Here is a 113,985-nt window from a genome sequence, read left to right as displayed (position 1 = left end):
AAGAAGGTCGGGCCGGTCGGCGAGCTGCCGCAGGCGGCCGACACGGTCATCGACCTGTCCGGCCAGATCGTGCTGCCGGGTTTCGTCAATTGCCACCATCATCTCAACCAGACCCTCACGCGCTGCCTCCCCGCCGCCCAGAACAACAACCTGTTTCCCTGGCTGCAGGCGCAGTACCGGATCTGGGCCCGAATCACGCCCGAGGCTTCACGGCTGAGCGCGCTGGTGGGACTGGCCGAACTGGCGCTGAGCGGCTGCACCACGGTGTTCGACCACACCTACCTTTTCAAGAATGGTAACAGCGCCGATTGCCTGATCGACGCGGCTCGGGAAATCGGCATCCGCTTCCATTGCAGCCGCGGCTCCATGTCGCTGGGCGAATCCAGAGGCGGCCTGCCGCCGGACGACTGCGTCGAGGACGAAGACTTCATCCTCAAGGACACCCAGCGCGTCATCGAGACCTATCACGACGCCTCCCACGGCGCCATGACCCGAATCGTGATCGCCCCCTGCGCGCCATTCACCGTGACGCCGGAGCTGCTCAAGGAATCCGCCGCGCTGGCCCGCCACTACAAGGTCGGCCTGCACACCCATCTGTGCGAGACCCTCGACGAGGAACGCTATACCCTGAGCCGATTCGGCATGCGTCCGGTCGAATGGATGGAAACCGTGGACTGGCTGGGCGAGGACGTCTGGTTCGCCCATGCGATCCATGTCGACGACGACGAGATCCGCCACTTCGCCCGCTGCGGCTGCGGCGCTGCGCACTGTCCTTCCTCCAACATGCGGCTGGCTTCCGGCATCGCGCCGATCAAGCAGTACATGGAGGCCGGCGTCAACGTCGGGCTGGGCGTGGACGGATCGGCCAGCAACGACAGCTCGAACATGATGCAGGAAGTCCGCGCCGCCTTTCTGCTGGCCCGCCTGAAGATGGGCCTGCGGCCGCCGGAAGGTCCGGCGAAATACATGCACCTCTCGCCCTCGCACCCGAAACGCTCGAACGAATGGATGACGGCGCGGGAAACGCTGGAACTGGCGACGCTGGGCGGCGCCAGGGTGTTGGGGCGCGGCGACATCGGGGCGATCGCCGAAGGCATGTGCGCGGACTTCTTCAGCCTGGACCTGCATACCGTGGATTTCGCCGGCGCCCTCCACGATCCGGTCGCCGCGGTGGTGTTCTGCGCCCCGCAGAAGGCCCGTTACACGGTCGTCAACGGAAGGGTGGTAGTCGATCAGGGCCGCATGGCCACGGTGGACCTGATGCCGGTGATCGAGCAACACAACCGGTGGAGCATTGGCATCGCCAACGATGTGTGATTCGCCATGACGCCAATCGCCATCTGCGCCGGACAGGCGCCGAAAAATGAGAGTTGCCTCCGTTGATACAAGTGGATTTGTTATACCTGAATCCGTGTTGTCTTCAGCGCGTACCCGCTCCGCGAGCCCCAGCGCATGATTTTTCTGCTGCCTGACTCCCAATCTCAGCTCACCGCAGCCCCGAGCGCCGTCCTTTCACGGCCCGGAGCCACGGCGAGCCGGGCTTGCGGCGGGTGCGCTACGTCATGTTCCTGCTCCCGCGCGACCGTCGGCCTTTCGCCGCAGCGAAATGGCCTCGATTCGGAGAATTCGGCCGCCGGATTTGCATCACGGCGAAGCCACCGCGCACAGTCGCGCCTGCACCGCGGCAAACACCTTCACATGCGCGGCGACGCCGCGCCCGAAGTCCAGCACCAAGCGGCGAGCGTGTTCGACAAACTTCGCCGCGCGGTACATCACCTCCTGCAGCACCGTCTTGATGCGCCGGCGCTTGGCCGGGTGGCGGATCGGCGAGATGTCGCCGGTCAGCCCGAGTTGGCCGATCAGGCGCAGGCCGTTGTAGGCGAACGCAGCCAGATGCACGACCGCGTCGTTGGTGTCGAACTTGCCCGAAGGCAGGCGCTCGAGGTCCAGGTCGGTCTTGATCTCGGAGTGGAACTGCTCGTGGGTGCCGTGCTGCTTGTAGAGCTCGATCACTTCGCTCATCGGCTCGGCCAGGCTGGTCCACCAGCCTTCGAGCTCGATCTCGGGGATCAGCAAGTGCTGCCCCTTCTTGTCGATCGTGCGCTCGGTCACCCGCACCACCAGGCGCAGCGTGCGCTTGGCCTTCTTCCAGGCGCGTTCGATCTGCAGGTCCAGCAGTCCACCCCCTTGCCCGCGCGCACTTCTTTGAACGCACCGGCGGCCTCGACCCGATTCACCCACGCGGCCTTGTTCTGGCGGCGCGGATTCCACTTGGTGAGGTAGTCGAACGAACGCCCCAGCGCTGCCCAGCGATCACGCTCGTCGGCCAACGCGAACAGCAGCCGGGCGCTGTCGAAGCCGCTGTCGGCCCGCCACAACAGCTTCGCATCGGCGGCGCACACCCGGCGCAGGCGCGGGTCGGCGCCTCGGTGCGCTCGAGCAGGCGCAGGGAGAGCTCGTCGGTCAGCTCGCGCAGCTCGGCCGCTCGGGCATCGAGCCGTTGGCGCATCCACACGCTGCCGGGCACCTTGGCGAGCCCGAGCGCTTCCTTGAAGAAGCGGTCGCCGGCCGCGAAACGGCTCGATCGCCTCGAAGTCGCTCTTGCCCAGGCTCAGCAGCCCCACCATCGACTTGACCAGGTCCGAGCTCCGCATGCCCTGCGACACCGGCAGCCTCGGGTCGATCACCGCCTCCACCTGCGCCGCCTGGCAGCACTGCCCGATCAGCGCCAGGCCCGAGTAGGAGGTCAGGTTGAGCTTGGCGGTTTGCTTGACTTCGAAGTGCGGCATGGTCGGCTGGGTGAAGGAGTCGGATGCGTCATTGTACAATTACATCAATGCGTTACCGTGAAAGCCCCTGATGGATGAGGCGAGCGAAGCTCTTCCGGCGAAGCGGAATGGAGAAGGCGATGGCCGTGGCAGGTCAAGCCGCTGCGGGAGCGTTGTGGTGCCAGAGGCCGAATTTCTTCAGCGCCTTGATCCAGCGAGGTGCATTTTTGGCAACGCTGGCCGCCTCGTAATCGAACCCCGAGTCACGATATGGCAGGCGGCGGTTCAGGACGAAGAAGATGGTGCGAATCAGTTTGTGAGCGAGGGCAACGATGGCCTTCTTGTGGCCGCGTCGGATGACGAGGCCGTTGTATTTGGACGCAAAGACGCTCTTGGTGCGTCGAGCGGCATTGGCCGCTTCGCAAAGCAGGTAACGGACGATGGTATTGCCCTTGCGTGTCTTGCCGCTCTTGCGCTTGCCGGCGGACTCGTTGTTGCCAGGACACAAGGCGGCCCAGGAGGCCAAACGGTCAGCGCTGCCGAAGCGGGACAGATCGTCCCCGATCTCGATCAGGATCATGGCGGCAGCCATATCGTCGATGCCAGGGATCGCGGGAGCGTCGCCATTTTTTGCGAAACCCGACGGGACATCCCAGTCACCCTCGGGAGCAAAAAATTGGCGACGTCTTTGCCTTCGGCGGCCCGCGCCGTCCTGCGTCAGCCTCGACTCCGTCCGTCTCTCCGCGACGCACTCCGCCAAGGCTTCCACAATGACTCGACGCCGTGTCGGGTCCCTTATGTTTTGTCTCCACCCGCGATGAAGCCGCGGATTCCGACAAAACATCCGGGCCTACGGCTTCGCGGGGGGCGTCGCACTCGCTCGCTTCGCTCGACTTCCTTGTGCTCCTTCTTTGCAGCAACCGATGCGCCCACGCATAAGGTTCCATCGCGGCCAGCAGATAGGCATCCAGTTTCGCCAGTTCGGCCTCGAGATAGCGCACATGATCGCGCAGGGACGCGAGCAACAAACGGTGCCTGGGCGACAGATCGCCATCGAGAGAATCGGCCAGGATGTCGCGCTTGCCCTTGAGACTGCCCAACCCAAGGGTGGCCAGTTCCTCCGGGGATCGCCCGCCAATCAGACCTTCGATCATCCGCTTGGCCGAAACGCCATTAATGTCGGAGACCGAGTTATAGTCGGAACTGGTGTATGAGCCAGGGGGGTGATGGCTTGAACGGGTGGCGTACCCTGCTGACAATTCGGTTGTCGAGACTGAAAAGCAGCATTGAGGTGAGTACGCCATGAGCAAGGTTACGCAGGACGAGGAGAAAAAGGCAACGGAGCTGGGGCTGGGTCTGGAGGATTTGATCCGAAGGGTGCCCGCGAGTTGATCCAGAAGGCCATCGAGACGGAGTTGGGGGAGTTGTTGAGCCGGTACGGGAACGTGCGCACATGGGGCGGTCAGCGGGCCATTGTCCGCAACGGTGATTTGCCGGAACGCGAGGTGCTGACGGCGGTCGGGCCGGTGTCGGTGCGGGTGCCGAAGGTCCGGGACCGTTCGGGGAGCGGGGTGAAGTTCAACTCGGCCTTGGTGCCGCCGTATGTGCGCCGTTCCGGTCGTATCTGCGCGGCCTTGCCGTGGCTGTATCTGAAAGGGATCTCGACCGGGGATCTGCAGGAGGCCCTAACGGTGCTGGTCGGTGACCAGGCCAAGGGCCTATCAGCGAATGTGGTGAGTCGCTTGAAGGCCGATTGGGCTCGGGAGTATCAGGCGTGGGCACGGCGGGATCTGTCCGAACAGCGCTACGTGTACTGGTGGGCCGATGGGGTCCACACCGGCGTCCGTGAAGAGGACGACCCGCGGCTGTGTCTGCTGGTGATCATCGGCGTACGGTGCGACGGCAGGAAGGAACTCGTTGCCTTGGCGGATGGCTTCCGTGAAGCGAAAGCGTCCTGGCTCGACGTGCTGCGGGACCTCAAGACCCGCGGTCTGACCGAGGGGCCACGCCTGGCGATCGGCGACGGGGCGCTGGGCTTCTGGGCCGCAATGGACGAGGTCTACGCCGAGACCCGCCATCAGCGGTGTGGGTTTCACAAGATGGGCAATGTCCTGAGCAGCCTGCCGAAAGCCTTACAGAGCCAAGCCAAGGCCGCGCTCCAGGCGATCTGGATGGCGCCCACGCGGCGCGAGGCGGAGCAGGCGTTTGACCGCTGCGTGCAGAGCTATCAAGCAACGTACCCGAAGGCCACCGAGAAATTGACCAAGGACCGGGCGGCCCCTGAGCCTGCCGAAGGGCGGCCCTGCTGGCCTTCCATGACTTGCCGGCGGAGCACTGGCAGCAGCTACGGACCACCCACCCGATCGAGTCCACGTTCGCGACGGTCCGCCACCGTACCACACGCGCCAAGAACTGCCTGTCGCGGTCAACGTTCCTCGGGCTGGCGTTCAAGCTGATGGAGGAGGCGGCGAAATCCTGGCGGCGCATTCGCGGCGCCGAACGCATCCCGGACTTGACTTTCCGGCGTGGTGTTTGAAGATGGGATCCCGGTGACCGACGACCCACCGGAACAGCAGGTATTGGCCGCCTGATCAGCCTTGTGCTAATGGCCCGTACACCAGATTTGACATTAGCTCACAGTTTGATGATGTCACCCGCAACACTTGGACGGCTTCGCGCTCACTTCCGGAGCGCAGCAAGCCGACTGGGCGCCCGCTTCGGCCTTCGGCGCTTCGCCGAACACCGGAATCTCGGCCAGCGAATGGAAGGATTCCCAAGGTATGCCCTGTGGATCGAGCACCCAGTATTTGTCCGATACCGCGTAGCAGCAGCCGGTGCCCTTCTGTTCGGCGACCGGGGTATCGGCGCGGTCGAGACGCTGTTTCAGCTCGGCCAGCTCGGCATCGTCTTCGGCCTGGATGCCGAGATGGTCCAGCCCACTCTTGCCGCTGCGGCTGGAGATGGCGAAGTTGACCCTCGGATCGTCCAACATCCATTTGGCGTAATCGGGCTTCCGCACCGTCGGCTCGGAGCCGAAAACGGCGCTGTAGAAACCGATATTCGATTCGATATCGGCAACCGAAATGTGGACATGCAAACGTTTCATACGACCCACCTGGCATTCATGAGAGGCTAATTGAACTGCCGGAAAGCGCCGCCCATGGATGAGCGACCGAGCCCGGCTCCGCATATCGGCCCACTGGGCTCTCCCCATGGGCCTTCATATTTCGACATTTCGATAATATTGGAAATGTATGGCCAGAGCAAACATCGGGCAGCCTCCCCCCGTTCCCGCGAGAAGCTGCGGCCCGGAGCGATCAGCCGCCAGAGGAGCGCTTCGGAAACTCAAACCGGATCACGGTTGACATACAAATGAGAATCGTTATCATTAATTCCAAGGGCGCCGAATTAGCCGCCGCGCCCCCGAAAACATGCGTTCCAACCCACCTTGAGGAGCCACCATGAATCGCCTTCCTTCAACGCCTGCCGAACCCCAAATCTCCACGGACATCCTGGTGGGTCTCTTGCGTTCCTTGCTGATGCAATATGCGAGGACGCCCTCTTCTTCGATCGCGGGCAACATCGCAAACTGCCTCGACCGGCTTCTTTCCCACCCGCAATTCGACGAACCGCCACAGGAACGCTGCACCTATCTGTACATGCGAACCTACTGGCGCCTCGTCGAATCGTTGGGATAGACGGATACGGCCCCCGACCTTTGCCAGCCTCACGAGGAACTACCGCCATGAAAAATACCCCTTGCCGAGTCCAGAACCTGGCCGGCGACGGCCTCTGCCGCGTCGACTACTGCCAGGACTGCGCATGCTTCCATCTGAAAGTGGGCTATGCGAGCCTGCATATCCATCCCGAAGCCTTCCTGCGGCTGTGCAGCACTTTGAATGCGGCCTTGGCCCGCTTCCAGCGTCAGACCAAAGGGACGGCGAGGCCCGCGGCTCTGCAACACTGATACCCATGCCCCCGACCCAGCGGCGTTGCGGCTAAAACGGCGTGAGGTTTCGAAACTTGTCCTTGACGTAACACGAAGTTCCGGGTATGGTTTCCAACTTTTCACTTGCGCGCTCCCACACCGGAGCGATTTGCAACGGACGCTCATAAGTGCCTGATCAGTAAAGGGGGCCGAAGATCGTGGAACTCAGCGGTGCGGAAATCGTTGTCCAGTGCCTGAAAGACGAAGGTGTGGAATACATCTTCGGCTATCCGGGCGGTGCAGTGCTGCATATTTACGACGCGCTGTTCAAGCAGGACGATGTAAAGCACATCCTGGTACGCCACGAACAGGGCGCGACCCATGCCGCCGACGGCTATGCGCGCTCCACCGGAAAACCCGGCGTGGTCCTGGTGACCTCGGGCCCCGGCGCGACCAATGCCGTCACCGGCATCGCCACCGCCCACATGGACTCGATCCCTCTGGTCGTCATCACCGGCCAGGTGCCCCTGCCCGTCATCGGCAGCGACGCCTTCCAGGAGGCCGACATCGTCGGCATCACGCGCCCCTGCGTGAAGCACAATTTCCTGGTCAAGGATATCCACAAGCTGGCCGAGACCTTCAAGAAAGCTTTCTACATCGCGACCACCGGCCGCCCGGGCCCCGTCGTGATCGACATCCCCAAGGATGTCACCGATCCGAACATCAAGATACCCTACGAGTATCCGCGCAGCGTCTCGCTGAGGTCCTACAACCCTTCGGTCAAAGGCCACCCGGTCCAGATCAGAAAGGCGGTGGAGCTGATGCTGTCGGCCCGGCGACCGATGATCTACAGCGGTGGCGGCGTCATCCTTGGCAATGCCGCGGACGAATTGACCGCGCTGACGCGGATGCTGAACTTCCCCATCACCAACACCTTGATGGGCCTGGGCGGCTATCCCGCCACCGACCGCCAGTTCGTCGGCATGCTGGGCATGCACGGCACCTACGAGGCCAACATGGCGATGCACGACTGCGACGTGCTGCTGGCGGTGGGCGCCCGCTTCGACGACCGCGTCACCGGCAAGATCGCCGAATTCTGCCCCGACGCCGAGATCATCCACATCGACGTCGATCCGGCCTCGATCTCCAAGACCGTGAAGGTGGACGTGCCCATCGTCGGCGAAGTCGCGCCGGTGCTGGCCGACATGATCGAGATCATCAAGGCCTCCGGCCGCACCCCCGATGCCGAGGCGCTGAAAGCCTGGTGGGCGAGGATCGAGCAATGGCGCAGCCTCGACTGCCTGCGCTACGACCGCGCCAGCGATCGGATCAAGCCGCAGTTCGTCATCGAACAGCTGTGGGATCTGACCCGGGGCGAGGCCTTCGTGGCATCGGACGTCGGCCAGCACCAGATGTGGGCGGCGCAGTACTACAAGTTCGACCAGCCGCGCCGCTGGGTCAATTCCGGCGGCCTCGGCACCATGGGCTTCGGCCTGCCCGCCGCCATCGGCATCAAGCTCGCGCATCCGCACGAGGAAGTCGTTTGCGTCACCGGCGAAGCCAGCATCCAGATGTGCATCCAGGAACTGGCCACCGCCCTGCAGTACCGTACCCCCGTCAAGATCGTCAATCTGAACAACGGTTACATGGGCATGGTGCGGCAGTGGCAGGAGTTCATCTACGAAAGCCGCTATTCCCATTCCTATCTCGAAACCCTGCCGGACTTCGTCAAGCTGGCCGAAGCCTACGGCCATGTCGGCATGCGCATCGAAAAGCCGGCCGACGTGCGCCCGGCCCTGGAAGAAGCCCTGAAACTCAAGGATCGCACCGTGTTCATGGATTTCCTGACCGATCCCACCGAAAACGTCTACCCCATGATCGAATCCGGCAAAGCCCATCACGACATGCGGCTGGCGCCCGGCACCGCGGTCGATAGGGAGCTTGCCTGATCATGCGCCACATCATTTCCGTTCTGCTCGAAAACGAATCGGGCGCGCTGTCGCGGGTTGCCGGCCTGTTCTCAGCCCGCGGCTACAACATCGAGTCGCTGACCGTGGCGCCGACCCAGGACCCGACCCTGTCGCGCATGACCATCGTGACCTCCGGCAGCGACGACATCATCGAACAGATCACCAAGCAGTTGAACAAGCTGATCGACGTGGTCAAGCTGATCGACCTGTCGGAATCGGCCCATATCGAGCGCGAGCTGATGATGGTCAAGGTACGCGCGACCAACGGCGGCCGCGAAGAGGTCAAGCGCCTGGCCGACATTTTCCGCGGCAACATCATCGACGTCGCGCCGACCAGCTACGTCATCGAAGTCACCGGTGAAAAATCCAAGCTGGATGCCTTCCTGCAAGCCCTGCGGGAGGAAGACATCATCGAGGTGGTGCGCTCCGGCACCACCGGCATCCTGCGCGGGGAACGCGGACTCCACGTCTGACCCCGCGCCAACGTTTCCCCCTAGCAACCCGCCCTTAAAGAAAGCGCAACGAGAGGAAGTTCCATGCAGATTTACTATGACAAAGACGCCGACCTTTCCATCATCCAGGGGAAGAAGGTCGCCATCATCGGCTACGGCTCCCAGGGCCATGCCCACGCCAACAACCTCAAGGACTCCGGGGTGCAGGTCGTGGTGGGTCTGCGTCCGGGTTCGGCTTCCGCCAAGAAGGCCGAGAACGCCGGCCTCGCCGTCGCTTCGGTCGAGGACGCCGTCAAACAGGCCGACGTGATCATGATCCTGGCGCCGGACGAGCATCAAGCCCGCCTCTACAGCGAGCAGATCGCGCCGAACATCAAGCAGGGCGCCGCCCTCGCCTTCGCCCACGGTTTCAACATCCACTTCGAGCAGATCACCCCGCGCGCCGACCTCGACGTGATCATGATCGCCCCCAAGGGCCCCGGCCACCTGGTGCGTTCGACCTACACCCAGGGCGGCGGCGTGCCCTCGCTGATCGCGGTCTACCAGAACGCCAGCGGCCGCGCCAAGGAACTGGCGCTGTCCTATGCCTCGGCCAACGGCGGCGGCCGGGCCGGCATCATCGAAACCAGCTTCCGCGAAGAGACCGAAACCGATTTGTTCGGCGAGCAGGCGGTCCTGTGCGGCGGCGCCACCGCGCTGGTGCAGGCCGGTTTCGAGACGCTGGTCGAGGCCGGTTACGCGCCCGAGATGGCCTATTTCGAGTGTTTGCACGAACTCAAGCTGATCGTCGACCTGATGTACGAGGGCGGCATCGCCAACATGCGCTATTCGATCTCCAATACGGCCGAATACGGCGACCTGACCCGCGGCCCGCGCATCGTCACCGAGCAGACCAAGCAGGAGATGAAGAAGATCCTGCGCGAGATCCAGACCGGCGAATTCGCCCGCGAATTCATTCTGGAGAACCAGGCCGGGGCCGCCACCCTGAAGGCGAAGCGCCGCCTCGGCCGCGAGCACCTCATCGAAAGCACCGGCGCCAAGCTGCGCGACATGATGCCGTGGATCAAGGCCAACCGCATTGTGGACACGAGCAAGAACTGATACTTTGTGCCGGCGCGCATATGCGCGCCGGCACGACAGTTTTCCACCATGGAAGAAAATTCCTCACCCAATCCCAAACGTCGGCGCGGCATCTACCTGCTGCCCAACCTGTTTACCACGGCCGCGCTTTTCGCCGGCTTCTACGCCATCACTGCCGCGCTCAACCAGCGCTTCGAACTGGCCGCGATCGCCATCTTCGTCGCCATGATCCTGGACGGCATGGACGGCAGGGTCGCCCGCATGACCAATACGCAGAGCGCGTTCGGGGCGGAATACGACAGCATGGCGGACATGATTTCGTTCGGGGCGGCGCCGGCCCTGGTGGTCTACATCTGGTCGCTGTCCACGATGGGCAAGCTCGGCTGGGTCGCCGCGTTCGTCCACACCGCCGGCGGCGCGCTGCGGCTGGCCCGCTTCAACACCCAGATCGCCACCGCCGACAAGCGCTATTTCCAGGGTCTGCCCAGCCCGTCGGCCGCCGCCATCCTGGCCGGCTTCGTCTGGTTCTCGGTGGACCAGGGCTTGAGCGGCGAGACCATGCGCTACATCGCCTTGGGGCTATCCATCGCCACGGGGCTGGCGATGGTCAGCAACTTCCGCTACTACAGTTTCAAGGACGTCGACCTGCGTGGCCGGGTGCCCTTCGTCAACGCCATCTTCGTGATGCTGCTGTTCGCGGTGCTGTTTTCCAACCCGCCGCTGGTGCTGTTCCTGTTCTTCGGCGCCTATGCCCTGTCGGGCCCCGCCTTGACGCTGGCCCTGCTGAAACGGCGGCGCGGCGAGCGGCGCGCCTGAAGGCGTCCATTGGCAAGCCGGCCGGGGCCGTGTATATTCCAAGCCAATGAAACGCATCATGTCGATCCTGCCTACCTTCCGCTTCGATGCCGCGCCGGCTGCCGGTGCCTCGGCGGACGCCCTGTCGTCTTTCGATTTCCTCCGCCTGCTCCTGCCCTGAGGGGCAGAACACGCGATCTTTTCGATACACCCCCCTATTTCCGGACGAACAGAACCTGCCGTCCGCATCGAACCGGCGGCCCTAGCGGAGTTTCGCATGCACGACAAACTGATCATTTTCGACACGACCTTGCGCGATGGGGAACAGAGCCCCGGCGCGTCCATGACCCGCGATGAGAAAGTGCGCATCGCCCGGGCGCTGGAGCGCCTGAAGGTCGATGTCATCGAGGCGGGCTTTCCCGCCGCCAGCCCCGGCGATTTCGAGGCCGTCCAGGCCGTGGCCCGGACCATCAAGGACAGCAGGGTCTGCGGCCTGGCCCGCGCCCTCGACCGCGACATCGACCGCGCAGGCGAAGCCCTCAAGGACGCCCAGCGCGCCCGCATCCACACCTTCATCGCCACCTCCCCCATCCACATGCGGCACAAGCTGCAGATGTCGCCCGACCAGGTGGTGGAATACGCAGTGAAGGCCGTCAAGCGGGCCCGCCAGTACACCGACGACGTGGAATTCTCGCCCGAGGACGCCGGACGCTCGGAGGAGGATTTCCTCTGCCGCATCCTGGAAGCCGTGATCGACGCCGGGGCGACCACGCTCAACATCCCCGACACCGTGGGCTACGCCTTCCCGGAGCAGTTCGGGCGCATGATCGGCCGCTTGATCGAGCGGATACCGAACGCCGACAAGGCGGTCTTTTCGGTCCATTGCCACAACGACCTGGGACTCGCGGTCGCCAACTCTCTGGCTGCCGTCCTGCACGGCGCACGCCAGGTGGAATGCACCATCAACGGCCTGGGCGAACGGGCCGGCAACGCCGCGCTGGAGGAAATCGTCATGGCGGTTCGCACCCGCAAGGACATCTTCCCTTGCCACAGCGACATCGACACCCGGGAAATCGTCGCCTGTTCCAAGCTGGTGTCCAGCATCACCGGCTTCCCGATCCAACCCAACAAGGCCATCGTCGGCGCCAACGCGTTCGCCCACGAATCCGGCATCCATCAGGACGGGGTGCTGAAGAGCCGGGAAACCTACGAGATCATGAGCGCCGAGGACGTGGGCTGGAGCGCCAACCGGATGGTGCTGGGCAAGCATTCCGGCCGCAACGCGTTCCGCACCCGGATGCAGGAACTCGGCATCGAGTTCGCCTCGGAAGAGGAGCTGAATTCGGTGTTCCAGCGCTTCAAGGTGCTGGCCGACAAGAAGCACGAAATCTTCGACGAGGACCTCCAGGCCCTGATCACCGAGGCCGGTGCCGAAGCCGAGGACGAACGAGTCAAGCTGGTCGCGTTGCGGGTCTGCTCGGAAACCGGCGAGATTCCGGAAGCCAGCGTCACCCTCAAGGTCGACAACGAGGAACGCACCGGCTCGTCGACCGGCGGCGGCGCGGTGGACGCCAGCCTCAAGGCCATCGAATCGCTGCTGCACACGGACACCGCGCTGACGCTGTACTCGGTCAACAACATCACCAGCGGCACCGATGCGCAGGGCGAGGTCACCGTGCGGCTCGAGAAAGGCGGGCGCATCGTCAACGGCCAGGGCGCCGATACCGACATCGTGATCGCCTCGGCCAAGGCCTACATCAACGCCGTGAACAAGCTGCTGGCGCCCAACCGGCGCACCCACCCGCAAGTCGGGGATGTGTGACGATACGGACCTGAAAGAGCGGCTCCGCCTCCAGTATCTGGACGCCATGGGCATCCCGGTCTGGGAGCTGCGGCGTCCGCCGGCCGAGCTGAGCGCGGAGCCAGCTCCCCCGCCGGCGGCGACCGAATGCGGACCGGAGATGCCGGCTCGGGAATCGCCCGTTTCCAAAACGCCGGCAACGGACGATTGGGACAGCCTCGCGGCGGAAGTCTCCGCCTGTACCCGCTGCGAACTGCATTGCACCCGCACCCAGACCGTGTTCGGCGTCGGCAACCGCCGCGCCACCTGGATGGTGATCGGCGAAGCCCCCGGCGAACAGGAAGACCTGCAGGGCGAACCCTTCGTGGGCCGTGCCGGCCAACTCCTCAACGAGATGCTGCGGGCCATCGGCTTGAAGCGCGAAGACGTCTACATCGCCAACGTCCTCAAATGCCGCCCGCCTCGCAACCGCGACCCCAAGCCGGAAGAAGCGGAAGCCTGCGAAAGCTATCTCAAGCGCCAGATCGCCCTGCTTCGGCCGCGCGTCATCCTTGCCGCGGGCCGCATCGCCGCGCAAAATCTGCTCAAAACCAACGAAGCCATCGGCAAGCTGCGTGGCCGGGTATTCCAGTACGAAGGCATCCCGCTGGTGATCACCTACCACCCCGCTTACCTGCTGCGCTCCCCCCTGGAGAAGCGCAAGGCTTGGCAGGACCTGCTGCTGGCCGTCGAAACCCTGAACAAGTCACAAGTCCCATTATCGAGCTAGACCATGGCCAGCCTGTTCGACCAGATCAAGAAGTGGATGAGCTACGACGCCGAAACCGAGTTCTACTACAAACACAACCCCAGCCTGGCAGAACAGGCGGAGTACCGGCTGCGGCCGATGAAGAAAATCGACCTCGGGACCGTCATCGCCATCGAGAAAAGCGCCTATGAGTTTCCCTGGGAGCCGCCGACCTTCCGCGACTGCCTCAACGTGAACTACGGCTGCTTCGTCGGCGAAAAGGCCGGACGGATCGTCAGCTACGGCATCGTCTCGGCCGGCGCCGGCGAATCACACATCCTCAACCTGTGCGTCGCCCCGCACACCCAGGGCAAGGGCTACGGCCGCATCATGCTCGAACACCTGGTCGAAGAAGCCAGGAGGCGCGACGCCGAAGTCGTCTTCCTCGAGGTGCGCCCCTCCAACCACAACGCCATCAAGCTCTACCGCGCCCTCGACTTCAACGAAGTCGGCACCCGCAAGGGCTACTACCCGGCGCGCAACGGCCGGGAAGACGCGCTGGTCATGGCGCGGATGCTATAGCCCCGCCCTCTGGGCCGGGGTGAAGGAGAGGAGCGAGGGTGCCCGACCAGGGCTGAACCGTCTTTTCGGGTTCCGCCGGATGCGGCGAATCGACCGCCGGCATCCGCCCTACGGGAATGAGCAGCGCATTCATGCCACCTTCCGTCATCACCATCATGATGACGTCGGTCAGCTCGCCGCCGATCTGCAGACCCGCGGTCACGGCACCGGCCGTATAGAACGCCGGGTACCCCCATTCGCCGGTCTGCTTGTCCTTGACCAGCACCACGGCATTGCCGCCGGAACCGCCGAAAATGAAACCCAGCTTGAGCACCTGGGGTGCGATCACCAGAGCCCTCGCATCCTTCACGTTGTCGCGGAACCAGCCCATGTTGGGGTCGGCGACGAATTCGTTGAAGGTGATGGTGGCGTCGCGCAGGAGATCGTTCGCCTTGTCGCGGTCGTCGGCCCCGGCAAGGCCGGAGGCGCACAGCACCGCCAGCAGGACGAGGCGTTTCAACAAATGTTGCGGGGAAAAACTGGCCATAGCGGATATATCCCTGGGATGGTAATGCGACAAAAAGTTTACGCCTGTTCCAGGCAAGACGTATGCCCGGAACGGAAGCGGCGCCGATTGACCCGATTCAAGGGAGCCCATAAGCTTCAGTAGCCGCCGGCACGGCGTACCGCTCGAAGTCATCGGTGGACAACACCGCAAATCTGGGAACACCGGGCTCACGCCATGAAAACACTGCTCGCCACCAACGCAGAAATCCTGGTCACGATGGACACCGAACGGCGGGAGCTGAAAAACGCCGGCATCTATGCCGAGGACGGCATCATCAAGAAGGTCGGGCCGGTCGGCGAGCTGCCGCAGGCGGCCGACACGGTCATCGACCTGTCCGGCCAGATCGTGCTGCCGGGTTTCGTCAATTGCCACCATCATCTCAACCAGACCCTCACGCGCTGCCTCCCCGCCGCCCAGAACAACAACCTGTTTCCCTGGCTGCAGGCGCAGTACCGGATCTGGGCCCGAATCACGCCCGAGGCTTCACGGCTGAGCGCGCTGGTGGGACTGGCCGAACTGGCGCTGAGCGGCTGCACCACGGTGTTCGACCACACCTACCTTTTCAAGAATGGTAACAGCGCCGATTGCCTGATCGACGCGGCTCGGGAAATCGGCATCCGCTTCCATTGCAGCCGCGGCTCCATGTCGCTGGGCGAATCCAGAGGCGGCCTGCCGCCGGACGACTGCGTCGAGGACGAAGACTTCATCCTCAAGGACACCCAGCGCGTCATCGAGACCTATCACGACGCCTCCCACGGCGCCATGACCCGAATCGTGGTCGCCCCCTGCGCGCCATTCACCGTGACGCCGGAGCTGCTCAAGGAATCCGCCGCGCTGGCCCGCCACTACAAGGTCGGCCTGCACACCCATCTGTGCGAGACCCTCGACGAGGAACGCTATACCCTGAGCCGATTCGGCATGCGTCCGGTCGAATGGATGGAAACCGTGGACTGGCTGGGCGAGGACGTCTGGTTCGCCCATGCGATCCATGTCGACGACGACGAGATCCGCCACTTCGCCCGCTGCGGCTGCGGCGCTGCGCACTGTCCTTCCTCCAACATGCGGCTGGCTTCCGGCATCGCGCCGATCAAGAAGTACATGGAGGCCGGGGTCAACGTCGGGCTGGGCGTGGACGGATCGGCCAGCAACGACAGCTCGAACATGATGCAGGAAGTCCGCGCCGCCTTTTTGCTGGCCCGCCTGAAGATGGGCCTGCGGCCGCCGGAAGGTCCGGCGAAATACATGCACCTCTCGCCCTCGCACCCGAAGCGCTCGAACGAATGGATGACGGCGCGGGAAACGCTGGAACTGGCGACGCTGGGCGGCGCCAGGGTGTTGGGGCGCGGCGACATCGGGGCGATCGCCGAAGGCATGTGCGCGGACTTCTTCAGCCTGGACCTGCATACCGTGGATTTCGCCGGCGCCCTCCACGATCCGGTCGCCGCGGTGGTGTTCTGCGCCCCGCAGAAGGCCCGTTACACGGTCGTCAACGGAAGGGTGGTAGTCGATCAGGGCCGCATGGCCACGGTGGACCTGATGCCGGTGATCGAGCAACACAACCGGTGGAGCATTGGCATCGCCAACGATGTGTGATTCGCCATGACGCCAATCGCCATCTGCGCCGGACAGGCGCCGAAAAATGAGAGTTGCCTCCGTTGATACAAGTGGATTTGTTATAGAGACTCATGGGGACGAATACGGATTCAGGACTGCTTGATGCATCGCATCAGAAACCGACTCGACTTATTCATCGATGGCTTTTTTAGACCTTGCCGCCGGCCTTTGGAGCCTGAAAATGTCTTTGTGACCATATGGTTATCATTGGAAGCAACTCTAATAAAGTCGAAATTTTGAGAAAGGCTGAAATTATACTAAATTTAACGCAGCAACAACTCTAGTGGCGCAGGATTCATAACATCGGGTGTGCAGTTGTTTTTTACGATTGATGCTGGGTTGCCTGCGACAACCGAATATGGTGGGACACTTTCTGTTACAAATGCGCCTCCAGCGATTCTGCTTCCTCGACCAACGGTCACACCACCAACAATGATTGCATGTGGACCAATCCATACTTCGTCTTCAATCACAGGATATTCAGTCAGGCGAGTCCCGTCGGGTGCGATGCGATCACGTCTTCCGAGAGTAACACCGTGAAATAGAGTTACGTTTCTGCCAATGACCGCGCCCTGATTAACGACAAGGCCCCATCCATGCGTAAGGGCGAGACCTCCCCCAACTCTTGTTTTCCACGAAAAATCCATCGCTGCCAGATGCGTAGCAAGGCGATGAAGCACTTTCAATGGAAGAAGCATAAATCGGAGTGGGCCACGGCCAGCCGCCACAGCTTGACAAAGTCTCAAAGTAACCACGGGGCGAAAGGTTCTACGGAAAAGCATCCCCTTGATAACGTTTCCCCAGTTAAAGCTTCCGTATTGTCTGTATGTATCAGCTCTCAGTTCATCCCACTTCATCTACTTTCTCGCATCAAATATTCTGACGCCCAACAATTGATTGAATCATTTCCGTATAGCTTCCGGCCATTCTTATCATGCCGCCTGACCCTTGACAAGACGCCCTGAGTTGCTTGGTCTATTCTTGTGTCCATCATCCCTTCATACCAAGATAGACTGAAAAGCTGCCTGATTTTGTGTCCGGAAAACTCTTGCCAGATCAATCGTAACCGGCGACATGGCGACCGCCCTCCGATATTGCGATAATCGGCCGACTTCCTGCCTGCTCCGCGCCTCAACCTGTGTGCATGTCCAAGGAACCCGAACCGGGCCGAAAACTGAGCATCGAACGCCAGGGTGACATCCTGATCCTCGCTCTGAGCGGCAATTGGACGCGCGAGGGCATGGGGGACGGCGATGCCGGACTCACCGGCATCGCCGAACAAATGCCCGAATCCGCGACGGTTTCCTTCAGAACCGACGACCTGGCGGCTTGGGACAGCACGCTCCTCACCTTCCTGGTACGCGTCCTCGATGCCTGCCGCCAACGCGGTATCGCCGTCGTGCCGGACGGCCTGCCCGCCGGCGTGCAAGGGCTGCTGAAACTGGCTTACGCGGTGCCCGAGCGCCAGGACGCGCGCCGGACCGAGGCCAATCCCGGATTTCTGGAAAGCGTGGGCTTGCGCGCCTTGACGGTCTGGCATCTAACCGGCAGCCTGCTCGGATTCATCGGCGAGGCTTCGCTCAGCGTCCTCCGCCTGTTCGGCGGGCGCGCACGGTTTCGACCGGTCGATTTCTGGCAGTTCGTGGAAGAGGCAGGGGCGCGGGCGCTGCCGATCGTGATGCTCATCAGCCTGCTGGTGGGCATGATCCTGGCGTTCGTGGGTGCGCACCAGTTGTCGATGTTCGGTGCCGAGATTTACATCGCCGGCGCCGTGGGTATCGGCATGGTGCGCGAGATGGGGGCCATGATGACGGCCATCATCATGGCCGGACGCACCGGCGCCGCCTATGCCGCCCAGATCGGCACGATGCAGGTCAACCAGGAAATCGACGCGCTCAAGACCATGGGCATCAACCCCATGGATTTTCTGGTGCTGCCGCGCATGCTGGCCCTCGTCCTCATGATGCCGGTCCTGTGCATCTATGCCGACATCATGGGCATCGCCGGCGGCGCGCTGGTCGGGATCAGCACTTACGGCATTTCCCGCGCGGAGTTCCTGAACGAGCTGCAGAAGTTCGTCCATTTCGGCGACATCGCGGTGGGCCTCTTCAAGTGTACGGTGTTCGGCGTGCTGGTTGCGCTGGCGGGCTGCCTGCGCGGCATGGAATGCGGCCGGAGTTCCGCCGCCGTCGGCCTGGCCACGACCTCGGCGGTGGTCACGGCGATCACGCTGATCGTGGCTTCCGATGCGGTCATGACGGTCGTCACGACGATCCTGCATCTCTAGAAAACCGGCCTATGGCGGAGCCCCACATTCGCGTCACCGGCCTGACCCTGGCCTATGGCGACTTCGTCATCCAGCGGGACTTGAGCTTCACGGTCGACCGCGGCGACGTGTTCATCATCATGGGCGGCAGCGGCTGCGGCAAGAGCACGCTGCTGCGGCACATGATCGGCCTGCAGAAGCCGGCCGCCGGCCACATCCATTATGGCGAACAAGGACTGTGGGACGTCTCCGAGGTCGAGCGGGCGCGGCTGATGCGGCGCTTCGGCGTGCTCTACCAGAGTGGCGCCCTGTGGAGTTCGATGACCCTGGCCGAAAACGTCGCGCTGCCCCTGACCGAATACACCCGGCTCGGCCCGGCCGAGATCCGCGAACTGGTTTCGCTCAAGCTGGCCCTGGTCGGGCTGGCCGGCTTCGAGGACTACTACCCTTCGGAAATCAGCGGCGGCATGCAGAAGCGGGCCGGTCTGGCGCGGGCCATGGCGCTGGACCCGGAAATCCTGTTCTTCGACGAGCCTTCCGCCGGTCTCGACCCGGTGAGCGCCAAGCTGCTGGACGATCTGATCCTGCACCTGCGCGACAGCCTGGGCAGCACCGTCGTCGTGGTCACCCACGAACTGGCCAGCATCTTCGCCATCGGCAACAATTCCGTTTTCCTCGATGCCGAGTCGCACACCATGATCGCCTCGGGCGATCCGCGTAAACTGTTGGCCGAGAGCGACGATCCGCGGGTGCTGGCGTTCCTGACCCGCGGCGAGGCCACGACCACGGCCGATCTCGCAGCGCTCGAACCCGAAACCCCGGAAGTTCAATGGTATTCAGATGAACAAGGCTAATCCCACCCTGATCGGCGGCTTCGTGGTGGGCGGCATCGTACTGCTGGTGGTTTGCGTGCTGCTGTTCACCCAGCTCAAAGTCAGCGACACCATGCGGTTCGTGGTGTACTTCACCGAATCCGTGAATGGGCTGAACGTGGGGGCGCCGGTGAAGGTCAAGGGCGTCGCGGTAGGCAATGTCGTCGACATTCGCGTGCTCGCCGACATGGACGGCAGCCGGGTCCTGACGCCGGTGGTGATCGAGGTGGACCCGAACAAGATGGTCGACCGCTCCGGCCATGTCGCGAAAAAGCGCCACCGCAGCATCCAGCCGTTGATCGAACGCGGGCTGCGGGCCCAGCTTCAAGTGCAAAGCCTCGTGACCGGTCAGCTCTATGTCGCCCTGGATTTCCTTCCCTACACGCCCGTCAATCTGGTCGGAAACACCCTGGACTTCCACCCCTATGAGGAAATCCCGGCCATTCCCTCCAGCAAGGAAAAGATCACCAATACCATCGACGAGGTGGTTTCCGAGTTCCGCCAACTGCCGATGCACGAGATCGCGGCCGCGCTGGTCGCTTCCATCCGGCGGGCGGAGGAGCTGCTCAATTCGCCGAAAATCGAGTCGATACTGACCTCTACCGACCAGGCATTGCAGCAGATCAACGCCACGCTCAAAGAATCGCGGGCCCGCCTGAGCCCCATGCTCGCCAACCTGGACGGCGCCATCGGCGATCACCGGCGGCTGACCAACGATCTGGACAGCCAGCTTCAGCCGACACTCAAGCGTCTGGACGAGACCCTGCTTGCCACCACCTCCGCCATGCGCCAGATCGATGGCGCCGCCGGCAGCGTCAACGATCCCGTACTCCAGCATACGCTCGATGCGGCGATCGAAGAAATCTCCCAGGCGGCGCGGGCCATCCGAGTGCTGAGCGACTTCATCCAGCGCAACCCGAATGCCTTGATCGTGGGCAAGGAAAACGACGGAGACTGAGCCCGATGCGCCGCGCCCACAAGCCGTTTCCGTTCCTGCTGCTCACGCTGGCCGCCTTGTCTTCCGCCGGTTGCCTGCGCAGCACCGAACCGGCCAATTTCTACCAGTTGCAGCCGCTCACCGCGTCCCGGCAACAGCCGGCGAACGTCAAACCCGCGGTGGTCGGCGTCGGACCGATCAAGCTGGCATCCTACCTGGACCGGCCCCAGATCGTCGTCGCGGCGGGCCGGAACCGGCTGCAGCTCGACGAATTCCAGCGCTGGTCGGAACCGTTGCAGGAAAATCTGACCCGGGTCCTGGCGGAAAACCTGTCCCGGCTGCATCCGGCGGACCATGTCATCATTTATCCCTGGCGTCGCAACGACGCACCCGAATTGCAGCTCGAAGCCCGGATCGACCGCTTCCACACCGACGGCAGCGGCGTCAGCGTGCTGGACATCGCCTGGAGCATCTCGAAGGGAGGCACCACGGTGTACCGCAAGCGCTCGAACTACCAGGCCACCGCACAACCGCGCGACACGGAATCGCTGGTTTCGGCGCAGAGCGAACTGCTTGCCGCCTTCGCCCGAGAGGCCGGCGGCGCCCTGGAAACCTTTCGCCAACCCTGAACGCCCATGACCGCGGACCGCTTTTTCGAACGTGCAATCGGCCTTTTGACCGTAGGCCTGCTGATCGCCGCCTGCATCAAGATAATCGCGCCCTTCACCGGCGCCCTGATCTGGTCCACGATCATCGCCGTCGCCAGCTGGCCGGTGTTCGAACGCCTGACGGAGCGACTGGGCGGCCGCGCCGGCATCGCCGCCGCGCTGATCACCGCGGTGATCCTCCTGGTGATCGCCATGCCGGTGGCTCTGCTGATCAACTCTTTGGCCGACCATGTCCAGGGCGTCCTGCACATGACCGAGGACGTTTCGGCGTTGCGCCTGCCCGGCCCGCCCGCCTGGATAAACCGTATTCCACTGGCGGGACCGGAGATCGAATCACGCTGGCTGGCGGCGATCGAAAATCTCGAAACGACGCTGACGAAGATCCGCCCCTGGATCGGCAAGGCCGCCGCCTGGACCGTCAGCCAGGGCGCCCATCTCACTCTGTCGCTGCTGGAGTTCCTGCTCGCTACCATACTCGCGGGCTTCCTGTTCGTGCACGGCAAATCGCTCGCCGGCCTGCTCGAACGGTTCGCATCCACCATCGCCGGCGAAAGCGGCACGGAACTGGTGCGCATCGCCGGGCTGACCATCCGCAGCGTCACCATTGGGGTCATGGGCACGGCCCTGATCCAGTCGGTGCTGACCGCGTTCGGTTTGCTGCTGGCCGGCGTACCGGGCGCACTGCTCCTTTGGTTCGCCAGTTTCCTGCTGGCCACGCTGCAGCTCGGCACCGGACTGGTGTGGATTCCGGCAGCGGTCTGGCTGGAAATCCAGGACCAGACCGGCTGGATGATCTTCATGGTGGTCTGGGGCCTGTTCGTCAACACCATGGACAATGTCATCAAGCCCTATCTGATTGCCCAAGGCAGCGGCACGCCATTGGCAATCGTGTTCCTGGGCGTGATCGGCGGGATGCTGGCCTGGGGCTTCATCGGCATCTTCATCGGCTCCACCCTCCTGGCCGTGAGCCATGCCCTGCTGAAAGCCTGGCTCGATGCCAGGCATGAAGCCGGCTAGGGCCGCCTCCGGCCAGCAAGAAATGCCGCGGCCAGACCGTCCCTCATGATCCCCCGGCAATAACCCCGTCGCCGGGAGACCGCCGTTTGGACGAGGATCGATTCGTAGCAAGCCGGCGAACATCTGCGGCACATCGGGGAACCTCCTGTAAAAAACCTACCCGAATGCTGTAGATTGTCTCCATTCCCTTGCCTTGGATCTGCCCAGGTGCGCCGATGGTCAACTACGCAATCATCGTAACCGCCGCTCTCGCCGGCATCGTCATGGTCGACGACGACCCCACCTCGGTATCGGTCGAGGAATGGATTCTTTTCGCCGTGATGATCTATGCCGCGTCGTCTTTCATGCGGCTGTACCGGCGGTAAGCACGTGCTTCACAAGGACGGCGCCCGCGGGGGACAACCGCCTTCGAAGCCATGAGAGTCGCCGGATTCCGCCCCTTGGAGCCAAACAGCGGGGCGCAGATCATCGCTTTTCCAAGTCCGAAATGAGCCGCAACGCCTCCATGGCCTGCTTCATGGAAAGGGGTTCATCGACTCCCGGTTCGAACGCCATGCGGACTATCTCCCCCTTCATCGCGATCAGCGCCGCCTCGGCATTCTCGCCAGCCATCCTGCCATCCGTCCCGTCTCGCCAAGCGCTGCCATCCTGAATGAGTCCCAGCGCAAGCAGAAATTCCTCCGCGTTCATATCACCCTCCAATCGGGGTCACTGTGGCCCCGAGATACAATCCGCCCGGGTAGTCGCATCATATGGCGCCGGGGCGCCGAATTGAAGGGAAGCGTTATCGAGCGGCGGCCGGCCCTCCCCGCCACCGAAAGGAATCCTGCCTTCCGCCTGGCTTGGGCCGAAGCAGATCGGTTGGCAACTCGGGGGCGCCGTTGCTCCTGGTATCTGACCTGGGGTGCGAGGGGGAATCCAAAGGCTCATCGGGTCAATGCACCCTTTCCGACTGTCCAGGTGGGCGAGTCACCATGACGAGCTGCGCCAAAAGGCCATTGGCAATGGCTTCCCACTTTTGGCAGGCGTCCAACAGTTTGCGAATCTGGCGGCGACTTTCCTCCAGTTCCAGAAGCACAGCGTCGGTCTGATCCTGGGCCTTGTTGGCCAGATCTTGCGCGCGCCTGGCTTGTTCGGTGAACATTTCTAACGACTTCGTGGCGAGACTGAGCTGCTCTCGCTCCGAAATACTGGCGACTGCGTCGGCGGACAAATTCAACACATTTGCGAGGATGATGGCCGTGCTTTCGGTGTTCTGAGTCATGATGCTGCTCTCCATCCGGACAAAACTGCAGCGGGCGTTATCAACGCGATCGCTTGCCTTGATTGTTGGATAAGCAAGAATCTCTCCAAAGAGTAAGGCCGCTCGAATGGCTGTTCCAGCCAGGTCGTCGTGTCAACACACCAACCAACACACCGACGCGGTCCTGAATTTGTCGTTTTTTCGTCCCCTACGCATACCTGCAAGAGCGATCCCGCCAAATTGCAAGGCTGTCAGTTTCGGATCACTCGACAGCGAATGGGCCTTCGAGGATGCCCCTGGGCCCACGAACCCGCGCAACACACCCCGCCGGCCTCGGAACGGGCGGTGCAGCCCTGGCCTGCGGCCGGAGCAAGGAACCTGGGCGTGGGACCCGGCAGCGGCGCGGACGGCTTGCGAGTCTCCGCAACCGGGTGGGCTGATGACGGAACTGATCTATGTCAGCTCGCGGAGCACTGTCCCGGTGCTTACCGACTCCAGGCGCTCGTCACGCTAGGCCCGGATATGACCGGCATCCAGCGTCACCGGATCGAACTCGGCCAGCGAGCCACGGCATGATGCATCGAGACGGATGACCTCGAACCTCTGCCCGCGCTCCGTCGGGGCGATCTCGTAGCGATAGCGCTCGAACGGCTCGTGCATGGTGCGGATGTTGTAGGCCGCGACCTGCTTGGGAGATGATCGGCGCAGCCTGGCTTCGACCCGGGCCGCCCAGTCGCGGGCCTCGGTTTCGGTATGAATGTGGTGGTGCGGGTGCGCCCGGAAATGCGGACGACGGCGCCGTGGCGTTTCGGACAAGTTGCCATGGCCCAAACTCAGCGGTGTACGATCCGCCGGAAGGCATGCAATTCCTATAGGCGATGGTGCCGGGAGTCGGAATCGAACCGACACAGTGTTTCCACTACCAGATTTTGAGTCTGGCGCGTCTACCAGTTTCGCCATCCCGGCAATCAGGGCGGCTTAGTATAAGGAAATTCCGGCGCCGGCGCCAGCTTGCAGCCATTGCTGATGGTCTGGTTCCGCCCGATTTCTGTTAACATGCGGCGATGTTGAAAAGCGAGTTCCGCTATGATCTGCCCGAAACGCTGATCGCCCAGTCACCACTGGCGGAACGTTCCGCCAGCCGTCTGCTCTGCCTCGATGGCGCGACCGGCGCCCTGGAAGACAGGCTCTTCCGCGACCTGGATGCGCTTCTGCGCCCTGGGGACCTCCTGATATTCAACGATACCCGCGTCCTTCCCGCGCGCCTTTTCGGCCGCAAGGATACCGGCGGCGGCGTGGAGATATTGCTGGAGCGCCTCCTCGGTGCGCGGCACATGCTGGCACACGTGCGGGCCAGCAAGTCGCCAAAGGCCGGCACCACGATTTTTTTGGACGAAGGCCACCGCGTAACGGTGCTCGGCCGCGAGGGCGATCTTTTCCATCTCGAAATGGAAGGCGAAGAGTCACTTCAAACCGTGCTCGAGCGGATCGGCCATATGCCACTTCCGCCCTATATCAGCCGTGCCGACACGCCGGCCGACCTGGAGCGTTATCAAACGGTGTATGCGGCTAAGCCGGGGGCAGTGGCCGCCCCGACCGCCGGTCTGCATTTCGATGCCGCCATGCTGGAACGGCTCGGCGATGCCGGCGTGGCCATGGCGCGAGTGACCCTGCACGTCGGGGCCGGCACGTTCCAACCGATGCGTGCCGAAAACCTCGAGGATCACCGGATGCATGCCGAATTCTGCGAAGTAGGGGTGGACGTCGTCGATGCCGTGCGGCGCACCCGCAGCCGGGGCGGCCGGGTGATCGCGGTGGGCACCACCTCGATGCGTACCCTGGAAACCGCCGCCAGCAGCGGAGAGCTGCGGCCCTATGCCGGCGATACCCGTCTGTTCATCAAGCCGGGCTTCCAGTTCAACTGTGTCGATGCGCTCATAACCAACTTTCACCTGCCCGAGTCGACCCTGCTCGTCCTCGTCTGTGCCTTCGCGGGCTATCGCGAAACGCTCGCCGCCTACCGCCATGCGGTGGCGCAAGCCTACCGCTTTTTCAGTTACGGCGACGCCATGTTCGTCACCCCTAAGAAACCGAACGTCGGCCCGTGACGGACGAATACGCTCCTCATTTCGCCCTGCACGAGCGCTTGGCGCAGGACTGCCTTTCGCTGGGCCGGTTCCCTCTGTGTCGGCTGCTGTTGATGAACGACAGCAGTTATCCTTGGTTCATCCTGGTGCCGGAGCGCAACGGCATCCGCGAGATATTCCAGCTTGCCGAAGCTGACCAGGTGCGCCTGTGGGAGGAATCGACCCAGCTGTCCACACTGCTGGCCGACATCTACCGCCCGGACAAGCTCAACATCGCGGCGATCGGCAACCTCGTTCCGCAGCTCCATCTGCACCACGTCTTGCGCTACCGGGACGACCGCGCCTGGCCCGGCGTCGTTTGGGGCCGTTTCGATCCGGTGCCCTACGCCGATCCCTTCGATGACAGACTGCGGGAACTGCTGGAACGGTTGCCCCGGTTCGAGGCAAATCCGCTTCCGTGAACTGCCGGCCGGGCTGCGGCGCCTGCTGCATCGCCATCTCGATTTCCAGTCCGATACCGGGCATGCCCCAGGGCAAACCCGCCGGGACTCCCTGCATCCAGCTCCGCGACAACATGGAATGCTCCATTTTCGGCAAACCCGAGCGTCCCGGCTGTTGTTCCGGGCTCCGGCCTTCCGCCGAAATGTGCGGAGACGACCGTTTGTATGCCATGGCTTCGCTGACATGGCTCGAGCGGGCCACTCTGCCGGCCTGTGAGGACTGATCCCGCCCGATGCCTTGAGCAACGTTCCCCCGCATGGGCTAACATAGCCCCCAGGAAGTTCCCCCCTGCCAGGGAGCACATCATGAGAATGAGGCCCTTCGTTCCAGGCATCCTCCGTGCCGGGGCTCTGGTCCTGCTAGCTTGGGCTGGATCGGCCACGCCACCGGAAGCCCGGTCCGATGCCTGGGAAGGCTATGGCCGCAGCGTGCCCAAGCCCCGCTATGAACAGGACGAAGGAGCGGATTTCCAGTATAGATTCGGGGTGCACGAAGCCTTTACGCCCTACCGGGACCCGGACAGAAGCGAAGCCGAATCGCTGCCCAATCCGCTGCTCGATCCCGCCTTCAGCAGCTACCGGCTGATCGTCATCGTCAACAAATCGGATGATGCATTCTGGGGCAGAGGCCAGACTCTGCGGGTGTACCGGCAGGGAGAGGGGCTGCTCTATTACTGGCTGATATCGACGGGGGTACCGGGGTTCGAAACGCCTTCCGGCTACTTCATCCCTCAGGGCTTCTCCTACCGCCATTGGTCCGGCCCTTACGATGCGCCAATGCTGTGGTCGGTCTTCTTCAATGGCGGCATCGCCCTGCATTCTTCGCTGGATCGCGATGCGCTGCACCAGTTGGGGCGGGCCGCCGACTCGCACGGCTGCGTCCATATCGAGGACCATCGCGCAGAAGAGCTGTACCACCTGATCGGCCAGAGCGGCTACGGCTTGATCGACCGGATCGACCGCCGGAGCGGACGCCCCCTGATGGCGGGAAAAACCAGGAAGAAGATCAACGGTTACCGGACGCTCATCATCGTCGCACCGACGGCCCGCTTTTCACAGGCCGGCGAGATCCCTGAATCCAGCCAGCCCGCAAAACCCGCCGGCGCCGAGCAACCGACCGAACCCGAGGAGAAGGACACGCCCGAGCCGCCGGTCAACTATCTCGACATCTTCTGACGGTAAAGAGGCCGCGCAAGGCGGCCTCCGGCAGGGGGGACGACCGGGCTTCAGGGCCGGTTATCGACCAGTCCTTCCTTCTCCGGCAGCAGCAGATCGGCCCGGCTCACGCCCAGCGCCAGCACGACGGGACAGGCGACCAGCACCGAGGAATAGATGCCGAACACGATACCGATGGTCAACGCCAGGGCGAAATTGTGGAGGGCGTCACCGCCGAAGAAGAACATCGCCAGCACCATCAACTGGGTCATGGAATGGGTGATGATCGTGCGGGACATGGTGGCGGTGATGGCGTTGTCGATGACCTCGGTCACCGCCGCCTTCCGCATCTTGCGGAAGTTCTCGCGCACCCGGTCGAACACCACCACGGACTCGTTCACCGAATAACCCAGGATCGCCAGCACGCCGGCCAGTACGCTGAGGGTGAACTCCCATTCGAAGAACGCGAACATTCCCAGGATGATGACGATGTCGTGCATGTTGGCGATCATCGCGGCGACGGCGAATCGCCAGGCGAAGCGCATCGCCAGATAGGCCATGATGCCGGCGGCCACCAGCATGAGGGCCAATCCACCGCTTTCATACATTTCCTTGCCGACCTGAGGTCCGACGAATTCCACACGCTTAAGCTCGGCCGCGCGGTTCTGCGCCTTCAGCGCCGAGAATATCTCGTCGCTCTGCTTGGCGCCGGTATCCTCCCGTAGCGGCAGGCGAATCAGTACGTCGCGGGAGGTGCCGAAATTCTGCACGGCGGCTTCGGTGATCCGCTCTTCCTCCAACGTCTTGCGGATGGCTTCGAGATCCGCCGTCTGAGGGTAGCTGACCTCCATCAGGATGCCGCCGGTAAAGTCGATGCCGAGATTGAGTCCTTTGAATCCCAAAGCCAGGACGGCGAGAATGAAGGTCACCAGGGAGATGGTCGTCGTGAGCTTCCCATAGCGCATGAACGGGATGTCACGCTTGATTTTGAAAAATTCCATGGGTGCTGTCCTCAGACTGCGATCTTGACCAGCTTGCGCTGCCGGCCGTAGGTGAAGTTGACGAGCGCCCTGGAGACCAGGACGGCGCTGAACATGGAGGTCAGGATGCCGATGCACAGCACCAGCGCGAAACCACGGACCGGACCGGCGCCCAGCAGGAACAGCGCGATACCGGCCACGAAGGTGGTGACGTTGGAGTCCAGAATCGTCGAGAACGCGCGCTCATAGCCGGCATGGATGGCCGCATGGGGAGTACTCCCGGCCCGTAGCTCCTCGCGTATGCGTTCGTTGATGAGCACGTTGGCGTCGATCGCCATGCCGACGGTCAGAGCGATACCGGCCAGGCCCGGCAAGGTCAGGGTCGCCTGCAGCAGCGACAGCACGGCCACCAGCAACAGCACGTTGGCCCCCAGCGCCAGGACCGAAAACACCCCGAATGCCCGGTAATAAAGGATCATGAATACCGCGATGGCGACGAACCCGTAGCCGTTGGACTTGATGCCGCGGTCGATGTTCTCCTTGCCCATGCTGGGGCCGACGGTGCGCTCCTCGACGATGTCCACCGGTGCGGCCAGGGCACCGGCGCGCAGCAGCAGGGCCAGGTTCCGCGCTTCCTCGGTGCTGTCCAATCCGGTGATCTGGAAGCGCTTGCTGAAGCGGTCGCGGATGGTCGCGATGTTGATGACTTCCTCGACCTTTTTCTTGGTCGTCACCTTTTGGCCCCCGACTTCCTTGGTCTCGGACTTGTTCTCGATATAAACCACTGCCATGGCGCGGCCGACGTTTTCGCGGGTGATGTCGCCCATCTTCTTGGCACCCACGCTGTTGAGGGTGACGTACACCGCGGGCGCACCGCTCTGCTGGTCGATGCCGGAAGCCGCATCCACGACCTGATCGCCGGTGACGATGATCTTGCGTTCCAGCAGGACCGGACGGTTCTGGCGGTCGCGATAGAGGTGCGAGCCCAGAGGCGCTTTCTCGCCCTCGGCCGGCACCGGATGTTCGTTGTCGACCAGCCGGAATTCCAGGGTCGCCGTGGCGCCGAGAATTTCCTTGGCCCGCGCGGTGTCCTGGACGCCGGGCAACTGGACCACGATACGGTCCTCGCCCTGTTGTTGGATCACGGGCTCCGCCACCCCGAGCTCGTTGACGCGGTTGCGTAGCGTCGTGATGTTCTGGGCGACGGCGAAGCGCTTGATTTCGCGCCGCTCGACTTCGGACAAGCGCCCTTCGATCAGGTTTTCGCTGCCCTTGACATCGATTTGCAAGCCGCGCAGTTCCCGCTTCAGCAGCACCTGCGCCTGGGACAGGGTGTTTGAATCCGGCAGGCGCACCTGGATCACGCCGTTCTGTTTTTCCACCGACTGGTAGCGGATCTTGTTTTCGCGCAGCAGGCTGCGGGCGTCTTCCGCGTAGCGGTCTTCCGCCTGTTTGACGGCGGCATCCATATCGACCTGGAGCAGGAAATGCACGCCACCCCGCAGGTCGAGCCCCAGATACATCGGCTTGGCGCCGAAGGCGCGCAGCCACGACGGCGTCGACGGCGCCAGGTTCAGGGCCACCGTGTAGGCATCCCCCAGCCTCTCGTTCAGGATGTCGGATGCCTTGAGCTGCGAATCGGTATCGCCGAACCGGACCAGCATCCGCTTATCGGCCATCTCCACGGCTTTCGCCTTGAGCCCGGCGGCATCCAGCAGGCTCTGCACCTGTACTTTCAGGCGGTCGTCGACTTTCGCCGCACGAACCGCCGACAACTGGACGGAGGGGTCTTCACCGAAGAAATTGGGCAGCGCGTAAATGATCCCGAGGATCAACACGGCCGCGACCATCAGGTTTTTCCATAAGGGAAAACGGTTTCGCATGCTCGGAACCTATTTGGAAACGGGAGTTTCCGGCGGGTTTGCAGGCCCGCCGGAGAGGCGGGTTTACTTGGATTCGGGTTTGCGCTTCGCCGCTTTGTAAGTGCCCTTGGGCATCAGCGAAGCGACGGCGTTGCGCTGTACGCAGATCTGAACATTTTCGGCCACTTCCAGCGTGACGAAATTATCGTCGACCTCGACCACCCGGCCCAGAACCCCCCCCGTCGTGACCACTTCAACCCCCTTGACGAGCGACTGCAGCAGCTTCTTGTGTTCCCTCTGGCGGCGGTTCTGCGGCAGCACGAACAGCAGGAAGAACACGGCGAGAACGGCCATGGGCAGAATCAAGCCGGCGGCGCCGGGTTCCTGCGCCGCCGCGGGAGCGGCCTCCGCCAAGGCGTCGGCAATAAAGAAACTCATGGTCAACCTCTAGTTCTTATTTGACGAATTCAAAGTTGCGCATTATCACACAAATGCGTTACCCGTGGAGCGGAGGGCGTGGAATCGCTCGACGAACCGCTTGAGGGTTCCTTCCTCGATGGCGGCACGCAGACCGGCCATCAGTTCCTGGTAATAGAACAGGTTATGGATGGTGTTCAAGCGGGCCCCGAGAATCTCGCCGCACCGGTCGAGATGGCGCAGATAGGCGCGGGAATAGTGACGGCAGGTATAACAGCCGCACTCCCCGTCGATCGGCCGCAGATCGTCCCGGTACTGCGCGTTGCGGATACGGACCGCCCCGAAGCGGGTGAACAGATGGCCGTTGCGGGCATTGCGGGTCGGCAGCACGCAGTCGAACATGTCGATGCCGCGCATCACCGCATCGACGATGTCTTCCGGCGTGCCCACCCCCATCAAATAGCGGGGACGCCCGACGGGCATCAGCGGCATCAGGGCCTCCAGCACCCGCTGCCGGTCCTCCTTGGGCTCGCCGACCGAAAGGCCGCCGATCGCGTAGCCGTCGAAGCCGATCTCCCGCAAACCCGCGATCGAACGGGCCCGCAGGTCTTCGTACATGCCGCCCTGGACGATGCCGAACAGGGCGGAAGGATTGTCCGAATGCGCCGCCTTGCTGCGCTCCGCCCAGCGCAGTGACAGTTCCATCGAGGCGCGCGCCTCGCCGTATTCCGCCGGATACGGGGTACACTCGTCGAAGATCATCACGATGTCCGAGCCAAGCGCGCGCTGGACGGTCATGGATTCTTCCGGCCCCATGAACACCGGGCTGCCGTCGATGGGGGAGCGAAACCACACGCCCTGCTCGCTGATCTTGCGCATCGCGCCCAGGCTGAACACCTGGAAGCCGCCGGAGTCGGTCAGGATCGGTCCGTCCCAGTGCATGAACCCGTGCAGGTCGCCGTGGGCCCGGATGATGTCGACGCCCGGACGCAGCATCAGATGGAAGGTGTTGCCGAGGATGATCTCCGCCCCGCCCTCGCGCAGCTCCTCGGGCGTCATGGCCTTGACCGTGCCGTAGGTACCCACCGGCATGAAGGCCGGCGTCTGCACCCGGCCTCGCGGAAACCAAAGTTCGCCACGGCGAGCCGGACCGTCGCAGCATGTGACAGCGAATTCCATGGGTTCTTGGCCTGAATGAAAAAAAGCCGGCCCGAACGCAAACACGTCGAGGCCGGCTTTAGGGATATTCAAATTGGTGCCGATGGTCGGACTTGAACCGACACGACTTGCGTCACCACCCCCTCAAGATGGCGTGTCTACCAATTCCACCACATCGGCTGGGTATTCGGGAACGGACATTACGGCGCGGGTTGTCCCGGCACGTCGGACTCACTCTTGGCCGGTTCCGGAGCTATCACGGGCATGTCCGGCTGGGACTGCTGCGCCGCGGGTACGTCCATGATGTCGAGCCGTTTATTATCCACATGGCCCGATAAATAAGCAAGGGTAAGGCTCGTCCCGAAAAACAGAGTGGCCAGAATGGCCGTGGTCCGCGACAGGAACGACGCCGCGCCGCGCGCGCCGAACAGGCTGCCGGACGAACCGCCGCCGAAACCGGCACCGGCATCCGCCCCCCGCCCCTGCTGCAGCAGCACCAATCCGACGATGCTCAAGGCGAGCAGAACATGAAAGACAGTCAACGCTTGAATCATAAAAATACCTAAACTGAAACTGAATGACAGATCGACAGGAATGCCCGCGCATCGAGCGAGGCGCCACCGATCAGGCCGCCGTCGATATCGGGCATCGCAAACAATTCGGCGGCATTTTCCGGCTTGACGCTTCCGCCATAGATAATCTGTACCGCCTGAGCCACCTCCGGGTTCCACCGGCCGATGAGGCTCCGGATGTGGTAATGCACTTCCTGGGCCTGCCCGGTGGTCGCGCTGTGGCCCGTCCCTACCGCCCAAACGGGCTCGTAGGCAATCACAGCATGCTCCAGGGACTGGACGCCGGCGAATTCGAACACCGTATCGATCTGCGCCCCGATCACCGCGAGAGTCCTGCCATGCTCCCTCTGCTCCAGCGTTTCGCCGACGCAGAGGATCGGCTTCAGATGCCCCTGGATGGCCTGCTCATAACGGGAAGCCACCAGTTCGTTGGACTCTCCGTAGAGCAGCCGCCGCTCCGAGTGTCCGACGATGACGATCTCGCAGCCGAACTCGCGCAGCATGCCGGCCGAAATCTCGCCGGTGAAGGCCCCGGAGTTGTGGTCCGCGACGTTCTGGGCGCCGAGCATTACCTTGGTTCCCTTGAGTATCTCGGATGCCTGGGGAATGTAGACGAACGGGACGCACACCCCGACTTCCGCCTTGCAATCTCCGATGCCGGCCAGAATGTCGTTCAGCAGGCGAGCCACGCTCGCGCTCCTGCCGTTCATCTTCCAGTTTCCAATCACCAGAGGACGACGCATCAATCCCGACTCCTCGGAAAAATTGGTCGATTATACCGTCGTGTGAGACCTTTTCAATGCCGGATGATGAACCGAAGCCGCGCTAACCCACCCAACGTCTGGCGTTGCGGAACATTCGCATCCACGGGCCATAATCCCCCCAATCCCTGGCCCGCCAGGAGTTCTGCACGCTGCGGAAACAGCGTTCCGGATGCGGCATCATGATGGTGAAACGCCCGTCCGGCGTGGTCAGTCCGGTGATGCCGTGGGGAGAGCCGTTGGGATTGAACGGAAAGACCTCGGCAATCCTGCCGTAGTTGTCGACGAAGGCCGCCGCCACCAGCTGGCGCGCATCGCCCGCTCCGGCACGGTATTCGACCCGGCCCTCGCCGTGCGAGACCACGACCGGCAGCCTCGACCCCGCCATGCCGTCGAAGAAAATCGAACGGGACGGCTGAATTTCCACCATGGCGACCCGCGCCTCGTACTGCTCGGACCGGTTGCGGACGAAACGGGGCCAGTTCTCCGCCCCGGGGATCAGATCGTGCAGTTGCGAAAGCATCTGACAGCCGTTGCAGACGCCGAGCCCGAACGTGTCCTCCCTGTGGAAGAAGGCCGAGAACGCCTCCCGCAGCCGCGGGTTGTAGAGGATCGACTTGGCCCAGCCGCCACCCGCCCCGAGCACATCGCCGTAGGAGAACCCGCCGCAGGCCGCCAGCCCCCGGAAGCCCGCCAGGTCGAGCCGGCCTTCCGCCAGATCGCTCATGTGCACGTCGACGCAGGCGAAGCCGGCGGCGTCGAACGCCGCGGCCATTTCCATGTGGCCGTTGACGCCCTGCTCCCGCAGGATCGCCATCCGTGGCCGGGCGAGGTTGAGATAGGGCGCTGCCACATCGGCGTTCAAATCGAAACTTAGCTTGGCATGCAAACCCGGGTCGCCGTCATCGAACAGGGCCTCGTACTGCTGCCGCGCGCATTCCGGATTGTCCCGCAACGCCTGCATACGGTAGCTGGTCTCGGACCAGATGCCCTGCAGTTCGGCGCGGCCGGCACTGAACACCGGTACGCCGCCGTGATGCACCACGATCCGGCTGTCGGAGCGCGGCGCCCCGATCACCTGGCTGCAGGCACCCAGCCCGGCATCCTCCAGCCGCACCATCACGGCGGGCAGATCCTCGCTGGCCACCTGGATGACCGCACCCAGCTCTTCGGCGAAGGAGGCCGCCACGGGATCGCCGAGATGATCGAGCTGCAGGTCGACACCGGTCCTCGCGGCGAAGGCCATCTCCGCGACCGTGACGAAAAGGCCGCCGTCGGACCGGTCGTGATAGGCGAGGATCAGTCCGTCCGCGTTGAGCGACTGAACCACGCCGAAAAATGCCCGGAACAGGGCCGGGTCGTCGAGATCCGGGCAAGTCTCGCCCATTTGCCCATAAACCTGGGCCAGCGCCGAGCCACCCAAACGGTTGCGCCCCTGGCCCAGATCGATCAGGACCAGCACCGAGTCGCCGACGTCAAGGCGCAGCTCCGGCGTCAGCGTCCGCCTCACGTCGGTCACCGGAGCGAACGCCGACACGATCAGAGACAGCGGCGATGTCATGGCCACGTCCTTGCCGCTCTCCCGCCAGACGGTGCGCATCGACAGAGAGTCCTTGCCGACGGGAATGGCGACACCCAGCGCCGGGCACAGCTCCAGGCCCACGGCGCGCACCGTGTCGAACAAACGGGCATCCTCACCGGGGGCGCCGGCCGCTGCCATCCAGTTGGCCGACAGCTTCACGTCGTGCAGCGCAGCGATCGGGGCCGCGAGGATGTTGGTCAGCGCCTCGCCCACCGCCATGCGGCCGGATGCCGGCGCGTCGATGACGGCGATGGGCGAGCGCTCGCCCATGGCCATGGCTTCACCGGTCACGGCGCGGAAGCCCGATGCGGTCACCGCGACGTCAGCCACCGGCACCTGCCACGGACCCACCAGCTGGTCCCGCGCCACCAGCCCGCCCACCGACCGGTCGCCGATGTGGATCAGGAAGCTCTTGTCCGCCACCGCGGGCAGGCGCAGCACCCGCTTGACGGCGTCGCGCCAGTCGAAGCCGGGGAAGTCCAGCGGTTTCAAGGCCGGGCGGAGCCGGCGGACATCGCGCAGCATCCTGGGCGGTTTGCCGAACAGCAGGGACATCGGGATCGCCACCGGATGGTTGGCGAATCGCAAGTCGTTGACCACCAGGTCTTCGTCCGCCGTCGCATGACCGATCACCGCGAACGGGCAGCGCTCGCGTTCGCACAGGGATTGGAAGCGTTCCAGCAGTTCGGGGCGCAGGGCCAGCACGTAACGCTCCTGGGACTCGTTGCACCAGAGCTGCATCGGTGACAGCCCCGGTTCTGCGCTAGGGATGTTCCGCAGCTCGAAACGCCCGCCCCGGCCGCTGTCGTGGATGATTTCCGGCACGGCGTTGGACAGCCCTCCGGCGCCGACGTCATGAATCGACAGGATCGGGTTGTCTTCGCCGAGGGCGACGCAATGGTTGATGACCTCCTGGCAGCGCCGCTGCATTTCCGGGTTGTCGCGCTGGACCGAGGCGAAATCGAGATCCTCGGCGCTTTCGCCGGAAGCCACCGACGATGCCGCCCCGCCGCCCAGGCCGATCAGCATGGCCGGCCCGCCCAGTACCACGATGGGCGCGCCCGGCGGAATGTCCCTCTTGCCCAGGTTGACTTCGCGGATGTTGCCCATGCCGCCGGCCAGCATGATCGGCTTGTGGTAACCGTACAGGCTCGCGCCATCCGGCGAAAGCTGCTGGAAGGTGCGGAAATAGCCGCACAGGTTGGGGCGGCCGAATTCGTTGTTGAATGCCGCGCCGCCGATCGGCCCCTCCAGCATGATCTGCAGGGGAGAGGCGATGCGGCCCGGCTTGCCGCTGTCGATCTCCCAAGGCTGGACGAAATCCGGGATGCGCAGATGCGAGACCGAGAATCCGGTGAGTCCGGCCTTGCTGTGCGAACCGCGCCCGGTGGCGCCCTCGTCGCGAATCTCGCCGCCGACGCCGGTGGCGGCGCCAGGGAAGGGCGAGATCGCGGTCGGATGATTGTGGGTCTCCACCTTCATCACCAGATGCGCCGGCTCTTCCCGGTAGCCGTAGGCGAAGCCGTCGGGCTCGCGGAGCAGCACCTCGGCCCGCGCCCCTCGGACGACCGCGGCGTTGTCGCTGTAGGCCGAGACGATGCCCTCGGGACTCGCCTTGCTGGTGTGGCGGATCATGCCGAACAGGGTCTGATCCTGCGCCTCGCCGTCGATCCGCCATTGCGCGTTGAATATCTTGTGGCGGCAGTGCTCGGAATTCGCCTGGGCGAACATCATCAGCTCGATGTCGCTGGGATTGCGCGACATCGCCCTGTAGCTCGTTTCCAGGTAGTCCAGTTCGTCTTCCGAGAGCGCCAGCCCCAGACCGGCATTGGCCTTGACCAACGCCCACCGGCCCTCCTGCATGAGCGGAACGTATTGCAGCGGCTCCGGCTCGCGGTGGCGGAACAGCATCTCTTCCTGCCCGCGGCTGAGGACGGTCTGGGTCATGCGATCGTGCAGGAGGGCCTTGACGGCATCGCGCTGCATGGCGGACAGCTCGCCGTCGAGCTGCAGCGCGTAGGCGATGCCTCGCTCGACCCGGCAGACCGCTTCCAACCCGCAGCGGCGAACGATCTCGGTCGCTTTGCTGGACCAGGGCGAAATCGTCCCGATCCGCGGCGTCACCAGGAAGGTTTCTCCCGCCTCCGCCTCGCTCTCGATTGCGCCGTAATGCAAGACTTGCCGCAGCAGCCGGTTCTCGGCCTCGTCCAGGTCGCGCGCCAGTTCCCCGAAATGGATGAATCTGGCGTCGACCTTGCGGACGATCGGAGCGGCGGCGCGCAAGGAAGCCAGCAGGCGATTGGCACGAAATACGGACAAGGCCGATGGCCCCGGAATACAGACAACCATGGCTATGGCTCGCAGACTGTGGAAAAAGTTCGAAAACCGCCTTATTCGGCGGGCTGGGCGGATTCTTCCGGCTGCCCGGCGTCATTCTCCTTGCCGGACGCCGGCGGAGCGCTTGCGGATTTCTGGAACTGCGCGTGTATCGTTTTCAGCAGTTCGAGCCCCAGCCCGGATTGCTGTGGATCATCCCGGCCATCGGTCACGAAAACCTGGGTAATCTTGCCTTTCTGCTCGACATGGACCCGGAACGCCGAAGCCGTGCTGTCGCTGCCGCCGCCGAACAAGCCGGAGAACAGCCCCACGTCTTCCGGAGCGCGCTGGCCGGTGCCGTTGTAATAGACCTCGAATATGCCTTTCGCCTGGTCCTCCCCGACCACCTCGAGCTTGGCGCGGCCCAGCGCACGGTTGACCGAGCGCCACGCGTCCTCGAACGGCGCCTCCACCTCGATCAGGGGCACGTCGCTCAAGTCCTGGGCCAGCGTGGTCTTCGGATCGGGCGCGTCGGACTCGGGCTCGGGCTCGGAAACCGCCCGAGGAGCTCGATCCTGATCCTCTTTCGCTTGAAGGGCTTCCGTCTGGGCTGCGGAGGCGACCGCTCCCTCGATGGTCGACGAGCTCAAATCCGGCGGAATTTCCAGCGGCGGAATTTCCGAATGATAGCGGTACTGCTTCTGCTTGTCCGGAAAGAAACTGGCGATATAAGTACAGCCGGCCAGCAGCCAGAACCCGCCGCCGAGAGCCAGCCACCTGAATGCTTTGCCCATGGGATGATCCTCAGATCGCGCCGGCTTGGCGCAGCGCCTGGCGCACCGGCTCCCGGCACGACTCGTCCAGCCAGGTCAGCGGCAGGCGGATACCCTCCTTGATCAGCCCCATCTCGCACAATGCCCATTTCACGGGTATGGGGTTGGACTCGATGAACAGCTCGCGGTGCAAGGCTTCGAGCCGCCGGTTGAAAGCCTCGGCGCTGGTCCGGTCTCCGGCGATGGCTGCCCGACACATTTCGTGCATGAGCCGGGGCGCCACGTTGGCCGTGACGGAAATCACCCCGCTCCCGCCCCTCAGACAGAACTCGCAAGCCGTCGCGTCATCACCGGAATACAGGGCGAAGCCCTCGGGACACAGCGCCCGGATCTCGGCCAGCCGTTCGAGCTTGCCGGTCGCTTCCTTGATGCCGACGATGCCTGGAACTTCGGCCAGCCTCCCCACCGTGGCCGGCAGCATGTCGCAGCCGGTACGGCCGGGCACATTGTAAAGAATCTGCGGAATGTCCACCGCCTCGGCGACCGCCCGGTGATGCCGGTAGAGGCCCTCCTGAGTCGGCTTGTTGTAATAGGGTGTGACGAGCAGACAGGCATCCGCGCCGACGGCCTTGGCCTTGGCGGTCAGGCTGATGGCCTCGGTGGTTGCATTCGCGCCGGTACCGGCAATGACCGGAATGCGGCCGGCCACCTGCTCCACCACCAGCCGGATGACTTCGGTGTGCTCCTCCTCGTCCAGCGTCGCCGATTCACCGGTCGTCCCCACCGCCACGATGGCGTCCGTTCCCTGTTCGATGTGGAACTCGACGAGCCGCCTCAGGCCGGGGATGTCCAGCCCCCCATCGGGCTCCATGGGAGTTGCCAGGGCAACGATACTGCCTTGAATCATTCGATGCATCCGCTAAAAAGTGTCGATGGTAGCGTGTCGCCCCTATCACTGACAACACGGGAAAGGGCATTCCGGAACGGCTTGGAAAATGCCCCGGACGACGTCGCCAGACCGCTACTCCTGAACCGTCGCCAGGGACAGCCGGTTGACCCCGGCCTTGTGGGCGGTGGCCAGCACCTTGGCGACGACGGCATAGCTCACCGCCTGGTCGGCATGGACGATGTACAGGGCGTCCGGATTCTGCTGCACCGCTTCCCGGAGCCTGGCTTCCAGCTGCGCCAGATCGGCGATCTCGGTCTTGTCCAGCACGATGCGTCCCTGGGCGTCGATGCCGATCGGGGTCGACTTGTTGTCGTCCGAGGCGGCCACCGCGCCGGTCTTGGGCAGGTTGACGTTCATGCTCTGGGTCAGCAGCGGCGCCGTCACCAGGAACACGATCACCAGCACCAGCATGACGTCGACCAGCGGGGTGACGTTGATCTCGCTCATCACTTCATCGTTGTCGCCCCCGGTTTTCATGGCCATGGCGGTCTCCTTCACTCGCCCTGAGCGTAGCCGACGGGGCGGTGGGCGGTCTCGGCGCTGACCAGGTGCAGGAAGTCTTCGGCGAAGATTTCCAGCGCCTGCTGCCGGCGCCGCGATTGCCGCATCAAAAAGTTGTAGGCCAGCACGGCGGGCACCGCGACGGCGATGCCGATGGCGGTGGCGATCAGCGCCTCGCCGATCGGACCGGCCACCACCTCGAGGCTGGCCTTGCCGCTTTTGCTGATGTCCTGCAAGGCATGCATGATGCCCCAGACGGTCCCGAACAGGCCCACGAAAGGCGCCGTCGACCCGATGCTGGCAAGGACCGTGAGCCCAATGTCCGACAGCCGCGATTCGCGCTCCAGTTGCCGCTTGAGCTTGCGCTCCAGGGTGGCGAGTAGATCGCCTCTGTATTTGAGGGCCGGCGGATGGTTCTGGCTGGCGCTGTCGAGCACATCGAAGCCGGCGCTGGCGAGCCGGACGACGGGCGAGGTCTTGCCGGCGGCGATTTCCCCGCGGGCCTCGTCGAGGCTGGAGGCGCCCCAGAACCGTTCTTCGAAACTCCGGTTGGCGAGGCTCTGCCGCCAATATTGCCAGACCTTGAGAACGATGAGCGTCCAGGTGAGGACGGAAAACGAGATCAGTACCCAGAGGGTGACGTTGATGATGAGGGTGGACGTATCGGTGACCATGATTCCTGCCGAGTGCTGTCAATGAGTCAGAGAGAATTCGAGCGGTACCACGACCCAGCTGGCCACCGCCTTGCCGCCCTTGGTCGCCGGGACGAAGCGCCAGCGGCGGACCGTTTCCATCGCGGACTCGTCGAGGATGTCGTGGCCGCTGCTGGCTTGCAGCTCGACTTCGGCCGGCAGGCCCGTCGGCAAGACGTGGACCTTGAGCATGACCTTGCCCTGCCAGCGCTGCTTCTTGGCGAATACCGGGTAGTCGGGCAGCGGATTGTGCAAATAATTGGCGCTGAAGTTCGCAGGCGTCGAAGGCGGGACGGCCGGCGCCCCCACAGCGCCGCCTCCCTCGGCCCGCGCAGCCGGAGCGCTTTCGGGCGGCGGCGCGCTGGCGGGCTCGCTCTTGGCCGACGCCTCTTCGGCGGGCCGGACCGGCAAAGGTTTGGGCAAAGTCTTGGCCACCGGTTTGGGCTTGGCGACGGGTTTCGGCTTGGGCGGAGTCACCGGCTTCGGCGGCGCGGTCGGCGCCGGCGCGGGAGATGCCGCCGGTTCCTGTGCCTTCGGCGCCAGCATCTGCAGGGAAACCTCGATGGCCTGCTGCGGCACGCGCGCCGGTTCCAGCCGCTTCATCTCCCGCCAGGCCAGCCACAGGCCGAGATGCGCCACGGAAACCAGCAGCAGGATCACCGCGCCCGGTCGATAGAAGGATTCGGTCGTTGGGGGCAAGGGGCGGAGAACGGACAAGAGAAGGATCGGAACCACACGAGATGAACTATCATACAGGGTCTCCGATACCGATTCCTAGTCGCGACTCCCACCGCAAATCCACCGTATCAAGCTTATCTTCAAGACCTTACCCCTACTCGGACCATCATGCCTGAATTGACCAGTTATCTGGACTACATCCTCCATCTCAACCGGCATCTGCCGGAGCTGGCGGCGGCCCACGGCAGCCGGATCTACCTGAGCCTGTTCCTGGTCGTGTTCTGCGAAACCGGCCTCATCGTCCTCCCCTTCCTGCCCGGCGATTCGCTGCTGTTCGCCGCCGGCGCGGTGGCGGCTACCGGCGCCATGGACGTTTCGACCCTGGGCCTCGTCCTCGCCACGGCGGCGATCGTGGGCGATGCCGTCAACTACCTGGTGGGCTATTTCTTCGGATACAAGCTCCACGACCGCGATTTCCTGCGCTTCATCGACCGGAAACACATCGAGCGCACGCACAGCTATTTCGAGCACTACGGCAAGATGACCATCATCATCGCCCGCTTCGTGCCGATCGTGCGGACCTTCGCCCCTTTCCTGGCCGGCGTCGGCAGCATGCGGTACGTGGTATTCGCCACCTTCAACATCATCGGCGGCCTGCTCTGGGTGGGCCTCCTGGTTGGGGCGGGCTATGGCTTCGGCAACATCCCCTGGGTCAAGGACAATTTCAGCGTCGTGGTGCTGTCCATCATCGCCGTCTCGGTGCTCCCCCTCGTGATCGGCTATCTGCGCGAGCGCTCGGCCCAAGCCGCACCCGCCCGGAAAAGCTGACCCAAGTCATTTCGACACGCCCTTCCACATCCATCTGGTTCCCCCATGCTGCTTCCCGACTGGCTCAATGCCCTGATCCTCGGCCTCGTCGAAGGCCTGACCGAATTTCTGCCGGTGTCGAGCACCGGCCATCTCATCCTCGTGGGCGAGTTGCTCGAATTCAACGACGACCGCGGCAAACTCTTCGAGGTCGTCATCCAATCCGGGGCGATCCTCGCCGTGTGCTGGGAATACCGGCGCAAGCTCGTCGAGCTGCTGTTCGGCCTCGGCCACAGCCGGCAGGCCCGCCGCTTCGTCATGAACCTCATCATCGCCTTCGTCCCCGCCGGCGTCGTGGGATTCCTGGCCGGCAAGGCCATCAAGGCTCACCTTTTCAACTCCGCCACGGTGACGACCACTTTCATCCTGGGCGGGCTGGTCATCCTTTGGGTGGAACGGCGCAAACGCCCCCCGCGGGTGGCATCCATCGACGACATCGACTGGCGCCTGGCGCTCAAGCTGGGCCTGTTCCAGACCCTGGCGATGATCCCCGGTACCTCACGCTCCGGCGCCACCATCATCGGCGGCCTGCTGCTGGGGCTTTCGCGCCGGGCCGCCACCGAATTCTCGTTCTTCCTGGCCATCCCGACGCTGTTCATCGCCACGGCCTACGACCTCTACAAGACCGGAGGAATCCTCCACGTGGAAGACCTTTCTTCCTTCGGGATCGGCTTCGCGGCGGCCTTCGTCAGCGCCTTCCTCGCCGTGCGGGGGCTGCTGCGCTACATCGGCGGACATGATTTCACCGCCTTCGCCTGGTACCGGATTGCCTTCGGCCTGGTCGTGCTGGCTACAGCCCATTACGGGCTGGTCGCCTGGAGCGCCTGAGCGCCGGGCCTGACGTGATAAACTTTCCGCCAAACTCCCGCCCAACAACCCCAGTCCTCATCGAATGCAAATCGTCGCAACCATACTGGGCGCCTATCGCCTGAACCTGATCGCCGAAATCAGCCAGGTGGTGAGCGAATGCCGATGTACCCTGCTCGAAAGCCGGATGACCGAACTCGGCACCGAATTCGCCGGCCATCTGATGGTGGAAGGCAACTGGAACCACATTGCCCGGTTCGAAAGCGCGCTGGAAAACCTGGCCGCCCGCTATGCGCTCAAGATCCACATGCTGCGGGCCCCCGAAGACAAGCCGCGGGAAGACGACGCGATTCCTTACGCCGTGGACGTGGTGGCCGGAGAGAACGGCAGCCACCTCTTCGAACTCGCGGATTTCTTCGTCGCCCGCAACATCAAGATCCTGGACGTCAGCACCAGCCGTCCACCCGCGCCGTACAGCGGGACGCCGATGTTCATCGGCCACCTCACCGTGATGATCCCGCCGGACCTGAAAATCATCCCGTTGCGGGACGAATTCGTCGAATTCTGCGACCGGCAAAACCTCGATGCCATCCTGGAGCCGGTCAAACGCTGACCCGTTTTCCCACAGGAGCCTCCCCATGAGCACACCGACGATCGGCCAGCCCGTTCCGGACTTCCGGGCCGAATCGACCGCGGGCCGGCCGTTCCAACTGTCCGAACGGCGCGGCCGCTACCTGGTCCTTTATTTCTATCCCAAGGACAGCACGCCGGGATGCACCCAGGAGGGCCAGGATTTCCGCGACCTTTATCCCGAATTCCAGAAGCTCGGCGCGGACATCGTGGGCGTTTCCCGCGACAGCCTGAAATCGCACGAGCGCTTCCGCTGCAAGTACGAATTCCCGTTCGAACTGCTCTCCGACGGCGACGAAACGCTGTGCCAGATGTTCGATGTCATCCGCATGAAAAACCTGTACGGTAAACAGGTGCGAGGCATCCAGCGCAGCACGTTTCTGATCGATGCCGAAGGACGGCTCGCCGCCGAATGGCGCAAGGTCAGCGTCAAAGGCCATGCCGAGGCGGTGCTCCGGGCCGTCGCAGGGCTCGCCGCGAAGAGCTCCGCTTGACCCCTTCGGAAAGGGAAAACCGCACATGACGTCCGCCGCCGATCGCAAGTTGTTCGTGCTCGACACCAATGTGCTGATGCACGATCCCGCCTCGCTGTTCCGCTTCCAGGAACACGACATCTTCATCCCGATGATCGTGCTGGAAGAGCTCGATCACGGCAAGAAGGGCTTGTCCGACGTGGCGCGGAACGCCCGCCAGGCCAGCCGCTTCCTCGACGAACTGGTCCACCTGACCGCCCTGGACGACATCGACCAGGGCATCCCGCTGACGCGGACCGACTACGCCGGCCGCATCGACGAGCGCTGCCAGGGCCGACTGTTCTTCCAGACGCGCCGCCTCGCGGCCTCCCTCCCCGTGAGCCTGCCCGGCGACATTCCGGACAACTCGATCCTGGCGACGCTCCTGGCGCTGTCCGAAGAATGCCCCCACCGGCAGGTGGTGCTGGTGTCGAAAGACATCAACATGCGCATCAAGGCCACGGTGCTTGGCCTTCGGGCCGAGGACTACCACAACGACCAGGTGCTGGACGACGTCAACCTGCTCTACAGCGGCGCTATCGAACTTCCGCCCGACTTCTGGGACACCCACGGCGGCAAGATGGAGTCCTGGCAGGAGCGAGGCCGCACCTTCTACCGGGTCCAGGGCCCGCTGGTGAAGGACTTCTTCCCCAACCAGTACCTCTATCTGGCCGACGAATCCCAGTTCGAAGCCATCGTGCGCCGGCGCGAGAACGGCAGCGCCGTGATCGAGCTGGCCCGCGACTTCCGCACGCCGCAGCATGCCGTCTGGGGCATCCAGGCCCGCAACCGCGAACAGAATTTCGCGCTCAACGTCCTGCTCGATCCGGACATCGACTTCGTCACCCTGCTCGGCAGCGCCGGCACCGGCAAAACCCTGCTGGCCCTGGCCGCCGGCCTGGTCATGACGCTGGACCAGAAGCTGTACCGCGAGATCATCATGAGCCGGGAGACGATTCCGCTGGGCGAGGACATCGGCTTCCTGCCCGGCACGGAGGAAGAGAAGATGACGCCCTGGATGGGCGCGCTGCTCGACAACCTGGAACTGCTCAGCAGCCACGAGAACGCCGGCGCCTGGGAACGGGCGGCGACCAACACCCTGCTGCTCAACCGGGTCAAGGTGCGTTCGCTCAACTTCATGCGCGGCCGCACCTTCCTGAACCGCTACATCATCCTCGACGAGGCCCAGAACCTGACCTCGAAGCAGATGAAGACCCTGATCACCCGCGCCGGCCCCGGCACCAAGATCGTCTGCCTCGGCAACATCGGCCAGATCGACACGCCCTACCTCACCGGCACCACCTCGGGCCTCACCTATGTCGTCGACCGCTTCAAGCAATGGCCGCATGCAGCCCACATCACGCTGCGCCGTGGCGAACGCTCGCGGCTGGCGGATTTCGCTTCGGACACGCTCTGACCCCCGGACTTACCGTCCACCGGCGGCGGGCATTTCGCCTTCCCCCAACCGCGGCCACGCACTGAGCACCGCCTTCACCAGCGTGGCCAGCGGGATGGCAAAGAACACGCCCCAGAATCCCCACCAGCCGCCGAAGAACAGGATCGCCACGATGATGGCCACGGGGTGGAGATTGACGACCTCTGAAAACAGCAGCGGCACCAGCATGACCCCATCCAATGCCTGGATGATGGCGTAGGCCAGCATCAGGTACCAGAAATCGTCGGAGACGCCCCACTGGAAGAACGCGACGATCATGACCGGAAAGGTCACCAGGGTCGCGCCGACGTAGGGGATGATGACCGAAAGTCCCATCAGCACTGCCAGCAGCAGGGCGTAGTTCAGGCCCATCAGGGAAAAGGTCACGAAGCTCGCCGCGAACAGGATGACGATCTCGACGAACTTGCCCCGCACATAGTTCCCGATCTGCATGTCGACCTCCTTCCACACCCGGTTGGAGAGGTTGCGGTCGCGCGGGAGGTACTGGGTGAACCAGCCCAGGATGCGATCCTTGTCCTTGAGGAAGAAGAACACCAGGAGCGGCACCAGGATGAAATAGACCACCACGGTGATGAGGCTGACCAGCGAGGCATAGGAATAGGTCAGCATGGATTGCCCGTACGAGATCAGCTCCTGCCGGATCACGCCGATCAGCTCGTTCACCTGCTCCTGGGTGACGTAGTCCGGATAGCGCTCCGGCAATTCCATGATCAGCACCTGCCCGCGGTTGACCCAGCTCGGCGCCTGCTCGATCAATTGAAGGGTCTGCTGGTACAGCAGCGGCAGCAGTCCGATGAAAATGACCAGCAGCAGCGTCAGGAACAGAACATAAACCACGATGACCGAGACCAGCCGCGGGAGCTTCCTTTGCTCGCCGATCTCGACGATGCCCTCCAGCAGGTAGGCGATGACGCCGGCGGCGAACACCGGCATCAGCATCTTGGCCAGGCTGACCACGACGATGAAGCCGACCACCAGCAGAATCGCAAACGAGACGGCCTGGGCGTTGGGAAGTATCCGCCTGAACCAGTCGCTGAGCCATTCGCGCAAGTGCTGCATCTCCCCCTCCCTTAAGTTCTTGTAGTTATTTTGTGTGCCCCGCCGGGCATTTGAGCGGAATGGTACTACACGACCGCTACGTCTTCTCCTGTGCCGCTTGCGCTTGCGCGGTCCTAATGGCTACTCTCACGGTTTTTGTATGACGGATCCGTTGACTGCATGAGTTTGCTGCTGGGCATCGACCTCGGGGGAACGAAGGTCGAACTGATCGCCCTGACCTCCCACGGCCGGGAACTGCTCCGGCGCCGCGCCGACACCCCCCAAGGCAATTACCCGGAAACCATCCGGACCATCATGAAACTGGTCGAGGAGGCCGAAGACGAGCTGGCCGAGAAAGGCACGGTGGGGATCGGCACGCCGGGCGCGGTGTCGGCATCGACCGGCCGGCTCAAGAACTCCAACTCGGTATGTTTGAACGGCATGCCGCTGCGGGAAGACTTGGCACGGGCGCTGGGGCGGCCGGTGCGGCTGGCGAACGACGCCGACTGCTTCGCCCTGTCCGAAGCCGTGGACGGCGCCGCGGCCCGTGCCGAAATCGTGTTCGGGGTGATCCTGGGCACCGGCGTGGGCGGCGGCATCGTGGTGCGGGGCAAGCTGCTCAACGGCGCCAACGCCATCGCCGGAGAGTGGGGCCACAATCCGCTGCCCTGGCCGCAAGGCGTCGAACGTCCCGGCCCGCCCTGCTACTGCGGCAGGAGCGGCTGCATCGAAACCTTCCTGTCCGGCCCCGGACTCGCCCGCGACCACGAGCGCCGAACCGGCGAATCCCTGGACGCCAAGACCATCGCCGAACGCGCGGAAGTCGGCTATTCGACCTGCCGCGGCAGCATGGCGCTGTACGAGGACCGGCTGGCCCGCGCACTGGCCCATGTCATCAACATCGTGGACCCGCACGTCATCGTGCTGGGCGGCGGGCTTTCCAACTGCTCGCGGCTGTACGCCAACGTACCGCGGCTGTGGGGACAGTACGTGTTCTCCGACCGGGTCGATACCAAGCTGGTGCCGCCGCGCTATGGCGATTCCAGCGGGGTACGGGGAGCGGCCTGGCTGTGGAAGCGCTGAACTACCGGGCCGGCGCGGACCAGAACACTCCCGGTGGCAGGCCGCCTCCACCCTGTGCGAACCCGGCTCCGCCGAACCTGCGCAATAGCGCATAGACCTTTTCCGCGCTGGCGGCCTGGGCCGCGCCGGTTTCCGTAATCCGACCCTCGCAGTAGCCCCGGCGCAAGGCCGCCAGCACTTCCGGCCTGGTTTCGCCGCTCAAGGGAGCGACCGTCGCCCAGGCTTCATCGGAGGTGCAGAGCGCTTCCCGCGCGCCATCCATGCCCTTGAGCAGCCCCTCCAGCCCCGCCCGGTTGCGGCGCACCCAGCCTTCGCGGAATACCAGGCCAAGGCTGGCCATCTCCGAATTGACGCCGAGGTCCCGCAGGACTTCCCTGCCGTCGATCAGGCGGCGGAAGCCCTCGCTTTCCAGCCTGGCAGCGAAATGCCAGTAGGTGAGCAGCGCATCGAGCCGCCCCTGCTTGAGCTGTTGGGCCAGCAGCGGCGGGGCGCCGAACACCGGCTCGGCCTGGGCCGCCAGATCGAGGCCGTATTTTTGCTGGGCCGCGCCTTTGAGCAGCAGCCAGTTCTTGTCCAGGCCGCCGCCGACCACGCCCAGCCGCTTGCCCTGGAGATCGGCCAGGGTCCGGATGGCGGAATCCGCCTTCACCATGAGCACCCCCTGATGGCTGGAATACGGCACGAAACTGTAATCCGCCCCCTTCTCCCGCTGCCGCGCCACCCAGATCCAGTCGGTCGCGATCACATCGAGGCTGCCGCCCTGCAGGGCGATCTTGCCCGCATCAGGACCTGCCAGCATCGTCACGTCCAGCACCACGCCATTGGCTTTATCCAGCCCGCCATGGCGCATCGCCGCCACTTCCCAGTGGACGGTTCCGGTCGCCAAGGTACCGATGCGGACGGTCGCCGGCTCGGCGGCGATGAGGGAAAACGATGCGCCGAGCAAGCCGGCGATGAACGACAGGCGCTTCAGGATCATTCGTAGGCTCCAAGGACCAGTAAACCGTGCATTATGCGTGCACCGCCGGATCGAAACCATGTCGGCCGCGTTTTCGATTACCATGGCTTCCTCGGACCCGCCTGGAAACAGCCGCATGAAAGCCGTCGTCATCCCCGTCACCCCGTTCCAGCAGAACTGCACGATCCTCGGCTGCGAGGCCACCGGCCTGGGCGCCGTGGTCGATCCCGGCGGCGAGCTGGACCGGATCATGGCCGCGGCCGAGGACGCCGGCTTCACCCTGAGCAAGATCCTGCTGACCCACGCCCATGCCGACCACGCCGCCGGCGCCGCCGCCCTCGCCACGCGCCTCGGCATCCCGATCGAAGGCCCGCATCGGGACGATGCGTTCTGGATCGAAATCCTGCCCCAGCAATGCCTGATGTTCGGCCTGCCGCGGGCCACGGTCTTCACCCCCGACCGCTGGCTGGAGCACGGCGACACGGTGAGCTTCGGCGCGGAGACCCTGGCGGTGTTGCACTGCCCCGGCCACACGCCCGGCCATGTGGTGTTCTTCCATCGTGGCCAGCGGCTGGCCTTGGTCGGCGACGTCCTGTTCAAGGGCTCGATCGGTCGCACCGACTTCCCCCGCGGCGACTACGACACCCTGATCCATTCCATCCGCGAGCGGCTGTTCCCGCTGGGCGACGACGTGACCTTCATTCCCGGCCACGGGCCGACCTCGACGTTCGGCGAGGAGCGGCGCTCCAACCCCTTCGTGGGAGAGGGCATCAGCACTCGATCGGCCGCAGGCTAAAAACCCGGCGCGCCCTCTGAAATCTCGACGAGCCCCTGACCTTTGGGCTAGATTTTCCGCTCCGTCCCACTCGATGACAGGAGCCGACCCCATGTCCACCATCAAAGTCGAAAACAATCCCCCGGAAACCCGCCTCGGCGAACTGGGTGTCAGGCGCTGGCCGACCTGGAGCTGCGGCGTCTCGTCCTTCCCCTGGACCTACGACGAAAGCGAAACCTGCTACATCCTCGAAGGCGAGGTCACCGTCACCCCCAACGGCGGCGAGCCGGTCCGCTTCGGCAAGGGCGACCTGGTCACGTTCCCCGCCGGCCTGTCCTGCACCTGGGATGTGCACGTGCCGGTGAGAAAGCACTACACCTTCGGCTGAGCCGAAGCACCCTTCGCGGACCCGGGCTCCGGCCACCCCATGGACCGCACCGAGCGCTTCTACCGGATCGAACAGATGCTGCGCGAGCGGCGCACCGTGCCGCTCGGGGAGTTTCTCGACGTCCTCGGCGTCTCGCGCGCCACCTTCGTCCGCGATCTCGAATATCTCCGCGAGCGGCTCAACGCCCCCATCGAATGGGACCGCGAACGGCGCGGCTACCGGCTCGGCGAACCCGGCGAACGGACCGGCCACGAACTGCCCGGCCTGTGGTTCAACGCCTCGGAAATCCATGCCCTCCTCACCATGCGCCGGCTGCTGGCCGAGATCCAGCCCGGCCTGCTCGAACCACACGTGCGCCCGCTGCTCGACCGCCTCAACGGCCTGCTGGAACAGGGCGATCGCAGCGTGGGCGAAATCGAAAAGCGGGTCCGCATCATCCAGACCGCTCAGCGCGCCGTCGAGCTGCGCCACTTCGAGCCGGTCGCCACCGCCCTCTTCGAACGCCGCCGGCTGAACATCGGCCATTTCAATCGGGAAACCGGTGCCACCCTCAGCCGCGTCGTCTCGCCCCAGCGCCTCACCCATCACCGCGGCGCCTGGTACCTCGACGGCTGGTGCCACCTGCGCGACGCCCTCCGCCGCTTCGCAATCGATGCCTTGACCACCGTCGAAGCGCTCCCCGAGCCGGCCGTGGACATCGACCCGGCCAGACTCGACGCCCATCTGGACAGCGGCTACGGCATCTTCTCCGGCCCGGCCGGACAATACGCCCGGCTGCGCTTCACGCCCCAACGGGCCCAATGGGTCAGCCGAGAAACCTGGCATCCCCGGCAGCACGGCGAATGGGACGAGGCCGGACGCTATCTGCTGACGGTTCCTTATGCCGACGACCGCGAGCTGGTCATGGACATTCTCAAGCACGGCGCCGAAGTGGAAGTGCTCGAACCACCCCCCCTGCGCCAGAAGGTTCAAGAAGCCATCGCCGACATGGCATCGCTCTACCGGGATTGAAAAAAATTTTTCACTGCCTCACGCCATGAGGCAGTAGGCGCCGTATCTTCCATCCTGCCGCTTTCCTTGAACCAGGAGCAGAACGATGAAAGCAATGTCTTGCGGCCATGAAACGCATGTCCCGCCGTACCGTCGGACCCCCCTTCCCTGTTGCGCCCAGGCCTGCGCAGCTTCCAGTCCCCGAGGCACGAATTTCACCGATCGCTGGAATGACTACGACATCCCGACGTTCATCAGGCGTGGGACCAGGCCGGCGTGGCGTGAAGTGGGAACACAACACAGAACGAGAGGCTCGCCAATGTGAGCGGATCTGCGCCGATATGGCGATCCCCCAGGATTAGCTCTTTGATTTTTGGCGCAATTAGAAAATCATTCGTTTCCATAGCCAGGAATCCGTCATGGCGTCTTTGATGGTGCAAGAAAAATTAGAAACTACTTATTTAGCTCATACGGAAAACGCTTCCGGCGTACCGCACTTGCTGCGAGAGCATCTCTATTTCGTCGGTAAGTTGGCTCGGCATTTTTCCGAAAAGGCATGTCCGGCTTTAAATGAATCGGCCGATTGGGCAGGGCGGCTGCATGACCTGGGCAAGTACCGGGACGAGTTTCAGTCTTACTTGCGAAATCAGCGCGATAGCAGCACCGAAACCCATCACGCCGTCTACGGTGCGGCAGCGGCATTTCAGCGGGAAAGTAATGGGCCGGCTTTCGCCATCGCCGGACATCATGCGGGTCTACATGATCGCGATGCCCTGCAAGAACTGTTGCTCGGGTCCAAATACCAGGCGGAAACGCGTGTTCCTCCGTTGCTGACCCGCTTCGAGCGTGAATTGGGAAAACTACCGGAGCGCATCGCCGACCCCGACTTCATACAAACAAGCCCATATTCTGTCGAGTTCTACATCCGCATGTTGTTCTCCCTGCTGATCGACGCGGACCGGCTCGATACCGAAGCGCATGCCAATGGATTCTGCCGTTTGGCTCCCAAACTGGATGCCGCTGGACTGTTGCAGCGCCTGATGGACGAAAAGAACGCAAAATCCAGCGAAGGTGAACTCAACGCCTTGCGGCACCGCATTTTTCAGGCGTGCCTTGATCGCGCTAACGAAGCTCCGGGCTTTTTCTCCTTGACGGTACCTACCGGTGGAGGCAAGACACTCTCGGGGATGGCTTTCGCCTTGGCCCACGCCGCGCACCACCAGCTACGACGGGTCATCGTAGTCATCCCGTACCTGAGCATCATCGAGCAGAACGCCGCACAGTATCGGCGCATTCTCGACCCGGATGACGAAGGCATCGTCGTGGAGCACCATTCCGCCATACCCGTGCCGGAAGACGTGGACGAATCGCGGCCACTGTCCCCTTTCGAGAAACACCCGGCGGAATACGCGGTGGAGAACTGGGATGCGCCGGTTATCGTCACGACCTCGGTGCAATTCATCGAAACCCTGTTCGCCAGCCGCACCTCCCGCTGCCGCAAGCTGCACAATATCGCCCGTTCCGTGGTGATCTTCGACGAAGTGCAAACCCTGCCTTCGCACCTGCTCAACCCCTTGCTGAACGTGTTCCGCGAATTGCGCCAACACTACGGAACCAGTTTCGTGTTTTCGACCGCGACCCAGCCCGCATTCCGCCGCCGGCCTCTGTCGCTGACGGAAGGATTTTCGCCGGATGAAATCAAGCCGATCCTTGATGACGACGTTGCCAAGGCGGTTTTCCGGCGGCTCAATCGGGTTGCCTTCAAGCCGTTTCCGCGTCCCGACGAAACCTTGGCTTGGGAAACCTTGGCTGAAAGCATGGCCGAGTGCGATCAGGTGCTCTGCGTGGTCAACGTGCGCCGCCATGCCTTCGAACTCTGGGAGAAACTGCGTAACTCGGTCGGGGACAAGGATTCGGTGTTTCATCTCTCCTCGGCCATGTGCGCCGAGCATCGGCTGGCGATACTGGGCGAAGACCGCGATCCCGCACCCGGCACCATCCGCTGGCGCTTGCGTAACCGGCAGCCTTGCCGTTTGGTATCTACCCAATTGATCGAAGCCGGGGTCGACGTGGACTTTCCTGCCGTCTGGCGGGCGCTGGCTCCCATGGATTCCATCGTGCAAACGGCGGGGCGCTGCAACCGGGAGAACTTGTTGACGGATGAAAACGGTAATGCCATACCAGGAAAAGTCATCGTCTTCCGGCCTGAAACTCACAGCCTTCCTGCCGGAATCTACAAAACGGCCACCGGTTTGACGGCAACGCTTTTGGATGGAATGGACATGGAAAAACTGACGACGGACCCCGCCTTGTTCGATCGCTATTTCGATCAGCTCTATCAACTGGTCCCGACCGACCGTAAAATTCAGGAGGAGCGCGAAAAGCTGCATTTTCGCAAAGTCGCCGGATTGGCCCGGGTCATCGAGGATGATACCCAAGCGGCCGTCGTGCCTTATGGAAAAGCGATAGATATTGTTCGCACCATCCGCGAGCGGCCAGTCGAGCCCGGGAAGCCCCGCATTAGCCGCGACGACCTCCGCGCACTGCAGCGCTACATGGTCAATCTGCATACGCGCGATCACCAGCGTTTGCTATCCCTCAAGGCCATACGGCCCTTGCTCCCCAACCTTGATATTCCAGTGCTGGAGGAAGGTTGGTATCACGACCACCTCGGCGTACTCATCGATCAGCGCCCCACGGAGGATTTCCTGCTATGACCGACAACCGTATCACGCTCCGGGTCTGGGGCGATTACGCCTGCTTCACCCGTCCGGAAATGAAGGTGGAGCGGGTGAGCTATCCCGTCATGACGCCGTCCGCTGCGCGCGGCGTGCTCGAAGCCGTGTTCTGGGAACCGGAAATTTATTACCTGATCGACGCCATACATGTGATACGACGCGGAAACTGGTTTTCCTTCCGTCGCAATGAAGTCATCAGCGTCATCAGCCTGGTCAGCGCGAAAACCTGGATGACGTCGCCGGAGGAGGTGTCGCCTATCCAGGCGGGCGGCGGCGCGCCGGACGGAACCCAGCGCAACATGCTGGCCTTGCAGGAGGTGGAATATCTGATCACCGCCGAGGTGAGGCCCAGCGGACTTGGCAGCCGCCACGGCATCAAGACCTATGTCGAGGAAATCCGGCGCCGGGCGCGCAATGGTAAGTGTTATCACCGGCCATATTTGGGCGTGCGCGAGTTCGCCTGCGATTTCGAGTGGGAGGAGGATGCCGAAGCCGCATTCGAACGGCGTCAACAGGAACTCGGCTCGGAGTGGCGCCGTTACGACGAAAACATCGGACTGATGCTGTATGACGTTTTTGCTCCGGAATTACGAGCGCACGGTTTTCGTTGGCTGCAGGAAGATAATGCGGCGGTGGATTCTCCTATCCGTCTGGAACCTGCGAAGAAGCGCAAGTCGAAGGCATTGACGCCGCGCTCCACCGGAGTTCTGGTGAGACCAGAGGCTTTGTTCTTTTTCGCCGACGTCCGTGACGGCAAACTCGACTGCCATCCCAGCCGCGCCCAGTTCGCCGTCAAGCCGGCAATGGAGGCATAGCCATGCTGCTGAAACTGCTGAACGATTTCGCGGAGTCGCGCAATTTATTGGACGATCTGGCGTTCTCGCCCAAGGCCGTACGCTGGATCATTTCCCTAGACGTCGACGGCAACCTGATTGGTGCTGGGCCAAGGGAAACTATTGGCGAGAAGAACCGGGGCAAGGAGTATTCCGCGCCGCAAACCAGCCGGGTGAAAAACGCTGGGGGCGTTGCGGAATTCTTGGCAGACAATCTGACCGGTTTATTCGGATTGGATACCGACCCCGAAAAGGACAAGGAGAACACCCAAAAGAGGCGGGAGCGCGATGCCAACAATCAAGCCAAATGTATGGATTTCTGGCGGCAAATCGTGAAAGCGTTCGATGCCACCCAATGCCCTGCATTACACGCATTACTGCGTTACCACGAAAAAACGCAAATCCCACCACCTTTTTTGCGCTGGGGAGTGGCCGCCGAGCAAAAGCCTAACGAAAAGCCCGCATGGTGGTTGACCACAGCCGTAGGCACGGAAACCAAGCTCGGGCTGGATAATTTTAGCTTCGAAGTCGAAGGTTTCGACGGGTTATTACTGAATGACGAAACCCAGTTGCGCCCCTATTGGCGCCGGGTCTACCAGAAGGAAATAGACGATCGGGACACGACCGCCAAACGGGGAACCTGCCTCATCACCGGCGATACCGATGTACCCATAGCCGCCACTCATAGCGAGAAAATTAAAGGGGTTCCTAATACCCAGTCCTTCGGGGCCGCGATCGTGTCTTTCGACAAGCCTGCGTTTACTTCTTACGGTTTCGATCAAAGTCAGAACGCGCCGAGTTCGACCAAGGCGGCCACGGCCTACTGTAACGCGCTCAACTATCTGTTGAAACAGGATGACCACTATCTCCGTATCGGCCAAACCAGCGTGTGTTTCTGGGCCAAGGAAACCCGCCAGGCTTCGACATTGATCGCGAAAATGTTCAACCGTCCTGATCCGGCCAGTATCAGAGGATTTCTTGCCGCGCCATGGGCAGGGATCGATAGGGAGTTGGTGAAGAGGGACCGGTTCTACAGCGTCACGCTTTCCGGTAACGCCGGGCGAATCGTCGTGCGTCACTGGCTGCACATCACTTTGGAACAAGCGATGGAAAACTTCCAGCGATGGTTCAAGGATCTTGAAGTCACGCCCTATGGCGATCCAAGCGTCTATGACAACGGCAAGCGCAAAACCAAGGATAAGGATTCGATGCCGCCTTTGGCTTTATTCCGTCTGGCTTGCAGCACCGTACGTGATCCCAAGGACTTGCAGTCCGAAACACTGACCCAACTTTACCGCGCTGCCCTGGAAGGCGCATCGCTTTCCTCCATGCTGCTGAAACCCATGTTGTACCGGCTACAAGTCGATCTGCCCAAGCATGGGTTGAGTGTACTGGCGAATCCTTCCCGGTTTGCCCTGATGCGTTTAATTGTCAACCGTAATCGAAAGGATGATGTGCCCATGATCGAACCCCAAATTTTCGAGACCAGCGATCCCGCCTACAACTGCGGCCGGCTGCTCGCCATTTTCGACAGTCTGCAGCGTTCGGCGCACGGCGCCGGATTCGATGGCGCCACGGTTTCCGAGCGTTACTTCGGTTCGGCTTCGACGACGCCGAACACCGCTTTCTCGCTGCTGTGGAAACTGCATACCCACCATCTTAAAAAACTGCGCCAGCAGGGGGAGAAGGGCAAGGCAGCCGCCAACAAGATCAAGAACACCATTACCGAGACCGTCGCCCTGTTTCAACCGGAAAATCCCGGCGAAGCTCCGCAATTCCCCCGGCATTTCAATCTGGTGGAACAAGGCCGCTTCGCGCTGGGCTTTTATCAGCAGATGGCGGTACGCAAAGCTGCCATCGACGAGTATGTTCGCCGGAAAAAGGCGGGGGAAATTCAGCCCGAGGACATTGACGACGAACTGGAATTGACCGCAAACCACGAATCCAGCCAACTTTAACAGCAAGGAGAGAAATATGAACAAGACCGCACTGACCAACCGTCACGACTTCCTGATTCTGTTCGAAGTCACCAACGGTAACCCCAACGGCGACCCGGACGCCGGCAACATGCCACGTTTTGATCCGAACACCAATAAGGGTTTGGTTTCTGATGTCTGCTTGAAGCGGAAAATCAGGAATTACATCGAACTATTCCCACCAGCGCGCACTTCGGCGGAAGAAAACGGCTTCAATATCCTGATCAAACAGGGGGCGGTGATCGAAACGGAGCAGAAAAAGGGGATTGAGGCAGCAAAGCAGTTACACAAGGAAAAGGACAAACAAGCCGAAGCTACCATGCGCTGGTTATGCCGGGAGTTCTTCGATGTCCGAACCTTCGGTGGCGTGCTATCCACGGGCGACGACGTGATGAAAGGTTCTGCTTGGGGCCAAGTCAGAGGACCTGCGCAATTCACCTTCGGGCAGTCCTTTCATCCAGTGAATCCACTGGAAATTACAATGACCGTTTGTGCGGCACGCCTCGAAGGTAAGCCAATCGAACAGCAGACCGGGATTCAGGGTCACAAATATATCGTCCCCTATGCCCTCTATGCCGCCAAAGGGTATGTTTCACCCGCCTTCGCCGAACGCACCGGCTTCACTCAAGCCGACCTGGATTTGCTGTTCGAAGCCCTGCTTCATATGTTCGAGCACGACCGTTCGGCGGCACGGGGCGAAATGGTCGTCCGGGGACTCTACGATTTCGAACATGTCGGCACTCAGCACGAAAACAATGCCGAGCAGAATCGGCGTGAAGCACGGCTGGGATGTGCCCATGCACACATGCTGTTCGACGGCATCAAAGTCGAACTCACCGACGAAGCAAGGAGCAAGGGGTTTCCCGAATCATTCGCTGACTATCGTGTGATCTGCGATTGGGATGACAAGCCACTGCCGGCAGGCGTTCGTTTACATAAACGGCACGAAATTTAAAGACCTGCGGCGATCTGATGCCCAGAAGTCAGAGGGGGAACTGCAAGGATCGTCGCCTTGACCCAGACTAAGATGAAATCGGAAAGCCTGCCGAAACCCATCTGGATACGCACGGACAAAGTTTTCACTTTGAATCTGGCACGGGTGGTCAAAAACGTCGGCGAAGCCAATGAAGACGTCATCCGGCAGGCGCGACAGGCAATCCGCGGCAAGATGGGCTGCCACCCGTCGGGCATTCATCGATAGCCGCGAATACGCCAAATCTGGAGAATGCATGCAACGGCCCAGCGATGACAGACTACAAATCCCCCTTTCGGCCCTCAATCAATATGCCTATTGTCCACGGCGCTGTTTTCTGATCCATGGCGAAGGTGAATTCCGGGACAACGTGCATACCGTCAGCGGCACCCTTGAACACGAGCAAGTCGACCGGCAAGCCGGTGAATCCAAAGCTGGGGTTAGGGTGGAATACGCCCTGCCAGTCTGGTCGGATGCACTCGGTTTGAGCGGCCGTTGCGACGTGGTGGAATTCCATCCGGACGGAGCCATTTATCCGGTCGAATACAAACATGGCAAACGCAAGCAATGGGATAACGACGACTTGCAACTGACGGCCCAAGCATTGTGCCTGGAGGAAATGACCGGCAAGCCAGTAACCACGGGCGCGATCTTCCACCAGCAGTCGAAGCGGCGACGGGAAGTAGCTTTCGACGACAATTTGCGTCGGGCCGTGAAATCCGCAGTCGTGGCGGTCCAAGCCTTGTTGTCCTCGGCAGCCTGCCCTCCGCCCTTGTGCGGCATTGATGCGCGGCGCTGCGGCGAGTGTTCCCTGCGGGGCATTTGCCAGCCAGAGTTGATTGGTTCAGACCGTGAGCTCGAACAGTTGTCACAGACTCTATTCGAACCGGAAGAGGAGCTTCCATGACGCTGCTGCAAAACACCCTCTACGTCACCACACCAGACGCCTATCTTCGCCTCGAAGGCGAAACGGTGTGCGTCATGGTGGAACAGCAGAGGCGCCTGCAAGTGCCGCTGCATCATCTGGGCGCGCTCGTCCTGTTCGATCACGTCATGCTCAGCCCCGCCCTGCTCGGGCGCTGCGCCGAGGACGGCCGGTCCGTGGTCTGGCTGAACCGCTCGGGCCGCTTCCAAGCCAGGCTCGAAGGGCCGGTGAACGGCAACATCCTGCTGCGGCAGGCGCAGTTCCGAACTGCCGAGGATGGCCGAGCCGCGCTCGTCCTCGCCCGCGCCACGGTCGCGGGAAAATTGCGCAACAGCCGGCAGGTGCTGATGCGGGGCGCGCGGGAAGCCAAGTCCGGCGCCGACCGCGACACTTTGGTGAAAGCCGCCCGCCTCCTGGCCATCCAGATTCGCAAGCTGCCCCAGGCGGAAACCCTCGATGCTTTGCGCGGCTTCGAAGGGGACGGAGCCCGGCTGTATTTCGAATCGCTGCCCGCCGTGATGCGCGAGCCCGTTCGGGAGCAGTTTCCCTTCGAAGCCCGCAGCCGGCGGCCACCTCGCGATGCCTTCAATGCGTTGATTTCCTTTCTGTATGCCCTGGTGCTGGCGGATTGCCGCGCCGCGCTGGAAACCGTTGGGCTCGATCCCCAGCTCGGCTTTCTCCACGCCGTGCGACCGGGCCGTCCGGCGTTGGCCCTCGACCTGCTCGAAGAATTTCGTGCCCCGCTGGCGGACCGCCTTGCCCTCACTCTCATCAACCGCGGCCAGATCCAGCCCGGCGATTTCGACTGCCGCGAAGGCGGCGCCGTCCTGCTGAACGACAAGGGACGGAAAACCGTGATCACCGCCTATCAGGAACGCAAACAGGAAACCCTGACTCATCCCCTGCTCCAGCAGGACACACCGATCGGCCTACTGCCGCACATCCAGGCCCGATTATTGGCGCGCTTCCTGCGGCAGGACGTTCGCGCCTACGTCCCTTATCTTCAGCGGTGAAGAAAACCCATGCTGGTACTCGTGTCCTATGACGTATCGACTGAAACTTCCGCAGGCCGGCGCCGGCTGCGACGGGTTGCGAAAATCTGCCTGAACCATGGACAACGCGTCCAAAAATCGGTTTTTGAATGCCGAGTCGACCAGGCCCAGCTCGAGACCCTCAAATTCCAGTTGCTCGACGAAATCAACGAGGCCGAAGACAACCTGAGGATCTACCGGATTCCCGAACCGCTGGGCAAACACGTGATGGAATTCGGCCGCTTCCGCGCCACCGACTTCGACGACACCCTCATCGTATGACCGCCGAATCGCGCGAACCTCGAGCGATGGGAAACACCCGGCAGGTTCGCGCACATGCCAACCCTCTGTTCTTTCTCACCTCTACCACCGCTTCCGCCCAACACAGCCAAGCATCTGACCGCTTTCTCCTGGACCTCGCGCTTTTTGCCAGAAAAATGACGATGTATCATGGAGTTGCCGAAAGGCTGTATCTCCCGGCTCAATAGCCGGGAGTGGATTGAAACATCGTGGACGGCACGGGCTACGGGTATACCTACAGTATCTCCCGGCTCAATAGCCGGGAGTGGATTGAAACCGGGAAATTCGCGGAACTCTATGCCGAACTGGGCGTATCTCCCGGCTCAATAGCCGGGAGTGGATTGAAACTCTATCGACCCTCGGCCGGAACGATGGCGATGGCGGGTATCTCCCGGCTCAATAGCCGGGAGTGGATTGAAACGAAGCGTTCAAGGCCAACCTGACCGACAGCGAATTTGGTATCTCCCGGCTCAATAGCCGGGAGTGGATTGAAACTACCGCCAGTACGCCCATGATCCCGCCTACTATCGTATCTCCCGGCTCAATAGCCGGGAGTGGATTGAAACACACCGATGCCCTCTTGCGCCATCTGTTCGCAGAAGTATCTCCCGGCTCAATAGCCGGGAGTGGATTGAAACAAACGACATCGCGGAGAACAAAGAATGAAGACAAGTATCTCCCGGCTCAATAGCCGGGAGTGGATTGAAACCCGCCATCACATGCAGCATGCGGCAGGAATCGATGTGTATCTCCCGGCTCAATAGCCGGGAGTGGATTGAAACTTCCGTGGCACCTTCGAACGCCTTCATCAGTGCGGTATCTCCCGGCTCAATAGCCGGGAGTGGATTGAAACGCCTGCAATGCGGACAATGAGTTTGGGCACCGTCGGTATCTCCCGGCTCAATAGCCGGGAGTGGATTGAAACGGACTATGCCAAGCGCGACCAGGACGGATTTGCCGGTATCTCCCGGCTCAATAGCCGGGAGTGGATTGAAACTCCACCTGGTAGAGCTGGCCGGGCCTCCTCGATCGGTATCTCCCGGCTCAATAGCCGGGAGTGGATTGAAACTTGTTCATCTGCGTTCATATGGATGACGTGATCGGGTATCTCCCGGCTCAATAGCCGGGAGTGGATTGAAACACAACCCAATCCGATTCCGCCGTGGGATTTTCGCGTATCTCCCGGCTCAATAGCCGGGAGTGGATTGAAACCTCGATGAGGCAGAAGCGAGGATAAACGGTGCGCGGTATCTCCCGGCTCAATAGCCGGGAGTGGATTGAAACGGTCAGGATGTGGAACAGCCCTCCCAGGCTGAACGGTATCTCCCGGCTCAATAGCCGGGAGTGGATTGAAACAATCCGATACTCGCACCAGGCGCCATGCTTGGAGGTATCTCCCGGCTCAATAGCCGGGAGTGGATTGAAACGGCGTCCAGCAGGGCTTCGCGCTCGTTGTAGGCGGTATCTCCCGGCTCAATAGCCGGGAGTGGATTGAAACCTGAAGTTCGGGCAGCCATGCGATGGCGAATCATCCGTATCTCCCGGCTCAATAGCCGGGAGTGGATTGAAACCGCTAAAACGTGCCCGACGTATCTCTCAGACATGGTATCTCCCGGCTCAATAGCCGGGAGTGGATTGAAACGGTCAGGATGTGGAACAGCCCTCCCAGGCTGAACGGTATCTCCCGGCTCAATAGCCGGGAGTGGATTGAAACAATCCGATACTCGCACCAGGCGCCATGCTTGGAGGTATCTCCCGGCTCAATAGCCGGGAGTGGATTGAAACGGCGTCCAGCAGGGCTTCGCGCTCGTTGTAGGCGGTATCTCCCGGCTCAATAGCCGGGAGTGGATTGAAACCTGAAGTTCGGGCAGCCATGCGATGGCGAATCATCCGTATCTCCCGGCTCAATAGCCGGGAGTGGATTGAAACCGCTAAAACGTGCCCGACGTATCTCTCAGACATGGTATCTCCCGGCTCAATAGCCGGGAGTGGATTGAAACAACGGTACGCCCTTCTCGGAGTTCCAGTTCCGAGGGTATCTCCCGGCTCAATAGCCGGGAGTGGATTGAAACTGAAGATGCTCTCCCAGTACGCTCGGCGCGTGTCGGTATCTCCCGGCTCAATAGCCGGGAGTGGATTGAAACGTAGTACTTGATGATCCTGCGTTCGAGCTGAGGAGTATCTCCCGGCTCAATAGCCGGGAGTGGATTGAAACTGTGCGTAATTTGGTCGATAAAACGTTCGTGTCGACGTATCTCCCGGCTCAATAGCCGGGAGTGGATTGAAACGTAAAAATGGCTGTTATTAGATCGTTGCGTGAATGTATCTCCCGGCTCAATAGCCGGGAGTGGATTGAAACGTAAAAATGGCTGTTATTAGATCGTTGCGTGAATGTATCTCCCGGCTCAATAGCCGGGAGTGGATTGAAACAACCGTTTCAGGTGGTTGTAAATGGCGATGCACATGTATCTCCCGGCTCAATAGCCGGGAGTGGATTGAAACATGCTAAAGAGTAGGCGTTTCAGCATGATGCTGCCCGTATCTCCCGGCTCAATAGCCGGGAGTGGATTGAAACGGGGAAAGATAAGTCGCCGTATAAAAAGTTGGACGTATCTCCCGGCTCAATAGCCGGGAGTGGATTGAAACGGTTGATTGATTGCCCGCCGGATCAATGTAAAGCTGTATCTCCCGGCTCAATAGCCGGGAGTGGATTGAAACGACACAGCGACCGGAGAAGGCGACGGCGAAGGTGCGTATCTCCCGGCTCAATAGCCGGGAGTGGATTGAAACTTGAAATAGTATAAATAGGACACGTACCGCCATCGTATCTCCCGGCTCAATAGCCGGGAGTGGATTGAAACTTGCGTGAGCCGGGCAAGTACCTGGCTGGTTCCTGTATCTCCCGGCTCAATAGCCGGGAGTGGATTGAAACACTGGTATGGTACTGGTAACACGTGTCCTGTGGGTGTATCTCCCGGCTCAATAGCCGGGAGTGGATTGAAACGGTTGATTGATTGCCCGCCGGATCAATGTAAAGCGTATCTCCCGGCTCAATAGCCGGGAGTGGATTGAAACAACGGCGTATAGTCAGTAGCCGCGAAAACATCAGTAGCGTATCTCCCGGCTCAATAGCCGGGAGTGGATTGAAACGGCTCATGGGGCTGATGCTCAACCTGGTGGCGGTGGGTATCTCCCGGCTCAATAGCCGGGAGTGGATTGAAACTTTACTACCTTCATTTCCATATCAACCCCAAGACGTATCTCCCGGCTCAATAGCCGGGAGTGGATTGAAACACTATCGATGCTACTGCCGAGCAGGCCGATAGGCTGTATCTCCCGGCTCAATAGCCGGGAGTGGATTGAAACCGCCAAAAACGGGACGTCGACCGGCTCGTCGTCGTATCTCCCGGCTCAATAGCCGGGAGTGGATTGAAACGAGCGGCGGCGCATCAGGCTGGCAGATCAACAAGGGTATCTCCCGGCTCAATAGCCGGGAGTGGATTGAAACCGAGGTTGCGCTCGACGTCAACGGCACCATCAACGTATCTCCCGGCTCAATAGCCGGGAGTGGATTGAAACACCTATACCGATAACACCGGAGCCACCCAGAGCGGTATCTCCCGGCTCAATAGCCGGGAGTGGATTGAAACGCGGGAAAATTGATTGCCGAAACGGCGATCAAAGGTATCTCCCGGCTCAATAGCCGGGAGTGGATTGAAACATCAATGACCGCGCCCCGCGGCTGGTATGGACGAGTATCTCCCGGCTCAATAGCCGGGAGTGGATTGAAACCTGATGGTTCGCTTGCCTATCCGGACCCGGGATGGGAGTATCTCCCGGCTCAATAGCCGGGAGCGGATAGAAACCGGCAACACGGGTTAGCTACCAACATAAATGAGGGTATCTTCAGTCTCAACAACCCAAATCAAGTCCCATCATCATTTAGTCTTAATGAACGTTGCGCTGAGCAATTCGCTGCCGGTGGCATCTTTCAATATCACGACGTCGCCAGGCCTCACGTCGGGTATCGTCTGCTCGGCGACTTCGGTCGCCGTATCCGGATCACATACACCGGACTTGATCTGCAGTATTCCGCGCCGATAGATTTCCTTGGCGGCGAAAACCGCCTGTTTCTTCTTGACCCGTTTGACGTCGAGGTCGCATTCGGCAAACGCGGTTCCATCGGAGTGCCGGAATTCCAGCAGGAAGTCATGGCGATTCTTCGCATCATCGGCTGTCGCGAGGCTCAAAGCCCCGTTCGGTATTTTGACGGTGAGGGAAGCCTCGATCTGGTCCTTCTTGGCGGACCACCAGGTTCGCTTCACCGTCAGCACGGCGCCATCCTGCTTCTGTTTGGCCAGGGTCACCAAGGGCTGGGCTTGCGGCTGGGGCGTCGGCGTCGCCACGGGAGTCGTGGCACGGGCGACGGCGTCGTAAGCCAGGAATTCTGCTTGCAATGTGCCTACCACGGCCAACAACGCAGCCGCGCCGCTCAGGGGCATCCACAAGCGCCTGATATGCATTGATCGTGACATCGAACGACCTCTTAAATCGTGGTTTTATGCAAATTCCGTCAGCGGGCTCTGGAATCCCGGCTCACGGTTGCCGCCAGCCATGAACCGATACACAGGCCCAGGCTGCGAGAAAAGCCATGCCGCCGAAGGGCGTAATCATGCCCAGCCAGCGGATGCCGGAGACAGCCAGCAGGTACAGGCTGCCGGAGAACAGGACGATACCCGCGAGCATCAGCCATGCCGCCCAGGCCAACGGCCGGGATGGGGGAGCCTGACGCCTCAAGAGGGTGACCAAGCCCAACCCCAGCGCATGCCAGACATGGTACTGCACGCCGGTCTGGTAGACCGCCAGCATCTCCGGGGCGATGACGGCCTTGAGGCCATGGGCGCCGAAGGCTCCCATCGCGACGCCGGTAAAACCGGCGATACCCGTCGCCACGAGCCAGCCGTTTGTTCCGCTCTTTTTCATTACATCTCCTATGGTTCTGGGCGTAACCTTGGCGGCAATTGCGCCCTGCCGCAAAATGGTTCAGGCTACTCACCCTCAAATTCCGCGCCCCGCTTTTTCCGTGCCTTGAATACCATGAACAGACACCTCGTTTCCGGATTTCTCGCCGCCTTTTTCGCCGCCACGGTCTCAGCCAACCCCGCGCCGGACTGCCGGCTGAGCCGGTACCAGGACGGAGCACCCCTGAATATCGCCGGTTTCAAGGGCAAAGTGGCCTATGTCGACTTCTGGGCCTCCTGGTGCGGCCCCTGTCTGCAGTCGTTCCCGTTCATGGCCGAAACCTACAAGGATTTCAAGCCGAAAGGCTTCGAGCTGATCGCGGTCAACCTCGACGAGGAGCGGGAGGGCGCGGATGCTTTCCTGGCGAAACAGCCTGTCGACTTCACCATCGCGTCCGACCCGGAGGGCGATTGTCCCAGACAGTTCGACGTCCAGGCGATGCCATCATCGTTCCTCATCGACCGGAAGGGCAACATCCGCCATGTCCACTTGGGGTTCCGGGAAAAGGACAAGGCGGAAATCCGCGCCCAGATCGAAGCGCTGCTCAACGAGCCGTGACCGCTCTCCTCAGGATACGACAACGAAGCCCTTGCCGAGTTCGACGGCAAGGGTGGGACACCTGGATGAAACGGGTGATGCTTTTGTCCTGCCACCTCGCCTTCCTGTCCGGCTGCCTACAGACGGTCGCCCCCTGGGAGCGCGGCACGCTCGCCAAACCGCAGATGGCGCTGGTGCCGGACGTCCAGCATTCGGCGCTCATGCTGCATACCTACAGTTCCAAGGAGACCTCGTCGGGTGGCTACGGCGTGGGCGGTGGGGGCTGTGGCTGCAACTGACCGGCTGGCGGCCTTCACGGCGGCGGCCCTGGCCCTGCCGGGCATGGCGGCCGCGCAAGGGATGGAGCTCACCCCGGAAGCCCTGGCGATCGACGGCAGCTATTCGAATTACCAGGAAAGCAACGGGCGGATGTCGGTGCAGGCGTTCCAGAACGACGCGGCGCTCCGGCTGGGCGAAGACGTCCATTTCCGGGTGAACAGTACGCTGGACTTCATCGGCGGCGGCTCGAATCCGATGAACCTGAACCAGATCGGAGGCGCCTCCCCCACTTTCTACTGGGGGCGGAACAACGACTACGGCAGAAAATACGGCGAACTGGAGCTGTCGCAGGCCACCCAGGGCCCGCAGCAGGGCCGGCAGGGCGGGATCCACGACCAGCGTCTGGCCATCGACGGCGCCCTGAGTGTGGCGCTGGACGACCTGACGCTGGGCGTCGCCGGTGGCAACTCCACGGAGTGGGACTACCTCTCCAACTTCTTCAACCTGGACGCGCGCTGGGACCTCAACCGGAAGGCGACGACCCTCGCCGCCGGCTTCGGCTATGCCTCCGACACCGTCTGGGCGGACGGCGGCCACCAGGGCCGCATTCACCAGCAATACACCGACGGCACGGTGATCGGCGGCGACAAGAACACCTACCAGGGGCTGCTGGGCCTGACCCAGGTGCTGGACAAGAACTCGCTGATCCAGGTCAATCTGACCGTCAGCAACAGTTCCGGCTTTTTGTCCGATCCGTACAAGTCGGCCTGGGTGAACAACGTTCCCGCGGCCCGCTCGTCCTCCACCCGCTCCGCATCGGCGCAAAACGCTCCGGACATGTCGACGCGCAGCGGGGCCAGCGGCGGAAACCCTGAGCCGTCGCCGACGCCAGGTCCCTCGCCCGACCAGCCGGTCGAGGTTCCCGAAACACCGGTCAACACTTTTTGCCGGCAGAGCGTGCCCTTTTCCTTCCAGGCCAACCTCTGCGCCGACACCCGCCCCGGATCGCGCATCCAGTCCGCGGTGCTGCTGCGCTATGTGCGGAACATTCCGGAGCTGGATGCGGCCGCGCTGCACCTGGATTACCGCTTCTATTCGGACAACTGGAACATCGACTCGCACACCTTCGAAGCCGGCTGGCTGCAGCCGCTGCCCTACGAGACGATGCTGACGTTCCGCCTCAGGTATTACACCCAGCGCTCTTCGTACTTCTATCAAACCGTCTACGACAACCCGACCGCCGACGGCCTGTATTCCTCCGACTATCGGCTCGCCAGCTTCGGCGCGGTCGGCGGCGGGCTCCAGTTGAACAAGACCTTCTTCGGGATGCTGCAGATCGGCGGCGGGGTGGACCTGTACCAGCGCACCCAGGGCATGGGATTCATGGGCGGCACCGGCAGCCACGTGGACAATTTCAGCTTCGCCCTGTATTCGGTCAACCTGAGCCTGAAGTTCTGACGAGCCGTTGGACCTGCATCCCTTCCGCTTCCCGTTCCGGGCGATGGGTTCGCCCTGCCATCTGATCCTCTACGCCGCAAGCGAAACCGAGGCGCAGTCCGTGGCAAGGGAAGTGATCGAGGATGTGCAAGCCCTGGAAGCCCGCTACTCGCGCTACCGGCCGGACAGCCTGCTGTCCAGGGTCAATCGCCTAGCCGGCCGGAAAGGCGGGGTGGCTGTCGATGAAGAATTGGCGGCCCTGCTCGACTATGCCCGGACCTGCTACGAACAGAGCGACGGGCTATTCGACGTGACCTCCGGCATCCTGCGCCAAGCCTGGAATTTCTCGAGCGACCGGCTGCCCGAGCAGCGCGACATCGATGCCCTGCTGGAACGGGTCGGCTGGGACAAGCTCAGGTGGGAACGGCCGGTGCTGAAATTCGAGGTGCCCGGCATGGAGTTGGATTTCGGCGGCATCGGCAAGGAATACGCGGCCGACCGGGCGTCGACGCGCTGCCTCGAACGCGGCATCACGGCCGGCGTGGTCAATTTCGGCGGCGACCTGCGGGTGATCGGCCCGCACCCGGACGGCGCGGCCTGGGAGGTCGGCATCAACCACCCGCGCGAACCCGGAAAGCTCCTTGCCACCCTCAGCGTCCGCTCCGGCGCGGTGACCACCAGCGGCGACTACGAGCGCTGCATCGTCGTGGACGGCAAACGCTACGGCCATATCCTCAACCCCAGGACCGGCTGGCCGGTCGAAGGATTGGCCTCGGTGAGCGTGGCCGCCCCGCACGCCCTCGTCGCCGGCAGCGCCTGCACCATCGCCATGCTGAAGGCAGCCGACGGCCCCGAATGGCTGCGGACCCTGGGGCTGCCGGCGTTGTGGATGGATGGGGAGGGTCGCGTTGGCCAACTGGCAGCGAACGCAAGACAGGCTGGGTTTGAAAAGTGAGTCAAAGATTGCTGTCATGCCGCACTCATTCCCGCCGGAAACCACCGCCGTTCTGTACCGGGTCTGTGCCCTCCCCAAACCCGCCCTCCCTGACCGTCGGTTCCGGCTGCCAAGCCTCAGGTGGGGGAGCGGGTGGCCTCTGCCGATGCAGGATCGGCGTCTGAAGTAGAATACGTCCCTTCAGAACTGGCGGACTCCCCCACCTCATGTGCGAATTACTGGGCATGAATTGCAACGTGCCGACGGACATCTGCTTCTCGTTCCGCGGCTTCACCCTGCGCGGCGGGCGCACCGGCCATCATACCGACGGCTTCGGCATCGCCTTCTTCGAGGAGCGGGGCTGCCGGGTGTTCCTGGACTACGAGCCCTCCGCCGGATCGCCGATCGCCGAGCTGATCCGGAACTATCCGATCAAATCGACCAACGTCATCGCCCACATCCGCAAGGCCACGGTCGGCGAGACCACGCTCGCCAACTGCCACCCGTTCCAACGGGAGATGTGGGGGCGGAACTGGATCTTCGCGCACAACGGCAACCTGGAAAATCTGCCTCCCTTGCGCCAGCGCTACTACCGCCCGGTCGGCACCACCGACAGCGAGCACGCCTTCTGCCTGATCCTGGAAACCCTACGCGAACGTTATCCCGAGCCGCCCGGCAGCACCGATCTGGTCCGCACGATCGTGGAGGTGACGCGCGAAATCGCCGGACACGGCACCTTCAACTACATCCTGTCCGACGGCGAGCTGATGCTCGTCCATTGCGCCAGCCAGCTGCACTACATCGTCAGGCAGGCGCCGTTCAGCCATGCCCATTTGGTCGACGACGACCTCACGGTCGATTTCGCCGATCTCACCACCCCGGACGACCGGGTATCGGTCATCGCGACCCAACCACTGACCGACAACGAAACCTGGACCGCCATGGCGCCGGGCGAATTGATCGTGTTCAAGGACGGGGCGCCGGTGGCTTTTCCGACCCGAGACCTCGAATGACCCATCGCATCCACATCGTCGGCTGCTCGCCCCGCAGCGGCACGACCCTGCTCAACGAACTCATGGTGACCTGCTTCGAGATCGGCGGCTATGCCGAGCACGAGCAGAGCATCTACAAGCCGTACGACTACAGCGACGAGATCCTGCTGACCAAGTATCCGCTGCAGACCACCGTGATCGCCCCGTTCCTGGCGGTCGACCCTGCCCTGTGGGTGATCTACCTGCTGCGCGATCCGCGCGACGCCGTCTCCAGCCGCAGCCACCGCAAGGACACCCGGCGCTACTGGAGCAACCTCGGCCTCTGGCGCGAACTCCATGGCGCGGGAACCCGGCTTATGCGCCATCCCCGCTTCCTCACCGTGCGTTACGAGGATCTGGTGTCCGATCCGGACGCGGTGCAGCGGAGCCTGATGGAACGCATGCCGTTCCTGCGCCTGCGCCATCCCTTCAGCGAATTCCATCGCCATGCCCGGCCCTCCCAGGATTCGCTCGATGCCTTAGGGAGTCTGCGGCCGATCGATCCCGGCAGCGTCGGCAATTGGCGCCAGCACAAGCCGCATCTGGCGGCGCAGATGGCGAAGTACGGCGACATTTCCGATCTTCTGATCGAACTCGGCTACGAAAAGGATAAGGCTTGGCTGGCCGAGCTGGAAGGCGTGACGCCCGACGACAGCGGCGCCCTGGTGCTGCCGGCGCGCCCCTGGTATTGGCATCTGGGCAAGCGGCTGGACCTTTACTGGCGCGCGGCGGTCTATTGGCTCACCCGACAGCCGGCTCTGACCCGGCCGCTCTACAAACTGCGCACCCGCCGCCGGCAACGGAAGTCCTCTCGATGAACGACACGCCTTTGATCTATGTCGCCCGCTGCCGTTTGCACCGCAACGGCGCCAACCTGATCCAGGCGCTGCATGTGGTCGAAAGCTTCGACCGGATTGGCGTGCCGACCCGGCTGTACCTGCCGCCGGCCAAAGGCGTCGAGGTGACGGCGCGCCTGCGCGACTTCGGGATCGACGAAGAGATCGACCTGAGGCTGGACCCCTGGCTGCACACCCGCTTCGGCCTATGGCCGTTCTTCGTCCGCCGTCTGGGCGAACTGCGCAGGGCCCGCGGCATCTTTACCCACAACCTGATCGTCAGCCGCTGGCTGGCGCGGTTCGGGCTGCGCCACGTACTGGAAATCCACGACGCCGACCGCGATCTGATCCAGGGCGGCTGGATGGATCACGTGGTGGGCTGCCACCGCAGCCGGATCATCGACTGGCTGGTGCCGGTCAGCCGCGCCGCCGCCAAGGTACTGATAGAATCCGGCGCCGATCCGGAACGCGTGCTGGTCGCACCCAACGCGGTCGACTTGAAAGCCTATGCCAGACTGCCGAAATTCGACCCGGCCCGGCTCGATCACCCGACTTTCGTCTATCTGGGAACGCTGGCCGCGGATCGCGGACTGCCTATCTTCGACGCCCTGGCGCGGCGCGGCATCGGCAAAGCCATGCTGATCGGCGAGGTCGAACCGGGCTCCGATTTCGCCGTGCCGGACAGCGTGGAATCCCACCCCTTCGTGCCGCACCACGAGGTGCCGGGCTGGTACGGCCGCACCGACATCACCCTGCTGCCTTACCCACCGCAGCTCGCCACCGCCGATTCCATGAGCCCGATGAAGCTGTTCGAGGCGCTGGCGGCGGGAAGGCCCATCATCGCCAGCGACCTGCCGGTACTGCGGGAACTGTTGGAACACGAGAAGACCGCCCTGATGGTCGACCCGGAAGACGTGGAAGCCTGGATCGCCGCCGTCCGGCGGCTGCAGACCGACCGCGACTTGGCCGTCCGGCTCGCCCATGCCGCCGCGGAACACGCTCGCGATTTTTCCTGGGAGAAACGGGAAGAAAACATCGCTCGGGTCTGCGGCTGGCTGTGACGGCCGGTCAGGGAAAGAACGTTTGCAGATGCAGCCGAATACTGTTGTCCAGGGTATACCCCTGCACGGCCTGCCGAAGCATGTCAGGCGGCAAAGGACGAGCGAGCGTCGCCGCCATCGCCTCGGCCATCGCTTCCGCGTCGCGCAGCGGCACCAGCGGGCCGAACCGCCCGCCCCGCAGAATCTCCCTAGGTCCGCTACGGCAGTCGGTGGCGACCACCGGCGTACCGACCGCCATCGCCTCGATGAGCACGTTCGGGCAGCCCTCCCATAGCGAGGACAGCACGAACAGCCCGGCCCGCGCCATGTAGGCGTAAGGGTTGGACACGAAACCCGGCAACTCGAAATCCGCCTCGACCCCCAGTTCCCCGGCTTGGGCCTCCAGGCGCTCCTTCTGACGCCCCTGGCCGAGGATCATCAGCCGGCAAGGGCGGTTGCGCCGCAGCAAGGCGAAGGCCTTGAGCAGCGTCCCGAAATCCTTGGCCCGCCCCAAACGGCCTGCGCCGAGAATCACCGGCGGCTCGCCAGGCGCGAACCAGGGATGCTCGATGGGCTCCAGGGCCGCCGCCAGCAGCTCGGGCGTTAGGGTGGGATTCGGCAGCACAGCGATCTCGTCGCGGGGCAGGTCCAGAAACGCCACCAGATCGTCCGCCACCCCTTCGGAATTGCAGATCACGCCGTCGCAATGGGTGTAGATCTGCCGGAGTTTGCGGCGGTATAGCGCCCGGTTCAGCCGGAACCGGTACTGGTTCGCCAGCCGCACCGACAGCGTCGTGACCATACGCAGGAAGAAACGCACCCGCGCATCCTTGAGTTCGTCGCGCACGGCCACGGCGATGCCGTCGTCGCGCTCTTCGGTCGTCAGGACGACATCCGGCCAATGCGCCCGAATGAAGGCCAGCAGCTCGCGCGCCAAGCCCCTGTCGCTCCGGCTCGGCAGCACCACCTGGCGCACCTGCGGATACAACTGTTCCATGAACAGCTCGTTCGGACGGTTCACCAGGACGCTGACTTCCATGCCGGCCCGGACGAAGCCATTGGCGAGATTGACGATGTCGCGCGCGACGCCCCCTTCGCCGAAGCTCGGACCGAACAGGACGATGTGGCGGGATCCGCTGGCAAGCGTCTGCATGAGGGCAATCCGCTCAGCCTTCAGCGGAAGGCGCGGATGATCTCCGGCAACGCCGGCAGGGCCTCCATGCCCGCGTAAACCGCCAGCGCCAGAAACAGAACGCCGCTGAGCCGGTGCAGCCAGACCAGCGGGATCTTCTGGAAGACGGTGCGCCCGGCCCAGATCCCCAGCACGGAAGTGAGGACCAGGGCGAGCGAAGCCCCGGTCCACACCGCGGAAGGCGAGACCGAAGTGCCCAGCCCGGCCACGGCCAGCTGGGTCTTGTCGCCGAACTCGGCGAACACGATCATCAGGAAGGTCGTGACGAAGACGCCGTGTCCGGGCTTTTCCTCGACCGATTCATCCGCCGCTTCTTCCCGCGCCAGCACCGATTTCAGGCCGAAGCCCAGGAACAGGAGGGCCACCACCCCGGCCACGACGGGCCGCGGAACCCAGTGGACCAGGGCCGCGCCGAACAGCACCGCCGCCAGGTTGAGCAGCCCGAAGGCGGCCGTTGCGCCCAGCAGCACCGGCAGGCCGCGGTGGCGTGCCGCCAGCGTCATGCAGACCAACTGGCTCTTGTCGCCGATCTCGGCGGCGGCGATCAGGGCGAAAGTGGTGGCGGAGGCCGTGGCCCATGCCAGGGCACCGGACGGCAGCGAAGGTGAGTTCGCCCACTCGGGCAGGCTCCAGGACCAGAAACAGGACATGTCAACTGAACAGGTTATCCAGGATCATCATGACGATGAAGCCGATCATGACGGCGAAGGTCGCCGCGCGCATCTTGCCGCGGGACTGGGTCTCGGGAATGATGTCGTCGCTGATTACGAACAGCATCGCCCCGGCGGCGAACGCCATGCCTAGCGGCAGCAGCGGGAAAAAGGCCGAGACCATGCCCAGTCCCACGGCCCCGCCGATCGGCTCCACCAGCCCGGTCAGCGTCGCGATCAGCACGGCCTGCCTGCGGTCGTATCCCATGCCGACCAGGGGCATGGCGACCGCCAGCCCTTCGGGAATGTTCTGCAGACCGACGGCGATCGCCAGGGTGGCGCCGTTGTGCCAGTCGCCGCCGCCGAAGCTGACGCCGACCGCCATGCCTTCGGGAAAGTTGTGCAAGGTGATGGCGACGATGAAAAGCCAGATCTTCCGGAGCGAACCGATCAATTCGCCCTTCTCCGCCAGAAAGCGCTCATAGGGCAGCAGGCGGTCCGCCGCCTCCAGAAACAGGGCGCCGATCATCATGCCGAGCGCCACCGCGAAGATGCCTTTTCCGGGCCAGATCTGGTTGCCGTACTGGATGCCCGGGACGATCAGGGAAAACGCCGTCGCCGCCAGCATGACGCCGGCAGCCCCGCCCAGCATGATGTAGAGGGTGCGGTGGGAAAAGTCGCGGACGAACAGCGCGGGCAACGCCCCCGCCCCGGTCGCAAGTCCCGCCAGGATGCTGGCGAGAATCCCGGCGGCGATCACCGGACTGACGTAGATGTAGACCAAGGCCAGAGCCAGGGTAAGCGAGATGACCGTCGAAGCGACCGCGACCAACCGCTGCATCAGCGGCGGCAGGGCGAGGTACCGCTGCGTCAGGGGCCAAGTACCGATCCGCTCACTCAGTTGCTTGAAAACAGTCGCCGCCATGCTCGCTCCCGCCCGATGCCGAAAAATGTTTGACGCCGAACCACGGTCCCGACGGACCCTGCCCCGGTTTCCCGCGGATTATACCTTCATGCCAGGATGCTCAACCGGCTTGTGCGTTTTCTGGGTAGAATGACGGGCATTGGTTCGATCCTTCCGCCCTCCATGCATATACTCCTGAGCAACGACGACGGCTATGCCGCTCCCGGTCTCCGCGCGCTGGCAGCCGCCCTTTCCCCGCTGGCGAAGATCACGGTCGTCGCGCCGGAACGCAACCGCAGCGGCGCCAGCAACTCCCTGACCCTGGAGCGCCCCTTGCGCGCCTCGCGCGCCGAGAACGGCTTCATCCGGGTCGACGGCACCCCCACGGACTGCGTGCACCTGGCCATCACCGGGCTGCTGGACAGCGAGCCGGACATGGTGTTCGCCGGCATCAATCACGGCGCCAATCTGGGCGACGACGTCATTTACTCCGGCACTGTCGCAGCGGCCACCGAAGGCCGCTTCCTCGGACTGCCGGCCGTGGCGATCTCGCTGGCCGCCCACAATCCGGAGCACTTCGAGACGGCGGCCCAGGTAGCCGTCGAACTCTTGCGGCGCATCCGCGAAAAGCCGCTGCCGGCGGACACCATACTGAACGTCAACGTCCCCGACATCCCCCTGGAGGAGCTTCGCGGCTACCAGGCCACGCGGCTGGGCGCCCGCCACAAGGCGGAAGCGGTCATCCGCAGCCGCGACCCCCGTGGGAGGGAGATTTTCTGGGTGGGCTGCGCCGGTCCCGAGGCCGACGCCGGGCCCGGCACCGACTTCCACGCCATCCGCGAGAAATGCGTGTCGGTCACGCCACTGCAGATCGACCTCACCCGCTACGAGCGACTCAGCCAACTGGGGACTTGGCTGCCCGGCGGAGTCGCCGCATGAATGTCCGTCTGCGGGGCATCGGCATGACATCGCCGCGCACCCGCGAGCGCATGGTCAACCGGCTGCAGGAACTGGGCATTCGCCACGAGCGGGTGCTGGATGCCATGCTGAACGTCCCCCGCCACATCTTCGTCGAAGAAGCCTTCGCCAGCCGGGCCTACGAGGACATGGCCCTGCCGATCGGATTCGGCCAGACCATCTCGCAGCCCTACACGGTCGCCCGCATGACCGAATTGCTGGTCGAGGCCGGCCCGCTGCGGCGCGTGCTGGAAGTGGGGACCGGCTCCGGCTACCAGACCGCCGTCCTGGCCCGGCTGGTCGGCACCGTCTATTCGGTGGAGCGCATCCAGGCCCTGCAGGAACGGGCCATCCGCAGTCTGGCCGACCTGAAGCTTGGAAACGTGCGGCTGAAACACGGCGACGGCTCCCTGGGCTGGCGCGAATGCGGGCCATTCGACGGCGTCATCGTGACCGCCGCCCCGATCCGCCTGCCAGACGCGCTGCTGGACCAGCTCAACCCCGGCGGCGTGCTGGTCGCCCCCGTCGGAGCAGGCCGGGAGCAGATGCTGCAACGCATCGTCCGTACCGACTCGGGCTTTGCCGCGCAGTCCGTGGAACCGGCCGTGTTCGTTCCGCTACTGCCCGGCACGGCGTGACGGCATGGCCGGCCCCTACCTCGACACACTCTTTCAGCCCCGCGCCGTCGCCGTGTTCGGCGCCAGCGAGCGCCCTGATTCGGTGGGATTCCGTATCTTCGGCAATCTGCTCGAAGGCGGTTTCCGCGGCCCGGTCTATCCCGTCAATCCCAAGCACGAACAGATCCTGGGCCAGCGCTGCTACAAGTCGCTGAGCGAAGTCGAAGGCGCCGTCGACTTGGCCCTGATCGCCACGCCGGCGCCGACCGTGCCGGCCATTTTCAGGGACTGCGGCGAGCAGAACGTCCGGGCCGCGATCGTGTTCTCCGCCGGTTTCGGGGACGGCGACAGCCAGGGCCGCCGCCTATCCCAGTCGCTTCTCGCGGAAGCCAGAAATCATGGCATAAGGCTGCTCGGGCCGAACTGCCTGGGGCTGATGCGGCCCAGCCTGAATCTCAACGCCACCTTCAGCAATAATGTGGCCCTGCCGGGTGGGCTCGCCCTGGTGTCCCAGTCCGGTGCGCTATGCACGGCGATCGTCGATTGGGCCAGCGCCCACCGCATCGGGTTTTCCGTGGTCGCGTCCATCGGTTCGGCTTACGACCTCGATTTCGGCGACATCCTGGATTATTTGGCACTGGATCAGGAGACCCGCAGTATCTTGCTGTATGTGGAAGGCATCCGCGACGCCCGCCGCTTCATGAGCGGATTGCGGGCGGCGGCGCGACTCAAGCCCGTCATCGTCATCAAGGCCGGCCGCTACGCCGAAGGCTCGCGCGCGGCGGTCTCCCACACCGGCGCCCTGGTGGGCGCCGACGACGTATTCGACGCCGCCCTGAAACGCGCCGGCGTGGTCCGTGCCAAGACGATCGAGCAGTTGTTCGCCGCCGCCCAGTTGCTCGCAGGCGCCCACCCCGTCCAGGGGGAGCGTCTGGCCATCGTCACCAATGCCGGAGGCCCCGGCGTGATGGCGACCGACGCCGCGGTCGAACGGCGGCTACGCCTGGCGGAACTGTCCCAGAGCACGCTGCAGCGCCTCGACCAGGCCCTGCCGGCGTTCTGGTCTCACGGCAATCCGATCGACATTCTCGGCGACGCCACGCCGGAGCGCTATGCCTCGGCGGTCGAAGCCTGCCTGGGTGATCCCGGGGTGGACGGCCTGCTGGTGATGCTCACGCCGCAGGCCATGACCGATCCCACCGGAGCGGCCCAGCGAACCATCGCGGCGATCGGCGATTCGAAAAAGCCGGTGCTGGCCTGTTGGCTCGGCGAAACCCAGGTCCGGGAGGGCCGGGCGCTGTTCACCGAACATGGCATCCCCTCCTTCCCCAACCCCGAAAGCGCCACCGAAGCCTTCGGCTTCCTCGCCGAACACCATCGCAACCAGCACATGCTGCTGCAGGCACCCGGCCCCCTGGCCGAACTCGAACCGCCCGACGTCGCCGGTGCCCACCTGATCGTCGAAGGCGCGCTGGGGGACAAGCGCAGCCTGCTTTCCCCGCTGGAAACGCGCGCCATCCTCGGCGCTTTCCGCATCCCCATGCTGCCGGCCCTTTCCGCCCATTCCCCCAACGAAGCCCTGGCGGCGGCGGAGTGCCTGGGATTTCCGGTCGCCCTGAAGGTGCTGTCGCCGGACATCACCCACAAGTCCGACGTGGACGGGGTGATGCTCAACGTGACGCATGCCGAATCGGTGCGGCAGGCCTACAACGCACTGCTGGCGCGGGTCGGCCTGCGCAAGCCGGATGCCCGCCTCGACGGGGTGTCGGTGGAAAAAATGTACACGGGGCGGAACGGGCGTGAACTGCTGGTGGGCGTGATCGACGATCCGGTTTTCGGGCCGGTGATCGGCTTCGGCGCAGGCGGCACGGCGGTGGAGATCAACCGCGACCGGGCGATCGGCCTGCCGCCGATCAACGCCCCTATCGCCCGCACGCTGATCGGCCAGACCCGCATCTCCGCCGCCCTCGGGCCTTTTCGCAACCTGCCGCCGGTCCGTATGGAAGCGCTGGTCCAGATTCTGCAGCGGGTGTCGGAAATGGTGTGCGAGCTGCCGCAGATCCGCGAAATGGACATCAATCCGCTGGTGGCCGACGAAACCGGGGTTTATGCGCTGGACGCCCGCATCGTCGTGCGCCACCCGCCGCCCGGACGCAGGCGCTACGATCACATGGCGATCCATCCCTATCCCGCGCAGTGGGTCAGCCGGCTCCAGCTCCATGATGGCACCTCCGTCACCATCCGCCCGATTCGGCCCGAGGACGCGGCGATGGAGCAGGAATTCGTCCGTGGCCTGTCGGAGGAGGCCAAGTATTTCCGCTTCATGCAGTCGGTCCAGGAATTGAGCCCGGACATGCTGGTACGCCTGACCCAGCTCGATTACCACCGGGAATTGGCCCTGATCGCGACCGTCGAGGCGGAAGGGCGGGAGACCGAAGTGGCGGTCGCGCGCTTTTTCAGCGATCCGGGGGGAGAAACCGCCGAATTCGCCATCGTCGTCGCCGACGCCTGGCAGCGCCGCGGCATCGGCGCGCGCCTCATGGCCATGCTGGCCGATGCCGCGCGCGAAATGGGGATTCAAAAATTGCAGGGTGAAGTTCTGGCCGGCAACGGCAAGATGCTGCGGTTCATGGAAGCGCTCGGATTCTCGGCGAACCCTGCGGCGGACGATGCTTCCGTCGTGCAAGTGCACCGGACCCTGTAAGGCCCATGAGCCATTCTCAGCCCAACCGTGTTTCCGAACTCATCCCGCGCAAAGCTCTGGGCGCCTGTCTGGTACGCCTCGAAAACCACCGGAAACTGTTGGAAACGATACGGCGGGGGCTGCCCCCGCCATTGGCCACCCATTGCCTGGACTGCGTGGCCAGCGACGGCACCCTGGTGCTTTATGCCGAGTCGGCGGCCTGGGCTTCGCAGCTGCGCTTCTACCTGCCTCGGATCATCGAAGAACTGGCGAAGGAAGGCCAGGGCCGGTTCCGCCAAGGCAAGGTCAAGACCCTGCCCCTGGCCTTGGCGGCCCCACGTGCCGCACCGCCGCGGCCAGGCCCGAACCGGCCCGTTCCGGCAACGATCGCTGCGCTCGAAGCGGCGGCGCGGGCAAGCGAAGGCGAAATCGGCGCCGCCCTGGTTCGTTTGTGCGGCACCCTGCGCCGCTTGCCGCGCTGAATGGTCAGCGCGCCACCGGCGCCGTCCGCATATAGGAAATCGGGGCGTACCCTTCGTCCTCGAAGCTCACCATTTCCCAGGCATCGCGCGTCTTCAGGAGTTCGCGCAGCAGGTGATTGTTGAGGCCGTGGCCGGACTTGTAGCCGGTGAACGAGCCGATCAGGCTGTGCCCCAGGAGATAGAGATCGCCGATGGCGTCGAGGATCTTGTGCTTGACGAACTCGTCGCCGCTGCGCAGGCCATCCTCGTTGAGCACCCGGAACTTGTCCACGACGATGGCGTTGTCCATGGAACCGCCCAGGGCCAGACGGTTCTTGCGCAGCATCTCGATGTCGCGCATGAAGCCGAAGGTGCGGGCGCGGGCGATCTCCTTGACGAAACTGGTCGAGGAAAACTCGACGCTGGCGGTCTGCGAATCCTTGTCGAACACCGGATGATCGAAAGCGATGGTAAAAGTCACCTTGAAACCGTCGTGGGGTTCGAACCGGGCCCACTTGTCGCCATCCTCGACCTGCAGCGGGCGCTTGATGCGGATGAACTGCTTCGGCGCCTCCTGTTCCTGCACGCCGGCCGACTGGATCAGGAACACGAAGGGCCCGGCGCTGCCGTCCATGATCGGCACTTCCGGCGCGCTGACGTCGACGTAGGCGTTATCGATCCCTAAGCCGGCGAAGGCGGAAAGCAGATGTTCCACCGTCGAGATGCGCACGTCGCCCTTCACCAGCGTCGTCGACAGGGTGGTGTCGCCGACATTGTCGGGCCGGGCGTCGATCACCACCGGCTCGGCCAGATCGATCCGCCTGAACTTGATGCCTGAATTGGGTGCCGCCGGTCTGAGCGTGAGATAAACCTTTTCGCCGGTGTGAAGCCCCACGCCGGTGGCGCGGATGACGTTTTTCAAGGTTCTTTGTTTGATCATGCAGGTGTCCCCCTTCTAAAGGGGCCGCCGCGCGGCGGCCAATCCGGTAGGTCGATCGATGCGTCATCCGGGCCACGGTCCGCGTGTTTCCCGGATGAGAATAGAGTGGAGAAAGAGCCGGTATCGGAAACTCAGTCGGCCTGGCGGCGCAGGAATGCAGGGATATCGAGATATTCGAGATCCATTTCCTTGCTGGGTTCGCCACGCGACTCATGCTTGGGCTGTTTGCGCAGCACCGTGGGGCGCTGCATCTGTTCGTAGTCGATTTCGCCGGTCTGCTTGTGGACCAGCTTCAGCGGCGCTTCGGAGACCATCTGGGACTGGCCGCTGAGGCCGGTCGCCACCACGGTGACGCGGACTTCGTCCTGCATCTCGGGATCGATCACGGTGCCGATGACGACCATCGCCTCGTCGGAGGCGTAGTCCTTGACCGCATTACCCACCTCGTCGAATTCGCCGATGGCGAGATCGAGACCGCCGGTGATGTTGACCAGGATGCCCTTCGCGCCGGAGAGGCTGATGTCCTCCAGCAGCGGGCTGGCGATGGCCCGTTCGGCGGCGTCCCGGGCGCGGGTCGGACCGCTGCCGACGCCGGTGCCCATCATCGCAACGCCCATTTCCGACATGACGGTGCGCACGTCGGCGAAGTCCACGTTGATCAGACCCGGACGGGTAATCAGCTCGGCGATGCCCTGCACCGCGCCGAGCAGCACGTCGTTCGCCGCCGCGAACGCGGCCATCAGGCTCACGTCCTTGCCCAGCACGGGCAGGAGCTTCTCGTTCGGAATGGTGATGAGGGAGTCCACGAACTGGCTCAGCTCCGCGATGCCCTTGTCGGCGACCAGACGGCGCTTGCGGCCTTCGAAGGGGAACGGCTTGGTGACCACCGCCACGGTGAGGATGCCGGCTTCCTTGGCGATTTCGGCGATGACGGGGGCCGCGCCGGTGCCGGTGCCGCCACCCATGCCGGCGGTGATGAACACCATGTCGGCGCCGTCCAGCACTTCGAGGATGCGCTCGCGGTCGTCGAGCGCGGCCTGCCGGCCGATGTCCGGATTCGCCCCGGCGCCCAGCCCCTTCGTCAAATTGTTGCCCAACTGGATGACGGTACGTGCACCGAGATTCCGTAGCGCCTGGGCATCGGTATTGGCACAAATGAAATCGACGCCCTCGATCTGGCTGCTTACCATGTGATTGACGGCATTGCCGCCGCCGCCACCGACGCCGATCACTTTGATGACCGCGTTCGGGCTAAACGAATCTACAAGTTCAAATTTCATGTTCCCATCCCCTTCTGAATACGGGCTATCCGGAAAAACAAACCGAAGATTTCAAAAATTTCCCTGAAACCAATTCTTCATGCGCAGCCAGATGCTCCTGAAGCCGCCGCCTCCCAGCATCGGGCGCTCCCCGGAAAACAAATGCTGCCGCCCATGCAACAACAACCCCACCCCCGTAGCATAGGCCGGGTTGCGAATCACGTCGTTGAGGCCGGAGACCGTATACGGCACGCCCAGCCGCACCGGCATATGGAAAATCTCCTCCGCCAGCTCCGCCAGCCCTTCGACCCGCGAGCTGCCGCCGCTCAGCACGATGCCGGCCGCGATCAGATCGTCGAAACCTGCCCTGCGCAGTTCCGACTGCACCAGCAGCAGCAACTCTTCGTAGCGCGGCTCCACGATCTCCGCGAGATTGAGCCTGGAAATCTGCCGGGACGGCCGGTCGCCGATGCTGGGCACTTCGATCGTGTCCTCGATGTCGGCGAGCTGGGTCAGCGCGCAGGCATGCTTGAGCTTCAGCGTCTCGGCATGGGGCGTGGGCGTGCGGAGCGCCACGGCGATGTCGTTGGTCACCTGGTCGCCGGCGATGGGGATCACTGCGGTATGGCGGATGGCACCGTTGGTGAACACCGCGATGTCCGTGGTACCGCCGCCGATGTCCACCAAGCACACGCCGAGCTCCTTCTCGTCGTCGGTCAGCACGGCCTGGCTCGACGCCAGTTGTTCGAGCACGATGTCATCGACCTCCAGCCCGCAGCGCTGGATGCACTTCTGGATGTTCTGGGCCGCGCTCACCGCGCCTGTGACGATATGCACCCGGGCCTCGAGGCGGATGCCCGACATGCCGATGGGTTCCTTGACGCCTTCCTGCCGGTCGATGACGAACTCCTGGGGCAGGATATGCAGGATTTTCTGATCGGCGGGAATGGCGACCGCCCGCGCCGAGTCGATGACGCGGTCGACGTCCCCCTGGGTGACCTCCTTGTCCCGGATCGCCACGATGCCGTGCGAATTCATGCTGCTGATGTGGCTGCCGGCAATGCCCGCGTAGACCGAGTGGATCCGGAAACCGGCCATCAGCTCCGCTTCCTCGACCGCCCTCTGAATGGAGTGAACGGTGGTTTCGAGATTGACGACGACACCTTTCTTGAGTCCGCGCGAGGGGTGAGTGCCCAGGCCGACGATTTCGATCTGACCATCCTCGTTGACTTCGCCCACGAGGCACGCCACTTTGGAAGTGCCGATGTCCAGCCCTACGATTACGTTCTTGTCTGACTTTTTGCCCATGGAGTCATATTCGAAGGATGTTTCAGAGGCATGCCCAGCTTATTGCGTTCAATAGCCGAATCTGCCGTTCCCCGCCCGACCGGGCGCGTTGTGCGGAAAAAAATAGTCCCTATCGTCATGCGCGGCCGCCTCCTCATCATGCGGGAGAAAGCTCCCGGGACTGCTCCGGGGGAACCTCCGCGTCGGGCGGATGCGGTTTCCAAACCACCGCGAAGCCATAAGGATACCTCAAATCGATACTTTGGAGCAGGGCCATGCGTTCTTTTCCCAGGAGCGGCAGAAGCCCCAGCAGATGGGCGATCGCCTCGACCGGCTCCTGGCGCCCGAACTCGATCCGGACATCCGATTCCAAACGCAGCGACCATGACCAGCGGTCGGTCAATTTGAGTTCGGCGACTCGCGTTCCCCAGGTTTCGAACCGGTCATTCAGTCCGACCAACACCTTGACCAGCCGGCGCTCCTGCCCGTCCGGCCCCGTCAGCAACGGCAGATGCTCGAACCCTTGGGTGCTTCCGATATGGAAGCGGTTCATCCTGTCATCGATGAAGTCGGCATCCCCCCAACGGGCGATGGGGCGATGCTCCAGGACTTCCACCTCGATGCGGTCCGGCCACCGGCGTTCCACCGAAACGTCGGCCACCCAGGGAATCGTCGCGACCGCCTCTCTTATTCCGGCCAGGGGGATGCCGAAATAAGTGTTGGCGCTCGCCAGTTCTTCTCTGACGAGACTTTCCACCGCCGCCGGATCGATATACCGGAAGACGCCCTTCACGCGCACGGTCTGCACTTGCCGTTCGGCAAACCATTGCACCCCCCAGGCGACCGTAGCCCATATCAGGCAAAGCATCAGCAGCGCCTCAAAGGACGCGCGGAATTTGCCACCGGCGCCGGGAGCAGGCCTGCTCCCGGCGCGATTCCGCCCGTCCGAGCTCACGCCAAGCTGGTTTCCAGGATATGCCACACCAGCTCCTGAAAATCGATGCCGGCGGCCTTCGCGGCCATCGGTACGAGGCTGTGGTCCGTCATTCCGGGCACGGTGTTGACCTCGATCAGCCAGGGCTGGCCGCTGCGGTCCACCAGCAGATCGACCCGACCCCACCCGCTGACGCCGACGATCTGGCAAGCGCGCAGCACCAGCGCCTGCAACTCGGCCTCCCGCTCGGCATCCAGTCCGCAAGGGCAGAGGTAACGGGTGGTTTCGGCGCGGTATTTGGCGTCGAAATCATAGAAAGCGTGCGGGGTCTCCAGGCGAATGAGGGGCAGCGGCATCCCCTTGAGCATGCCGCCGGTGTATTCCACACCCTCGATCCAGCGTTCGGCGAAGACGGCGCAGCCATAGCCGGACGCGCGCTCCCAGGCCTGCGCCAGTTCTTCGGCCGTGGCCGCGCGACTCATGCCTATGCTCGACCCTTCCTCCGCCGGCTTGACGATCACCGGAAAGCCCAAGGCTTGCCGGCAGCGATCGAGATCGGCGGACGAATCCAGCCGCAGCCAGGGCGGAGTCGGCAGGCCGGCTCCCATCCAGCACAGCTTGGTGCGCAGTTTGTCCATGCTCAGCGCAGAGGCCAGGACGCCGCTGCCCGTGCAGGGGAGGCCCAAGCAGGCCAATGCCCCCTGCAGCACGCCGTCCTCGCCGCCGCGGCCGTGGATGATGTTGAACACGCGATCGAAGCGGCGCTCCAGCAACGGGGCGATCATGTCGCGCCCGACATCGAAACCTTCGGCATCGATCCCGCCGGCCTGCAACGCTTCCAGGACGGCCTTGCCGCTTTTCAGCGAAATCTCCCGTTCGGCCGCGGCGCCGCCCATCAGGACCGCCACCCTGCCGAACTCCGATGCCTGCTGAATCCGTTTTTCCACTCAGTTCCTCTTTCTTTAAGAAGGGTTCTACACTAGGGATTCGCCCACGATCCGGACTTCGGGCTCGAGCCATACACCGGACTGCAGGGCTACCCGGTTCCGCACCGCCGAGATCAACGTCTCGATGTCGGCCGCAGTCGCGTTCCCTGAGTTGACGATGAAATTGGCGTGCTTCGCTGACACTTGGGCTCCGCCAACGGCATGCCCCTTGAGCCCGCAGGCTTCGATCAGGCGCGCCGCGAAATCGCCGGGCGGATTCCGGAACACCGAGCCGCAGCTCGGCTGATGAGTCGGTTGGGTGGCCGAGCGCCGCGCCAGCAGGGCCTTGATGCGCTCTCGCCCAGCGCGCCCGTCGCCGGGCGCAAGCTCAAGCTCGGCGGCCAGGAACCACTCACCTTCCGGACCGTGCACATGGCGGTAGCCCACCTCGAATTCGTCGGGCGCCCGCCAGATCGTCCGGCCGGCGCGATTCACCGTGAGCACGCGCCGCACCAGGCTCCAGGTCTCGCCCCCGAACGCCCCGGCATTCATCGCCAGGGCACCGCCCAGGGTGCCGGGAATCCCGGCCAGGAATTCGGCGCCCACCCAGTCACGGTCGGTGCAGAAGCGGGCGATGTGGGCGCAGGGAACGCCGGCTTCGGCGTAGACGCAATGGGGATCATGGGCTTCAATGGTCCGCAGCCGGTTCTTGGTGCAGATGACGGTGCCGCGGATGCCGCCATCCCTGACCAGCACGTTGCTGCCCAGCCCCAGCCAGAACAGCGGCTCGTCGGACGGCAGAGCGCGCAGGAATTCAACCAGATCGTCGAGGTCGGCCGGCTGGTAGAAACGCTCGGCCGGACCGCCCACCCGCCAGCTGGTGTGCCTGGCCAGCGGCTCCCGTTCGAGCCGGATTCCGCGCAAGGACGCGGCGGCGAGTTCACGGACAGTCACGTGCCGGCTCCGCGCCCAGGCGCTCGGGCAACTGCTGAGCGAGAGCGCCGACGCTGCCTGCGCCCAACGTCATTACGACGTCGCCCGGCTTCAAAATGTTCGGCAGGATATCGAAGACCTCATCCGGGGTTTCCACGAAGATGGGGTCGATCTGCCCCCGCACGCGGATGGCTCGGCTCAAGGCGCGCCCGTCGGCGCCCGCTATGGGCGCTTCGCCGGCGGAATAAACGTCCAGCAATACCAGTACGTCGACCCGGGATAACACCTGCACGAAATCCTCGAACAAATCGTGAGTCCGGGTATAGCGATGGGGCTGGAACACCACGACCAATCGCCGGGCCGGCCAGGCATTGCGGGCGGAATCCAGCGTCGCCGCCAATTCGCTCGGGTGATGGCCATAGTCGTCGACGAAGGTGATTTCGCCGCCGCCGAACGGTAGGCGAGCATTGATCTGGAACCGCCGTCCGATGCCGCCGAATCCCGCCAGCGCCCGCTGGATCACCGCGTCGGCGACGCCCAGCTCGGTGGCGACGCCGATCGCTGCCAGCGCGTTGAGAATATTGTGGTAGCCCGGCAGATTGAGCGTGATCTCCAGCGGATCGGCGCCCAGCCGCAGCACGCTGAACCGGCTTTGCAGGCCGAGACGCTGGATGCCGACCGCGCGAATGTCGACGCCCTCCCGCTCACCGTAGGTGCGATACGGCTTGCTCAGCCGCGGCAGGATGTCGCAAACGCCCGGATCTTCGGCGCACAGCACCGCCACGCCATAGAACGGCACATGGTGCAGAAATTCGACGAACGCGTCCTTGAGCCTGCCGAAATCGTTGCCGTAGGTGCCCATGTGGTCCTGGTCGATGTTGGTCACCACGGCGATCATGGGCTGCAGGTGCAGGAACGAGGCGTCGCTCTCGTCGGCTTCGGCGACCAGATACTCGCCTTTTCCCAACTGGGCGTTTGCCCCCACGCTGTTCAGCCGGCCACCGATGACGAAGGTCGGGTCGAGGCCGCCCTCGGCCAGGATGCTGGCGGTCAGGCTGGTCGTCGTGGTCTTGCCATGGGTACCGGCCACCGCCACGCCGTAGCGGAAGCGCATCAGCTCCGCCAGCATTTCCGCGCGCGAGATGACGGGAATCCGGGCGGCCCGGGCGGCATCGACTTCCACGTTGGTCTGGTCCACCGCGCTGGAGACGACGACCACATCCACCGCCTCGACATGCCGGGCCTGGTGCCCGATCGAAATCACCGCGCCGCGCTCCTGCAAGCGGCGGGTGTTGGCGTTCTGCTGCAAATCGGAACCCGACACCCGGTAGCCCAAGTGCAGCAGCACCTCGGCGATCCCGCTCATGCCGGCGCCGCCTACCCCGACGAAATGGATGCGGGTGATTTTTTTCATGCCTTCGGTTCGAGGCGTCATGCGCCGGCCTCCTCCAGGCAGATCCGCGCGACGCGCTCAGCCGCATCATAGCGGGCCAGATTCCGCGCCGCCGCGCTCATCGCCTGCAGCCGGCCGCGCTCGTCCAGCAAGACGCGGAGCTCCTCCGCCAGCGATTCTTCGTCGAGCGCCGACTGGGGCATCAGCACCGCCGCACCCGCCTCCGCCAGATAGCCGCCGTTCGCGGTCTGGTGATCGTCGATGGCATGGGGAAACGGCACGAGGATGGCAGGCAGCCCCGCCGCCGCCAGCTCGCTCACGGTCATGGCACCGGCGCGGCACACCGCGACGTCGGCCCAGCCGTAGGCCTCTTCCATATCCTCGATGAAGGCGTCCACTTTCGCCGGTAATTCGAGCCGTTGATACAAGTCTTTGGTTTCCTCGAGCATGGCCTGCCCGGTTTGATGCCGAATCTCGACCGGCTCCTCGCCCAGAGCCGCCAAAGCCCGTGGAACGACCCGGTTCAAAGCCTGAGCGCCCAGGCTGCCGCCCAGGACCAGCACACGCCGCCCGTGCCGGACGGGCCCACTCTCCTGAAACGATTCGATCGTCTGCCGCAGAGGATTGCCGGTGCAGACCGCTCCGGCGGATTCGGGAAAGGCGCCTGGAAATGCTTCCAGCACCCGGTTTGCAATGCGGGACAAGAGGCGATTGGTGGTACCGGGAATGCGGTTCTGTTCGTGGATCACCAGCGGCATTCCGAGCACCCGGGCCATGAGTCCGCCCGGACCGGCGACGAAGCCGCCCATGCCCAGTACGACGTCCGGCCTTCTGCGGCGAAGTATACGCAGTGCCTGCAGGCAGGCCAAGCCCAGCATGGCCGGCGCCTTGATCTTGGCAGCCAGGCCCTTGCCGCGTATTCCGCTGACGCTGAGCCAATCGATCGGATAGCCGGCCGCCGGCACCACCCTGGCCTCCAGGCCGGCTCGGGTCCCCATCCAGGAGACTTCGGCGCCCGCACCGCGAAGCTTGTCCGCGACCGCGAGCGCGGGAAACACGTGCCCGCCGGTCCCCCCGGCCAGGATCGTTACTCGCTTGGCCATACACCCTTCCGGCCGTTGCCCAGGAAGCTCGCCACCGCCTCGCTGCGGATCCGGAACAGCAATCCGATCGCGGCGCAGACCACCATCATGCTGCCGCCGCCGTAGCTCATCAGGGGCAGGGTCAGACCCTTGGTCGGGAGCATTCCCATGTTTACCCCCATATTGATGAAGGCCTGAAGGCCCAGCCAGATGCCGATGCCGTATGCGAGGAAGGCGGCGAACAGCTTGCCGCTGCGCTCGGCCAGCCGGCCGATCGCCAGTGCCCGCCAGACTACGATGGCGAACAGCACGATGACGGTCGTCGCCCCCCAGAGCCCCAATTCCTCGCCGATGACCGAAAACAGGAAATCGGTATGGGCTTCGGGCAAATAGAACAGTTTCTGGACGCTGGACCCCAGCCCCACCCCCTGCCAGTCACCCCGGCCGAAAGCGATCAACGCCTGGGTCAGCTGAAACCCCGAGTTGAGCGGGTCGGCCCAGGGATCGAGAAAGCTGAGCACCCGCTTGAGCCGGTACTCGGCCGTACAGATCAACAACGTGCCGGCACAGGCGACCAGGCCCAACAGCAGGGCGAAGGGCCAAAGCCGAGCCCCCGCCAGAAACAGCATCCCCAAGGCCGTCGCCATGACCACCGCGGTAGCGCCGAAATCGGGCTCCTTAAGCAGCAGGACCGCGCCGATGGCGAGCAGGCTCAACGGGAAAAGCATGCCTTTCACCGAGGTCCTGACGGTTTCCAGATGGCGGCTGATATAACCGGCCACGTAGATCGCGGCCACCAGTTTGAAAACCTCGGACACCTGGACACGAAGCCCGAACAGGTTGATCCAGCGCACGCTGCCGTTCACCGATTTGCCGATGCCCGGAATGAGAACCAGGACCAGCAAGGCGATGCCCACCCAGAACAGCGACCTGGAATGCCGCTCCAGCGTGTCCAGCCGGACCTTCGCCGCCGCCCATCCCGCCACCAGCCCCAGCACGATATGCGCGAGCTGGTGCTTCGGAAAGTAGAAGCTGTCGCTCGCCATTTTTTCGCCGAGATGCAGCGAGGCGGAGGACACCATGACGAAACCGAAAAGCATCAACCCCAAGGATACCGAAAGCAGGATGGTGTCCAGATAAAAGCGGTTGGGGCCCCATTTCAGCACCAGACCCCGGCTGCCGCGAATCGCTCGCGTAGTCATGACATGGTCCTCACCGTTGCAGCGAAATCCCTTCCGCGTTCTTGATAGTCCTTGTACTGGTCGAGGCTGGCACACGCCGGTGCCAGCAGCACGGTATCGCCGCGCCGGGCTACCCCGCGGGCGGCCCGAACCGCCTCGAACATCGTGTTGACCCGGATCGCGGGCACGATGTCCTTGAGCACCTGCTCGATCAGCGGCCCGTCCCGCCCCATGAGGACGACGGCCCGCAGCTTTTCCGCCGCGACCGGCACCAGGGCCGAAAAATCGGCGCCTTTGCCGTCGCCCCCGGCGATCAGGACGGCCTTGCCGTCCAGCCCGGACAGCGCTGCGATGCAGGCGCCGACGTTGGTCGCCTTGGAATCGTTGACATAAGCGACACCGTCGATATCGGCCACCCATTGCATGCGGTGATCCAGTCCCGGAAACGTCCGCAGCACCTGCGCGACGGCTTCACGGTCGAATTGGCAGGCATCTGCGATCGCCACGGCGGCAAGGGCGTTGGCCAGATTGTGCCGGCCCTTGATGCGAACCTCGTCGGCCGGGACTAGCGGAATCCCTTGCGCCAGAATCCAGGTCCTCCCTTCGTTGAGGCCGAGCGTATAGTCCAAGCCCGCGCCGTTCCCCAAACCGAACCGCACGGCGCGCCTTCCCGGCTCACGCATTGCGGCGACGAGAGGGTCATCCTGGTTGAGCACCATCAGCCCATCGCCGCGGAACACGCGCCGCTTCGCCTCGGCATAGGCCGCCACGTCGGGATAGCGGTCCATATGGTCCGGGCTGATATTGAGTACGGTCGCGACATCGGCCTCGAACAACTCCGAGCGTTCGAGCTGGAAGCTCGACAGTTCGAGGACATACAGCTCCGCAGCCGCGTCCAGCAGGTCCAGCATCGGCGTGCCCAGGTTGCCGCCCACCGCCGCCCGGATTCCGGACGCCTTCGCCATCAGGCCCACCAGGGTCGTTACCGTACTCTTGCCGTTCGCGCCGGTGATGGCCGCTATCGGCGCCCGCGCGCAGCAGGCGAACAGGTCCAGATCGCCGAACACGCGCACGCCGCGCCGCCGGGCATCGCGGATTTCGTCCCGCTCCAGGGAAAGTCCGGGGCTGACGACGAGATGCGTCGCCGCTGCCAGCGCATCTTTGCTGAACTCCCCGAGAAACAAGGGGACATCGGGAAATGCCTCACGCAGTTCTCCCAGACCCGGCGGAGCGATCCGACTGTCCATGACTGCGCATTCGAAGCCATGCCGGTGCAGGAAGCGGACGGTCGCCAGGCCGGTCGCGCCCAGGCCGAGGACGAGCACGCGCGAACGGACGTCCAGGCCGAGACCGGCGAATTCACAGGGCAGTTTTTCAGCAACGGCGCGGGGGTTCGTGTTCATCAACGCAGTTTCAAGGTCGCCAGCCCGATGAGCACCAGAATGACGGAGATGATCCAGAACCTCACGATCACCCGCGGCTCGGGCCATCCTTTCAATTCGAAGTGATGATGGATCGGCGCCATGCGGAAGATGCGCCGGCCGGTCAATTTGAAAGACAGCACCTGCAGCACGACCGAGACCGTCTCCATGACGAAAATTCCGCCCATGATCATGAGCACGATTTCCTGCCGGACCAGCACGGCCACCATCCCCAATGCGGCACCGAGTGCCAGGGCTCCGATGTCACCCATGAATACCTGGGCCGGGTAAGTGTTGAACCAGAGGAACCCCAGGCCGGCCCCGACCAGGGCGCCGCAAAACACCACCAGTTCCCCCGCCTTCGGCAGATAAGGAATTCCCAGGTACTCCGAGAACTCGCTGTGGCCGGAAGCATAGGCGAAAATCGCCAGCCCCCCCGCGACCAGCACCGTCGGGAGAATCGCCAGGCCGTCCAGACCGTCGGTCAGATTCACCGCGTTGCTCGACCCCACGACCACGAAATAGACCAAGGGGATGTACAGCCATCCCATGTTCAGTACGACATTCTTGAAGAACGGCACGATGAACTGGGTTTCCTGCGGCAAACTCGCGGTGTGATAGAGAAACAACGCCACCCCGAGGCCAAACACCGATTGCCACAGGTATTTGTGGCGTGCCGCCAGCCCCTTGCTGTTTTTCAGAACCAGCTTCTTGTAATCGTCGATGAAGCCGATGAACCCGTAAGCCAGGGTCACCAGCAGCACCGCCCAGACGTAGCGGTTGCCGAGATCCGCCCACAGCAAGGTGCTGATGGTGATCGTCACCAGGATCAGCGCACCGCCCATGGTGGGCGTACCGGCCTTCGACAGATGGCTTTGCGGGCCGTCGTCGCGGATCATCTGCCCGATCTTGTAGCTTCCCAGGTGCCGGATCATCGCCGGGCCGACGATGAAGGAGATCACGAGCGAGGTCAGGACACCGAGGATCCCGCGGAAAGTGAGATAGTGAAAGACTCTGAAGACATCGAAATAATGCTCGAGCCAGTTCGCTAGAATCAGTAGCATCGTATTTCCTTAAACTGCTTCCGATACAGGGCGTGTCGCCTCTGTAACCTTATTCGGTGCCGCGGTGCCGGGCCGACAGCGCTTTCCCGACCTCTTCCCGATCGGAAAATTCGTGGGCCACGCCGCCGACGTCCTGAAAAGCTTCATGCCCCTTTCCTGCCACCAGGACGATGTCGCCTTCCCCCGCCTGGACAATCGCCTGACGGATGGCCGCACGGCGGTCGCGCACGACGGTGACGGTGGAACCGGTGCAACCTTTGAGAATGTCCTGAACGATGGCATCCCCCGACTCGAACCGCGGATTGTCGTCGGTCACGATCACGCAGTCCGCGAGGCGCTCGGCGATGGCGCCCATTTCCGGGCGCTTGCCCTTGTCCCGATCGCCACCGCAGCCGAACACCAGCCGCAGCTTGGCCCGGCAATGACGGCGCAGGCTCGTCAGCACGTTCCGCAATGCGTCCGGGGTATGGGCGTAATCGACGACCACGGTCACGCCATCCGCGCTAAATCGCTCCATGCGCCCGGCAACGGGACGGACCCTGCCGACCCGCGAGGCGGCAGCGTCGACGGAATATCCCAGCCCCAGCAGAACCGCCATCGTCCCGAGCAGATTCTCGGCGTTGAAATCGCCATAAACCGGGGCATCCACGTCGACGGCGCGCCCCTCCCAATTGACCCGCAAATGCAGTCCCTCGGGCGTCTGCTCCAGGGCCTCTGCAGAAATCACCGGAAAATCCGCCGATCTCCCGCCCTGCAGGCTGTAGCCGATGACCTTCACCCCCTCGGGGACGCTCGCCCGAAGGGTATCCACGGAAGGATCGTCGAGGGTGAGCGCGACGAACTCCAATGCGGGATTGGACAGCAGGCCCAGCTTGGCATTCAGATAGGACTCGAAAGTGCCGTGATAATCGAGGTGATCCCGCGTAACGCGGGTGTACAGCGCGCCTCGGCAACGGACGCCGTTGATGCGCCCCTGCGCCTGCCCGTGCGATGAAGCCTCCAAAGCCACCAGCCCGATCCCTTGCGCCTTGAGGGTTGCGAGTATGGCATGAATCTCGATGGCATCAGGGGTCGTATGAGCGATCCGCCGCAGCCTTTCGGGCTTTCCCCAGCCCAGGGTCCCGATGACAGCCGTCGGATATTCATTCCGCAAGGCATCGGCGATGAAATGGGTGCAGGAGGTCTTGCCGTTGGTCCCGGTGACCGCGACGACGTTCAAAGTCTCCGAGGGATGGCCGAAAAAACGGGCAGCGACGCTGCCCAAGTGGCGCCCCAGATCGGGAACCGGGACGGCGAAATCGAGTTCCGGTACCGGCAAACAGGCGCCGGCCCCGCCCGAGGGATCGTAGACGACGGCCACCGCCCCCCGCTTGGAGGCATCTTCCGCGTACCTGAGCCCATGCGCATGGCTCCCCGCCAATGCGAAAAAGGCATCGCCGGTGCGCACCGCCCGGCTGTCGAGGCTCAGGCCGAATACCGGAATATCCGGCACGGTCTGAGCCTCGGTCAAGCCATCCAACAGCCTCCGCAGGGAAGCGCCGGCACCATCGCCGCCGCTCAAAAGATTTCGTCCTTCTGGGCGGAAAGGATGGACGGGCCCATGTCCTGATCCGGCAGGACGTTGAGCAACCTCAGTCCCGGCTCCATGACGGCGGCAAAAGCCGGCGCCGCCACTGCGCCGCCATAATATTCGCCGGCCGAAGGCTCATCGATCATCACGACGGTGACCAGCCGCGGATCGGTTGCCGGCGCCATGCCTGCGAACACGGCGATGTGGCGCGAGGTCTGATAGCCGCCGCGTCCGGCGCTTTTCTTCACCGTCCCGGTTTTTCCGGCGACCCGGAAACCCGGAATACTGGCCTTGATCGCCGTGCCATCGGCCGAAACCACGCCTTCCAGCATGTTGCGCACCGCCATGGCAGTCTTTTTCGACATCACCTGGGTCGACGCCGCCGGGCGATCCAGCTTCAGCATGCTGACGGCCGGCATCGCGCCGTCGTTTGCCAGCGCCAAATAAGCCCGCGCCAACTGCAACGGCGTTGCCGACACCCCGTAGCCGAAGGAGAGCGTAGCCTGCGCGAACGGCCGCAGCCCTTTCCGGTCCGGCATGCGCCCTTGCGCTTCGCCGGGAAAACCGGTACCCAGCCCCTGGCCGAATCCCAGGTCGCGGTAAAACCCCCAGAACTTGTCGGGAGGCAAGGCCAAAGCCATCTTGGTGACCCCCACGTTGCTCGACTTGCGTAGCACTCCGGCGACGTCGAGCACGCCGTAGTTGTGCACGTCCTTGACCACGTTGGAACCGACGCGCATGACGCCCGGCGAAGTATTGATCACCGCGTTGGCTCGAAAAGCCCCCATTTCCAAGGCACAGGCCACCGCGAACGGCTTCATCGTCGAACCCGGCTCGAACAAATCGGTGATTGCGCGGTTGCGGGTCGACCCGGGCACGGCGCCGTTGCGGCCATTGGGATTGAAGGACGGCTGATTGACCATCGCCAGCACCTCGCCGCTCTTGGCGTCGAGCATGACCAAGGCGCCTGCCTTCGCCCGGTGCTGCTGCACCGTCTTCTTCAGCTCCCGGTAGGCCAGATACTGCAGGCGCTGGTCGATGCTGATGCTCAGGTCCTTGCCAGCCACCGGCTGACGCACGCTGTCGACATCCTCGATGACCCGGCGCTTGCCGTCCCGGATGATGCGCCTGACCCCCTCGATACCCTTCAAATGCGCATCGAAGGCAAGCTCCAGCCCTTCCTGTCCCTTGTCGTCGATATCGGTGAAACCGAGCACATGGGCGGTAACCTCGCCGGTCGGGTAATAGCGCCGGTACTCTTCTTCGGCGTAGACACCGGGCAAGCCCAACGCCATCACCTGGTCGGCAAGCTCGGGGCTGACACGGCGCTTGAGATACACGAAAGCCCGATGGGCGCCGTGGTCGCCGAGGCGCCGTTTCAGATCGTCCGGCGTATCTCCGATCAGCCCGGCCAAGGCCTCGTACTGCGCTTCGTTTGCCTCGAACTCCTTGGGATTGACCCAGATCGATTTCACCGGACAGCTGGTCGCGAGCAAATCGCCGTTCCGGTCCAGGATCCGGCCGCGATGCGCCGGCACGGGAACCACGCCCATATGGCGCAAGTCGCCCTGGTGCTTGAGAAACTGCCGATCCACGACCTGCAGGTTGACCGCGCGCCCGACCAGGACGAGCATGGCCGCCATCATGCCGATCAGCAATAGCGACCAGCGCGCCCCGTAATCGCTCTCTCTTTGCGGATTCGTTATGTACATCATCGCAGACACCCCCTCATCCCCACATGAGCTCAGGGTTTGATGTAAATGATCGACTCGCGCGCCGGCAGGGTCATCCCCAGCCTGCTGCGGGCCAGACGTTCGACGCGGCCATGCTCGGCCCAAGTGTTCTGCTCCAGCTGAAGCTGGCCCAGCTCCACATCGTATTGATTCAGGGCCAGTTCCAGACGCTGAACCTCAGCGAACAGCATGCGCGTGCGGTACTTCGCATAAACGACGCCGAGCGCCGAACAAACGGCAACCACCGAGAGCAGGAGTATCCGTGTCATGCCGCCCGCTTTTCGGCTGCGCGCAATATGGCGCTCCGCGCCCGGGGATTGACCCGGATTTCGTCCTCATCCGCCTTGAGCGGCTTGCCCAGGCCGATGAGGCGCGGCGTCGAGCGGGATTCGAAGATTCCCCCCGACATCTCCCTGCCGCGCACCTCCTCCCGCATGAACCTCTTGACGATCCGGTCTTCGAGCGAATGAAAAGAGATCACCACCAAGCGTCCCCTCGCGGCAAGAACCTCTACCGCTTCGTTCAATCCTCGCTCCAACTCACTCAACTCATCATTGACAGCGATCCGGATCGCCTGGAAAGTGCGGGTCGCCGGATGCTTGAACTTGTCTGCGAACGGAATCGCGGCCTCGATCAACCTGACCAAATCGGTTGTCGTGGCGATCGGCCGGCGTCTCCGTTCCTCGACCACCGCGCGGGCGATGCGTCCCGCAAAGCGCTCCTCGCCGTATTCCCGCAACACCCGCGCTAGTTCCCGTTCCGGAACCTCGGCGAGCCAATCCGCCGCACCGGTCTTCTGGCTCGGATCCATCCGCATGTCGAGCGGCCCTTCTCTCAGGAAACTGAAGCCTCGCCGGGCTTCATCGAGCTGTGGCGAGGACACACCCAGGTCCATCAGGATGCCGTCTACCCGGCCCGCCCATCCTCTTTCACCGACGAATCTGACGAGGTCCGAAAAGCGGCCGTGCTCGATGGCGAACCGGGCGTCGCCGGACAGGCCGGAAGCGCCGGCCGCCGCCACGGCCTCCCGGTCCCGATCGATCGCCAGAAGACGCCCCTCCGCGCCCAATCGCTCCAGAATCGCCCGGCTGTGCCCCCCTCGACCGAAGGTGCAATCCAAATAAATGCCGGCCGGCCGGATCGCCAGCGCCTCGAGCACCTCGGCCAACATGACGGGACGGTGTCCGCTTTCGGCTTCCGCCATCAAAACGCCAGCGCCCCGAGCTCCGGCCCCATGTCTTCGAGACCTTCCAGGCTCGCTTCTTCCAGCCATTCCTGGCGGCAGCGCTCCCAGAGTCCTTCATCCCAGATTTCGAACTTGTTGCCTTGGCCGATCAGGACGACCTGTTTGTCCAGACTTGCGAACCGGCGTAACGGCTCGGGTATGAGGAAACGCCCCTGGCCGTCCAGCTCACACTCGGTGGCATGGCCGATCAGCAGCCGTTGAAGCCGCTTCACCTGTTTGTTCAAGGCCGGCAATTTCACCAGCTTCCGTTCCAGTTCCTCGAATTCAGGCAAAGGGAAAAGCAGCAGACAGGTATCGGTTCCAACGGTGACCACCAGTTGTCCCTCGCAGGACTCGCGGAGTTCGGACCTGTAACGGGTAGGCACGGCCATGCGCCCCTTTTCGTCCAGGCTGATGGAATTAACGCCTCTGAACAAGCCGCCCCCAAGCCCCACATTCCTCCAGAAAAAACCACTTTCCACCACCTGAGAAGCACTATAGAAACGCGTTCAAGGCAAGTCAAGATGAGTCGCAAAAAAAACTCACGGCATTGTTTGGCAGAGGTTTTTCGTAGCTTCGACCGAGCCGGGCGAGGCGCCGGCAACCCCCTCGGACGCCGCGTCTCGGCAGGGCGAAAGCTGGGACGCCAGGACATCGAAAACATGGACGGATCGATTGGAGAAGCACTGCGAAATCTGGAATTCCGGACCGCACGGGAGTTGAAACGGCAAGGGTCGGAAATCCGGAACGAGGAAGGGTGGATGGGGAAGTTCGTTTCGGCCGCGTGGAGCTGGGTTACACCAAAACAGGAGGAAAACTATGGCCGTCCGCGTTCGAGCATCGCCAGAAAGCCGTCCTCGTCCAGCACCGGAATGCCGAGTTCTGAAGCCTTGGCCAGCTTCGAGCCCGGTTCCTCACCCGCGACGACATAGCTGGTGTTCTTGGAAACGCTGCCGGTGCATCTCGCCCCGAGGGCCTCGAGCCGGGCACGCGCTTCGTCCCGGCTCATCGTGGCGAGCGTCCCCGTGAGCACGAAGACCAGTCCCCGCAGCGGCAACTCGCCGGCCTCAGGCGCCGCTGCCGGCCTTTCCCAGCTCACGCCGCGCTCCAACAGTTGCGCGATCACCTCACGGTTGTGCGCCTGTGCGAAAAACAGCCGGATATGGCGGCTCACGACCGGACCGACGTCCGCGACCTTCAGAAGTTCGTCTTCCGTGGCCGCCATCAAGGCATCGAGAGAGCCGAAATGATCCGCCAGCGCCTTGGCCGTCACCTCGCCGACATCGCGGATGCCCAGCGCGTAAAGGAAGCGCGCCAGTGTGGTGCGCTTGCTGCGCTCCAGCGCCTGCAGCAGATTGGCCGCGGATTTCGTTCCCATCCGCTCCAGCCCCGCAAGCTGGTCCAGGCTCAGGCGGTAAAGGTCAGCCACTGTTCCGATCAGCTTCCTGTCCACCAGCTGATCCACCAGTTTGTCGCCCAGGCCTTCGATATCCATCGCCCGCCGGGACGCGAAATGCTTGATGGATTCCTTGTGCTGCGCCGGGCAATACAGGCCGCCGCTGCAGCGGGCCAGCGTCTCGCCCGGCTCTGTTTCCACGGCGGAGCCACATTCGGGACAGCGCTCAGGCATGTGAAACGGCTCCGCCCCCGGCGCCCGCAGCTCGGGAATGACCCGTACGACTTCGGGGATCACATCGCCAGCCCGCCTCACGATCACCGTGTCTCCCTGCCGGACATCCTTCTTGCGAACTTCATCGGCATTGTGGAGGGTCGCATTGGTGATGGTCACACCGCCGACGAATACCGGCTCCAGCCGCGCCACAGGGGTCAGCACGCCGGTACGACCTACCTGCACGTCGATCGCCAGTACCCGGGTCCTCGCCTCTTCGGCGGGAAATTTGTGCGCGATGGCCCATCTCGGCGCGCGCGAGACGAATCCCAGCTCGAGCTGAAGCTGCAAGCCGTCGACCTTGTACACCACCCCATCGATGTCGTAAGGCAGGCCGTGGCGGCGCTCCGCCAGCGCACGGTAGTACTCGAGGCAGCCGGTGGCTCCCCGAACCACGCGAAGTTCCGGCGACACCGGCAGGCCCCAGCACTTCAAGGATTCGATGAGCTCGTGCTGCGTGGCGGGCAAACGGTCTTCGGGAAAAGCACCGATGCCGTAGGCATAAAAGGACAACGGGCGCGAGGCCGTGACCCGGGCATCGAGCTGGCGGAGGCTACCCGCCGCGGCGTTGCGCGGATTCGCGAACACCTTTTCACCGCTGCGGCGGGCGCGCTCGTTGAGAGCGAGAAATCCCCGTTTGGGCATGAAGACCTCGCCCCGCACCTCGAAATGAACCGGGAAACCGTCGCCCCTCAGCCGCAGGGGAATCGCCCGGATGACCCGGACATTGTGGGTCACATCCTCACCGACCTCGCCGTCACCGCGGGTGGCGGCCCTGACCAGGACACCGTCTTGGTACAGCAGATTGACCGCGAGGCCGTCCAGTTTGGGCTCTGCGACATAGTCGACCTCATCCCGGGACAGCTCCTTACGCACCCGCCTGTCGAAAGCGGCGACGTCCTCGTCGCTGAACGCGTTCTCCAGCGACAGCATCGGCACTTCATGGCGAACCTCGGCAAAGGCTTCGACCGGCGGGGCGCCGACCCGGCGGGTCGGCGAATCGGGGGTGACGAGTTCCGGGTATCGTGCCTCGATGGCGAGCAATTCCGCCATCAGGCGGTCGTACTCGGCATCGGTAATCAGGGGATCGTCGAGCTGGTAATAGCGGACGTTGTGAAACTCGATTTCCTCGCGCAGCTTGTTGACTTTCTCGATCAGTTCGGCAGGGGCGCTCACGGCTGTTCGCAGGCCTCCGCCAGAATTTCGCGCATTTCCATCACCCGTGCCTCGGTGAGCTCGGCGCGGCGTTCATCCAGCACGGTCCCGTCCAGCGCCTTCGCCAATCCGCGGCAGGTGTCCACCAGGTCGTCGAAAACTTCCAGGGGATCAGGCACCTTGGCGGGCTGGAAAAAGAAGACGACACCGGGCGTGCGGAAATTTTCCATGTCGTTAACCGGGAACGTGCCAGGCTCGACGAGACTGGCCACGCTGAACAGAGGCTCGCGATAAGCGCTGTCGTAGCGATGGAATATCCCCATTTCGCCGTATACCAGATCCAGATCGATCAGAGCATCGCGCAGGCTCTCGCCCGGAAACCGGGCGCCGCCCCCCTTGACGACACTGAACTGGATGAGAAAGGGGGCTCCCAAAGCCGCCGAGGCCCTTGCCGGCGGCTCCTCAGCCGGCTCCGGCGGGGACCCAGCCACCGCCTCCATCGCAGCTGCCCCACTCGTTGCGGTGGCAGGCGCTGGCCGCTCCGCCGCTTCGGCGAACCGACCGCCTGTCGCCTCTGCCTGTTCCGTGGCCGGCCAGGGCAACGCCTCCGTTTCCTCTTCGCTCTCGAAAACGTCGAAATCGCTGGACCGTTCCAGCGTATCGAGGATCTTTTGCTTGTAACGGCCCCAGACATAAATGCCGGCAATGACCAGCACGCCGACGACCAGGATGATGACCCGGACTGTGTCTCTATCCATTTCGCCCCTCAAACCGAAGCCAGTTCAACCGCCGCATCGATGTCCACCGCCACGATGCGCGACACGCCAGGCTCCCGCATGGTGACTCCCGCCAGATATTGAGCGATTTCCATCGTGACCTTGTTATGGGTAATGAAGAGGAATTGTACTTTTTCGGACATTTCTTTCACCAATTGACTGAACCGTCCGACGTTGGCATCGTCCAGCGGCGCATCCACTTCGTCCAGCAGGCAGAACGGCGCGGGGTTCAGCTCGAAGATGGAGAATACCAGGGCCACCGCCGTCAGCGCCTTCTCGCCCCCGGACAACAGATGGATCGAACTGTTGCGCTTGCCGGGCGGCTGGGCCATGACGCTCACCCCGGTGCTCAGCAGGTTGTTTTCGGTGAGTTCCAGGGTTGCCTTCCCGCCGCCGAAAAGCTTGGGGAACATGCGCTGAAAACCGGTGTCGATCTTTTCGAACGTCTCCTTGAAACGCGCCCGGCACTCGCGGTCGATCTTTTCGATGGCTTGCTCCAGGGTTGCCAGCGACTCGGTGAGATCCCGCTCCTGCTCCTCCAGATAGCGCTGGCGCTCCTCCTGTTCCCGATATTCCTGCATCGCCGTGAGGTTGACCGGACCGAGGCGGTCGATTTCCTCGCCGAGACGGGCCACCGAGGCTTGCCAGACGCTTTCCTCGGCGCTTTCCGGCAACGCCGCCACAATCGCCGCGGGCGCCGCACCGAATTCCGCAAACTGCTCCTCGATGCCCTGACGGCGGACCTCCGCGGTCTGCCAGGCCAGCTTGATCTGGCCCACGCCGTCCCGCAAGGCCGCCAGTTCGTGCTCCGCACGCTGGCGCTCCCCCGAAACGCGCCGGATGTCGGATTCGAGCTCGGCGAGCCGGCGGCGCTGCCGGGTCATTTCCGCCTCCAGTGCGGCGCGCTCCTCCATCAATGCCTCGAGACGAAACCGTTCGTCTTCCAGGGGAATCTCGGATTCCTCCAGCTTCCGAACGATGGCACCAAGCCGGTCCGCAGTCTGGCCGTGCTGCTGCTCCAGCCGCTGCAGATGGGAGCGGGTCAGCGATTCGTTCGATTCGAGCGTGGCGGCCCGGCTGCGGAGCGTGCGAACTTCCTCGTGCAATGACTTCTCCACCGCTTCGGCTCCGGCGAACGCCTCTTCCAGCACCTGCCGCTCTGCCATCAGCTGCGCCGCCGCGTCCTGCAGCCGGAGCGAATCGCGCTCAGCCGCCGACAAGGCTGCATCGGCCTCGGCGCGCTTCTCGGCGAGTTCGACGCCCTGATCGGCCAACTCATCGAGCTCGTGGCCGAGCTGGGCCAGACGATGCCCCAATTGCTCGCGCCGTGCCTCGGCTGCGGCGAGCTCCGCCCGCAACCGGGAAACCTGTGCGGAAAACTCGTCAGCCTTCTTCCTCGCCTCTCGCCGCGCCGCTTCCAAGCGTTCGAGTTCGGTCTCGGCCCGGCCAGCCTCGGCTTCCAGGACCTCGGCCTGCGCCCTCAGCTCGTCGGCCCGCCGCCGGCATTCGCGCAGTTCCCGTTCGCGGGCGAGCGTCCCCGCATGGCCGGCGTCGGGCTTGTGCACCAGCATCCAGCCCACCCCGATGCGGATGCCCTCGGGCGTCACCACCGACTCGTGCGGCCGCAGCGACCGCGCCTTCCCTACCGCCGCGACCAGATCGGAAGCACAATACACACCGCCCAGCAGCCCTTCCAAAGCCAACGGCGACTGGACCCGATCCAGCAGACGCTCCCCCCCGCCGGCCCCATCGGCTGCCACCCCTTCGCGATATTCGCAAAACGCCAGCGACTCCGCCGGCTGCCGCGTCTGGAGATTCTCCGCATAAGGCGCCAGATCGTCGACACATACCGCTTCGATGTGCAGCCCCAGCACGGTTTCGACGGCGGTCTCCCAACCCGGCGATACTTCGATCCGTTCGCCCAAGCGATCGGCCTCCGACAATCGCCATGCCGCGAGGACCTCGTCCAAAGCGCTCCGGTCACGCCCCATCGCATGGCGCTGCAGGGTTTCGAGCGAAGCGACCTTCCCCTGCAAGGCATGCAGACCGGCCCGAATCTCGTTCAGCCGCTGCCGCGAGGCGCGCAACCGCCCCCGTTCCCCTTCCGCCGCCCGGCCTAGTTCTTCGGTGGCGGCGAGCATCTCTTCCCGTTCCGCCTCGAGACCGGCCGCGTCCATGCGTAGCGTTTCCACATCGAGGCCGGCAAGCGCCTTTTCCAGTTCCGCCTGCTGTTGCAAGAGGCGTTGACGCCGCCCGCCGAGCTGTTGCTCCTGCTCTCGCAACTGATGCAGCCGCGAACGCTGCAAGGCCACTTGGCCTTCGAGCTTGTGCTGATCGCCGGTCAACGTTTCCCAGCGGTCGCGGCACGCGTTCAGCTTCGCTTCCGCGGTTTGCCGGGCCGAGGCCGCCGCCATTTCCTGCCGTTCCAGCAAGGCCAGCTTTTCGAGAAGTTCGCGCCCCTCCGCACGCATCTCTTCGAGTCGGAGGCGGTCTTCATCGCGGTCGGATTCGGCTTTCCGCAACTCGGCCGCGACCCGCTCCCGCTCCAGAACCAGCTCCTCCCTCGACTTCTGGGTATGGCGTATGAACTGGTCCAGACGGCTGATTTCCGCGCCCAGCTCGTAGAGCCGGCCCTGCTGGGCGTCGAGTTTTTCCTGGGCCGCCGACCGGTGCTGCCCGAGCTCCTCCAATCGCCCTTCGCAGGCATGCTCCTCGCCGCTGAGCCGACGAAATCGCTCCTCCGAGTCCGCCAGCTCGGCTTTGAGCCGGTCGAGCTGCTGCTCCAGCGCGCGCCAGCGCAGTCCCAGCAGCTCGAGCTTGAGCCGGCGCTCCTCGTCGCGCAAGGCGATGAATTTCTCGGCTTTCCTGGCCTGGCGCTGCAGATGCCCCAGTTGCCGGCCCACTTCTTCACGCAGATCAGCCAGGCGCTCGAGATTCTCGCGGGTATGGCGCATCCGCTGCTCCGTCTCGTGCCGGCGCTCCTTGTATTTCGAAATGCCGGCGGCCTCTTCGATGACTTCGCGCATCTCGTCGGGTTTGGCTTCGATCAGCCGGGAAATCGTGCCCTGTTCGATGATGGCATAGCTGCGCGCACCCAGTCCCGTGCCCAGGAACAGATCGGTGATGTCCTTGCGGCGGCAGCGCGTTCCGTTCAGAAAATAGCTCGACTGGCCGTCGCGGGCGATCTGGCGCCGGATGGCGATCTGCTGATATTTCCCGTATTCGCCCCCGGCGCGCCCGGAGGAATTGTCGAAGACCAGCTCGACCGAAGCCAGGCTCGCCGGCTTCCGGGTGCTGGAGCCGTTGAATATGACGTCCGCCATGGTTTCGCCGCGCAGATGGCGCGCCGAGCTTTCCCCCATGACCCAGCGCACCGCGTCTATGACGTTCGATTTGCCGCAGCCGTTCGGCCCCACCACCCCCACCAGGTTGCCCGGCAAGGGAATGGTCGTCGGATCCACGAAGGACTTGAAACCGGCGATCTTGAGCTTTTCCAGTCGCATGGGGGATTCAGGGAGATGACACTGGAAGGGCGTAAGGACGGGCGACTGTTCGGGGCTGGATCAACACGCTATTATACCGGGCAAAGCCTGCGCCCGCCCGAACGGTGGGCACGAGATGCACCACCGCAACACACGAACGACGCCTGATGCCTTCCCAACCAAGCAAGACCCTGGAAACCTTCGACAACCCCCGTCCGGAACACGACTACACGATCCGAATCGAAATCCCCGAATTCACCTGCCTGTGCCCCAAGACCGGGCAGCCCGACTTCGCGACGATCCTGCTGGACTATGTCCCCGATCGGTACTGCATCGAACTCAAGTCGCTGAAAATGTACGTCTGGTCCTTCCGGAACGAAGGAGCCTTCCACGAAGCCGTCACCAATGCCATTCTGGATGATCTCGCCCGCGCCTGCACTCCGCGATTCATGCGCGTTACCGCGAGATTCAACGTACGCGGCGGCATCCATACGACGGTCGTAGCGGAACGGCGTGCGCCGGGCTGGGAACCGGCCGCGCCAGTCGCCCTCCCTTGAGGCGTCATGTCAGCTTTTCGAGCAGGCTCCGACGCCAAGCCTCGGACAGCGCATCCAGGCTCAACAGCCTGGAAATGACTTCCTGCTGCCGCGGCCCTTTCACCAGAGCCAGCATGGCTTCGCGCACGCTGACGCCTCCTGCGCCCATCGCGATGCGCTCCAGCCGATCGCCGACCCGAAGCTCCCCTTCTTCCAGCACCCGCAGGTAAAACCCGACCCGGCCGGAAACGAGAAAGCGCTTGGGGAAGGTGTTGTCGCCGACTTTCAGGCCGAGCTTGAAGCAGGGAACCCGGGGCTGGGTCACCTGGAACAGCACCGGCCCCGCCCGGAACCTGTCGCCGATATGCACCTCGTCGTCGCCACCGCCGGCGAGGGTCAGGTTCTCCCCGAAATAACCGTACGGCAGGGTTTCGATGCCAAGGTCTTCCCGCCAGTGGCCATAGTTGTCCGCACTGTAGGCGTAAACCGCCTTGTCGGGCCCGCCGTGGTTTTCCCGGTCGACTTGGACGTCACCCTCGATGCCGGCCGCTCCGACTCTGACGGGATGGTCGACCGGCATCTTGTAGATTCCCGTCCCGACGCGGCGGCCGGCGTGTTCGATCTGGCGTTCGCTGCCGATGCTGATGCCCACGATTTTCATGAACCAGAACCTCCACCCATGGCGTCCCGAACCGGCGCAAAGCTGCGCCGGTGGCAAAAACTCGCGCCCAGACTGGATAAACGATCGACATGCAACTGCGTCGGATAACCCTTGTGGACACCCAGGAAATAGCCTGGATAAAGCCGATCCAGCACCTGCATTTCCTGATCCCTGAAGACCTTGGCAAGAATCGACGCGGCCGCGATCTGGGCCACCGATGCATCCCCGCCGACAACGGCCTCCCCGGGACAGTCCAACGGAGGATAACGGTTGCCGTCCACCTTGACCCAGTCTGGCCGGACCGGCAGCGCGGCGACGGCCCGGCACATGGCCAGCAGTGTGGCTTGCAGGATATTGAGCCGGTCTATTTCAGACACCTCGGCGCGCCCCACGGCCCAAGCCAGCGACTCGGACCGGACGCGTCGAGCCAGCTTTAGCCGGAGCGCCGGGCTCAGCCGCTTCGAATCGTCGAAGCCTCCGATATCCTGGCCGGGAGCGAAGACGACGGCTGCGGCCACCACGGGACCTGCGATACAACCACGCCCGACCTCGTCGACACCTGCAACCAGCCGGACCACCGAATGCCCCCTCGCAGCGATCAGCGGATGATGCTGCGTCCCTTCGCCCGCAGGAAATCCACCATGCAGGCGACTTCCGGCCCGTCCTCGCTCATCTCGTCCAGCAGGCGGACCGCTTCCTCGAGTTTGAAACCGGTCTTGTAGACGATCTTGTAGGCTTTCTTGATCTGCCGGATTGCCACCGAATCGAATCCGCTCCGCTCCAGACCGACGGCATTGATGCCATGCGGTTTGGTCGGGCGTCCGCCCACCATCACATAGGGCGGCACGTCGCGGGAGATCACGCTGCCCATGGCGGAAAAGCTGTGCTGCCCTATCCGGCAAAACTGGTGGACCAAGGAGAAACCGCCCAGGATGGCGTCGTCGTCGACCCGAACATGGCCCGCCAGCGACGCGGCGTTGGCCATGATGACCCGGTTGCCGATGACGCAGTCGTGGGCCACATGGGTATAAGCCATGAAGAGATTGTCGTCTCCGATGCGCGTGACGCCCTTGTCCTGCATCGTGCCGCGATGGAGGGTGGCGAATTCGCGCACGATGTTCCTGTCGCCGATTTCCAGCGAGGTCGGCTCGCCGCGGTACTTCTTGTCCTGCGGATCCTCGCCGACCGAAGCGAACTGGAAGATACGGTTGTCGCTGCCGATCCGGGTCGCGCCCTGGATGACCACATGTGGCCCTATGACCGTACCCGACCCGATACTGACGCCGCGCCCGACGATGGTATAGGCGCCGATCTCAACCCCGTCTCCAATATCCGCCGTCGGATCAACGATCGCCGTTGGATGGATCAAGAGCCCTGCTCCGCGGCTGCACACATGATCTCGGCACTGGCCACGAATTCGCCTTCCACCTCGGCGCGGCAGGCGAAGGCCCAGATATTGCGCTTGTGGCGCAAGTATCTCGCCTCGAGCCGAAGCTGGTCGCCCGGCACGACGGGGCGCTTGAAACGCACCTTGTCGAGCCCGACCAGATAATAAGTCGCCCCCTTGCCGAGGACATCGGGCGCCGTCTCCGAGGCCAGCAAGCCGGTCGTCTGCGCCAGCGCCTCGATGATCAACACCCCTGGCATGATCGGGACGTGAGGGAAATGCCCCTGGAAGAAAGGTTCGTTATAGGTGACGTTTTTGATGGCGAGCAGCCGGTTTCCGGGCTCGCACTCCAGCACTCTGTCCACCAGAAGAAACGGGTAACGATGAGGCAAAAAATCCTTGATAGCTTGAATATCCAATACTTTTTCCTTCTCGGGTTTCGTTGTCAGGCCATCAACCCGAATCCGGACTATTTCTTGCCCGATGGGCGGTAACTTGCAACCAGCTTCTTCTCGACTTTGTCGGTCACGTCGATGCTCTCGGCCGCGTAGACCACACCGTCGGTCAGCAGCAAGTCGAAGTTTTCCTCCTTTGCAAGGGACTGGATCGCCTCGAAAATTTCCTTCTGAAGCTGCGCCAGTTCTTCGTTTCTCCGCAAGTTGAAGTCCTCCCGGAATTCATCCTGCGCCCGCTTGGCCTCGCGTTTGCGGTTCATGAGGTCGCGCTCCTGCTCCTTGGTAATCTCCCCCCCCTTCGCCAGACGCTCTTCCAGAGACTTGATCTCCTTCTGCTCCGCCACCAGCTTCTTATCCCTACCGGAGAACTCCTTCTCCAGCTCCTTCTTGGCAGCTTCGGCCTGCGGCGCTTTCTCCAACAAGCGACCCACATTGACGAAGCCGATCTTGATGTCAGCCGCGCTGGGTTCGGCAAACGCCGCCGCCGACACGAGCAAAGACAATAGAACTTTCCGTACCATACTCCTCTCCGATGATGAATGTTGACCGGGACCGAAATGTCGCTGAGTCGGGAACCTGCCCGCCCCCCCAAAGCTGCCAGGGGCCGGATCGGGCTTTCACAAACGCCGGGAAACCCGCCGCATTATACAAAAATACTCGCCTCTTCCCGAAATACAGGGTCACATCCCCTGGAATCCGGAGCCGAAATTGAACTGAAAATGCTGGACCCGGTCCCCCGCCTGGGAGTTGAGCGGCTGGGCGATCGAGAACATCAGCGCACCGAACGGTGACAGCCATTTGGCCGAAATTCCCGTCGAGAAACGCAGATTCGAGAGTTCCGGCGAATTGGCGAATACGTTGCCTCCGTCGACGAAAGTGCCCAACCGGACGCTCTTTAGCTTCTCACCGGCGAAGGGCACCGGGAACAACAGCTCCACCGAGCCGGTCAGCTTGCTGTTGCCTCCAAAGGCATAGCCCCGGCTGTCCCTCGGCCCCAGTGAGTTGGGCTGGTATCCGCGCACGGAATTCGGACCGCCGGCGTAAAAGTGCTCCCAAAAAGGAAGAACGCTGTTGCCGCCGCCGCCGTAGCCGCCACCGTACCCGATATCGCCGTTCAGCCAAAGCGTCAGATCCTGGGTCAGAGGGAAATACTGCTCCAGCCGCACATTCGCCTTGAAATACTGCAACGTACTGAACGGCAGCGCAAACAGCCCCGTCAAACGCTGCGCGCCGCCACTGGTGGCGAATATCGCTCGATTGAGCGTGTCGTGGGTCCAGCCAAGAGAGGATGAATAGGTTGAATATTCGCTACCGTGCTCATCGATAAATTCGACGATCTGGGTAGACGACTGGTTCGTCGTCTTGAGCTTGGTATTACTGTAGTCAAGATTTGTTCGAATACTGTCGAACTCGCCGATGGGCAGGCCCCAGTTGCCCCCCACCTGGAACACATTGGTAATATAATTGGCTACATAATTGGAATATCCGGTATTGGTATCGCGATAGCTTATATCGAATCCGCTGCTGATGCCATCCAGCGTGGCATAGGGGTTAAAATACCCCAACGAGTAAATCGTATTGATCTGGCTGTTGTTGAAGTTGAAACTCACGCGCTTGCCGCTGCCGAAGATATTGTCCTGAGTCACCGCCGCGTTGAAGATGATGCCCTGGAATTGCGAATAGCCGACGCCCGCCGTCAGATTGCCGGAGGATTTTTCCGTCACGCTGTAGTTGACGTCGATCTGGTCGGTGGTCCCGGGCACCGCCGGCGTTTCAACATTGACTTCCTGGAAGTAGCCGAGACGCTCCAGCCTGGTCTTGGAGCGTTCGATCTTCGTGGTCGACGCCCAAGCCGCTTCCATCTGGCGCATTTCCCTGCGCAGCACCTCGTCCCGAGTCTTCGTGTTGCCCTGAAAATTGATTCGCCTTACATAGACCTGCTTGCCCGGATCGACGAAGAAGGTGATGTTTACCGTTTTCCTCTCTTGGTTGATATCCGGCACCATATTGACATTGGCGAAAATATACCCTTCCTCGCCCAGACGGTCCGATATGCCTTTCTGGGTTTCCGTGGCCAGTTTCCTGGAAAAGGTGTCTCCAGGTCCAATACGCACCAAGGGGACCAGTTCTTCCGGCGGCACGATGGTTTTGCCGGTCAGCTTGACCTGTTCCACCTGAAAGATTTCGCCCTCCTTGACGTTGATGGTGATATATATTTCCTTCTTGTCCGGCGTGATCGAAACCTGAGTGGACTCTATTTCGAAATTGATGTAACCGCGATCGAGATAATAGGAGCGCAGCCGCTCGAGATCCGCCGACAGTTTCTGTTTGGAATACTGATCGTCTTTGGTATAAAAAGACAGGAGATTGGAGGTACTCAGCTCGAAGTCCTGAATCAGCTCTTCGTCGCTGAAAGCGTTATTGCCTATGATATTGATCTGCTTGATACGGGCAACGCGGCCTTCGGCGATATTGATATTGACTGCCACACGGTTGCGGGGAAGCTCTGTGACTTGGGAATCGATTTTCAGGCTGTATTTTCCGCGGCTGTAATATTGGCGCCGCAATTCCTGTTCGACCTTGTCGAGAATCTGCCGGTCGAATACCTTGCCCTCCGCCAGACCGATCCCCTTGAGGGCCTTCAGCAGATCCTCGCTCCCTATATCGTGGTTACCGTCGATCTTGACGCTGGCAATGGAAGGCCGCTCTTCGACGAAAATGATCAATCTGCCGTCATCTTCTTCGAGCCGGACATCCTTGAAAAACCCCGTCTTGAACAGCGCCTTGATCACCTCGGCCGACTGTTTTTCATCCAGGGTATCGCCTTCTCGAACCGGGAGGTAATTGAAGACCGTGCCCTCGGAAATCCGCTGCAGCCCTTCGATTCGGATATCCCGGACGACGAACGACTCGAATGCAAACGACAGGGACGGCCAAGTCAGGATCAGCAAACATGCGTACAGGCTGCGCACGTGTCTTGCCAAGGTGATCCTGCACGAGCGGCCGCCGGCCGTCCCGGAAAAGGCAGCAAAACTATCGTTCAAGGGCCTGGCCGGAAGCGGTGGGATGCGGCATGCGGAACGTCGGAAGCCGTCGGTCATTCGCTTCGCAGATCTTCCTCGAGCTGTTCGAGGCTGATATGCCGAATGATCTTCCCCTTGGCGTAGTAGATGACGTATTCGCCTATATTGCAGGCCCGGTCCCCGACGCGCTCGAGCGCCCGCGCGGACCACATGATGTTGAGGGACACGGGGATGGTCCGTGGATCTTCCATCATGTAGGTAATCTGCTGGCGCAGGATGGTCTCGTACTCGCGGTCCGCCAGACGGTCGTCCTGCACCACCCGGAGGGCGGCATCCACGTCGATGCGCGCAAACGAATCCAGGGCGCCGCGCAGGAGGTTGCGTACGTACCTGGCCAGTTCCTCGATCTCCGAAAGCTGGTTCCTGCGGGGGAAATGTCCGACCATATCCAGGGCATGGCGCGCGATCCGTTTCGCCTCGTCACCGATCCGCTCCAGATCGGTGATGGTCTTGATGACGACCACGACGAGCCTTAGATCCCGAGCGGTCGGCTGGCGCCGGGCCAGAATCTGGGTGCATTCGTCGTCGATGGAAACTTCCAGCGTGTTGACCTTGTAATCGTCCGCAATGACACGCTCGGCAAGTTCCACATTACCCTCCAGCAGCGACTTCACCGCCGACGCCACCTGCTCTTCCACCAGTCCGCCCAGTGCCAGAACCCGGCTGCGGATGTCCAGCAACTCATGGTCGAACTGCTTGGAGGTATGCTGGTGCTGATGTTCAGGGTCGATGAAGGAAGGCATGGTTCGACTGGGGGCTGTCTCGGACGACGGAACTGCGGACGAATGGGTAGTGATTCTACCAACTCGGCTCACGCGGTAAAAGACGACGAGGCTTGAAGCATTTCTCAATCTTCCGGGAATTCACGACTATCCTATAAAATCCAGCCCATCCATAGAAAACCTGGCCCCATTCCCCCGTCAATCTGACGCCCTCTGCGTACAATACCCGAAAAACCTGGAGACCTCGGAAAATATGACGTTTTCGTTAAAGCGGCGCCGTCTGACCAGCTCACGCCGGTAATATGAAAGTCCTGGTCACTGGCACCGCCGGCTTCATCGGATCGCACCTGGCCCACAAGCTTCTGGACCGGGGCGATGAAATCATCGGTATCGACAACCTCAACGACTACTACGACGTCGGCCTCAAAGAAGCCAGGCTCGCCCGGCTGCAGGCTCGCCCCGGCTTCACCGAGGTGCGGATCGCATTGGAGGAACGAGGGCGGCTGTTCGAGACTTTCGCCCGGCACCGGCCCGAGCGCGTAGTGAACCTGGCCGCCCAGGCCGGCGTGCGCTACTCGCTGGAAAACCCGCATGCCTACATCGACGCCAATCTGGTCGGCTTCTGCAACATCCTGGAAGCCTGCCGGCATCATGCGGTAGAACATCTGGTCTACGCCTCGTCCAGTTCGGTCTACGGCGCCAACACCGCGATGCCGTTTTCGGTGCATCACAACGTCGATCATCCGGTCAGCCTGTATGCTGCGACCAAGAAGGCCAACGAACTGATGGCCCATACCTACAGCCATCTGTTCGGCCTGCCCACCACGGGCCTTCGCTTCTTCACGGTGTACGGGCCGTGGGGGCGGCCGGACATGGCCCTGTTCAAGTTCACCCGCAGCATCCTGGCGGGACAGCCGATCGAGGTCTACAACTACGGCCACCACCGGCGGGATTTCACCTATATCGACGACATCGTGGAAGGCGTGGTGCTGACCCTGGACAAAATCGCCGCGCCCAACCCCCAATGGCGCGGCGACGAGCCCGATCCCGGCACCAGCCGGGCGCCCTACCGGCTCTACAACATCGGGAACAACGAGCCGGTCGAGCTGCTGCGCTTCATCGGAGTGCTGGAGGCATGCCTGGGCCGCAAGGCCCAGATGAACCTGCTGCCCATGCAGGACGGCGACGTGCCCGACACCTATGCCGACGTCGACGACCTCATGCGCGACACCGGCTACCGCCCGGGCACCCCGATCGAAACCGGGATCGCGCGCTTCGTCGAGTGGTACAGGGATTACTACGGAGTTCGCGGACGCCGATGAACACGCCGGTTCTTGGTTTCGCCGCCTTCAGCGGCACTGGAAAAACGACTTTGCTGAAAAGCCTGATCCCGCTGCTGAAACAAGCCGGCCTGAAGGTCGGGGCGATCAAGCACAGCCACCACGGCTTCGAGGTGGACCAACCCGGCAAGGACAGTTTCGAACTGCGCGCGGCCGGCGCCACGCCGGTGATGATCACCTCGTCGAAACGACGGGCCATCATCACCGAGCGCGAGACGCCGCAGGAGCCCCGCCTCGCCGACGAACTGGCTCATTTCGACGCCGCCGGACTGGACCTCATCCTGGTCGAAGGCTTCAAGCACGAGCGCTACCCCAAGATCGAGCTGCATCGTACAGCCTTGAGCAAGCCCCTGCTGTTCGCCGAGGACGACTCCATCATCGCCCTCGCAACGGACGGCGCGACCTTCCCCGGTTCTGTCCCGATTCCGCGACTCGACATCAACGACCCCCGCCAGATCGCCGATTTCATCCTGGACTGGCTGCGGATGCGCAGCGGTTCGAATCAACCCCTGAGACCCGAGACCCCATGAAACGCAAAGGCATACTCGTCACCGGCGGCGCCGGCTACATCGGCAGCCATGTCGTCAAGACGCTAGGCGAAGCGGGCGAACGCCTGGTCGTGCTGGACAACCTGTCGACCGGCTTCCGTGACGCCGTCCTGTACGGCGACTTCGTCGAAGGCGATACCGGCGACGGCGCCCTGCTGGACACGATCCTGCGGGACTACGAGGTCGAGGCGGTCATGCACTTCGCCGCCCATACCATCGTGCCCGAATCGGTCGAAAACCCGCTGAAGTATTACGGCAACAACACCTGCAAGACCCGCACCCTGCTGGAAGCCTGCCAGAGGGCCGGGGTCAGCCATTTCATCTTCTCATCGACCGCCGCCGTCTACGGTATCCCGGAAGGCGAATACGCGCTGGAAACCTCGCCGCTCGCGCCGATCAATCCTTACGGTACCTCGAAGCTGATGAGCGAGATGATGCTGCGCGACCTGTCGGCCGCCACCCCCTTGCGGCACGTGGTGCTGCGTTATTTCAACGTCGCCGGCTCGGACCCCGAAGGCCGCATCGGCCAGAGCACGGCCAAGGCCACCCTTCTGATCAAGGTCGCGGCCGAAGTCGCCACCGGCAAGCGCGACCGCCTGTGCATCTTCGGCACCGACTATCCGACACCGGACGGCACCGGCATCCGCGACTACATCCACGTATCGGACCTGGCCGCGGCGCATGTCGCCGCCCTGGCCTACCTGCGCCGCGGCGGAGCATCCACCACGATGAACTGCGGCTACGGCCACGGCTACAGCGTGCGGGAAATCGTCGACACCATCAACCGGGTCAACGGCACCCCCATCGCGGTGGAAGAGCAGCCGCGCCGAGCCGGAGACCCCCCTCGCTTGATCGCCGGCGTGGGGCGCATCCAAGAAACCCTGGGCTGGACGCCACGTTACGACGACATCGAACTGATCGTCCGGACGTCGCTGGACTGGGAGCGCAAACTGGCCGCCCGAGGCAGCGCCTGAAAACGGCTCAGCGGGCCGTCCCCGCCCGATAGCTCGCGGCCACGGCCAAAAACGCGACGATGTCGTAAAGCGAATGAATCAGAATGGGAACAAGCAAATTGCGTTCGCCGCCGACATCCAGGGCGAAGCCGAGGTAAATACCGGTCAGGCCGGCCAGCAGGGCGTACAGAGGGGAAACCCAATGCACCAGTGCGAACACCAGGTTGCTGAAGACCAGGCCTCCCAGCCAACCCCAGTTGGCCTCGAACCAGGGCTGGAAAAATCCGCGAAACAAGACTTCCTCTGTGATGCCGGCGAGGAAGCCGAGAAAAAACAAGTCGCCGATTCCGCAGGCGGCGAGAAAAGGCCCGAGCTTGTCCACCAGGACCTGCTTGATTTCACGCAGGCCGGCGAGGCGGGTGCCGTAGGACCACTGGAACACCAGGCATAGCGGCAAAGTTCCGGCCACGCCGTAGGCCAAGCCCTCCAGATCAAAGCGCAGCGCGGCGACCGGATCGATCCCTGCCAGACCGCCGAAGCCGAACGCCAGCAGCAGCAGGCTGCCCTCGAAAACGGCCGCGAACTTGAGAAAACCGCCTCGGCGCGTCCTCACGCACCCGCCCCGCCGGCATCGCCATCCTCTATCCGAAGACTCAGGTGCTCCGGCTTTGCATCGCTGTCCAGAACCCCCGCCAGCGCCAGCAGGAACACGTCCATGACGCCGTGGTAGGACAGCACATAACGCACGAAGAACCGGAATGCCGGGTGGAAGATGCTGTCGCGTTCGGTGATCGTCAGCACCGTGGCCTCCTCGCCGTCCGCCTCGAGTTCGTAGACCCAGACGCCGCGCAACGGCAGATGTTCACCGGCAAGAGCGGTCACCAGACGCCGTGGCGGCGAGGCTTCCAGCACCCGGAACCGGACCTTCGCGCCCCCCGCACATACCTCGTACCAACTGGGCAACCCCTCGATATCCGGTGCCCGTTCCACAGCGGCGAGGCCGGGCCGCCAGTGCGGAAAGCCCCCGAAATCGCTGATGATCTCCCAGACCCGCTCGGGCCGCGCCGGCAACCTGATGCGGCTCGCGGCCTGATGGGTTTTCGGCAAGCGCATCCCGAGCAGGAACAGGGCGGCCACCGCCAGCAGCAGAAAACCGATGACGATCAGCAACGCGATCATGCCAGAGCCGGTTTCCGGTCCTGTTCAGGCCACCGGCTGAACGGCAGCGTCGACAAGCAGGTGTTGTAATAGCGTGCATCATGGGTGACTTCCTCGCCCGCCCACGCCGGCAGTTCGAAGGGTTCGTCGGGGTCATCGAGTTCGAGCTCGGCCACCACCAGGCCGGCGTTCTCCCCTTCGAAGACATCGACCTCCCACAGCTTGCCCGCCACCGGCACGAAATAGCGCACCTTCTCGATCAGCGGCTTGCAGCTCATATCCCTCAGCAAGGCTTCGCCGTCGGCGACCGGTATTTCGTATTCGAACTCGTGGCGCTGGGTTCCGATCGTCGCGCTCTTGATGTTGAGCCAAGCCCGCTCGCCGCTGATGCGGACCCGCACCGAACAGCGCTGCTCGTCGTTCAGATAGCCCTGGCAAATACGCATGGAATCGCTCACCGCCTTGCGCCAGCCCTCGCCCCGCACCAGGAATTTCCGTTCGATTTCAAGCGCCATGCCTCACCACCGCCCCCGCTTACCGCGCCACCAGCGGCGCAATGCTTTCTCGTTAAAGAACAACAGCGCCAATCCGAAATAGCCGCTCCCCGCCAGCCAATTGCCGTGGTAGAACGAGCCCACCGCCGCCATGACCGAAAACAGCACGATGATGTCTTTCAGTGCCGCCACCAGACGATCATGCTCGTCCATCGCCTACCCCCTTCGGCCCGTGCCGGACAAAGACGTCAAACCCTGCGCACCTTCGGGATTCATTCGCCGCCCTCGGGATGCATCCACTCCTCCCAATAAGGTGTGGGATGAAAGCGCTCATGGAGGAAATCGACGAAAGTGCGCACCTTGGCCGACAAATGCTTGCGGTGCGGGTAAACGGCATGAATGTCTGCCGCCGCCGGCACATAGTCGGTCAAGACCGCCTGCAATCTGCCCTTGCGGATGTCCTGTCCGACCATATAGGTCGGCAGCAGGACCAGTCCCAGGCCACTGATCGCCGCCATGCGCAAGGCATCCGCGGAGTTCGCCTCCAAGGTGCCGGAGACCTTGATGACGGTCGCCTTGCCGTCCTGCGATACGAACTGCCACTGATCGCGGGGCGGCAGGCTCGAATTGCTCAGGCAATTGTGCTTCTTCAGATCTTCGGGGGTGTTGGGCACGCCGCGTTTCTCGAAATATCTCGGCGCGCCGCAGACGATGCGCTGGGAAGTGCCGAGCTTGCGGGCGATCAGGCTGGAATCGCGCAACTCGTCCAGGTGAATGGCGAGATCGAAACCTTCTTCCACCAGGTCGACATAGCCCGCCTGCAGCACCAGCTCGACGTTGACGTCGGGATAGATTTCCAGATACGCCGCGATCGCCGGCGCCAGATGGTAGGCGCCGAAAAACGGTGTGGCATTGAGCTTGAGCGTCCCTCGCGGCTCGGTCTGCAGGCGCGTCACGGCGAGTTCGGTCTCTTCCAGGTCGTCCAGAATCTGCAGACAACGCTCCAGATAGACCATGCCGACCTCGGTCAGGCTCAAGTGACGCGTGGTCCGGTTCAGCAGCCGGACCCCTAAGCTGTTTTCGAGCTGCATCACATGCTTGGTCGCCATGGCCCGCGACAACCCCATTTCCTTGGCGGCAGACGCGAAGCTTCCTGCTTTCGCGACCTTGGTGAAAACGACCATGCTCGTGAGTTTGTCCATGTCCTTTTCCGACTAAAGTTCTATTTATTGAAACAATTCGTAAAATTTATTGGATATTGTAAACCATGACGTGGTTTCCTATAGTCAGTCCAAACCCTATCGACAATGGAGAACCCCCATGCGTACTCAAATCCTCTTGCTGACGGCCGCCTTCGGCCTCTTGACCACCCCTGGATGGGCGCAGGACGACATCCGGACCATCGCCGCGAACAACGCTGCCGAATGGAATCAGGCGTTCGCGGACGGCAAGGTCGATGAAATCGTTTCGCTGTACACGGCGGACGCCATTTTGGTGCAGCCGAACGG

Annotated in this window: 111 protein-coding genes, 2 tRNA genes, 3 pseudogenes and 1 CRISPR repeat array (2 of these 117 only partly in view); of the genes and pseudogenes, 55 read left to right on the top strand and 61 right to left on the bottom strand. The window is 63.2% G+C overall.

The window, feature by feature from the left end; genetic code table 11:
- Positions 1–1,317 carry the 3' portion of an 8-oxoguanine deaminase gene (locus GNH96_RS06225; RefSeq protein ID WP_169602884.1) on the top strand. Its footprint begins 102 nt before the window's first position, so 1,317 of the gene's 1,419 nt are visible here — the last part of the coding sequence; its start codon lies off the left edge, out of view; the stop codon is at positions 1,315–1,317.
- 327 nt (positions 1,318–1,644) lie between these two features.
- On the opposite strand, the pseudogene GNH96_RS06220 reads toward GNH96_RS06225, so the two are convergent.
- The 3 genes and pseudogenes from GNH96_RS06220 to GNH96_RS06210 all read right to left on the bottom strand — a co-directional run bounded on the left by GNH96_RS06220 (position 1,645) and on the right by GNH96_RS06210 (position 3,922).
- Positions 1,645–2,789 (bottom strand): annotated as a pseudogene (locus tag GNH96_RS06220) (transposase).
- 133 nt (positions 2,790–2,922) lie between these two features.
- A pseudogene (locus tag GNH96_RS06215) lies at positions 2,923–3,378 on the bottom strand (transposase); the annotation flags it as partial.
- Positions 3,379–3,424: 46 nt separating this feature from the next.
- Entirely contained in the window at positions 3,425–3,922 is a 498-nt protein-coding gene (locus GNH96_RS06210; RefSeq protein ID WP_169602882.1) for a hypothetical protein, read from the bottom strand.
- Between the two features lie 148 nt (positions 3,923–4,070).
- Here GNH96_RS06210 and GNH96_RS06205 point away from each other — a divergent pair.
- Positions 4,071–5,359: pseudogene (locus GNH96_RS06205) on the top strand (IS256 family transposase).
- 59 nt (positions 5,360–5,418) lie between these two features.
- Here GNH96_RS06205 and GNH96_RS06200 read toward each other — a convergent pair.
- Positions 5,419–5,874, bottom strand: coding sequence for an ArsI/CadI family heavy metal resistance metalloenzyme (locus GNH96_RS06200; protein WP_169602881.1), 456 nt, complete (start codon positions 5,872–5,874; stop codon positions 5,419–5,421).
- Positions 5,875–6,229: 355 nt separating this feature from the next.
- Between GNH96_RS06200 and GNH96_RS06195 the strand changes: the two genes are divergently transcribed.
- From GNH96_RS06195 to rimI, 9 genes are all read left to right on the top strand, one after another.
- Positions 6,230–6,466 carry a hypothetical protein gene (locus GNH96_RS06195; RefSeq protein ID WP_169602880.1) on the top strand — a complete coding sequence of 79 codons (237 nt, stop codon included), beginning with the start codon at positions 6,230–6,232 and terminating at the stop codon, positions 6,464–6,466.
- Between the two features lie 47 nt (positions 6,467–6,513).
- The gene (locus tag GNH96_RS06190; RefSeq protein WP_169602879.1) at positions 6,514–6,735 is read left to right on the top strand and encodes a hypothetical protein; all 222 of its coding nucleotides are present in this window, start codon (positions 6,514–6,516) and stop codon (positions 6,733–6,735) included.
- 179 nt (positions 6,736–6,914) lie between these two features.
- Positions 6,915–8,645: an acetolactate synthase 3 large subunit gene (locus GNH96_RS06185; RefSeq protein WP_169602878.1), complete on the top strand. Its 1,731-nt coding sequence runs from the start codon at positions 6,915–6,917 to the stop codon at positions 8,643–8,645.
- A 2-nt stretch (positions 8,646–8,647) separates the two neighbouring features.
- On the top strand, positions 8,648–9,139 hold the full coding sequence (ilvN, locus tag GNH96_RS06180; RefSeq protein WP_169602877.1) for an acetolactate synthase small subunit: 492 nt from the start codon (positions 8,648–8,650) through the stop codon (positions 9,137–9,139).
- A 63-nt stretch (positions 9,140–9,202) separates the two neighbouring features.
- Positions 9,203–10,219, top strand: coding sequence for a ketol-acid reductoisomerase (gene ilvC, locus GNH96_RS06175; RefSeq protein WP_169602876.1), 1,017 nt, complete (start codon positions 9,203–9,205; stop codon positions 10,217–10,219).
- Positions 10,220–10,267: 48 nt separating this feature from the next.
- Positions 10,268–11,014, top strand: a complete 747-nt coding sequence (gene pssA / locus GNH96_RS06170; protein ID WP_169602875.1) for a CDP-diacylglycerol--serine O-phosphatidyltransferase — start codon at positions 10,268–10,270, stop codon at positions 11,012–11,014.
- 256 nt (positions 11,015–11,270) lie between these two features.
- Entirely contained in the window at positions 11,271–12,815 is a 1,545-nt protein-coding gene (locus GNH96_RS06165) for a 2-isopropylmalate synthase (RefSeq protein ID WP_169602874.1), read from the top strand.
- The gene (locus GNH96_RS06160) at positions 12,808–13,563 is read left to right on the top strand and encodes a uracil-DNA glycosylase (protein ID WP_169602873.1); all 756 of its coding nucleotides are present in this window, start codon (positions 12,808–12,810) and stop codon (positions 13,561–13,563) included. Before GNH96_RS06165 ends, GNH96_RS06160 begins: the two co-directional genes overlap by 8 nt.
- A 3-nt stretch (positions 13,564–13,566) precedes the next feature.
- A complete protein-coding gene (rimI, locus tag GNH96_RS06155; protein ID WP_169602872.1) occupies positions 13,567–14,103 on the top strand; it encodes a ribosomal protein S18-alanine N-acetyltransferase in 537 nt (178 codons plus the stop codon).
- On the opposite strand, the gene GNH96_RS06150 is transcribed toward rimI, so the two are convergent.
- The gene (locus GNH96_RS06150; protein WP_228720037.1) at positions 14,084–14,602 is read right to left on the bottom strand and encodes a lipid-binding SYLF domain-containing protein; all 519 of its coding nucleotides are present in this window, start codon (positions 14,600–14,602) and stop codon (positions 14,084–14,086) included. The genes rimI and GNH96_RS06150 overlap by 20 nt on opposite strands.
- 222 nt (positions 14,603–14,824) lie before the next feature.
- Here GNH96_RS06150 and GNH96_RS06145 point away from each other — a divergent pair, with 222 nt between their 5' ends.
- Complete coding sequence (locus tag GNH96_RS06145; RefSeq protein ID WP_169602871.1) at positions 14,825–16,243, top strand: 8-oxoguanine deaminase; 1,419 nt, start codon at positions 14,825–14,827, stop codon at positions 16,241–16,243.
- Between the two features lie 284 nt (positions 16,244–16,527).
- Here the strand turns inward: GNH96_RS06145 and GNH96_RS06140 are convergent, their stop codons facing one another.
- Positions 16,528–17,121, bottom strand: a complete 594-nt coding sequence (locus GNH96_RS06140; protein ID WP_169602870.1) for a serine acetyltransferase — start codon at positions 17,119–17,121, stop codon at positions 16,528–16,530.
- Between the two features lie 287 nt (positions 17,122–17,408).
- Between GNH96_RS06140 and GNH96_RS06135 the strand changes: the two genes are divergently transcribed.
- From GNH96_RS06135 to GNH96_RS06110, 6 genes are all read left to right on the top strand, one after another.
- Positions 17,409–18,551 carry an MlaE family ABC transporter permease gene (locus tag GNH96_RS06135; protein ID WP_169602869.1) on the top strand — a complete coding sequence of 381 codons (1,143 nt, stop codon included), beginning with the start codon at positions 17,409–17,411 and terminating at the stop codon, positions 18,549–18,551.
- 11 nt (positions 18,552–18,562) lie between these two features.
- Positions 18,563–19,384, top strand: coding sequence for an ABC transporter ATP-binding protein (locus GNH96_RS06130; RefSeq protein WP_169602868.1), 822 nt, complete (start codon positions 18,563–18,565; stop codon positions 19,382–19,384).
- Complete coding sequence (locus GNH96_RS06125; protein WP_169602867.1) at positions 19,371–20,360, top strand: MlaD family protein; 990 nt, start codon at positions 19,371–19,373, stop codon at positions 20,358–20,360. The genes GNH96_RS06130 and GNH96_RS06125 overlap by 14 nt, the downstream gene beginning before the upstream one ends.
- Positions 20,361–20,365: 5 nt before the next feature.
- Positions 20,366–20,968, top strand: a complete 603-nt coding sequence (locus GNH96_RS06120) for a PqiC family protein (RefSeq protein ID WP_169602866.1) — start codon at positions 20,366–20,368, stop codon at positions 20,966–20,968.
- A gap of 6 nt (positions 20,969–20,974) precedes the next feature.
- Positions 20,975–22,024, top strand: a complete 1,050-nt coding sequence (locus GNH96_RS06115) for an AI-2E family transporter (protein WP_169602865.1) — start codon at positions 20,975–20,977, stop codon at positions 22,022–22,024.
- Positions 22,025–22,239: 215 nt separating this feature from the next.
- On the top strand, positions 22,240–22,389 hold the full coding sequence (locus GNH96_RS06110) for a hypothetical protein (protein ID WP_169602864.1): 150 nt from the start codon (positions 22,240–22,242) through the stop codon (positions 22,387–22,389).
- A 100-nt stretch (positions 22,390–22,489) separates the two neighbouring features.
- Here GNH96_RS06110 and GNH96_RS06105 read toward each other — a convergent pair whose 3' ends face one another.
- The 4 genes from GNH96_RS06105 to GNH96_RS06090 form a co-directional block, all read right to left on the bottom strand.
- Positions 22,490–22,714: a hypothetical protein gene (locus GNH96_RS06105; protein WP_169602863.1), complete on the bottom strand. Its 225-nt coding sequence runs from the start codon at positions 22,712–22,714 to the stop codon at positions 22,490–22,492.
- Positions 22,715–22,958: 244 nt separating this feature from the next.
- Entirely contained in the window at positions 22,959–23,288 is a 330-nt protein-coding gene (locus GNH96_RS06100) for a hypothetical protein (protein WP_169602862.1), read from the bottom strand.
- A 489-nt stretch (positions 23,289–23,777) separates the two neighbouring features.
- Positions 23,778–24,083, bottom strand: a complete 306-nt coding sequence (locus GNH96_RS06095) for a hypothetical protein (RefSeq protein ID WP_169602861.1) — start codon at positions 24,081–24,083, stop codon at positions 23,778–23,780.
- A 63-nt stretch (positions 24,084–24,146) separates the two neighbouring features.
- Positions 24,147–24,233 (bottom strand) — tRNA-Leu (locus GNH96_RS06090).
- A 98-nt stretch (positions 24,234–24,331) separates the two neighbouring features.
- Here GNH96_RS06090 and queA point away from each other — a divergent pair.
- From queA to GNH96_RS06070, 4 genes are all read left to right on the top strand, one after another.
- Entirely contained in the window at positions 24,332–25,375 is a 1,044-nt protein-coding gene (gene queA / locus GNH96_RS06085) for a tRNA preQ1(34) S-adenosylmethionine ribosyltransferase-isomerase QueA (protein WP_169602860.1), read from the top strand.
- Entirely contained in the window at positions 25,372–25,815 is a 444-nt protein-coding gene (locus tag GNH96_RS06080; RefSeq protein ID WP_169602859.1) for an HIT domain-containing protein, read from the top strand. The genes queA and GNH96_RS06080 overlap by 4 nt, the downstream gene beginning before the upstream one ends.
- On the top strand, positions 25,812–26,078 hold the full coding sequence (locus tag GNH96_RS06075; RefSeq protein WP_169602858.1) for a YkgJ family cysteine cluster protein: 267 nt from the start codon (positions 25,812–25,814) through the stop codon (positions 26,076–26,078). The genes GNH96_RS06080 and GNH96_RS06075 overlap by 4 nt, the downstream gene beginning before the upstream one ends.
- An 82-nt stretch (positions 26,079–26,160) precedes the next feature.
- Complete coding sequence (locus GNH96_RS06070) at positions 26,161–27,030, top strand: L,D-transpeptidase (RefSeq protein WP_169602857.1); 870 nt, start codon at positions 26,161–26,163, stop codon at positions 27,028–27,030.
- Between the two features lie 50 nt (positions 27,031–27,080).
- Here the strand turns inward: GNH96_RS06070 and secF are convergent, their stop codons facing one another.
- The 13 genes from secF to GNH96_RS06005 all read right to left on the bottom strand — a co-directional run bounded on the left by secF (position 27,081) and on the right by GNH96_RS06005 (position 40,289).
- A complete protein-coding gene (secF, locus tag GNH96_RS06065; protein WP_169602856.1) occupies positions 27,081–28,010 on the bottom strand; it encodes a protein translocase subunit SecF in 930 nt (309 codons plus the stop codon).
- Between the two features lie 11 nt (positions 28,011–28,021).
- Entirely contained in the window at positions 28,022–29,872 is a 1,851-nt protein-coding gene (secD, locus tag GNH96_RS06060) for a protein translocase subunit SecD (protein WP_169602855.1), read from the bottom strand.
- A gap of 63 nt (positions 29,873–29,935) precedes the next feature.
- The gene (gene yajC / locus GNH96_RS06055; RefSeq protein WP_188114794.1) at positions 29,936–30,289 is read right to left on the bottom strand and encodes a preprotein translocase subunit YajC; all 354 of its coding nucleotides are present in this window, start codon (positions 30,287–30,289) and stop codon (positions 29,936–29,938) included.
- A gap of 45 nt (positions 30,290–30,334) precedes the next feature.
- Positions 30,335–31,447: a tRNA guanosine(34) transglycosylase Tgt gene (tgt, locus tag GNH96_RS06050; protein WP_169602853.1), complete on the bottom strand. Its 1,113-nt coding sequence runs from the start codon at positions 31,445–31,447 to the stop codon at positions 30,335–30,337.
- A 74-nt stretch (positions 31,448–31,521) separates the two neighbouring features.
- Positions 31,522–31,606, bottom strand: a tRNA-Leu gene (locus tag GNH96_RS06045).
- Between the two features lie 20 nt (positions 31,607–31,626).
- Entirely contained in the window at positions 31,627–31,980 is a 354-nt protein-coding gene (gene secG, locus GNH96_RS06040) for a preprotein translocase subunit SecG (protein ID WP_169602852.1), read from the bottom strand.
- An 8-nt stretch (positions 31,981–31,988) separates the two neighbouring features.
- Positions 31,989–32,741, bottom strand: a complete 753-nt coding sequence (gene tpiA / locus GNH96_RS06035) for a triose-phosphate isomerase (protein WP_169602851.1) — start codon at positions 32,739–32,741, stop codon at positions 31,989–31,991.
- Positions 32,742–32,823: 82 nt separating this feature from the next.
- The gene (gene purL, locus GNH96_RS06030) at positions 32,824–36,690 is read right to left on the bottom strand and encodes a phosphoribosylformylglycinamidine synthase (RefSeq protein WP_169602850.1); all 3,867 of its coding nucleotides are present in this window, start codon (positions 36,688–36,690) and stop codon (positions 32,824–32,826) included.
- A gap of 41 nt (positions 36,691–36,731) precedes the next feature.
- On the bottom strand, positions 36,732–37,451 hold the full coding sequence (gene bamC / locus GNH96_RS06025) for an outer membrane protein assembly factor BamC (RefSeq protein ID WP_169602849.1): 720 nt from the start codon (positions 37,449–37,451) through the stop codon (positions 36,732–36,734).
- Positions 37,452–37,461: 10 nt separating this feature from the next.
- Positions 37,462–38,337, bottom strand: coding sequence for a 4-hydroxy-tetrahydrodipicolinate synthase (gene dapA, locus GNH96_RS06020; protein WP_169602848.1), 876 nt, complete (start codon positions 38,335–38,337; stop codon positions 37,462–37,464).
- A gap of 114 nt (positions 38,338–38,451) precedes the next feature.
- Complete coding sequence (locus GNH96_RS06015) at positions 38,452–38,862, bottom strand: ExbD/TolR family protein (RefSeq protein WP_169601533.1); 411 nt, start codon at positions 38,860–38,862, stop codon at positions 38,452–38,454.
- 11 nt (positions 38,863–38,873) lie between these two features.
- Entirely contained in the window at positions 38,874–39,554 is a 681-nt protein-coding gene (locus GNH96_RS06010; protein WP_169602847.1) for a MotA/TolQ/ExbB proton channel family protein, read from the bottom strand.
- 18 nt (positions 39,555–39,572) lie between these two features.
- Positions 39,573–40,289, bottom strand: a complete 717-nt coding sequence (locus GNH96_RS06005; RefSeq protein WP_228720036.1) for an energy transducer TonB — start codon at positions 40,287–40,289, stop codon at positions 39,573–39,575.
- A gap of 129 nt (positions 40,290–40,418) precedes the next feature.
- Between GNH96_RS06005 and GNH96_RS06000 the strand changes: the two genes are divergently transcribed.
- The 5 genes from GNH96_RS06000 to GNH96_RS05980 all read left to right on the top strand — a co-directional run bounded on the left by GNH96_RS06000 (position 40,419) and on the right by GNH96_RS05980 (position 44,483).
- Complete coding sequence (locus GNH96_RS06000) at positions 40,419–41,078, top strand: VTT domain-containing protein (RefSeq protein ID WP_169602846.1); 660 nt, start codon at positions 40,419–40,421, stop codon at positions 41,076–41,078.
- 45 nt (positions 41,079–41,123) lie between these two features.
- Positions 41,124–41,945 carry an undecaprenyl-diphosphate phosphatase gene (locus tag GNH96_RS05995; protein WP_169602845.1) on the top strand — a complete coding sequence of 274 codons (822 nt, stop codon included), beginning with the start codon at positions 41,124–41,126 and terminating at the stop codon, positions 41,943–41,945.
- A gap of 64 nt (positions 41,946–42,009) precedes the next feature.
- The gene (locus GNH96_RS05990; protein ID WP_169602844.1) at positions 42,010–42,537 is read left to right on the top strand and encodes a glycine cleavage system protein R; all 528 of its coding nucleotides are present in this window, start codon (positions 42,010–42,012) and stop codon (positions 42,535–42,537) included.
- Positions 42,538–42,562: 25 nt separating this feature from the next.
- Positions 42,563–43,048, top strand: a complete 486-nt coding sequence (locus GNH96_RS05985) for a peroxiredoxin (RefSeq protein WP_169602843.1) — start codon at positions 42,563–42,565, stop codon at positions 43,046–43,048.
- A gap of 25 nt (positions 43,049–43,073) precedes the next feature.
- Positions 43,074–44,483 carry a PhoH family protein gene (locus GNH96_RS05980; RefSeq protein ID WP_169602842.1) on the top strand — a complete coding sequence of 470 codons (1,410 nt, stop codon included), beginning with the start codon at positions 43,074–43,076 and terminating at the stop codon, positions 44,481–44,483.
- Positions 44,484–44,492: 9 nt separating this feature from the next.
- Here the strand turns inward: GNH96_RS05980 and GNH96_RS05975 are convergent, their stop codons facing one another.
- Complete coding sequence (locus GNH96_RS05975) at positions 44,493–45,581, bottom strand: AI-2E family transporter (protein ID WP_169602841.1); 1,089 nt, start codon at positions 45,579–45,581, stop codon at positions 44,493–44,495.
- Positions 45,582–45,740: 159 nt separating this feature from the next.
- Here GNH96_RS05975 and GNH96_RS05970 point away from each other — a divergent pair, with 159 nt between their 5' ends.
- Positions 45,741–46,643: an ROK family protein gene (locus GNH96_RS05970; RefSeq protein ID WP_169602840.1), complete on the top strand. Its 903-nt coding sequence runs from the start codon at positions 45,741–45,743 to the stop codon at positions 46,641–46,643.
- Position 46,644: 1 nt separating this feature from the next.
- Here the strand turns inward: GNH96_RS05970 and GNH96_RS05965 are convergent, their stop codons facing one another.
- Positions 46,645–47,622: an ABC transporter substrate-binding protein gene (locus GNH96_RS05965; protein ID WP_169602839.1), complete on the bottom strand. Its 978-nt coding sequence runs from the start codon at positions 47,620–47,622 to the stop codon at positions 46,645–46,647.
- A 115-nt stretch (positions 47,623–47,737) separates the two neighbouring features.
- Between GNH96_RS05965 and GNH96_RS05960 the strand changes: the two genes are divergently transcribed.
- From GNH96_RS05960 to cas2, 11 genes are all read left to right on the top strand, one after another.
- Positions 47,738–48,397 carry an MBL fold metallo-hydrolase gene (locus GNH96_RS05960; RefSeq protein ID WP_169602838.1) on the top strand — a complete coding sequence of 220 codons (660 nt, stop codon included), beginning with the start codon at positions 47,738–47,740 and terminating at the stop codon, positions 48,395–48,397.
- Between the two features lie 91 nt (positions 48,398–48,488).
- Positions 48,489–48,764, top strand: coding sequence for a cupin domain-containing protein (locus GNH96_RS05955; RefSeq protein ID WP_169602837.1), 276 nt, complete (start codon positions 48,489–48,491; stop codon positions 48,762–48,764).
- Positions 48,765–48,803: 39 nt separating this feature from the next.
- Positions 48,804–49,775 (top strand): helix-turn-helix transcriptional regulator, encoded by a 972-nt coding sequence (locus GNH96_RS05950; RefSeq protein WP_169602836.1) that lies wholly within the window; start codon positions 48,804–48,806, stop codon positions 49,773–49,775.
- Positions 49,776–50,173: 398 nt separating this feature from the next.
- Complete coding sequence (locus GNH96_RS05945) at positions 50,174–52,471, top strand: CRISPR-associated endonuclease Cas3'' (RefSeq protein ID WP_169602835.1); 2,298 nt, start codon at positions 50,174–50,176, stop codon at positions 52,469–52,471.
- Positions 52,468–53,307: a type I-C CRISPR-associated protein Cas5c gene (gene cas5c / locus GNH96_RS05940; RefSeq protein ID WP_169602834.1), complete on the top strand. Its 840-nt coding sequence runs from the start codon at positions 52,468–52,470 to the stop codon at positions 53,305–53,307. The genes GNH96_RS05945 and cas5c overlap by 4 nt, the downstream gene beginning before the upstream one ends.
- 2 nt (positions 53,308–53,309) lie before the next feature.
- Positions 53,310–55,283, top strand: a complete 1,974-nt coding sequence (cas8c, locus tag GNH96_RS05935) for a type I-C CRISPR-associated protein Cas8c/Csd1 (protein ID WP_169602833.1) — start codon at positions 53,310–53,312, stop codon at positions 55,281–55,283.
- 16 nt (positions 55,284–55,299) lie between these two features.
- On the top strand, positions 55,300–56,256 hold the full coding sequence (gene cas7c / locus GNH96_RS05930; RefSeq protein ID WP_169602832.1) for a type I-C CRISPR-associated protein Cas7/Csd2: 957 nt from the start codon (positions 55,300–55,302) through the stop codon (positions 56,254–56,256).
- 57 nt (positions 56,257–56,313) lie between these two features.
- Positions 56,314–56,502: a type II toxin-antitoxin system PemK/MazF family toxin gene (locus GNH96_RS05925; RefSeq protein WP_169602831.1), complete on the top strand. Its 189-nt coding sequence runs from the start codon at positions 56,314–56,316 to the stop codon at positions 56,500–56,502.
- Positions 56,503–56,530: 28 nt separating this feature from the next.
- Positions 56,531–57,181, top strand: a complete 651-nt coding sequence (gene cas4 / locus GNH96_RS05920) for a CRISPR-associated protein Cas4 (protein ID WP_169602830.1) — start codon at positions 56,531–56,533, stop codon at positions 57,179–57,181.
- Positions 57,178–58,212 carry a type I-C CRISPR-associated endonuclease Cas1c gene (gene cas1c / locus GNH96_RS05915; RefSeq protein WP_169602829.1) on the top strand — a complete coding sequence of 345 codons (1,035 nt, stop codon included), beginning with the start codon at positions 57,178–57,180 and terminating at the stop codon, positions 58,210–58,212. The genes cas4 and cas1c overlap by 4 nt, the downstream gene beginning before the upstream one ends.
- 9 nt (positions 58,213–58,221) lie before the next feature.
- Complete coding sequence (gene cas2, locus GNH96_RS05910) at positions 58,222–58,512, top strand: CRISPR-associated endonuclease Cas2 (RefSeq protein ID WP_169602828.1); 291 nt, start codon at positions 58,222–58,224, stop codon at positions 58,510–58,512.
- Between the two features lie 187 nt (positions 58,513–58,699).
- Positions 58,700–62,396: direct repeats of the CRISPR family, unit length 37 nt; unit sequence GTATCTCCCGGCTCAATAGCCGGGAGTGGATTGAAAC.
- Between the two features lie 72 nt (positions 62,397–62,468).
- Here cas2 and GNH96_RS05905 read toward each other — a convergent pair.
- The gene (locus GNH96_RS05905; protein WP_228720035.1) at positions 62,469–63,032 is read right to left on the bottom strand and encodes a hypothetical protein; all 564 of its coding nucleotides are present in this window, start codon (positions 63,030–63,032) and stop codon (positions 62,469–62,471) included.
- Between the two features lie 94 nt (positions 63,033–63,126).
- Positions 63,127–63,513: a DUF423 domain-containing protein gene (locus GNH96_RS05900; RefSeq protein ID WP_169602826.1), complete on the bottom strand. Its 387-nt coding sequence runs from the start codon at positions 63,511–63,513 to the stop codon at positions 63,127–63,129.
- Between the two features lie 114 nt (positions 63,514–63,627).
- Here GNH96_RS05900 and GNH96_RS05895 point away from each other — a divergent pair, with 114 nt between their 5' ends.
- The 7 genes from GNH96_RS05895 to GNH96_RS05865 all read left to right on the top strand — a co-directional run bounded on the left by GNH96_RS05895 (position 63,628) and on the right by GNH96_RS05865 (position 69,667).
- Positions 63,628–64,110: a TlpA family protein disulfide reductase gene (locus tag GNH96_RS05895; RefSeq protein ID WP_169602825.1), complete on the top strand. Its 483-nt coding sequence runs from the start codon at positions 63,628–63,630 to the stop codon at positions 64,108–64,110.
- A gap of 65 nt (positions 64,111–64,175) precedes the next feature.
- Positions 64,176–64,388 carry a DUF4266 domain-containing protein gene (locus GNH96_RS05890; RefSeq protein WP_169602824.1) on the top strand — a complete coding sequence of 71 codons (213 nt, stop codon included), beginning with the start codon at positions 64,176–64,178 and terminating at the stop codon, positions 64,386–64,388.
- Positions 64,375–65,826, top strand: coding sequence for a DUF3570 domain-containing protein (locus GNH96_RS05885; RefSeq protein WP_169602823.1), 1,452 nt, complete (start codon positions 64,375–64,377; stop codon positions 65,824–65,826). The genes GNH96_RS05890 and GNH96_RS05885 overlap by 14 nt, the downstream gene beginning before the upstream one ends.
- 7 nt (positions 65,827–65,833) lie before the next feature.
- On the top strand, positions 65,834–66,760 hold the full coding sequence (locus tag GNH96_RS05880) for an FAD:protein FMN transferase (RefSeq protein WP_169602822.1): 927 nt from the start codon (positions 65,834–65,836) through the stop codon (positions 66,758–66,760).
- 206 nt (positions 66,761–66,966) lie between these two features.
- Positions 66,967–67,752: a class II glutamine amidotransferase gene (locus GNH96_RS05875; protein ID WP_169602821.1), complete on the top strand. Its 786-nt coding sequence runs from the start codon at positions 66,967–66,969 to the stop codon at positions 67,750–67,752.
- A complete protein-coding gene (locus tag GNH96_RS05870; RefSeq protein WP_169602820.1) occupies positions 67,749–68,588 on the top strand; it encodes a sulfotransferase family protein in 840 nt (279 codons plus the stop codon). Before GNH96_RS05875 ends, GNH96_RS05870 begins: the two co-directional genes overlap by 4 nt.
- Positions 68,585–69,667, top strand: coding sequence for a glycosyltransferase family 4 protein (locus GNH96_RS05865; RefSeq protein ID WP_169602819.1), 1,083 nt, complete (start codon positions 68,585–68,587; stop codon positions 69,665–69,667). Before GNH96_RS05870 ends, GNH96_RS05865 begins: the two co-directional genes overlap by 4 nt.
- Before the next feature lie 7 nt (positions 69,668–69,674).
- Here the strand turns inward: GNH96_RS05865 and GNH96_RS05860 are convergent, their stop codons facing one another.
- Genes GNH96_RS05860 through GNH96_RS05850 form a run of 3 tightly spaced genes read right to left on the bottom strand, consistent with a single transcriptional unit; the run spans position 69,675 to position 72,413 of the window.
- On the bottom strand, positions 69,675–70,799 hold the full coding sequence (locus GNH96_RS05860) for a glycosyltransferase (protein ID WP_169602818.1): 1,125 nt from the start codon (positions 70,797–70,799) through the stop codon (positions 69,675–69,677).
- Between the two features lie 20 nt (positions 70,800–70,819).
- Positions 70,820–71,488 carry a TMEM165/GDT1 family protein gene (locus tag GNH96_RS05855; protein WP_169602817.1) on the bottom strand — a complete coding sequence of 223 codons (669 nt, stop codon included), beginning with the start codon at positions 71,486–71,488 and terminating at the stop codon, positions 70,820–70,822.
- 1 nt (position 71,489) lies between these two features.
- Positions 71,490–72,413 carry a ZIP family metal transporter gene (locus GNH96_RS05850; protein WP_228720034.1) on the bottom strand — a complete coding sequence of 308 codons (924 nt, stop codon included), beginning with the start codon at positions 72,411–72,413 and terminating at the stop codon, positions 71,490–71,492.
- Positions 72,414–72,575: 162 nt separating this feature from the next.
- Here GNH96_RS05850 and surE point away from each other — a divergent pair, with 162 nt between their 5' ends.
- Genes surE through GNH96_RS05830 form a run of 4 tightly spaced genes read left to right on the top strand, consistent with a single transcriptional unit; the run spans position 72,576 to position 77,131 of the window.
- Positions 72,576–73,331: a 5'/3'-nucleotidase SurE gene (surE, locus tag GNH96_RS05845; RefSeq protein ID WP_169602816.1), complete on the top strand. Its 756-nt coding sequence runs from the start codon at positions 72,576–72,578 to the stop codon at positions 73,329–73,331.
- Positions 73,328–73,987: a protein-L-isoaspartate(D-aspartate) O-methyltransferase gene (locus GNH96_RS05840; RefSeq protein WP_169602815.1), complete on the top strand. Its 660-nt coding sequence runs from the start codon at positions 73,328–73,330 to the stop codon at positions 73,985–73,987. Before surE ends, GNH96_RS05840 begins: the two co-directional genes overlap by 4 nt.
- Before the next feature lie 4 nt (positions 73,988–73,991).
- Positions 73,992–76,670 carry a bifunctional acetate--CoA ligase family protein/GNAT family N-acetyltransferase gene (locus GNH96_RS05835; protein ID WP_169602814.1) on the top strand — a complete coding sequence of 893 codons (2,679 nt, stop codon included), beginning with the start codon at positions 73,992–73,994 and terminating at the stop codon, positions 76,668–76,670.
- A 5-nt stretch (positions 76,671–76,675) separates the two neighbouring features.
- The gene (locus GNH96_RS05830; protein ID WP_169602813.1) at positions 76,676–77,131 is read left to right on the top strand and encodes a DUF721 domain-containing protein; all 456 of its coding nucleotides are present in this window, start codon (positions 76,676–76,678) and stop codon (positions 77,129–77,131) included.
- A 4-nt stretch (positions 77,132–77,135) separates the two neighbouring features.
- Here GNH96_RS05830 and lpxC read toward each other — a convergent pair whose 3' ends face one another.
- The 19 genes from lpxC to smc all read right to left on the bottom strand — a co-directional run bounded on the left by lpxC (position 77,136) and on the right by smc (position 101,161).
- Positions 77,136–78,050 carry a UDP-3-O-acyl-N-acetylglucosamine deacetylase gene (gene lpxC / locus GNH96_RS05825; protein WP_169602812.1) on the bottom strand — a complete coding sequence of 305 codons (915 nt, stop codon included), beginning with the start codon at positions 78,048–78,050 and terminating at the stop codon, positions 77,136–77,138.
- Between the two features lie 131 nt (positions 78,051–78,181).
- Entirely contained in the window at positions 78,182–79,330 is a 1,149-nt protein-coding gene (ftsZ, locus tag GNH96_RS05820; protein ID WP_169602811.1) for a cell division protein FtsZ, read from the bottom strand.
- A 51-nt stretch (positions 79,331–79,381) separates the two neighbouring features.
- Entirely contained in the window at positions 79,382–80,617 is a 1,236-nt protein-coding gene (gene ftsA, locus GNH96_RS05815) for a cell division protein FtsA (protein WP_169602810.1), read from the bottom strand.
- Positions 80,618–80,753: 136 nt separating this feature from the next.
- Entirely contained in the window at positions 80,754–81,464 is a 711-nt protein-coding gene (locus GNH96_RS05810; RefSeq protein ID WP_228720033.1) for a cell division protein FtsQ/DivIB, read from the bottom strand.
- Positions 81,465–81,547: 83 nt separating this feature from the next.
- Entirely contained in the window at positions 81,548–82,477 is a 930-nt protein-coding gene (locus GNH96_RS05805; RefSeq protein WP_169602808.1) for a D-alanine--D-alanine ligase, read from the bottom strand.
- A 27-nt stretch (positions 82,478–82,504) separates the two neighbouring features.
- A complete protein-coding gene (murB, locus tag GNH96_RS05800; RefSeq protein ID WP_169602807.1) occupies positions 82,505–83,410 on the bottom strand; it encodes a UDP-N-acetylmuramate dehydrogenase in 906 nt (301 codons plus the stop codon).
- Positions 83,397–84,824: a UDP-N-acetylmuramate--L-alanine ligase gene (gene murC / locus GNH96_RS05795; RefSeq protein ID WP_169602806.1), complete on the bottom strand. Its 1,428-nt coding sequence runs from the start codon at positions 84,822–84,824 to the stop codon at positions 83,397–83,399. Before murC ends, murB begins: the two co-directional genes overlap by 14 nt.
- Positions 84,821–85,885, bottom strand: coding sequence for an undecaprenyldiphospho-muramoylpentapeptide beta-N-acetylglucosaminyltransferase (gene murG, locus GNH96_RS05790; protein ID WP_169602805.1), 1,065 nt, complete (start codon positions 85,883–85,885; stop codon positions 84,821–84,823). The genes murC and murG overlap by 4 nt, the downstream gene beginning before the upstream one ends.
- Positions 85,870–87,066, bottom strand: a complete 1,197-nt coding sequence (gene ftsW, locus GNH96_RS05785; RefSeq protein WP_169602804.1) for a putative lipid II flippase FtsW — start codon at positions 87,064–87,066, stop codon at positions 85,870–85,872. Before ftsW ends, murG begins: the two co-directional genes overlap by 16 nt.
- A complete protein-coding gene (gene murD, locus GNH96_RS05780) occupies positions 87,063–88,448 on the bottom strand; it encodes a UDP-N-acetylmuramoyl-L-alanine--D-glutamate ligase (protein ID WP_169602803.1) in 1,386 nt (461 codons plus the stop codon). The genes ftsW and murD overlap by 4 nt, the downstream gene beginning before the upstream one ends.
- Complete coding sequence (gene mraY / locus GNH96_RS05775; protein ID WP_169602802.1) at positions 88,448–89,530, bottom strand: phospho-N-acetylmuramoyl-pentapeptide-transferase; 1,083 nt, start codon at positions 89,528–89,530, stop codon at positions 88,448–88,450. Before mraY ends, murD begins: the two co-directional genes overlap by 1 nt.
- Positions 89,531–89,579: 49 nt before the next feature.
- Positions 89,580–91,091 (bottom strand): UDP-N-acetylmuramoyl-L-alanyl-D-glutamate--2,6-diaminopimelate ligase, encoded by a 1,512-nt coding sequence (locus GNH96_RS05770; RefSeq protein WP_169602801.1) that lies wholly within the window; start codon positions 91,089–91,091, stop codon positions 89,580–89,582.
- Positions 91,088–92,815, bottom strand: a complete 1,728-nt coding sequence (locus GNH96_RS05765; protein ID WP_169602800.1) for a peptidoglycan D,D-transpeptidase FtsI family protein — start codon at positions 92,813–92,815, stop codon at positions 91,088–91,090. Before GNH96_RS05765 ends, GNH96_RS05770 begins: the two co-directional genes overlap by 4 nt.
- A 29-nt stretch (positions 92,816–92,844) precedes the next feature.
- On the bottom strand, positions 92,845–93,102 hold the full coding sequence (gene ftsL / locus GNH96_RS05760; RefSeq protein WP_169602799.1) for a cell division protein FtsL: 258 nt from the start codon (positions 93,100–93,102) through the stop codon (positions 92,845–92,847).
- The gene (gene rsmH / locus GNH96_RS05755; RefSeq protein ID WP_267313398.1) at positions 93,099–94,004 is read right to left on the bottom strand and encodes a 16S rRNA (cytosine(1402)-N(4))-methyltransferase RsmH; all 906 of its coding nucleotides are present in this window, start codon (positions 94,002–94,004) and stop codon (positions 93,099–93,101) included. The genes ftsL and rsmH overlap by 4 nt, the downstream gene beginning before the upstream one ends.
- A gap of 32 nt (positions 94,005–94,036) precedes the next feature.
- Positions 94,037–94,495 carry a division/cell wall cluster transcriptional repressor MraZ gene (gene mraZ, locus GNH96_RS05750; RefSeq protein WP_169602797.1) on the bottom strand — a complete coding sequence of 153 codons (459 nt, stop codon included), beginning with the start codon at positions 94,493–94,495 and terminating at the stop codon, positions 94,037–94,039.
- A gap of 380 nt (positions 94,496–94,875) precedes the next feature.
- Positions 94,876–96,903, bottom strand: a complete 2,028-nt coding sequence (ligA, locus tag GNH96_RS05745; protein WP_169602796.1) for an NAD-dependent DNA ligase LigA — start codon at positions 96,901–96,903, stop codon at positions 94,876–94,878.
- A complete protein-coding gene (locus GNH96_RS05740) occupies positions 96,900–97,640 on the bottom strand; it encodes a cell division protein ZipA C-terminal FtsZ-binding domain-containing protein (RefSeq protein ID WP_169602795.1) in 741 nt (246 codons plus the stop codon). Before GNH96_RS05740 ends, ligA begins: the two co-directional genes overlap by 4 nt.
- A gap of 8 nt (positions 97,641–97,648) precedes the next feature.
- A complete protein-coding gene (gene smc / locus GNH96_RS05735) occupies positions 97,649–101,161 on the bottom strand; it encodes a chromosome segregation protein SMC (protein ID WP_169602794.1) in 3,513 nt (1,170 codons plus the stop codon).
- Positions 101,162–101,307: 146 nt separating this feature from the next.
- Between smc and queF the strand changes: the two genes are divergently transcribed.
- Positions 101,308–101,697, top strand: a complete 390-nt coding sequence (gene queF, locus GNH96_RS05730) for a preQ(1) synthase (protein WP_169602793.1) — start codon at positions 101,308–101,310, stop codon at positions 101,695–101,697.
- A 4-nt stretch (positions 101,698–101,701) separates the two neighbouring features.
- Here the strand turns inward: queF and GNH96_RS05725 are convergent, their stop codons facing one another.
- From GNH96_RS05725 to phoU, 7 genes are all read right to left on the bottom strand, one after another.
- Positions 101,702–102,337 (bottom strand): MOSC domain-containing protein, encoded by a 636-nt coding sequence (locus GNH96_RS05725; RefSeq protein ID WP_169602792.1) that lies wholly within the window; start codon positions 102,335–102,337, stop codon positions 101,702–101,704.
- Positions 102,334–102,915, bottom strand: a complete 582-nt coding sequence (gene rnhB, locus GNH96_RS05720; RefSeq protein WP_169602791.1) for a ribonuclease HII — start codon at positions 102,913–102,915, stop codon at positions 102,334–102,336. Before rnhB ends, GNH96_RS05725 begins: the two co-directional genes overlap by 4 nt.
- 20 nt (positions 102,916–102,935) lie before the next feature.
- A complete protein-coding gene (gene lpxA / locus GNH96_RS05715; RefSeq protein WP_169602790.1) occupies positions 102,936–103,730 on the bottom strand; it encodes an acyl-ACP--UDP-N-acetylglucosamine O-acyltransferase in 795 nt (264 codons plus the stop codon).
- The gene (gene fabZ, locus GNH96_RS05710) at positions 103,703–104,143 is read right to left on the bottom strand and encodes a 3-hydroxyacyl-ACP dehydratase FabZ (protein ID WP_169602789.1); all 441 of its coding nucleotides are present in this window, start codon (positions 104,141–104,143) and stop codon (positions 103,703–103,705) included. Before fabZ ends, lpxA begins: the two co-directional genes overlap by 28 nt.
- Before the next feature lie 50 nt (positions 104,144–104,193).
- Positions 104,194–104,700: an OmpH family outer membrane protein gene (locus GNH96_RS05705; protein ID WP_169602788.1), complete on the bottom strand. Its 507-nt coding sequence runs from the start codon at positions 104,698–104,700 to the stop codon at positions 104,194–104,196.
- Positions 104,701–104,859: 159 nt separating this feature from the next.
- Positions 104,860–107,280: an outer membrane protein assembly factor BamA gene (bamA, locus tag GNH96_RS05700; protein ID WP_169602787.1), complete on the bottom strand. Its 2,421-nt coding sequence runs from the start codon at positions 107,278–107,280 to the stop codon at positions 104,860–104,862.
- Positions 107,277–108,005 carry a phosphate signaling complex protein PhoU gene (phoU, locus tag GNH96_RS05695; protein WP_169602786.1) on the bottom strand — a complete coding sequence of 243 codons (729 nt, stop codon included), beginning with the start codon at positions 108,003–108,005 and terminating at the stop codon, positions 107,277–107,279. Before phoU ends, bamA begins: the two co-directional genes overlap by 4 nt.
- Positions 108,006–108,286: 281 nt before the next feature.
- Here phoU and GNH96_RS05690 point away from each other — a divergent pair, with 281 nt between their 5' ends.
- The 3 genes from GNH96_RS05690 to galE are packed head-to-tail and all read left to right on the top strand — an operon-like array spanning position 108,287 to position 110,846.
- Positions 108,287–109,306, top strand: coding sequence for an NAD-dependent epimerase (locus GNH96_RS05690; protein ID WP_169602785.1), 1,020 nt, complete (start codon positions 108,287–108,289; stop codon positions 109,304–109,306).
- The gene (gene mobB, locus GNH96_RS05685; protein ID WP_169602784.1) at positions 109,303–109,854 is read left to right on the top strand and encodes a molybdopterin-guanine dinucleotide biosynthesis protein B; all 552 of its coding nucleotides are present in this window, start codon (positions 109,303–109,305) and stop codon (positions 109,852–109,854) included. The genes GNH96_RS05690 and mobB overlap by 4 nt, the downstream gene beginning before the upstream one ends.
- The gene (galE, locus tag GNH96_RS05680; protein ID WP_169602783.1) at positions 109,851–110,846 is read left to right on the top strand and encodes a UDP-glucose 4-epimerase GalE; all 996 of its coding nucleotides are present in this window, start codon (positions 109,851–109,853) and stop codon (positions 110,844–110,846) included. The genes mobB and galE overlap by 4 nt, the downstream gene beginning before the upstream one ends.
- 7 nt (positions 110,847–110,853) lie before the next feature.
- Here the strand turns inward: galE and GNH96_RS05675 are convergent, their stop codons facing one another.
- The 5 genes from GNH96_RS05675 to GNH96_RS05655 are packed head-to-tail and all read right to left on the bottom strand — an operon-like array spanning position 110,854 to position 113,679.
- Positions 110,854–111,438, bottom strand: coding sequence for a CPBP family intramembrane glutamic endopeptidase (locus GNH96_RS05675; RefSeq protein ID WP_169602782.1), 585 nt, complete (start codon positions 111,436–111,438; stop codon positions 110,854–110,856).
- Positions 111,435–112,004: an SRPBCC family protein gene (locus tag GNH96_RS05670; protein ID WP_169602781.1), complete on the bottom strand. Its 570-nt coding sequence runs from the start codon at positions 112,002–112,004 to the stop codon at positions 111,435–111,437. The genes GNH96_RS05675 and GNH96_RS05670 overlap by 4 nt, the downstream gene beginning before the upstream one ends.
- Entirely contained in the window at positions 112,001–112,498 is a 498-nt protein-coding gene (locus tag GNH96_RS05665; RefSeq protein WP_169602780.1) for a CYTH domain-containing protein, read from the bottom strand. The genes GNH96_RS05670 and GNH96_RS05665 overlap by 4 nt, the downstream gene beginning before the upstream one ends.
- Before the next feature lie 3 nt (positions 112,499–112,501).
- Positions 112,502–112,690, bottom strand: a complete 189-nt coding sequence (locus GNH96_RS05660; RefSeq protein ID WP_169602779.1) for a hypothetical protein — start codon at positions 112,688–112,690, stop codon at positions 112,502–112,504.
- A 59-nt stretch (positions 112,691–112,749) separates the two neighbouring features.
- Entirely contained in the window at positions 112,750–113,679 is a 930-nt protein-coding gene (locus GNH96_RS05655) for a LysR family transcriptional regulator (RefSeq protein WP_169602778.1), read from the bottom strand.
- Positions 113,680–113,797: 118 nt separating this feature from the next.
- On the opposite strand from GNH96_RS05655, the gene GNH96_RS05650 reads away from it, so the two are divergent.
- Positions 113,798–113,985 carry the 5' portion of a YybH family protein gene (locus tag GNH96_RS05650; RefSeq protein ID WP_169602777.1) on the top strand. 271 nt of this gene lie beyond the right edge of the window, so the window shows 188 of its 459 coding nt (coding positions 1–188); the start codon lies at positions 113,798–113,800; its stop codon lies beyond the right edge, outside the window.

It is taken from the genome of Methylococcus geothermalis, from assembly GCF_012769535.1.
Classification (GTDB): Bacteria; Pseudomonadota; Gammaproteobacteria; order Methylococcales; family Methylococcaceae; genus Methylococcus; species Methylococcus geothermalis.
Note: the sequence above shows the minus strand (reverse complement) of the source record. Positions and strands in the feature narration are given on the sequence as shown.

Bases quoted from the DNA above. Each gene is read 5' to 3' on its own strand.
- GNH96_RS06210 (WP_169602882.1), bottom strand. From the start codon at position 3,922: ATGATCGAAGGTCTGATTGGCGGGCGATCCCCGGAGGAACTGGCCACC.
- GNH96_RS06200 (WP_169602881.1), bottom strand. From the start codon at position 5,874: ATGAAACGTTTGCATGTCCACATTTCGGTTGCCGATATCGAATCGAAT.
- GNH96_RS06195 (WP_169602880.1), top strand. From the start codon at position 6,230: ATGAATCGCCTTCCTTCAACGCCTGCCGAACCCCAAATCTCCACGGAC.
- GNH96_RS06190 (WP_169602879.1), top strand. From the start codon at position 6,514: ATGAAAAATACCCCTTGCCGAGTCCAGAACCTGGCCGGCGACGGCCTC.
- ilvN (WP_169602877.1), top strand. From the start codon at position 8,648: ATGCGCCACATCATTTCCGTTCTGCTCGAAAACGAATCGGGCGCGCTG.
- ilvC (WP_169602876.1), top strand. From the start codon at position 9,203: ATGCAGATTTACTATGACAAAGACGCCGACCTTTCCATCATCCAGGGG.
- pssA (WP_169602875.1), top strand. From the start codon at position 10,268: ATGGAAGAAAATTCCTCACCCAATCCCAAACGTCGGCGCGGCATCTAC.
- GNH96_RS06165 (WP_169602874.1), top strand. From the start codon at position 11,271: ATGCACGACAAACTGATCATTTTCGACACGACCTTGCGCGATGGGGAA.
- GNH96_RS06160 (WP_169602873.1), top strand. From the start codon at position 12,808: ATGTGTGACGATACGGACCTGAAAGAGCGGCTCCGCCTCCAGTATCTG.
- rimI (WP_169602872.1), top strand. From the start codon at position 13,567: ATGGCCAGCCTGTTCGACCAGATCAAGAAGTGGATGAGCTACGACGCC.
- GNH96_RS06145 (WP_169602871.1), top strand. From the start codon at position 14,825: ATGAAAACACTGCTCGCCACCAACGCAGAAATCCTGGTCACGATGGAC.
- GNH96_RS06140 (WP_169602870.1), bottom strand. From the start codon at position 17,121: ATGAAGTGGGATGAACTGAGAGCTGATACATACAGACAATACGGAAGC.
- GNH96_RS06135 (WP_169602869.1), top strand. From the start codon at position 17,409: ATGTCCAAGGAACCCGAACCGGGCCGAAAACTGAGCATCGAACGCCAG.
- GNH96_RS06130 (WP_169602868.1), top strand. From the start codon at position 18,563: ATGGCGGAGCCCCACATTCGCGTCACCGGCCTGACCCTGGCCTATGGC.
- GNH96_RS06125 (WP_169602867.1), top strand. From the start codon at position 19,371: ATGAACAAGGCTAATCCCACCCTGATCGGCGGCTTCGTGGTGGGCGGC.
- GNH96_RS06120 (WP_169602866.1), top strand. From the start codon at position 20,366: ATGCGCCGCGCCCACAAGCCGTTTCCGTTCCTGCTGCTCACGCTGGCC.
- GNH96_RS06115 (WP_169602865.1), top strand. From the start codon at position 20,975: ATGACCGCGGACCGCTTTTTCGAACGTGCAATCGGCCTTTTGACCGTA.
- GNH96_RS06110 (WP_169602864.1), top strand. From the start codon at position 22,240: ATGGTCAACTACGCAATCATCGTAACCGCCGCTCTCGCCGGCATCGTC.
- GNH96_RS06105 (WP_169602863.1), bottom strand. From the start codon at position 22,714: ATGAACGCGGAGGAATTTCTGCTTGCGCTGGGACTCATTCAGGATGGC.
- GNH96_RS06100 (WP_169602862.1), bottom strand. From the start codon at position 23,288: ATGACTCAGAACACCGAAAGCACGGCCATCATCCTCGCAAATGTGTTG.
- queA (WP_169602860.1), top strand. From the start codon at position 24,332: ATGTTGAAAAGCGAGTTCCGCTATGATCTGCCCGAAACGCTGATCGCC.
- GNH96_RS06070 (WP_169602857.1), top strand. From the start codon at position 26,161: ATGAGAATGAGGCCCTTCGTTCCAGGCATCCTCCGTGCCGGGGCTCTG.
- secF (WP_169602856.1), bottom strand. From the start codon at position 28,010: ATGGAATTTTTCAAAATCAAGCGTGACATCCCGTTCATGCGCTATGGG.
- secD (WP_169602855.1), bottom strand. From the start codon at position 29,872: ATGCGAAACCGTTTTCCCTTATGGAAAAACCTGATGGTCGCGGCCGTG.
- yajC (WP_188114794.1), bottom strand. From the start codon at position 30,289: ATGAGTTTCTTTATTGCCGACGCCTTGGCGGAGGCCGCTCCCGCGGCG.
- tgt (WP_169602853.1), bottom strand. From the start codon at position 31,447: ATGGAATTCGCTGTCACATGCTGCGACGGTCCGGCTCGCCGTGGCGAA.
- secG (WP_169602852.1), bottom strand. From the start codon at position 31,980: ATGATTCAAGCGTTGACTGTCTTTCATGTTCTGCTCGCCTTGAGCATC.
- tpiA (WP_169602851.1), bottom strand. From the start codon at position 32,741: ATGCGTCGTCCTCTGGTGATTGGAAACTGGAAGATGAACGGCAGGAGC.
- purL (WP_169602850.1), bottom strand. From the start codon at position 36,690: ATGGTTGTCTGTATTCCGGGGCCATCGGCCTTGTCCGTATTTCGTGCC.
- bamC (WP_169602849.1), bottom strand. From the start codon at position 37,451: ATGGGCAAAGCATTCAGGTGGCTGGCTCTCGGCGGCGGGTTCTGGCTG.
- dapA (WP_169602848.1), bottom strand. From the start codon at position 38,337: ATGATTCAAGGCAGTATCGTTGCCCTGGCAACTCCCATGGAGCCCGAT.
- GNH96_RS06015 (WP_169601533.1), bottom strand. From the start codon at position 38,862: ATGGCCATGAAAACCGGGGGCGACAACGATGAAGTGATGAGCGAGATC.
- GNH96_RS06010 (WP_169602847.1), bottom strand. From the start codon at position 39,554: ATGGTCACCGATACGTCCACCCTCATCATCAACGTCACCCTCTGGGTA.
- GNH96_RS06000 (WP_169602846.1), top strand. From the start codon at position 40,419: ATGCCTGAATTGACCAGTTATCTGGACTACATCCTCCATCTCAACCGG.
- GNH96_RS05995 (WP_169602845.1), top strand. From the start codon at position 41,124: ATGCTGCTTCCCGACTGGCTCAATGCCCTGATCCTCGGCCTCGTCGAA.
- GNH96_RS05990 (WP_169602844.1), top strand. From the start codon at position 42,010: ATGCAAATCGTCGCAACCATACTGGGCGCCTATCGCCTGAACCTGATC.
- GNH96_RS05985 (WP_169602843.1), top strand. From the start codon at position 42,563: ATGAGCACACCGACGATCGGCCAGCCCGTTCCGGACTTCCGGGCCGAA.
- GNH96_RS05980 (WP_169602842.1), top strand. From the start codon at position 43,074: ATGACGTCCGCCGCCGATCGCAAGTTGTTCGTGCTCGACACCAATGTG.
- GNH96_RS05975 (WP_169602841.1), bottom strand. From the start codon at position 45,581: ATGCAGCACTTGCGCGAATGGCTCAGCGACTGGTTCAGGCGGATACTT.
- GNH96_RS05970 (WP_169602840.1), top strand. From the start codon at position 45,741: ATGAGTTTGCTGCTGGGCATCGACCTCGGGGGAACGAAGGTCGAACTG.
- GNH96_RS05965 (WP_169602839.1), bottom strand. From the start codon at position 47,622: ATGATCCTGAAGCGCCTGTCGTTCATCGCCGGCTTGCTCGGCGCATCG.
- GNH96_RS05960 (WP_169602838.1), top strand. From the start codon at position 47,738: ATGAAAGCCGTCGTCATCCCCGTCACCCCGTTCCAGCAGAACTGCACG.
- GNH96_RS05955 (WP_169602837.1), top strand. From the start codon at position 48,489: ATGTCCACCATCAAAGTCGAAAACAATCCCCCGGAAACCCGCCTCGGC.
- GNH96_RS05950 (WP_169602836.1), top strand. From the start codon at position 48,804: ATGGACCGCACCGAGCGCTTCTACCGGATCGAACAGATGCTGCGCGAG.
- GNH96_RS05945 (WP_169602835.1), top strand. From the start codon at position 50,174: ATGGCGTCTTTGATGGTGCAAGAAAAATTAGAAACTACTTATTTAGCT.
- cas5c (WP_169602834.1), top strand. From the start codon at position 52,468: ATGACCGACAACCGTATCACGCTCCGGGTCTGGGGCGATTACGCCTGC.
- cas8c (WP_169602833.1), top strand. From the start codon at position 53,310: ATGCTGCTGAAACTGCTGAACGATTTCGCGGAGTCGCGCAATTTATTG.
- cas7c (WP_169602832.1), top strand. From the start codon at position 55,300: ATGAACAAGACCGCACTGACCAACCGTCACGACTTCCTGATTCTGTTC.
- cas4 (WP_169602830.1), top strand. From the start codon at position 56,531: ATGCAACGGCCCAGCGATGACAGACTACAAATCCCCCTTTCGGCCCTC.
- cas1c (WP_169602829.1), top strand. From the start codon at position 57,178: ATGACGCTGCTGCAAAACACCCTCTACGTCACCACACCAGACGCCTAT.
- cas2 (WP_169602828.1), top strand. From the start codon at position 58,222: ATGCTGGTACTCGTGTCCTATGACGTATCGACTGAAACTTCCGCAGGC.
- GNH96_RS05905 (WP_228720035.1), bottom strand. From the start codon at position 63,032: ATGCCCCTGAGCGGCGCGGCTGCGTTGTTGGCCGTGGTAGGCACATTG.
- GNH96_RS05900 (WP_169602826.1), bottom strand. From the start codon at position 63,513: ATGAAAAAGAGCGGAACAAACGGCTGGCTCGTGGCGACGGGTATCGCC.
- GNH96_RS05895 (WP_169602825.1), top strand. From the start codon at position 63,628: ATGAACAGACACCTCGTTTCCGGATTTCTCGCCGCCTTTTTCGCCGCC.
- GNH96_RS05890 (WP_169602824.1), top strand. From the start codon at position 64,176: ATGAAACGGGTGATGCTTTTGTCCTGCCACCTCGCCTTCCTGTCCGGC.
- GNH96_RS05875 (WP_169602821.1), top strand. From the start codon at position 66,967: ATGTGCGAATTACTGGGCATGAATTGCAACGTGCCGACGGACATCTGC.
- GNH96_RS05870 (WP_169602820.1), top strand. From the start codon at position 67,749: ATGACCCATCGCATCCACATCGTCGGCTGCTCGCCCCGCAGCGGCACG.
- GNH96_RS05865 (WP_169602819.1), top strand. From the start codon at position 68,585: ATGAACGACACGCCTTTGATCTATGTCGCCCGCTGCCGTTTGCACCGC.
- GNH96_RS05860 (WP_169602818.1), bottom strand. From the start codon at position 70,799: ATGCAGACGCTTGCCAGCGGATCCCGCCACATCGTCCTGTTCGGTCCG.
- GNH96_RS05855 (WP_169602817.1), bottom strand. From the start codon at position 71,488: ATGTCCTGTTTCTGGTCCTGGAGCCTGCCCGAGTGGGCGAACTCACCT.
- GNH96_RS05850 (WP_228720034.1), bottom strand. From the start codon at position 72,413: ATGGCGGCGACTGTTTTCAAGCAACTGAGTGAGCGGATCGGTACTTGG.
- surE (WP_169602816.1), top strand. From the start codon at position 72,576: ATGCATATACTCCTGAGCAACGACGACGGCTATGCCGCTCCCGGTCTC.
- GNH96_RS05840 (WP_169602815.1), top strand. From the start codon at position 73,328: ATGAATGTCCGTCTGCGGGGCATCGGCATGACATCGCCGCGCACCCGC.
- GNH96_RS05835 (WP_169602814.1), top strand. From the start codon at position 73,992: ATGGCCGGCCCCTACCTCGACACACTCTTTCAGCCCCGCGCCGTCGCC.
- GNH96_RS05830 (WP_169602813.1), top strand. From the start codon at position 76,676: ATGAGCCATTCTCAGCCCAACCGTGTTTCCGAACTCATCCCGCGCAAA.
- lpxC (WP_169602812.1), bottom strand. From the start codon at position 78,050: ATGATCAAACAAAGAACCTTGAAAAACGTCATCCGCGCCACCGGCGTG.
- ftsZ (WP_169602811.1), bottom strand. From the start codon at position 79,330: ATGAAATTTGAACTTGTAGATTCGTTTAGCCCGAACGCGGTCATCAAA.
- ftsA (WP_169602810.1), bottom strand. From the start codon at position 80,617: ATGGGCAAAAAGTCAGACAAGAACGTAATCGTAGGGCTGGACATCGGC.
- GNH96_RS05810 (WP_228720033.1), bottom strand. From the start codon at position 81,464: ATGCTTTGCCTGATATGGGCTACGGTCGCCTGGGGGGTGCAATGGTTT.
- murC (WP_169602806.1), bottom strand. From the start codon at position 84,824: ATGACGCCTCGAACCGAAGGCATGAAAAAAATCACCCGCATCCATTTC.
- murG (WP_169602805.1), bottom strand. From the start codon at position 85,885: ATGGCCAAGCGAGTAACGATCCTGGCCGGGGGGACCGGCGGGCACGTG.
- ftsW (WP_169602804.1), bottom strand. From the start codon at position 87,066: ATGACTACGCGAGCGATTCGCGGCAGCCGGGGTCTGGTGCTGAAATGG.
- murD (WP_169602803.1), bottom strand. From the start codon at position 88,448: ATGAACACGAACCCCCGCGCCGTTGCTGAAAAACTGCCCTGTGAATTC.
- mraY (WP_169602802.1), bottom strand. From the start codon at position 89,530: ATGCTACTGATTCTAGCGAACTGGCTCGAGCATTATTTCGATGTCTTC.
- GNH96_RS05765 (WP_169602800.1), bottom strand. From the start codon at position 92,815: ATGATGTACATAACGAATCCGCAAAGAGAGAGCGATTACGGGGCGCGC.
- ftsL (WP_169602799.1), bottom strand. From the start codon at position 93,102: ATGACACGGATACTCCTGCTCTCGGTGGTTGCCGTTTGTTCGGCGCTC.
- rsmH (WP_267313398.1), bottom strand. From the start codon at position 94,004: ATGTTGGCCGAGGTGCTCGAGGCGCTGGCGATCCGGCCGGCCGGCATT.
- GNH96_RS05740 (WP_169602795.1), bottom strand. From the start codon at position 97,640: ATGGATAGAGACACAGTCCGGGTCATCATCCTGGTCGTCGGCGTGCTG.
- smc (WP_169602794.1), bottom strand. From the start codon at position 101,161: ATGCGACTGGAAAAGCTCAAGATCGCCGGTTTCAAGTCCTTCGTGGAT.
- queF (WP_169602793.1), top strand. From the start codon at position 101,308: ATGCCTTCCCAACCAAGCAAGACCCTGGAAACCTTCGACAACCCCCGT.
- GNH96_RS05725 (WP_169602792.1), bottom strand. From the start codon at position 102,337: ATGAAAATCGTGGGCATCAGCATCGGCAGCGAACGCCAGATCGAACAC.
- GNH96_RS05705 (WP_169602788.1), bottom strand. From the start codon at position 104,700: ATGGTACGGAAAGTTCTATTGTCTTTGCTCGTGTCGGCGGCGGCGTTT.
- bamA (WP_169602787.1), bottom strand. From the start codon at position 107,280: ATGACCGACGGCTTCCGACGTTCCGCATGCCGCATCCCACCGCTTCCG.
- phoU (WP_169602786.1), bottom strand. From the start codon at position 108,005: ATGCCTTCCTTCATCGACCCTGAACATCAGCACCAGCATACCTCCAAG.
- GNH96_RS05690 (WP_169602785.1), top strand. From the start codon at position 108,287: ATGAAAGTCCTGGTCACTGGCACCGCCGGCTTCATCGGATCGCACCTG.
- mobB (WP_169602784.1), top strand. From the start codon at position 109,303: ATGAACACGCCGGTTCTTGGTTTCGCCGCCTTCAGCGGCACTGGAAAA.
- galE (WP_169602783.1), top strand. From the start codon at position 109,851: ATGAAACGCAAAGGCATACTCGTCACCGGCGGCGCCGGCTACATCGGC.
- GNH96_RS05670 (WP_169602781.1), bottom strand. From the start codon at position 112,004: ATGATCGCGTTGCTGATCGTCATCGGTTTTCTGCTGCTGGCGGTGGCC.
- GNH96_RS05665 (WP_169602780.1), bottom strand. From the start codon at position 112,498: ATGGCGCTTGAAATCGAACGGAAATTCCTGGTGCGGGGCGAGGGCTGG.
- GNH96_RS05660 (WP_169602779.1), bottom strand. From the start codon at position 112,690: ATGGACGAGCATGATCGTCTGGTGGCGGCACTGAAAGACATCATCGTG.
- GNH96_RS05655 (WP_169602778.1), bottom strand. From the start codon at position 113,679: ATGGACAAACTCACGAGCATGGTCGTTTTCACCAAGGTCGCGAAAGCA.